General features: G+C 41.7%; 124 protein-coding genes (2 of these 124 running past the window's edge). 85 read left to right on the top strand and 39 right to left on the bottom strand.

All coding sequences use genetic code 11. The features are described from left to right. From NST09_RS17550 to NST09_RS17520, 7 genes are all read left to right on the top strand, one after another. Positions 1 to 492, top strand: the end of a protein-coding gene (locus NST09_RS17550) for a T7SS effector LXG polymorphic toxin (RefSeq protein ID WP_342493159.1). It extends 1,203 nt beyond the left edge of the window; 492 of the gene's 1,695 nt are visible here — the last part of the coding sequence; its start codon lies off the left edge, out of view; the stop codon is at positions 490 to 492. Positions 493 to 508: 16 nt separating this feature from the next. Beyond that, entirely contained in the window at positions 509 to 901 is a 393-nt protein-coding gene (locus tag NST09_RS17545) for a hypothetical protein (protein ID WP_236810128.1), read from the top strand. A 166-nt stretch (positions 902 to 1,067) separates the two neighbouring features. After that, positions 1,068 to 1,481, top strand: a complete 414-nt coding sequence (locus NST09_RS17540) for an SMI1/KNR4 family protein (protein WP_342493559.1) — start codon at positions 1,068 to 1,070, stop codon at positions 1,479 to 1,481. 236 nt (positions 1,482 to 1,717) lie between these two features. After that, complete coding sequence (locus tag NST09_RS17535) at positions 1,718 to 2,563, top strand: lipoate--protein ligase family protein (RefSeq protein ID WP_074042138.1); 846 nt, start codon at positions 1,718 to 1,720, stop codon at positions 2,561 to 2,563. 39 nt (positions 2,564 to 2,602) lie between these two features. Next, entirely contained in the window at positions 2,603 to 3,088 is a 486-nt protein-coding gene (locus tag NST09_RS17530; RefSeq protein ID WP_017360088.1) for a tetratricopeptide repeat protein, read from the top strand. Positions 3,089 to 3,191: 103 nt separating this feature from the next. Further along, positions 3,192 to 5,468 carry a glycosyltransferase gene (locus NST09_RS17525; RefSeq protein WP_342493158.1) on the top strand — a complete coding sequence of 759 codons (2,277 nt, stop codon included), beginning with the start codon at positions 3,192 to 3,194 and terminating at the stop codon, positions 5,466 to 5,468. After that, a complete protein-coding gene (locus NST09_RS17520; RefSeq protein WP_008343557.1) occupies positions 5,465 to 5,698 on the top strand; it encodes a DUF5970 family protein in 234 nt (77 codons plus the stop codon). Before NST09_RS17525 ends, NST09_RS17520 begins: the two co-directional genes overlap by 4 nt. Positions 5,699 to 5,733: 35 nt before the next feature. Here the strand turns inward: NST09_RS17520 and NST09_RS17515 are convergent, their stop codons facing one another. Then, positions 5,734 to 6,534: an RsfA family transcriptional regulator gene (locus tag NST09_RS17515; RefSeq protein WP_035702384.1), complete on the bottom strand. Its 801-nt coding sequence runs from the start codon at positions 6,532 to 6,534 to the stop codon at positions 5,734 to 5,736. A gap of 243 nt (positions 6,535 to 6,777) precedes the next feature. On the opposite strand from NST09_RS17515, the gene NST09_RS17510 reads away from it, so the two are divergent. From NST09_RS17510 to NST09_RS17500, 3 genes are all read left to right on the top strand, one after another. Further along, positions 6,778 to 6,999: a DUF1450 domain-containing protein gene (locus NST09_RS17510; RefSeq protein WP_003215259.1), complete on the top strand. Its 222-nt coding sequence runs from the start codon at positions 6,778 to 6,780 to the stop codon at positions 6,997 to 6,999. A 170-nt stretch (positions 7,000 to 7,169) separates the two neighbouring features. Then, positions 7,170 to 8,471 carry an HD domain-containing protein gene (locus NST09_RS17505; protein WP_007497716.1) on the top strand — a complete coding sequence of 434 codons (1,302 nt, stop codon included), beginning with the start codon at positions 7,170 to 7,172 and terminating at the stop codon, positions 8,469 to 8,471. Between the two features lie 30 nt (positions 8,472 to 8,501). After that, entirely contained in the window at positions 8,502 to 9,002 is a 501-nt protein-coding gene (locus tag NST09_RS17500) for a YwgA family protein (protein ID WP_007497715.1), read from the top strand. A gap of 104 nt (positions 9,003 to 9,106) precedes the next feature. Here the strand turns inward: NST09_RS17500 and NST09_RS17495 are convergent, their stop codons facing one another. From NST09_RS17495 to ssuE, 8 genes are read right to left on the bottom strand one after another with little or no spacing between them, the layout of a single operon-like run. Further along, positions 9,107 to 9,850, bottom strand: coding sequence for an amino acid ABC transporter ATP-binding protein (locus NST09_RS17495; protein WP_017360086.1), 744 nt, complete (start codon positions 9,848 to 9,850; stop codon positions 9,107 to 9,109). Then, positions 9,847 to 10,557, bottom strand: coding sequence for an ABC transporter permease subunit (locus tag NST09_RS17490; protein ID WP_008343549.1), 711 nt, complete (start codon positions 10,555 to 10,557; stop codon positions 9,847 to 9,849). The genes NST09_RS17495 and NST09_RS17490 overlap by 4 nt, the downstream gene beginning before the upstream one ends. Before the next feature lie 16 nt (positions 10,558 to 10,573). Next, complete coding sequence (locus tag NST09_RS17485; protein ID WP_017360085.1) at positions 10,574 to 11,416, bottom strand: transporter substrate-binding domain-containing protein; 843 nt, start codon at positions 11,414 to 11,416, stop codon at positions 10,574 to 10,576. Between the two features lie 17 nt (positions 11,417 to 11,433). Further along, positions 11,434 to 12,195: an amino acid ABC transporter permease gene (locus NST09_RS17480; RefSeq protein ID WP_017360084.1), complete on the bottom strand. Its 762-nt coding sequence runs from the start codon at positions 12,193 to 12,195 to the stop codon at positions 11,434 to 11,436. 13 nt (positions 12,196 to 12,208) lie between these two features. Beyond that, positions 12,209 to 12,772 carry a GNAT family N-acetyltransferase gene (locus tag NST09_RS17475; protein WP_008343543.1) on the bottom strand — a complete coding sequence of 188 codons (564 nt, stop codon included), beginning with the start codon at positions 12,770 to 12,772 and terminating at the stop codon, positions 12,209 to 12,211. A 34-nt stretch (positions 12,773 to 12,806) separates the two neighbouring features. Next, entirely contained in the window at positions 12,807 to 13,061 is a 255-nt protein-coding gene (locus NST09_RS17470) for a glutaredoxin family protein (protein WP_008343541.1), read from the bottom strand. Next, positions 13,061 to 14,086 carry an LLM class flavin-dependent oxidoreductase gene (locus NST09_RS17465; protein WP_017368240.1) on the bottom strand — a complete coding sequence of 342 codons (1,026 nt, stop codon included), beginning with the start codon at positions 14,084 to 14,086 and terminating at the stop codon, positions 13,061 to 13,063. Before NST09_RS17465 ends, NST09_RS17470 begins: the two co-directional genes overlap by 1 nt. After that, a complete protein-coding gene (ssuE, locus tag NST09_RS17460; protein ID WP_046526744.1) occupies positions 14,070 to 14,621 on the bottom strand; it encodes an NADPH-dependent FMN reductase in 552 nt (183 codons plus the stop codon). The genes NST09_RS17465 and ssuE overlap by 17 nt, the downstream gene beginning before the upstream one ends. A 150-nt stretch (positions 14,622 to 14,771) precedes the next feature. Here ssuE and NST09_RS17455 point away from each other — a divergent pair, with 150 nt between their 5' ends. Then, positions 14,772 to 15,656 (top strand): LysR family transcriptional regulator, encoded by an 885-nt coding sequence (locus NST09_RS17455; RefSeq protein ID WP_076821284.1) that lies wholly within the window; start codon positions 14,772 to 14,774, stop codon positions 15,654 to 15,656. A 39-nt stretch (positions 15,657 to 15,695) separates the two neighbouring features. Here the strand turns inward: NST09_RS17455 and NST09_RS17450 are convergent, their stop codons facing one another. Next, complete coding sequence (locus NST09_RS17450; protein WP_076821282.1) at positions 15,696 to 17,024, bottom strand: LLM class flavin-dependent oxidoreductase; 1,329 nt, start codon at positions 17,022 to 17,024, stop codon at positions 15,696 to 15,698. Positions 17,025 to 17,398: 374 nt separating this feature from the next. On the opposite strand from NST09_RS17450, the gene NST09_RS17445 reads away from it, so the two are divergent. Then, complete coding sequence (locus NST09_RS17445; RefSeq protein WP_035389836.1) at positions 17,399 to 18,211, top strand: zinc-dependent metalloprotease; 813 nt, start codon at positions 17,399 to 17,401, stop codon at positions 18,209 to 18,211. A gap of 52 nt (positions 18,212 to 18,263) precedes the next feature. Here NST09_RS17445 and NST09_RS17440 read toward each other — a convergent pair whose 3' ends face one another. Beyond that, positions 18,264 to 18,449 carry a 2-hydroxymuconate tautomerase gene (locus NST09_RS17440; RefSeq protein WP_008343530.1) on the bottom strand — a complete coding sequence of 62 codons (186 nt, stop codon included), beginning with the start codon at positions 18,447 to 18,449 and terminating at the stop codon, positions 18,264 to 18,266. Positions 18,450 to 18,556: 107 nt separating this feature from the next. Between NST09_RS17440 and NST09_RS17435 the strand changes: the two genes are divergently transcribed. Then, positions 18,557 to 19,219, top strand: a complete 663-nt coding sequence (locus tag NST09_RS17435; protein WP_050826697.1) for a site-2 protease family protein — start codon at positions 18,557 to 18,559, stop codon at positions 19,217 to 19,219. Positions 19,220 to 19,231: 12 nt separating this feature from the next. After that, positions 19,232 to 19,750 carry a YwhD family protein gene (locus NST09_RS17430; protein WP_076821280.1) on the top strand — a complete coding sequence of 173 codons (519 nt, stop codon included), beginning with the start codon at positions 19,232 to 19,234 and terminating at the stop codon, positions 19,748 to 19,750. A 125-nt stretch (positions 19,751 to 19,875) separates the two neighbouring features. Here the strand turns inward: NST09_RS17430 and NST09_RS17425 are convergent, their stop codons facing one another. Beyond that, the gene (locus tag NST09_RS17425) at positions 19,876 to 21,945 is read right to left on the bottom strand and encodes a transglycosylase domain-containing protein (RefSeq protein ID WP_342493157.1); all 2,070 of its coding nucleotides are present in this window, start codon (positions 21,943 to 21,945) and stop codon (positions 19,876 to 19,878) included. Positions 21,946 to 22,170: 225 nt separating this feature from the next. Between NST09_RS17425 and speE the strand changes: the two genes are divergently transcribed. The 5 genes from speE to argS all read left to right on the top strand — a co-directional run bounded on the left by speE (position 22,171) and on the right by argS (position 26,586). Next, positions 22,171 to 23,001, top strand: a complete 831-nt coding sequence (speE, locus tag NST09_RS17420; protein ID WP_003214614.1) for a spermidine synthase — start codon at positions 22,171 to 22,173, stop codon at positions 22,999 to 23,001. 69 nt (positions 23,002 to 23,070) lie between these two features. Further along, positions 23,071 to 23,943 (top strand): agmatinase, encoded by an 873-nt coding sequence (gene speB, locus NST09_RS17415; RefSeq protein WP_017360073.1) that lies wholly within the window; start codon positions 23,071 to 23,073, stop codon positions 23,941 to 23,943. A 78-nt stretch (positions 23,944 to 24,021) separates the two neighbouring features. Next, a complete protein-coding gene (locus NST09_RS17410) occupies positions 24,022 to 24,369 on the top strand; it encodes a hypothetical protein (protein ID WP_007497708.1) in 348 nt (115 codons plus the stop codon). A 124-nt stretch (positions 24,370 to 24,493) separates the two neighbouring features. Next, positions 24,494 to 24,916: a DUF1934 family protein gene (locus NST09_RS17405; protein WP_007497707.1), complete on the top strand. Its 423-nt coding sequence runs from the start codon at positions 24,494 to 24,496 to the stop codon at positions 24,914 to 24,916. Further along, entirely contained in the window at positions 24,913 to 26,586 is a 1,674-nt protein-coding gene (argS, locus tag NST09_RS17400; RefSeq protein WP_017360071.1) for an arginine--tRNA ligase, read from the top strand. Before NST09_RS17405 ends, argS begins: the two co-directional genes overlap by 4 nt. Before the next feature lie 523 nt (positions 26,587 to 27,109). Here argS and NST09_RS17395 read toward each other — a convergent pair. Continuing rightward, positions 27,110 to 28,078 (bottom strand): S66 peptidase family protein, encoded by a 969-nt coding sequence (locus tag NST09_RS17395; protein ID WP_017368231.1) that lies wholly within the window; start codon positions 28,076 to 28,078, stop codon positions 27,110 to 27,112. Between the two features lie 151 nt (positions 28,079 to 28,229). Between NST09_RS17395 and cls (NST09_RS17390) the strand changes: the two genes are divergently transcribed. The 4 genes from cls (NST09_RS17390) (at position 28,230) to NST09_RS17375 (ending at position 32,991) form a co-directional block, all read left to right on the top strand. Next, complete coding sequence (gene cls / locus NST09_RS17390; protein WP_026050168.1) at positions 28,230 to 29,732, top strand: cardiolipin synthase; 1,503 nt, start codon at positions 28,230 to 28,232, stop codon at positions 29,730 to 29,732. 105 nt (positions 29,733 to 29,837) lie between these two features. Next, the gene (locus NST09_RS17385) at positions 29,838 to 31,553 is read left to right on the top strand and encodes an ABC transporter ATP-binding protein (RefSeq protein ID WP_046526735.1); all 1,716 of its coding nucleotides are present in this window, start codon (positions 29,838 to 29,840) and stop codon (positions 31,551 to 31,553) included. A gap of 125 nt (positions 31,554 to 31,678) precedes the next feature. Then, positions 31,679 to 31,921 (top strand): hypothetical protein, encoded by a 243-nt coding sequence (locus tag NST09_RS17380; protein WP_017360066.1) that lies wholly within the window; start codon positions 31,679 to 31,681, stop codon positions 31,919 to 31,921. Positions 31,922 to 31,992: 71 nt separating this feature from the next. Next, entirely contained in the window at positions 31,993 to 32,991 is a 999-nt protein-coding gene (locus NST09_RS17375; RefSeq protein ID WP_017360065.1) for a S66 peptidase family protein, read from the top strand. Positions 32,992 to 33,208: 217 nt separating this feature from the next. On the opposite strand, the gene NST09_RS17370 is transcribed toward NST09_RS17375, so the two are convergent. From NST09_RS17370 to cls (NST09_RS17360), 3 genes are all read right to left on the bottom strand, one after another. Further along, positions 33,209 to 33,463, bottom strand: a complete 255-nt coding sequence (locus tag NST09_RS17370; RefSeq protein WP_008343494.1) for a hypothetical protein — start codon at positions 33,461 to 33,463, stop codon at positions 33,209 to 33,211. A gap of 73 nt (positions 33,464 to 33,536) precedes the next feature. Continuing rightward, positions 33,537 to 34,499: a UV DNA damage repair endonuclease UvsE gene (gene uvsE, locus NST09_RS17365; RefSeq protein WP_129547945.1), complete on the bottom strand. Its 963-nt coding sequence runs from the start codon at positions 34,497 to 34,499 to the stop codon at positions 33,537 to 33,539. Positions 34,500 to 34,511: 12 nt separating this feature from the next. Beyond that, positions 34,512 to 35,708, bottom strand: a complete 1,197-nt coding sequence (gene cls, locus NST09_RS17360; RefSeq protein ID WP_129547944.1) for a cardiolipin synthase — start codon at positions 35,706 to 35,708, stop codon at positions 34,512 to 34,514. 143 nt (positions 35,709 to 35,851) lie between these two features. Here cls (NST09_RS17360) and NST09_RS17355 point away from each other — a divergent pair, with 143 nt between their 5' ends. The 6 genes from NST09_RS17355 to NST09_RS17330 all read left to right on the top strand — a co-directional run bounded on the left by NST09_RS17355 (position 35,852) and on the right by NST09_RS17330 (position 42,735). Then, positions 35,852 to 37,963, top strand: coding sequence for a heterodisulfide reductase-related iron-sulfur binding cluster (locus NST09_RS17355; RefSeq protein ID WP_035702354.1), 2,112 nt, complete (start codon positions 35,852 to 35,854; stop codon positions 37,961 to 37,963). A gap of 103 nt (positions 37,964 to 38,066) precedes the next feature. Beyond that, a complete protein-coding gene (locus NST09_RS17350) occupies positions 38,067 to 39,242 on the top strand; it encodes an acetyl-CoA C-acetyltransferase (RefSeq protein WP_060781516.1) in 1,176 nt (391 codons plus the stop codon). A gap of 19 nt (positions 39,243 to 39,261) precedes the next feature. Next, a complete protein-coding gene (locus NST09_RS17345) occupies positions 39,262 to 40,125 on the top strand; it encodes a 3-hydroxybutyryl-CoA dehydrogenase (RefSeq protein ID WP_007497692.1) in 864 nt (287 codons plus the stop codon). An 11-nt stretch (positions 40,126 to 40,136) separates the two neighbouring features. Then, positions 40,137 to 41,249: an acyl-CoA dehydrogenase family protein gene (locus NST09_RS17340; protein WP_129547943.1), complete on the top strand. Its 1,113-nt coding sequence runs from the start codon at positions 40,137 to 40,139 to the stop codon at positions 41,247 to 41,249. A 16-nt stretch (positions 41,250 to 41,265) separates the two neighbouring features. Then, positions 41,266 to 42,408: an acyl-CoA dehydrogenase gene (locus NST09_RS17335; RefSeq protein ID WP_017368220.1), complete on the top strand. Its 1,143-nt coding sequence runs from the start codon at positions 41,266 to 41,268 to the stop codon at positions 42,406 to 42,408. A gap of 129 nt (positions 42,409 to 42,537) precedes the next feature. Then, positions 42,538 to 42,735: a hypothetical protein gene (locus NST09_RS17330; protein ID WP_129547942.1), complete on the top strand. Its 198-nt coding sequence runs from the start codon at positions 42,538 to 42,540 to the stop codon at positions 42,733 to 42,735. A gap of 13 nt (positions 42,736 to 42,748) precedes the next feature. Here the strand turns inward: NST09_RS17330 and NST09_RS17325 are convergent, their stop codons facing one another. Continuing rightward, positions 42,749 to 43,222, bottom strand: a complete 474-nt coding sequence (locus NST09_RS17325; RefSeq protein WP_242497036.1) for a DUF2798 domain-containing protein — start codon at positions 43,220 to 43,222, stop codon at positions 42,749 to 42,751. A gap of 377 nt (positions 43,223 to 43,599) precedes the next feature. On the opposite strand from NST09_RS17325, the gene rpoE reads away from it, so the two are divergent. Continuing rightward, positions 43,600 to 44,136 carry a DNA-directed RNA polymerase subunit delta gene (rpoE, locus tag NST09_RS17320; RefSeq protein ID WP_017368217.1) on the top strand — a complete coding sequence of 179 codons (537 nt, stop codon included), beginning with the start codon at positions 43,600 to 43,602 and terminating at the stop codon, positions 44,134 to 44,136. A 238-nt stretch (positions 44,137 to 44,374) separates the two neighbouring features. After that, positions 44,375 to 45,982: a CTP synthase (glutamine hydrolyzing) gene (gene pyrG / locus NST09_RS17315; RefSeq protein WP_017360053.1), complete on the top strand. Its 1,608-nt coding sequence runs from the start codon at positions 44,375 to 44,377 to the stop codon at positions 45,980 to 45,982. Between the two features lie 41 nt (positions 45,983 to 46,023). Here the strand turns inward: pyrG and NST09_RS17310 are convergent, their stop codons facing one another. Then, positions 46,024 to 46,554, bottom strand: a complete 531-nt coding sequence (locus NST09_RS17310) for a DUF2529 domain-containing protein (protein WP_035389805.1) — start codon at positions 46,552 to 46,554, stop codon at positions 46,024 to 46,026. Between the two features lie 180 nt (positions 46,555 to 46,734). Between NST09_RS17310 and NST09_RS17305 the strand changes: the two genes are divergently transcribed. The 10 genes from NST09_RS17305 (at position 46,735) to NST09_RS17260 (ending at position 57,127) form a co-directional block, all read left to right on the top strand. Next, the gene (locus NST09_RS17305; protein WP_003214681.1) at positions 46,735 to 47,109 is read left to right on the top strand and encodes a response regulator; all 375 of its coding nucleotides are present in this window, start codon (positions 46,735 to 46,737) and stop codon (positions 47,107 to 47,109) included. Positions 47,110 to 47,287: 178 nt separating this feature from the next. Further along, on the top strand, positions 47,288 to 48,145 hold the full coding sequence (locus tag NST09_RS17300; RefSeq protein WP_007497678.1) for a class II fructose-bisphosphate aldolase: 858 nt from the start codon (positions 47,288 to 47,290) through the stop codon (positions 48,143 to 48,145). Positions 48,146 to 48,256: 111 nt separating this feature from the next. Next, a complete protein-coding gene (fsa, locus tag NST09_RS17295; protein WP_342493156.1) occupies positions 48,257 to 48,895 on the top strand; it encodes a fructose-6-phosphate aldolase in 639 nt (212 codons plus the stop codon). Positions 48,896 to 49,141: 246 nt separating this feature from the next. Next, positions 49,142 to 50,431, top strand: a complete 1,290-nt coding sequence (locus NST09_RS17290; protein WP_342493155.1) for a UDP-N-acetylglucosamine 1-carboxyvinyltransferase — start codon at positions 49,142 to 49,144, stop codon at positions 50,429 to 50,431. 32 nt (positions 50,432 to 50,463) lie between these two features. Further along, the gene (gene glpX, locus NST09_RS17285) at positions 50,464 to 51,429 is read left to right on the top strand and encodes a class II fructose-bisphosphatase (RefSeq protein ID WP_007497670.1); all 966 of its coding nucleotides are present in this window, start codon (positions 50,464 to 50,466) and stop codon (positions 51,427 to 51,429) included. A gap of 365 nt (positions 51,430 to 51,794) precedes the next feature. Continuing rightward, a complete protein-coding gene (gene rho, locus NST09_RS17280) occupies positions 51,795 to 53,078 on the top strand; it encodes a transcription termination factor Rho (RefSeq protein WP_007497667.1) in 1,284 nt (427 codons plus the stop codon). A 130-nt stretch (positions 53,079 to 53,208) separates the two neighbouring features. Further along, positions 53,209 to 53,409, top strand: a complete 201-nt coding sequence (rpmE, locus tag NST09_RS17275) for a 50S ribosomal protein L31 (protein WP_003215407.1) — start codon at positions 53,209 to 53,211, stop codon at positions 53,407 to 53,409. Between the two features lie 87 nt (positions 53,410 to 53,496). Next, positions 53,497 to 54,099, top strand: a complete 603-nt coding sequence (locus NST09_RS17270) for a thymidine kinase (protein WP_007497666.1) — start codon at positions 53,497 to 53,499, stop codon at positions 54,097 to 54,099. Positions 54,100 to 54,378: 279 nt separating this feature from the next. Then, positions 54,379 to 56,079 carry an oxaloacetate-decarboxylating malate dehydrogenase gene (gene malS, locus NST09_RS17265; protein ID WP_072367350.1) on the top strand — a complete coding sequence of 567 codons (1,701 nt, stop codon included), beginning with the start codon at positions 54,379 to 54,381 and terminating at the stop codon, positions 56,077 to 56,079. Positions 56,080 to 56,170: 91 nt separating this feature from the next. Further along, on the top strand, positions 56,171 to 57,127 hold the full coding sequence (locus NST09_RS17260; RefSeq protein ID WP_017368214.1) for an AEC family transporter: 957 nt from the start codon (positions 56,171 to 56,173) through the stop codon (positions 57,125 to 57,127). Positions 57,128 to 57,162: 35 nt separating this feature from the next. Here NST09_RS17260 and racA read toward each other — a convergent pair whose 3' ends face one another. After that, positions 57,163 to 57,714: a chromosome-anchoring protein RacA gene (racA, locus tag NST09_RS17255; RefSeq protein ID WP_342493154.1), complete on the bottom strand. Its 552-nt coding sequence runs from the start codon at positions 57,712 to 57,714 to the stop codon at positions 57,163 to 57,165. A 210-nt stretch (positions 57,715 to 57,924) separates the two neighbouring features. Here racA and prfA point away from each other — a divergent pair, with 210 nt between their 5' ends. The 21 genes from prfA to NST09_RS17150 all read left to right on the top strand — a co-directional run bounded on the left by prfA (position 57,925) and on the right by NST09_RS17150 (position 74,903). Next, positions 57,925 to 58,992, top strand: a complete 1,068-nt coding sequence (prfA, locus tag NST09_RS17250) for a peptide chain release factor 1 (RefSeq protein ID WP_017360048.1) — start codon at positions 57,925 to 57,927, stop codon at positions 58,990 to 58,992. Beyond that, a complete protein-coding gene (gene prmC / locus NST09_RS17245; protein WP_342493153.1) occupies positions 58,982 to 59,869 on the top strand; it encodes a peptide chain release factor N(5)-glutamine methyltransferase in 888 nt (295 codons plus the stop codon). The genes prfA and prmC overlap by 11 nt, the downstream gene beginning before the upstream one ends. Before the next feature lie 137 nt (positions 59,870 to 60,006). After that, complete coding sequence (locus tag NST09_RS17240; protein ID WP_017360046.1) at positions 60,007 to 60,486, top strand: hypothetical protein; 480 nt, start codon at positions 60,007 to 60,009, stop codon at positions 60,484 to 60,486. Between the two features lie 157 nt (positions 60,487 to 60,643). Next, the gene (gene spoIIR / locus NST09_RS17235) at positions 60,644 to 61,294 is read left to right on the top strand and encodes a stage II sporulation protein R (protein ID WP_007497652.1); all 651 of its coding nucleotides are present in this window, start codon (positions 60,644 to 60,646) and stop codon (positions 61,292 to 61,294) included. A 63-nt stretch (positions 61,295 to 61,357) separates the two neighbouring features. Continuing rightward, positions 61,358 to 61,801: a general stress acyl- n-acyltransferase gene (locus tag NST09_RS17230; protein ID WP_052320300.1), complete on the top strand. Its 444-nt coding sequence runs from the start codon at positions 61,358 to 61,360 to the stop codon at positions 61,799 to 61,801. 161 nt (positions 61,802 to 61,962) lie between these two features. Next, positions 61,963 to 63,015 (top strand): L-threonylcarbamoyladenylate synthase, encoded by a 1,053-nt coding sequence (locus tag NST09_RS17225; RefSeq protein ID WP_080995717.1) that lies wholly within the window; start codon positions 61,963 to 61,965, stop codon positions 63,013 to 63,015. 60 nt (positions 63,016 to 63,075) lie between these two features. Then, positions 63,076 to 63,630: a manganese efflux pump MntP family protein gene (locus NST09_RS17220; RefSeq protein WP_052320298.1), complete on the top strand. Its 555-nt coding sequence runs from the start codon at positions 63,076 to 63,078 to the stop codon at positions 63,628 to 63,630. A gap of 63 nt (positions 63,631 to 63,693) precedes the next feature. Next, positions 63,694 to 64,152, top strand: coding sequence for a low molecular weight protein arginine phosphatase (locus tag NST09_RS17215; protein WP_017360042.1), 459 nt, complete (start codon positions 63,694 to 63,696; stop codon positions 64,150 to 64,152). Between the two features lie 141 nt (positions 64,153 to 64,293). Beyond that, the gene (rpiB, locus tag NST09_RS17210) at positions 64,294 to 64,743 is read left to right on the top strand and encodes a ribose 5-phosphate isomerase B (RefSeq protein ID WP_003214714.1); all 450 of its coding nucleotides are present in this window, start codon (positions 64,294 to 64,296) and stop codon (positions 64,741 to 64,743) included. 12 nt (positions 64,744 to 64,755) lie between these two features. Continuing rightward, the gene (locus NST09_RS17205; RefSeq protein ID WP_041091410.1) at positions 64,756 to 65,295 is read left to right on the top strand and encodes a TIGR01440 family protein; all 540 of its coding nucleotides are present in this window, start codon (positions 64,756 to 64,758) and stop codon (positions 65,293 to 65,295) included. Between the two features lie 177 nt (positions 65,296 to 65,472). Then, positions 65,473 to 66,720: a serine hydroxymethyltransferase gene (gene glyA, locus NST09_RS17200; protein WP_026050167.1), complete on the top strand. Its 1,248-nt coding sequence runs from the start codon at positions 65,473 to 65,475 to the stop codon at positions 66,718 to 66,720. Between the two features lie 147 nt (positions 66,721 to 66,867). Next, positions 66,868 to 67,497 (top strand): uracil phosphoribosyltransferase, encoded by a 630-nt coding sequence (upp, locus tag NST09_RS17195; protein ID WP_003214553.1) that lies wholly within the window; start codon positions 66,868 to 66,870, stop codon positions 67,495 to 67,497. 498 nt (positions 67,498 to 67,995) lie between these two features. After that, the gene (locus NST09_RS17190; protein ID WP_007497639.1) at positions 67,996 to 68,379 is read left to right on the top strand and encodes an ATP synthase subunit I; all 384 of its coding nucleotides are present in this window, start codon (positions 67,996 to 67,998) and stop codon (positions 68,377 to 68,379) included. A 7-nt stretch (positions 68,380 to 68,386) separates the two neighbouring features. After that, positions 68,387 to 69,121 (top strand): F0F1 ATP synthase subunit A, encoded by a 735-nt coding sequence (atpB, locus tag NST09_RS17185; protein WP_342493152.1) that lies wholly within the window; start codon positions 68,387 to 68,389, stop codon positions 69,119 to 69,121. Between the two features lie 48 nt (positions 69,122 to 69,169). Beyond that, positions 69,170 to 69,382, top strand: coding sequence for a F0F1 ATP synthase subunit C (gene atpE, locus NST09_RS17180; protein ID WP_003214968.1), 213 nt, complete (start codon positions 69,170 to 69,172; stop codon positions 69,380 to 69,382). Positions 69,383 to 69,502: 120 nt separating this feature from the next. Further along, positions 69,503 to 70,015 carry a F0F1 ATP synthase subunit B gene (gene atpF, locus NST09_RS17175; protein WP_007497634.1) on the top strand — a complete coding sequence of 171 codons (513 nt, stop codon included), beginning with the start codon at positions 69,503 to 69,505 and terminating at the stop codon, positions 70,013 to 70,015. Continuing rightward, complete coding sequence (locus NST09_RS17170; protein ID WP_052320297.1) at positions 70,012 to 70,557, top strand: F0F1 ATP synthase subunit delta; 546 nt, start codon at positions 70,012 to 70,014, stop codon at positions 70,555 to 70,557. The genes atpF and NST09_RS17170 overlap by 4 nt, the downstream gene beginning before the upstream one ends. Positions 70,558 to 70,573: 16 nt before the next feature. After that, positions 70,574 to 72,082, top strand: a complete 1,509-nt coding sequence (atpA, locus tag NST09_RS17165) for a F0F1 ATP synthase subunit alpha (protein ID WP_008343398.1) — start codon at positions 70,574 to 70,576, stop codon at positions 72,080 to 72,082. Positions 72,083 to 72,170: 88 nt separating this feature from the next. Then, entirely contained in the window at positions 72,171 to 73,037 is an 867-nt protein-coding gene (locus tag NST09_RS17160) for a F0F1 ATP synthase subunit gamma (protein ID WP_007497628.1), read from the top strand. A 24-nt stretch (positions 73,038 to 73,061) separates the two neighbouring features. Continuing rightward, the gene (gene atpD, locus NST09_RS17155) at positions 73,062 to 74,483 is read left to right on the top strand and encodes a F0F1 ATP synthase subunit beta (protein WP_008343395.1); all 1,422 of its coding nucleotides are present in this window, start codon (positions 73,062 to 73,064) and stop codon (positions 74,481 to 74,483) included. Between the two features lie 24 nt (positions 74,484 to 74,507). Then, positions 74,508 to 74,903 carry a F0F1 ATP synthase subunit epsilon gene (locus NST09_RS17150; protein ID WP_008343393.1) on the top strand — a complete coding sequence of 132 codons (396 nt, stop codon included), beginning with the start codon at positions 74,508 to 74,510 and terminating at the stop codon, positions 74,901 to 74,903. Positions 74,904 to 74,945: 42 nt separating this feature from the next. On the opposite strand, the gene NST09_RS17145 is transcribed toward NST09_RS17150, so the two are convergent. Then, positions 74,946 to 75,422, bottom strand: a complete 477-nt coding sequence (locus NST09_RS17145) for a hypothetical protein (protein WP_007497620.1) — start codon at positions 75,420 to 75,422, stop codon at positions 74,946 to 74,948. Positions 75,423 to 75,592: 170 nt separating this feature from the next. Here NST09_RS17145 and NST09_RS17140 point away from each other — a divergent pair, with 170 nt between their 5' ends. From NST09_RS17140 to NST09_RS17115, 6 genes are all read left to right on the top strand, one after another. Beyond that, the gene (locus NST09_RS17140) at positions 75,593 to 75,823 is read left to right on the top strand and encodes a DUF1146 family protein (RefSeq protein WP_008343389.1); all 231 of its coding nucleotides are present in this window, start codon (positions 75,593 to 75,595) and stop codon (positions 75,821 to 75,823) included. A 128-nt stretch (positions 75,824 to 75,951) separates the two neighbouring features. Continuing rightward, entirely contained in the window at positions 75,952 to 76,686 is a 735-nt protein-coding gene (locus tag NST09_RS17135; protein ID WP_008343385.1) for a YwmB family TATA-box binding protein, read from the top strand. Between the two features lie 32 nt (positions 76,687 to 76,718). After that, a complete protein-coding gene (gene murA, locus NST09_RS17130) occupies positions 76,719 to 78,026 on the top strand; it encodes a UDP-N-acetylglucosamine 1-carboxyvinyltransferase (RefSeq protein ID WP_007497616.1) in 1,308 nt (435 codons plus the stop codon). A 255-nt stretch (positions 78,027 to 78,281) separates the two neighbouring features. Further along, positions 78,282 to 79,304, top strand: a complete 1,023-nt coding sequence (gene spoIID / locus NST09_RS17125) for a stage II sporulation protein D (RefSeq protein WP_342493151.1) — start codon at positions 78,282 to 78,284, stop codon at positions 79,302 to 79,304. Positions 79,305 to 79,628: 324 nt separating this feature from the next. Then, positions 79,629 to 80,327: a VWA domain-containing protein gene (locus NST09_RS17120; protein ID WP_008343379.1), complete on the top strand. Its 699-nt coding sequence runs from the start codon at positions 79,629 to 79,631 to the stop codon at positions 80,325 to 80,327. 81 nt (positions 80,328 to 80,408) lie between these two features. Continuing rightward, positions 80,409 to 81,083, top strand: coding sequence for a VWA domain-containing protein (locus NST09_RS17115; protein ID WP_026050166.1), 675 nt, complete (start codon positions 80,409 to 80,411; stop codon positions 81,081 to 81,083). A 51-nt stretch (positions 81,084 to 81,134) separates the two neighbouring features. Here NST09_RS17115 and NST09_RS17110 read toward each other — a convergent pair whose 3' ends face one another. Further along, a complete protein-coding gene (locus NST09_RS17110; RefSeq protein WP_342493150.1) occupies positions 81,135 to 83,483 on the bottom strand; it encodes an FdhF/YdeP family oxidoreductase in 2,349 nt (782 codons plus the stop codon). Between the two features lie 82 nt (positions 83,484 to 83,565). After that, positions 83,566 to 84,831: an OFA family MFS transporter gene (locus NST09_RS17105; protein ID WP_008343374.1), complete on the bottom strand. Its 1,266-nt coding sequence runs from the start codon at positions 84,829 to 84,831 to the stop codon at positions 83,566 to 83,568. Positions 84,832 to 84,965: 134 nt separating this feature from the next. On the opposite strand from NST09_RS17105, the gene fdhD reads away from it, so the two are divergent. Continuing rightward, positions 84,966 to 85,754 (top strand): formate dehydrogenase accessory sulfurtransferase FdhD, encoded by a 789-nt coding sequence (gene fdhD, locus NST09_RS17100; protein ID WP_052320294.1) that lies wholly within the window; start codon positions 84,966 to 84,968, stop codon positions 85,752 to 85,754. Positions 85,755 to 85,764: 10 nt separating this feature from the next. Continuing rightward, positions 85,765 to 86,772, top strand: a complete 1,008-nt coding sequence (gene moaA / locus NST09_RS17095) for a GTP 3',8-cyclase MoaA (RefSeq protein WP_017360030.1) — start codon at positions 85,765 to 85,767, stop codon at positions 86,770 to 86,772. Between the two features lie 254 nt (positions 86,773 to 87,026). Here the strand turns inward: moaA and rpsN are convergent, their stop codons facing one another. From rpsN to NST09_RS17075, 4 genes are all read right to left on the bottom strand, one after another. After that, complete coding sequence (gene rpsN, locus NST09_RS17090) at positions 87,027 to 87,296, bottom strand: 30S ribosomal protein S14 (RefSeq protein WP_008343369.1); 270 nt, start codon at positions 87,294 to 87,296, stop codon at positions 87,027 to 87,029. Positions 87,297 to 87,312: 16 nt separating this feature from the next. Next, on the bottom strand, positions 87,313 to 88,509 hold the full coding sequence (locus tag NST09_RS17085) for a GTP-binding protein (RefSeq protein ID WP_342493149.1): 1,197 nt from the start codon (positions 88,507 to 88,509) through the stop codon (positions 87,313 to 87,315). An 80-nt stretch (positions 88,510 to 88,589) separates the two neighbouring features. Continuing rightward, entirely contained in the window at positions 88,590 to 88,739 is a 150-nt protein-coding gene (gene rpmG / locus NST09_RS17080; protein WP_003214771.1) for a 50S ribosomal protein L33, read from the bottom strand. Positions 88,740 to 88,879: 140 nt separating this feature from the next. Next, the gene (locus NST09_RS17075) at positions 88,880 to 89,302 is read right to left on the bottom strand and encodes a DUF5362 family protein (protein WP_058213515.1); all 423 of its coding nucleotides are present in this window, start codon (positions 89,300 to 89,302) and stop codon (positions 88,880 to 88,882) included. Positions 89,303 to 89,818: 516 nt separating this feature from the next. On the opposite strand from NST09_RS17075, the gene NST09_RS17070 reads away from it, so the two are divergent. Next, positions 89,819 to 90,217 carry a hypothetical protein gene (locus NST09_RS17070; protein ID WP_007497596.1) on the top strand — a complete coding sequence of 133 codons (399 nt, stop codon included), beginning with the start codon at positions 89,819 to 89,821 and terminating at the stop codon, positions 90,215 to 90,217. A gap of 48 nt (positions 90,218 to 90,265) precedes the next feature. Here the strand turns inward: NST09_RS17070 and NST09_RS17065 are convergent, their stop codons facing one another. Then, positions 90,266 to 90,775, bottom strand: coding sequence for a thiol:disulfide interchange protein (locus NST09_RS17065; protein ID WP_144683470.1), 510 nt, complete (start codon positions 90,773 to 90,775; stop codon positions 90,266 to 90,268). 98 nt (positions 90,776 to 90,873) lie between these two features. Between NST09_RS17065 and NST09_RS17060 the strand changes: the two genes are divergently transcribed. From NST09_RS17060 to NST09_RS17050, 3 genes are read left to right on the top strand one after another with little or no spacing between them, the layout of a single operon-like run. Next, on the top strand, positions 90,874 to 92,673 hold the full coding sequence (locus NST09_RS17060) for an ABC transporter ATP-binding protein (RefSeq protein WP_060832721.1): 1,800 nt from the start codon (positions 90,874 to 90,876) through the stop codon (positions 92,671 to 92,673). A gap of 1 nt (position 92,674) precedes the next feature. After that, the gene (locus NST09_RS17055; protein WP_039962976.1) at positions 92,675 to 93,244 is read left to right on the top strand and encodes a MauE/DoxX family redox-associated membrane protein; all 570 of its coding nucleotides are present in this window, start codon (positions 92,675 to 92,677) and stop codon (positions 93,242 to 93,244) included. Continuing rightward, positions 93,241 to 93,771 (top strand): thioredoxin family protein, encoded by a 531-nt coding sequence (locus NST09_RS17050; protein ID WP_007497592.1) that lies wholly within the window; start codon positions 93,241 to 93,243, stop codon positions 93,769 to 93,771. The genes NST09_RS17055 and NST09_RS17050 overlap by 4 nt, the downstream gene beginning before the upstream one ends. Before the next feature lie 236 nt (positions 93,772 to 94,007). Here NST09_RS17050 and NST09_RS17045 read toward each other — a convergent pair whose 3' ends face one another. Then, entirely contained in the window at positions 94,008 to 94,505 is a 498-nt protein-coding gene (locus NST09_RS17045; protein ID WP_008343345.1) for a GNAT family N-acetyltransferase, read from the bottom strand. A gap of 127 nt (positions 94,506 to 94,632) precedes the next feature. Here NST09_RS17045 and NST09_RS17040 point away from each other — a divergent pair, with 127 nt between their 5' ends. Then, positions 94,633 to 95,529 carry a M23 family metallopeptidase gene (locus NST09_RS17040; protein WP_035389779.1) on the top strand — a complete coding sequence of 299 codons (897 nt, stop codon included), beginning with the start codon at positions 94,633 to 94,635 and terminating at the stop codon, positions 95,527 to 95,529. A gap of 84 nt (positions 95,530 to 95,613) precedes the next feature. Here the strand turns inward: NST09_RS17040 and NST09_RS17035 are convergent, their stop codons facing one another. The 5 genes from NST09_RS17035 to NST09_RS17015 all read right to left on the bottom strand — a co-directional run bounded on the left by NST09_RS17035 (position 95,614) and on the right by NST09_RS17015 (position 99,739). Beyond that, complete coding sequence (locus NST09_RS17035; RefSeq protein ID WP_007497589.1) at positions 95,614 to 95,961, bottom strand: P-II family nitrogen regulator; 348 nt, start codon at positions 95,959 to 95,961, stop codon at positions 95,614 to 95,616. 18 nt (positions 95,962 to 95,979) lie between these two features. Continuing rightward, entirely contained in the window at positions 95,980 to 97,188 is a 1,209-nt protein-coding gene (locus NST09_RS17030; RefSeq protein ID WP_008343343.1) for an ammonium transporter, read from the bottom strand. A gap of 193 nt (positions 97,189 to 97,381) precedes the next feature. Beyond that, the gene (locus NST09_RS17025; RefSeq protein WP_035389775.1) at positions 97,382 to 98,122 is read right to left on the bottom strand and encodes an amino acid ABC transporter ATP-binding protein; all 741 of its coding nucleotides are present in this window, start codon (positions 98,120 to 98,122) and stop codon (positions 97,382 to 97,384) included. 10 nt (positions 98,123 to 98,132) lie between these two features. After that, positions 98,133 to 98,810 carry an amino acid ABC transporter permease gene (locus tag NST09_RS17020; protein WP_081832172.1) on the bottom strand — a complete coding sequence of 226 codons (678 nt, stop codon included), beginning with the start codon at positions 98,808 to 98,810 and terminating at the stop codon, positions 98,133 to 98,135. A gap of 41 nt (positions 98,811 to 98,851) precedes the next feature. Beyond that, complete coding sequence (locus NST09_RS17015; RefSeq protein ID WP_342493148.1) at positions 98,852 to 99,739, bottom strand: transporter substrate-binding domain-containing protein; 888 nt, start codon at positions 99,737 to 99,739, stop codon at positions 98,852 to 98,854. Positions 99,740 to 99,915: 176 nt separating this feature from the next. Between NST09_RS17015 and NST09_RS17010 the strand changes: the two genes are divergently transcribed. Further along, positions 99,916 to 101,307, top strand: coding sequence for an MFS transporter (locus NST09_RS17010; RefSeq protein ID WP_224564260.1), 1,392 nt, complete (start codon positions 99,916 to 99,918; stop codon positions 101,305 to 101,307). 33 nt (positions 101,308 to 101,340) lie between these two features. Here the strand turns inward: NST09_RS17010 and NST09_RS17005 are convergent, their stop codons facing one another. From NST09_RS17005 to NST09_RS16995, 3 genes are all read right to left on the bottom strand, one after another. After that, entirely contained in the window at positions 101,341 to 101,940 is a 600-nt protein-coding gene (locus NST09_RS17005) for an undecaprenyl-diphosphatase (protein WP_008343330.1), read from the bottom strand. 109 nt (positions 101,941 to 102,049) lie between these two features. After that, the gene (locus NST09_RS17000) at positions 102,050 to 103,237 is read right to left on the bottom strand and encodes an MFS transporter (protein ID WP_008343329.1); all 1,188 of its coding nucleotides are present in this window, start codon (positions 103,235 to 103,237) and stop codon (positions 102,050 to 102,052) included. A gap of 15 nt (positions 103,238 to 103,252) precedes the next feature. Beyond that, entirely contained in the window at positions 103,253 to 103,666 is a 414-nt protein-coding gene (locus NST09_RS16995) for a MarR family transcriptional regulator (RefSeq protein ID WP_224558776.1), read from the bottom strand. A 347-nt stretch (positions 103,667 to 104,013) separates the two neighbouring features. On the opposite strand from NST09_RS16995, the gene spoIIID reads away from it, so the two are divergent. The 4 genes from spoIIID (at position 104,014) to NST09_RS16975 (ending at position 107,302) form a co-directional block, all read left to right on the top strand. Beyond that, the gene (gene spoIIID, locus NST09_RS16990; protein WP_008343327.1) at positions 104,014 to 104,292 is read left to right on the top strand and encodes a sporulation transcriptional regulator SpoIIID; all 279 of its coding nucleotides are present in this window, start codon (positions 104,014 to 104,016) and stop codon (positions 104,290 to 104,292) included. 185 nt (positions 104,293 to 104,477) lie between these two features. Then, entirely contained in the window at positions 104,478 to 105,479 is a 1,002-nt protein-coding gene (gene mbl, locus NST09_RS16985) for a cell shape-determining protein Mbl (protein WP_007497573.1), read from the top strand. 134 nt (positions 105,480 to 105,613) lie between these two features. Beyond that, positions 105,614 to 106,453, top strand: a complete 840-nt coding sequence (locus tag NST09_RS16980) for a flagellar hook-basal body protein (protein ID WP_017360018.1) — start codon at positions 105,614 to 105,616, stop codon at positions 106,451 to 106,453. Between the two features lie 30 nt (positions 106,454 to 106,483). Beyond that, on the top strand, positions 106,484 to 107,302 hold the full coding sequence (locus NST09_RS16975; RefSeq protein WP_007497568.1) for a flagellar hook-basal body protein: 819 nt from the start codon (positions 106,484 to 106,486) through the stop codon (positions 107,300 to 107,302). A gap of 14 nt (positions 107,303 to 107,316) precedes the next feature. Here NST09_RS16975 and NST09_RS16970 read toward each other — a convergent pair whose 3' ends face one another. Further along, positions 107,317 to 108,372 carry a tetratricopeptide repeat protein gene (locus NST09_RS16970; protein WP_039962963.1) on the bottom strand — a complete coding sequence of 352 codons (1,056 nt, stop codon included), beginning with the start codon at positions 108,370 to 108,372 and terminating at the stop codon, positions 107,317 to 107,319. A 219-nt stretch (positions 108,373 to 108,591) separates the two neighbouring features. Here NST09_RS16970 and fabZ point away from each other — a divergent pair, with 219 nt between their 5' ends. Beyond that, complete coding sequence (fabZ, locus tag NST09_RS16965; protein WP_007497564.1) at positions 108,592 to 109,026, top strand: 3-hydroxyacyl-ACP dehydratase FabZ; 435 nt, start codon at positions 108,592 to 108,594, stop codon at positions 109,024 to 109,026. A 126-nt stretch (positions 109,027 to 109,152) separates the two neighbouring features. Continuing rightward, positions 109,153 to 109,548 carry a large conductance mechanosensitive channel protein MscL gene (mscL, locus tag NST09_RS16960; protein WP_008343317.1) on the top strand — a complete coding sequence of 132 codons (396 nt, stop codon included), beginning with the start codon at positions 109,153 to 109,155 and terminating at the stop codon, positions 109,546 to 109,548. A gap of 193 nt (positions 109,549 to 109,741) precedes the next feature. Here the strand turns inward: mscL and NST09_RS16955 are convergent, their stop codons facing one another. Next, on the bottom strand, positions 109,742 to 110,152 hold the full coding sequence (locus NST09_RS16955; protein WP_003215215.1) for a YwpF-like family protein: 411 nt from the start codon (positions 110,150 to 110,152) through the stop codon (positions 109,742 to 109,744). Positions 110,153 to 110,269: 117 nt separating this feature from the next. Here NST09_RS16955 and NST09_RS16950 point away from each other — a divergent pair, with 117 nt between their 5' ends. From NST09_RS16950 to NST09_RS16940, 3 genes are all read left to right on the top strand, one after another. Continuing rightward, positions 110,270 to 110,626: a hypothetical protein gene (locus NST09_RS16950; RefSeq protein ID WP_008343305.1), complete on the top strand. Its 357-nt coding sequence runs from the start codon at positions 110,270 to 110,272 to the stop codon at positions 110,624 to 110,626. 390 nt (positions 110,627 to 111,016) lie between these two features. After that, positions 111,017 to 111,877 carry a Cof-type HAD-IIB family hydrolase gene (locus tag NST09_RS16945; RefSeq protein WP_342493558.1) on the top strand — a complete coding sequence of 287 codons (861 nt, stop codon included), beginning with the start codon at positions 111,017 to 111,019 and terminating at the stop codon, positions 111,875 to 111,877. A gap of 153 nt (positions 111,878 to 112,030) precedes the next feature. Next, entirely contained in the window at positions 112,031 to 112,819 is a 789-nt protein-coding gene (locus tag NST09_RS16940) for an STAS domain-containing protein (protein ID WP_017360015.1), read from the top strand. Positions 112,820 to 112,891: 72 nt separating this feature from the next. On the opposite strand, the gene NST09_RS16935 is transcribed toward NST09_RS16940, so the two are convergent. Continuing rightward, positions 112,892 to 115,343: the 3' portion of a DEAD/DEAH box helicase gene (locus NST09_RS16935; RefSeq protein ID WP_008343293.1), read on the bottom strand. The gene runs 326 nt beyond the window's last position; 2,452 of the gene's 2,778 nt are visible here — the last part of the coding sequence; its start codon lies off the right edge, out of view; the stop codon is at positions 112,892 to 112,894.

Raw genomic sequence — 115,343 nt, 5'->3', positions numbered from 1 at the left:
GAAACCAGCAAAAATATTAGCAGCACCGACCAAGCCCTATCCGCAGCCTCTATTATCCCATTTATGAAAATCATTAAGGGCGGGAAATATGTCTTTAAGATTGATCAAGGGAAGAATGTGGTGAAGAGGGTTGAGAAGCCGGTTAAGGATATAAAAAAACCGCCCTCAGCCTTTGCAGATCGTGCAAAATTAGAAGGGCATTTTGATAAGCACGGAAAAGAGTTCTCAGGACTATATAAAAATGCTAACGAATACCTTGAGGGTGCAAAAGAGGTTATTAATAGCGGCATCAAGGTCAAGTATCAATATAAAGGTGAAATAAGGACAGGGTATGTCAAATTTATGGGTAATAATAAACATGGTAGGGCTAAGTTTGAATTTGTAGGTACAAATAATAAAAATGAAATTACAACTTACCATACTCAGAGTGGTAAAAAGATATGGAAAACAATTAATGGTGAAAATATTCCAGTCATCAATCCATCAGATTAGAGAGTGAGGGTTTATTATGGTATACGACTGTTTAGTTAAAAGACTTGATCCTCAGATTGAAGAGGAAACAACCATTGAGATTAATGGAATAGAATTTACAGGATTTGCTGATATTTGTCCGTATGAAATTGAAGTGGGAAAAAGTTATCCAGTATCTATAGGATTTACTATATTAGATGAATTGATAATTCATGAAATTCCGATAGAGAAGAAAGAGATTGAACGCATTGATTCAGGATATGAATATTATTTAAGAGGTTTGCTAAAAGAGGATAAAATTGATGCGGGCATAATTTTTACTGACGAGGATGATTATTTCATCGATTTTCCTGAATTAATAAATAAAACTGTTGAAATAAAAGTTGATAGAATTAGCATAGAATTTTTAAGAACAAACAATAACGAATAATCTACACATTTTGTATAGAAAGGTATACAGATCAGACAAAAACACGGACATCATGCTTTTGAAATTCTATGGTTAGGTTTTATACTCGATGTGGTCATTTTCTGCTTACCTTTAGAATTGCTCCTTCGTCTGTATAAAAGGGTGATGAAAAAATCGGCTGCTTAACATAGAGGAGGCTCTTAAAATGCTCAATTTACATCAAATCCTAAATATGCATGTAAACGAACCAGCAAGTGACATACATATCAAAGAGGCAGAAGCTGAACTAAATATGATGTTTCCTCATGCCCATCAAGTCTTACTGAAACAATCAAATGGATGTTCCATTGGAGGCGACCTGCTTTTATACGGAACTGAAGACATAGTGGAACGCAATAAAACATGGGAAGTCCATCATTATGCAAGCGGCTATGTAGCCATTGGTGACGATGGCGGCGGGCGAGTATTTCTTATGCGGCAGGCAGAAGAGGAGCAAAAAGTGTGGATTGTCGATGTTGGTGTGATGGACCCTCAGCATGCGGAATTGGTGGCTGAAGACTTGTTAAGCTGGGTAAGTCACGGCTGTTGCATAGAAGTTTAGTCTATTAAGGAGATGATCGATTTGCCGTGGAACACATTGATCGCTGCGGGCCTCGTGGTTGGGGTTCCTGTCGTTTTGATTGCAGCTGTTTATTTCATTTCGAAAAGAAAGAACAAAAAAACCAAAGCATCCAGTTGAAAAGCTCTGTGACGTTCTTTGTCATAGAGCTTTTTTCTCTCTCATTCTCCCTCCATGTTATAATAAACACAGTTTATGAACGAGAGGATATGCAGGACATGAAAAATGAACCTATTGAGTTATTGACACAGCCGACATGGCGAATCATAGATCAATCGAGCCTTGGTCTCTATGTGGACCCGAAGCAATCCTTTGCAATGGATGATACGCTTTGTGCGTCGGTTGGGAAAGGGCTCTCACCAGCCACAGCGCGTTCTTGGGTGCACCACAATACGATCGTTCTTGGGATTCAGGATACAAGGCTTCCATTTCTCCAAGAGGGTGTAAAGCTTCTTGAGGAAGAGGGATATCGCGTCATTGTACGCAATTCAGGCGGTCTTGCTGTTGTGCTGGATGAAGGCGTACTAAATGTGTCTTTAATCTTTGCGGAACAAAAGAAGGGCATTGATATTGACCGAGGATATGATGCGATGGTGGAATTGATCCGCCGGATGCTGTCGATGTATGAAGTGGACATTGAAGCCTATGAAATTGTCGGCTCTTACTGTCCCGGTAGCTACGATTTGAGCATCAATGGAAAGAAATTTGCCGGCATTTCTCAGCGTAGATTACGCGGAGGGGTCGCTGTGCAAATCTATTTGTGTGCAGATGGAAGCGGCCGGGAACGAGCTGATTTGATTCGCCGTTTTTATGAGGCGGCCTTAAAGGATAAACGGCATGAGGTGAAAGCGGTATTCCCTGATATACAGCCTGATACGATGGCATCCCTATCAGAATTAACTGGAGAACCCATTGACTGTGCGCTTCTCATGCGTCTTTTACTAGAAGAACTTCAAAAGCTGAGCGAGCAACTGACCGCTTCAGGGTTGACCACCGAGGAACAGCTGGAGTTTGAGAAAAACATGACGCGGATGATTGAGCGGAATGAGAAAGTGTTCTCGTAAACATATCTTTCCAGCCATCTTAAAAATAGGGGTGATGTAATGGAAACGAAACTTCTGAAAGCGATTGAACTTCGAGAAAGTGGACAACTTCAAGAATCCAATGACATGCTCATCCGTCTTGTAGAAAAGTATCCAGATCATGCCTCCATTCACTATCAATGTGCTTGGAGTTATGATGTGTTAGGGAAGGAAAAACAAGCTGTCTTTTTTTATGAGAGGGCGCTTGAGCTAGGTTTGTCTTCAGAAGAAAGAGAAGATGCTTTTTTAGGATTAGGAAGTACGTACAGAACCTTAGGGGAATATGAAAAGTCAAAACAGATATTCCTCCATGCGATGGAAGCTTATCCGCATAATAAAGCCATTCAAACGTTTTATGCCATGACTTTGTATAATTTAAATGAACATAGCAAAGCAATGGAAATATTACTGAACTGTTTAACTGAGACGACAAACGATCCTGCTATTTTGAGTTATCGAAAGGCCATTGACTTTTATTCAAATCAGTTAGATCGATTGTGGAAATGATTTATATAGAAATGGAGGGGCAATGTTATGAAAGAATCCCCTCCTTTGCTATGACATTTTATATGTGATAGTCCTTTATGACATAAGAAAGAAGGAAAATGTTTTGTCATTCATCACCACGTATTACCCGCTGTTTATGCTTTGTATTTTGTCTCTTTTGTATATGATATATCGTATCCAGCCAATGGCTTCTACTGTGAAAAAAATCATCATTGTGCTATGTGTGTTAACAAATGCTGCCTATATTTGCTGGCGTCTCTTCTTTACATTGCCGCATGAAGGTACTTTTAATATTGTCATGGGCATTTTGCTTGTTGCCTGTGAATGCATTGGGTTTATCCAGCTGCTTGTGTTTTATACACTTGTTTGGAAGCCTTCAAATCGGAAACAAGTCATGATTAGTGATCTTGAAAGGCTGCCAACAGTTGATATTTTCATAGCTACATATAATGAACCGATTGAGGTGCTGAAACGCACTGTTGCAGGTTGTTTGAATCTCTCTTATCCGAAGGAAAGCGTTCAAATTTATTTATGTGATGATGGCAATAGGGAAGCTGTAGAGCAGCTTGCTTCTGAGTTTGGTGTCCATTATCTGACAAGAACAGATAACAGATTTGCTAAGGCAGGTAATTTAAATCATGCGATGTCTCAAACGGATGGAGAGCTGATTCTGACACTTGATGCAGATATGGTCCCTCTTCCTTCCTTTTTAGAAAAAACAGTGCCCTATTTTCATGATGGAGCAACTGCGTTTGTTCAAGTTCCACAGGCGTTTTATAACGAAGATCCTTTCCAATATAATATGTTCTCGAAAGATCGAATTCCAAATGAGCAGGACTTCTTCATGCAAACTCTCCAAGCTGGTAAGGATCGGTTTAATGCCGTCATGTATGTTGGGAGTAATACGGTATTTAGAAGAACGGCATTAGATGAAATTGGCGGATTTGCTACTGGAGTGATTACAGAAGACATGGCAACAGGAATGCTTCTCCAGGGGAAATTCAAATCTGTGTCTGTCGGAGAAGTATTAGCCGTCGGTCTGGCACCTGAAAGCTGGCTTGATCTGTTAAAGCAGAGAGATCGCTGGTCGAGAGGGAACATTCAGTGTGCCCGTAAGTTTAATCCTTTGAAGGTGCGCGGTTTAACGATTATGCAGCGCGTTCTTTATTTAGATGGCATTGTGTATTGGTTTAACGGTTTATTTAAAATGATTTATATTCTCACACCGATTTTGTTTTTATTGTTTGGTATTCAAAGTTTCTGGGCAGATTTCCAGTCCGTTTTCATGTTTTGGCTGCCGGCGTTCTTTAGCTCGTATTTAGCATTTAAACTTGTGTCGAATCAAAAAAGAAGTATGTTTTGGAGTCATATTTATGAAAGTTCAATGGCATTCCACTTAGCTGGTGTGGCACTCAGTGAACTGTTCTTGAAAAAACGGGTTGAATTTCTGGTGACACCGAAGGGAATTCAAACGGACAAAAGGCATTTCCATTTAAAAACGATGATTCCCCATCTGATCTTCTTGTTGCTCTCATTGCTTGCCCTTGTGAAAATAGGTTACGATGTGAAGGTAAATGGGACGATGAACGCTGATCTCATGTTGATTAATATTTTTTGGGTGCTTTATAACGGTGCAGGTTTATTCATGGCACTGCTTGTGGCGTTTGATCGACCGCGTTATCGGAAATCAGAGCGATTTATCATTGAAAAAGAGGGGCATCTTCGTTCTGATCATCAAGATCAGTCGATGGCTTGTTTTCTACTAGATATGAGTGATTCAGGTGCGCGTCTATCCATTCCATTGGACCAAGCGTCTTCTCTTTATCAAGGACAAACGCAATTATTCTTTTCAGAGGATGAAAGTGTGGCGTGTGACGTGGTTTGGAGCTATCCAGAGGGAGACAAGCTGATGGTTGGTGTTGCTTTTACTGACACAAAAAAATCAGAGTATTTATCACTGATCCGTTTCTTATTCACACGAGAGCATGTAGCGGTGACGGATCGTGAGAAAAAATCTCATGCTGTTCGCACGTTTCTCCGCTTTTTAAGAGAAACGGAGAAGGTACCAAAGGCTCTGCGGCGCAAATGGATGAGAAGGCCATTGCAAGGTGTGACAGGCACGATCGCCTATGAGGACCGACTAGAAGAGAAGGTGCCGGTGATCATACATGATATCAGTTTATCTGGGTGCAAAATTGAGTTTGAAGATTCAATTGAATTAAATGGGCAAGTGCTGATCACCATTGACACAGAATCTCTAACGGATCAGCCGGCGATTGCGATTTGGACATCACAAAAACGCAGACGTACAATGGCTGGACTCAAGTTTGTTCAGCCTGAAATCAAGCAGATAGAAGAAAGAGAGGGAGTGGTTTCTTGAAATCTAAAAATGGCGGTTACCTCTATTTACTATGGCTTCCTGTCATCATAGGAGCCGGTTACGGCATTTCGCTTTTCGTGCCGTTTCTTCAGCCTGTACTGACGCTTGGTATCGCAGGGCTTTATATTTTTATCTTTGGTGATTTTCAGGTGAGGCAAGTTAGGTACATTTTTATGTTCGTCTTCTTGATCAATGTCCTTTTTAGCGTGATGCTATTTTTGGATATTTAAAAAAGTGCTTCCCGCAGGTGGGGAGCACTTTTTGCTTATTCTGCCATTTTTTCAAGGTTGCCGTTCCGGTCCATTTTAAAGGTTGGTGCGGCACTGTCGTCCTCTTCAAACAAAACTAGTTTTCTTGCACGGTTCATGATTTTGACGAGTGTTTCATAATCTTCTTGAATGGTGAGCTGATCCTTTTCAAGCTTTTTCACTTCAGCTTCTAGCTGCGTGACTTTATGTGAAAGTTCGTTGTTTTCTCGTTTTAACCGGCTGTTTTCCATCCGTAAGGCAGATGATTGCTGTCCATCGCCTTCATAGCGGCGTAAGAAATCAATGATATCCTCAATGGTTAACTCTTGGCGCTGCCCAAATGGATTGGCTTCTGGCTTTTTCTCTGTCACTTGAGAAGCCTGTGACAATAAATGTGATAAACTAGCTAACTCTTCATTGTAGCTTTGATCCACAAACTGAAGCTGTTCGGCTGTTTCGGCTGCAGGTGCAAATGTTTCTTCTTGCGCAGGTTCCAGTTCTTGAGAGAACTCTTCCTGTGTGATCGTTTCTTCAACTTGCGGCTGATAGAGCAAACGTTTTTTCGCAGGCTGTCCATTGCCGAGTGCACGCATGCGTTGTTTACGCTGTTTTTTGGCAAGTGCCAATGCTTTTTCATATTGATGCCTCACGACAGCATTCCATCTAAATCCGCATGCCGCTGAGGTACGGTTTAGCTTGTCTCCAACTTCTTCAAATGCGTTCAGTTGTGTACTGCCCTCTCTGACGTGACGTAAGACGGTTTCTGCCAGAAGGAGATCATTTTCCTCTGACCAAGCATCTTGTCTTTGTTTTGACATGTGTTTAAACCCCCATAAGATTTGATGGTATTAGATTAGCCAAGTTGAAGAAGGTTTATACAAGTTTGCTAAAAGGATAGTGGAAAATACTAGCTTTTATGTGAATACGTCTCTGTGCTGACAATGCTTCTTGCAACTCCAATCGCTTCGATGTACAATGTTGGGTGGTATATTATTCACTCTTAGTTGTCCAACTGTTTCATATAGAAATGAAGTTTCATCATTGAAAGGAAGCGTAAGAACATGGCTAATGAGTTTCGCGTATGTGACGATTGTGATGCGACGAACCTAAAAACGTTATTGCCTCGACTTAAATCGGTTGACCCTGATGCAAAAATTGAGATTGGCTGTCAATCGTATTGCGGTCCAGGACGAAAAAAGGCTTTTGCGTTTGTGAACAATCGCCCATTATCCGCACCAACAGAAGATGAGTTACTCGAAAAGGTTCAAAAAAAAGTCAAATAAATGTCACTGAATGTGTTCAGTCGACCTAAAAAGAGGTCCGTCCCTGTCAGGTCGGGCTTTTTACGTCCGTTCAATCTATGAGAACACATTCGCCAGCAAATTCAAGGATGTTTTCGGGAAAAGTTACCCGATATAATAGAAACACGTCTTAAAAAAAGAGGGACGAAACGATGGCGTATCCAAAAGGGAAATTATCCGAAGAAAAGGTATTTAAAGATCCTGTGCACCGCTATGTTCACGTACGGGATGCATTGATATGGGATTTAATCGGAACGAGAGAGTTCCAGCGCCTTAGACGAATTAAACAGCTAGGCACCACTTATTTAACGTTTCATGGGGCAGAACACAGCCGATTTAATCATTCACTCGGTGTATACGAGATTGTCAGACGAATTGTGGATGATGTGTTTAAAGGAAGACCCGAATGGGATGAAGGGGAGCGTGAGCTTGTACTGAGTGCCGCCCTACTTCATGACCTTGGACATGGTCCGTTTTCTCATTCCTTTGAAAAGGTCTTTCATTTAGATCATGAATCGTTTACAAGAGATATCATTTTAGGGCAGACGGAAGTAAATGAAGTGCTGCGCCGGGTCAGTGACGATTTTCCAAAGCATGTAGCAGAAGTCATTGCCAAAACGTATCAAAATAAACAGGTGGTCAGTTTGATTTCAAGTCAAATTGATGCCGACCGAATGGATTACTTGCAGCGCGATGCTTACTATACAGGCGTCAGCTATGGTCACTTTGATATGGAACGTATTTTACGCGTGATGCGTCCAAGAGAAGATCAGATTGTGATGAAACAGAGCGGGATGCATGCCGTAGAGGATTATATTATGAGCCGCTATCAAATGTACTGGCAAGTGTATTTCCACCCAGTGACACGCAGTGCGGAAGTCATTTTAACAAAAATCCTCCATCGGGCAAAAGAGCTGCATGAAACGGGATATATTTTTACACATGCCCCGGTTCATTTTTATTCAATTTTTGAAGGAAATGTCACCACAGAGGACTATATTAAGCTGGATGAATCCATTGTCTTATTTTATTTTCAGGCGTGGGAAGATGAAGAAGATCACGTGCTGGCTGATTTGTGCCGCCGTTTTATGAACCGCCGTTTATTCCAATATACAGAGTTTAATCCAAACGAAGAAATGACGAAATATTTCAAGCTGACGGCTTTGTTCAAAGAAGCAGGAATTGATCCTGACTATTATTTAGTGGTCGATTCTTCCTCTGATTTGCCTTATGACTTCTATAGACCGGGCGAAGAAGAAGAGCGGCTGCCGATCCACCTTTTGACGCAAAGTGGTCATATTAAAGAACTGTCGAGACAGTCAGATATTGTTGACGCCATTTCCGGTAAACGAAGAACCGATCATAAACTTTATTTCCCGATGGACTTAATTGTAGATATGTCGGAAAAAGCTGAAGAAAAGAAGGCGATCATGAAGCTGCTTGGATTGGGATAAGGAAGTACTGAAAAAGGAGATGTCGGGAATTTGTTGAAAGAGCATGCAAAGTTGATGAAGGTGTTCTCTGAATCTGGGGAAATCGTTGGACGGAAGAAGCTGCAAAAAATGATTTACATAGCAAAAAAGCTAGATTTGCCTTTTTACGAGAAATACGATTTTCATTTTTATGGCCCCTATTCAGAGGAGTTGACGCTCAGAATTGAAGAGCTGTGCAACCTTGGATTCTTGGACGAAATGAAGGAAAAAAAGGGCGGATACTATCAATATCGCTATTCGCTGACGGACAATGGGAAAGAGTTTCTCGATCAGTGTGAAGTGGACATGCCTGACCTCAAAGTGCTGACGCAGCAGATGAATGAGCAATCGTCTCGTTTTCTAGAGCTTGTCTCAACGATTTTATACTTTGATGATCTGCCAAAAGATGAGGTAAAGGAAAAGGTCTTCACCATTAAAAGCAAGCAGCGCTATACGGACGAAGAATTTGAGGCAGCTCTTGCTTATATTGATCAGTTGAAGGAATTGAACTAACGACAAGAACCAGTTTGTGATAGCCAATGGCTAGAACAGACTGGTTTTTATTTTGTACGCATATAGAAACAGAAACAAGTCGACCTCATGGATCGACTTGTTTTTTAGGAATGATGATAAGAAAATCTTGCTAAAAATTGTTTTGTCCGTTCTTCTTTCGTCTGTTCAAAGACTTCTTCTGGTGTGCCTGATTCGACAATCACACCATCTTCCATGAAAATGACCCTGTCGGCAATATCATAGGCAAAGCTCATCTCATGCGTGACGATGATCATGGTGACGCCTGTTTGTGCCACTTGTTTAATGACGTCAAGTGTTTCACCTACAAGCTCGGGATCTAAAGCGGAGGTCGGCTCATCAAACAAAATGACCTCCGGATTCAATGCAAGTGCTCTTGCAATGCCTACTCGCTGCTGCTGTCCGCCAGATAATTGATGCGGATAGGCATCTTTTTTCTCTAGTAACCCCACTTTTTTGAGCAATTGGAGTGCTGTGTCATAGGCTTGGTCTTTCGGTTGTTTACGGGCAATGACTAAGCCTTCCATGACATTCTCAATTGCTGTTTTATGAATAAACAGGTCGTATTGCTGAAAGACCATGGCTGTTTTTCTGCGAATTGCTAGAATGTCTTTCGGTTTTGCTTGATTGAATGTGACAGTGGTGTGATCAATGCTGATCTCGCCTTGATCCGCACGCTCAAGAAAATTTAAGCATCTGAGAAATGTTGATTTCCCAGAGCCGCTCGGACCTAAAATGACAACGACTTCGCCTTTTTCCACCGTTAAATCAATTCCCTTTAGAATCTGGTTTTGACCGAATGCTTTATGCACTTGTTTGATGTGAATCATGCGAACCGCCCCCTTTTACTTTTGTGTACATATTTCTCATATCCAGCAGTGATGGCTTCAATAGAGGCACACAAAGCCCAGTAAATAAGGGCAACAGCAATGTATGCTTCAAGATAACGGTAATTCACATTGGCTTTGATTAAAGCGCCGTTTAAAATATCGACCACAGACACCATAGAGACGAGAGAAGAGGCTTTGATTAAACTGATGAGCATGTTGTTCAGTAAAGGAAGAGAGATGGGAAAGACTTGTGGAATGATCACTCTTCGCAACACCTGCCTGCCTGTGAAACCAACGGATAGAGCGGCATCAAATTGACCCTTTGGGATGGACGCAAGAGAGCTTCGAAATATCTCTGATAACCCGCTGACGGCATATAAAGAAAGGGCGAAAATGGCAATCCATCGTCTATCTAAATCGCTAAAACGGATGGGCAGCGAAAGAGATGCAGCCAATTGATCGAGCGAATCGGAAAAAATAAGATAAGATACGAGCAAGATTAATACAACAGGAATGGCTTTAAAAATCGCCACAAACCATTTGAACAATGGAGACAATACAGGCACTTGATAAAAACGGATAAGGGCAATACCAAAGCCAAAGATGGAGCCGAATACTAGCGGAAGAAAGCCTAATAGCAGCGTCGTTGGCAAATAATGAAGTGCGGCTACAAAGGCCTGAAACATAAAAGCAACGTCAAAATCCACTCAGATCGCTCCTTTCTTATGATGTAGTAAAGTCTCCGCCCAATATTTTTTTAGACAATTCAGCGAGCTTGCCGTTATCAATCAGTTTTTGCAGGGCTTGATCAATGTCCTTTTGAAGTTTCGTATTGTTTTTTTGGTATAAATAATACGTTTTAGATACGTTTACAGGCTTTCCGGATGTCACAAGATGAGCATTGAACTGTTTGTTTAGCTTATTGACGTCATACTTTGTGAGTAAGGCAGCATCGACCGTGCCATTCTGCAGGTTTTTGACTAAAATTTCGTTCCCGCCATCCCCGTAGACAATGTCAATTTTCCGATCATGCTTTGCGTTATATTGCTCTAGAAGATAAGCGAAATTACTTCCTGTAGAGGTGTGCACTTTGTGTCCAGCTAAATCGTCCAGGCTTTGAAAGTCATGACCGGATGCTTTATTCACCACCACATAGCTTGTATAATCTGTGTAGCCAACTTTTCCAAATAGATATTTCTTCTGACGCTCGTCATTGATTTCATATTGGTGTGCAGCGAGATCAACTTTACCGGCATCTAAAGCAGGCAGAATATTTTTAAACTCAAAGGATTCATATTTAAACTTATATTGTGGTAGCAGCTGATCCACTTCATCTAATACAGCCTTCTCGTAGCCTGTTAATTTGCCGTTTTCATCTAAGTAAACGAAGGGTTGATAGGCGTTCCCTGTCCCAATGACGATTTCTTTTGCATCCGGGTCATTATTGTTTGCTTCTGCTTTGACTTCATCCGATTGCTCATTATTTCCGCAGGCGGCAAGGAGCAATGAACCAAGTAGAAGCAGACCGATGATGTAATGATTACTGAATATTCTGTTATTTTTCATGTAAATTCCTCCTCAGTTTATTTTGCACGTTTTTCTACAGTAAAGGCCGCTTCGGCTCTTTTTAAGGGAAGCAATGCCGTCTGACGCTGTTTTTTTGTTTTCGGTGTATTGATCCGTTTTTCCAATAGGTCAAATGATTTTTCTAACACCATACTTAAAATGATAAATATAACGGCAGCAATAAAGTATCCTTCTAATACGCGATAGTATAAAGCCCCTAATGTTTGAACCTTTCCGATCATGTCCATCACACCTAATGTAAAGGCGAGGGAGGTATTTTGTAATAAGTTGACAATGGCCACGCCGATATTAGGAAGGGCGATTCTCCCTGCTTGAGGAATAAGCGTTCTTCTATAAATCTGCCATTTCGTCAGTCCAATCGAGGCGGCCGCTTCATATTGAGATGCTGGGACACTCGATAGGGCAGATCGGAATATTTCTGAAAAATACCCAGCTGTATTGAGTCCATATGTAATATACAGAAAGATCAATTTGTTCCACATGGAGATATCAAGCCCTATTGTTGCAAGCACACCAGGCAGGCCATAAAACACAATAAACATTTGAACAAGGATAGGTGTTCCACGAATAAATGAGACATAAATTGCACTGAGCTGATGCAGGATGGGAATACGCTCAATTCGAAAATAAGCAAGAATGAATCCAAGAAAACTGCCAATCAAAGTGGCAAATAAAACGATCAGTAAGGTTGTTGGAAGGGCTGACAATACTTTAGGGAAGAGTGTGACGACATACTCCCATTTGAAAAAATCCCCCATGTTGAATCACCTCCTATGTTGAAGTCGTTTGGACTTTTTCTTCTGAGGGCGGTGCGCCTAATATGGCGGCATCGAACCGTTCAGGGATGAGGACTTTATACATTAATACACCTAAGTCGCCATTATCGGCTTCACGTTCAATATATGCTGTATAGCCTTTTCGTTCGTACATCTCTAGAAGCCAGGGGTGTTTCCGGCCAGAAGTACCCAGTGTGTATGCTGGTGCTTTAAATGTCTGCCGGAGCAAGGTGTTTTCTACATAATCGAGCAGCTTATTTCCGATCCCTTGACCGGCTAAATCAGGAGCTGTGGCAAACCACCAAACAAATGGATAGCCTGAAACCGGTTGAGTGCTCTCCCATGGAAAACGTATGGTGATGGTTGATATGAGCCGCCCGTCTCGTTCTAACACAACAGCAACGGATTGTTTGATGTTTTCTGTGACCATTTCAAGTGTGGCGTTCGTGGATGGCCAATCAATGCCCATTTCTCCAAGCGGTTTAAATGCACTGGACAGCAATTCTAGAAAAGCCGGTGCATCTTCTTCGGTAGCGATGCGAAAAATATCTCGACTCATGACAAACCTCCAATCAAAAGGGTAGTGTGTAATGTCAGCTCAACGCTTTTCGTAAAGCATCGATATCTGGATTCAGCAATGCTTGATACACGTGGGGATCACGGCTGATTTCTACTACTGGCACGTAACGGACGCCGTATTTTTCTTCTAAAATATTTCTGTAATGATCATGTTCTGTTACATCAATGGTTGAATAAGTAATGTGCTGTTCGTTGAAATAGGACTGAATGTCCTGACAATAGCTGCATCCATTTTTGCTCCATAAAATGATTTTTTGATTATTTGACATTAGACGCTCACCTCTTGGTTTATTTGGTTTTTGGCTGTTAGTTCATGATCAAATGCTTCTTTTAATAATGTGATAGACGCTATTCTTGCCTCAATGTCTACAATCGGAGATAGCACAATGAACTCATTGATATCATATGTCTCGGCTAGTTCAGTCAGCCGGTGATGAACGGTTTCTTTTGTACCAGCGGTATAACCGGTTTTTTGAACGTGAATGTTGTAGTGTTCTTTTTTTGTTCCTTTCACCAGCTTTTCTGCATCTTCTAGTGACGTCACATTAAGCTTTCTTCCATCGGAAAAGGAGACCTTTACTGTTTCCTTTTGCTTGATGTACGAGAGGGCTTGTTCGTGGTCTTCTGCTACAGATACGGTGATGGCGAGAAGAAATTGCTGGTGCGTGTTCTGTGTCTTGAATTTTTGAAAAGTCTCTCTTGCTTCTTTTAATAATGCGTCATCCCCGTTAATAAAATAGGCAAACACAAAGGATATCCCAAGTTTTGCTGCGAATTCCGCGCTCTCAATACTGCCGCCTAGAAGGAACATGTCGGGTGATACGCTAGGAATTGGCTGAGCATTTAATTCATTTGCTTGTTCAGTAAGATACGTTTTGAGATCCACTAATTTTTGAGAAAAGTCTTTCCGTGACGCTTGATAATCTTCCTGAAGCGCTTGTGTCGAGAGGTTCAACCCTCCCGGTGCTTTCCCAACGCCTAAATCGACTCTGCCAGGCGCTAGTGATGCCAGTACATGAAATGTTTCAGCCACCTTAAACGGGCTGTAATGCTGAAGCATGACACCGCCAGACCCAATTCGCAAATGGTTCGTTTTTGCTAAAAGATAACCAGCGAGGGCTTCAGGGGATGATCCTGCCACTTGAGAATTATTGTGATGTTCAGACACCCAAAACCTGTGATAACCAAGCTGATCTGCTGCTTCAGCCAATCTGACAGTATGCTGAATACCCGTCTCTGCTTTCTCGTTTTCACTGACGAGGCTTTGATCAAGAATACTAAGGGTGAGCGACATTGGCTGTTCCTCCTATTAGACTTTGATATTGAGATAGTGCGAGGTTTAATCTGTTTGTGGCATCTGGATCAAGCACATAGCTATCTGAATCCTGCTTTGAGACCTGTTGATCGACAACATACACGCCAGATTGAACGACGGTTGCACCGAGTTGATGAATGATAGGTTTAAGTGCATATTCAATGACGAGCAAATGTCCGTATGTTCCTCCTAAAACACAGGGGAGAACGGGTTTCCCTTGTAACGCTTTCTGGGGGAGTAGATCTAAAAAAGTTTTTAAAATACCGGAAAAAGACGCTTTGTAGACAGGTGTTAACACAATGACACCGTCGCTCTCATTCACAAGATCAATGGCTTTCACAATGGCTTCGTTTGAAAAATCTGCTCCTATTAAGGCGCCGCTAGGAAGCTGGTGGACTTGAATGACATGAACATCAATCCCATGTAACGCCAAACGATGATGGATATGTTGCAGGACACCGGTTAACCGAGATTGGACGGAATGCCCGCCTGCTATAATCGTTACTTTTGCCAATTCGTCTCCTCCATTTCTGATAATTCCTTCTAAACAACTTGGAATAGTTGATAATATAAATTATAATAAGGCAAACCAATAGAAAAGTATAATTAGTAATCATAAATACACGATTCAGATATTTAAAATATAGGGAGAAGAGGGGTTTTCATGGAGATTCGAGCGATACGCACCTTTGCCACGATCGTGAAATACGGAAATTTTTTAAAAGCAGCAGAAGCGCTGAATTATTCTCAGCCAACCATCACTTTGCACATCAAACATTTAGAAGAGGAAATTGGAGAGAAGCTTCTAGAAAGAGGGAAGACCTTAAAGTTAACAGCATCAGGACAGCTTTTTTATGAAAGAGCCAATTCTTTACTCAATGAATATGAGAAATTGACGAAAACACTCCAAGATTTAGAAGTGGGCATTGCGGGGTTCATTAGAATCGGTGTTTCTGAGCCTACAGCCAGCTTAGAATTTCCTGCACTTATTGCAGAATTCAAGGAAAGGTTTCCGAATGTAGAATTTTCTGTGCAAGTAGCGGATGCGAATACGTTGAGTTCCTTACTTTCTCATGATGAGATTGATTTTGCGATTTGCGGAGCACCAGAAGCTTCGATGGAGAATAGCTATAAGCCTCTTTTTCAAGATGATATCGTGCTGCTCGTCCCATCTTCCCATCGATTAGCGGAAAAAAGGGTAGTGGAGGTGACCGATTTAAAGGATGAGACCATTTTATTCACGCCACACAATTGCCCCATCCGTATTCAAATCGAACAACAAATCGTCGATGTCATTGGGACCAATTACAATAAGTTAGAGATTACGAGCAGCATGTCCCATAAACATTATGTTCAGGCTGGATTAGGTGTCTCTCTTTTTACACGAACTGCTCATTCCTTTACCCTTCCAGGCACCAAGGTATTAGAAATAAAGGGCATTCATGTTTCCCCGCCAGTTGGTCTATTGAGGAAAACAAATGATTCGCCAGGAAGAGCCGTACTTCAATTCATTGATCTCATCGAAAATCGACTGCATCAACCAACATGAAAAGAGGGGGAGCCTTTGAGCTAACCCCTCTTTTCATGTTTATTTCACGGTTTGTTTAAGAAACTGATTCTTCTTGATAGGCAGACCCAAATTTTCACGAAGGGTATGAGCTGGATAATTCGGGTCGTAATATCCTCTTTCTACTAATATCGGAATGACGTGTTCCGTCCATTCAGATAAACCGCTTGCTAGAATAGGCGCGCCAAAAATAAATCCATCTGCGGCATCTTCTTCGATCCATTGGATCAGCTGGTCTGCCACTTGTTCATAAGTACCGAAAAAAGCACTTTTGGGAGTGGTTACTCGTAGAGCGACTTCTCTTAAGGTCAAGCTTTGTTCTTTCGCCATTTTTTTAATCGATTCAGTTGTGGATTGAAAGCTGTTTGAACCGGCATCACCGATATCAGGAAATGGCTCATCAAGTGGAAATTGACTGAAGTCCAAGTGATCAAAGAACCTGCCCAGGTAGTGAAGGGCTTCTTCAATAGAGACCAGGTGTTGAATGGCTTCATATTTTTCTTCTGCTTCTTCGACTGTTCTCCCTGTAATCGGGTGGATGCCAGGGAAAATTTTGATATCAGCTGGATTTCTGCCCAGCGCTGCGGCTCTATTTTTCACGTCGCGGTAATATGCTTTCGCCTTCTCAAGTGAGTCTGCATTCGTAAATACTGCGTCCGCTTCTTTTGCGGCTAGATCCTTTCCTGCCTCTGACGCACCTGCCTGGAAAATCACCGGTTGCCCTTGTTCAGATCGTTCGATATTCAAAGGACCTTTGACAGAAAAGTGTTTGCCATGATGGTTTAATGTGTGCAGTTTATCCCGATCGAAGAAAACCCCTGTTGATCGATCTCTTATAAAAGCATCCTCTTCCCATGAGCTCCATAGGCCGTTCACTACTTTTAAGTATTCTTCTGCAATTTCATATCGAAGTGAATGGCTTGGATGCGGACGAATGATGTGATTTTCAGCAGAGCCTTCAAGTGGGGAAGTCACAACATTCCATCCGGCCCGGCCTTTGCTTAATTTATCTAGGGATGCGAATTGCCGTGCAATGGTAAAGGGCTCACTGTAAGAAGTGGATACGGTGCCCACAAGTCCAATCTGTTTTGTGACCGCTGCAAGAGCGGATAAGATGGTTAATGGTTCAAATCGGTTCAAGAAATGAGGAATTGAATGTTCATGAATATATAAGCCATCTGCGACAAAGACAAAACGGAAACCCGCTGCTTCTGCCTTTTTTGTCATTGCTTGATAATAATCAATGTTCACACTTGCATCTGCTGGAACGGATTCATCCTTCCATGCATTCATATGACCTCCTGGACCATGTAACATTAATCCAAATTGTATGTGCTTTTTTTCAGACATGTGGATCGTCCCTTCTGTTTTGAAGTAGCATTGTTTTTATGTTCTTCATCATAAGGGAGAATCGCAGAGAAGTATAATTGGTATCAGTAAAGTCTGACTTTATCTTTTCTAATATCAATTTTTTCTCCCTTATATGATGTGGCTGGGTCTATGACATCATTTTAGGAAAAGGAGGATGATTACTATGTAAATGACCCAGACCAAAAGTGCTGTTTTTTGATGAAATGTGTGTCAAAATATCCGAAAAATTAGTGAAAATGACATGATTCGACTTTCTTCCTGTATATCAAATTCCCTGTTTTTGACTGAATAGAAGGAAAATGGTGAATTTTCAGTGAATATATAACCTTGTGAAAAACAAAGGAGGGATAGGAATGAAAAAGCGTTCAGTCTTTTTGTCATTTTTATTGGTAGGTAGTTTGTTACCGGGGGTAAGTTCAGCTTCAGCACCAGTTGCAAGTGCAGGTCATGGGCATGATCATGGTCATGCGCCGTTCGAAACACATATTAGTGAAGGGTTGCCAAAGGCAAACGATTTTAAAGATTTGACGAAGGCACCTCCTATTGAAAGAGATGTGACAACAAAAATATTAGACGAGTCTGGTAAACAGGTAGGGTCTAGAACCTTTAAAGCAAATACAGGAGATTCGATTTCAACAAAAGCTAGTACAGGCAGTCAGAAAGTGACCGTCTACGCAGTAGCTGATGCGCAGTATCGTGCGAAATATAGTGATTGGCAGACGCGCATTGTCAGCATCATTGAGCAAGCGGATGTGACATTTAACCGTGATCATGATGTGGACTTTGTCGTACAAGCCGTAGGGTCTTGGACGTCTTCAGGATCAAATGCATCACAAATTTTGTCTAACCTTCAGCGCAGCTTTGATGGCAGAGGATACGATTTTGTCACAGGATTTACAGCAAATCCAAACTTTGATGCAGGCGGAATCGCTTATGTTTACAATAGTGCACCGAGCGGAAGTGCATTCAGTGTCAACCTTGATCAAGGAACAGCGAATACAGCAAAAGCGGCTACACATGAATACGGCCATAACTTTGGTTTGCCGCATGACCCTCAAGGCAGCGGAATTGTCTGCTTAATGAATTATGATTATTCTTACACTGTCGATTACTTCGATGCGGCTCATAAAAATCAAGTGAACCGTAATAAAGCTTGGTACAGATAAGGTAAGAGACAAAAGGACAAACACCGAAAAAGTGTTTGTCCTTTTTATATGCTTACAGGTCGCTCATTCGCTTTCCTGCTACAGCATAATGTTCTTTTTTCATTTCTTCAATAATGACAGAGACTTTTTCTGCACCTGCGCCTGTTGTTTCAACAACGGCATCTGTGACTTTCTCCACAAGAGCTCTTTTCTGCTCATCTGTTCTTCCTTCAAGCATTTGAACGGTGATAATCGGCATGATGGCAACCTCCTTTTTCCTGTAGTGCTACGCTTCCCTTTAGTTTGAGGGACTTCTTATAGTATACTGAATGAAGTAAATCATTGTATAGAAAGAAAGAGGGATTCATGCCTTTGGACCAATTTCTTGTTTATCCATTAGAACTGATTCCATATGTCGCCATTACGCTTGTTGTGGCTTTTACGATGCACGAGCTGGCGCATGCATATGTTGCGTATCGTTTTGGAGATCCGACAGCTAAAAATCAAGGCAGACTGACGCTCAATCCATTGAAGCACCTTGATGTTTTCGGGACGATCTTGATCTTTGTGGCTGGGTTTGGCTGGGCGAGGCCTGTACCTGTGAATCGATACCATTTCAAAAACCCACGTCTCGCAGGGATATGTGTGTCGATCGCTGGACCATTAAGCAATTTGGTTTTGGCATTTTTGGGCTTTTGTGTGTATGCGCTTCTTCAGAAATTTGGTGGGGAGTCGCTCATTCGCTTTGAGCCGGGGGTCGATTATTTCTTCCAAATCTTTATTAACTTGAACGTGATTTTGTTCCTATTTAACTTATTACCGATCCCGCCGCTGGATGGATATCGTATTATTGAGGATGTTGTCAGTCCCGGCATCCGTGCAAAGATGACGCAGTTTGAACAGTATGGAATCATCATTTTCCTCATCTTCGTCATCACGCCGCTAGGTCAGTTTGTTTTTGTTCCATTGATCGGAATGCGGGATCAAATCATATACTGGTTTAATCTTATTTTGAAGCCGCTGCTTTAGGAGGTTTAATGAATGGAAGGTAAAAAGAAGAAACCAATTGGTTTTAATATCATTAAAAAAACAGATGCAACGGATGGACATGGAGGTTTTGGGGCAGGTGCCCTCAGCCTTGATAATATCTCGCCAGTCATCATTGATGTGGAGGAAAAGGAAGCCGTCATTGATATTGGTGCGATGCATGCAAGAAGTGCCGTCGAAAAAGGAATTAAATTTTTAAAAACCAAAGAAGAGGTACCTAACGGAAAACCGTATTGGCTCGTATGGGTGACGATTGACCGCAGAGAAGAGGGGCCATATTATGCAGGCGTCACAGCTTGTGAAATGACGGTTGACCGCTCGATCCGCAGAGGATATAAGTCACTTCCTGAGCATGTGAATTTAATGGATAAATCCATGAAGCGTAAAATCGTTGTCAGTCATATGGATGATGGTTCGAAAAAGGTGCTCGCTGATTTCTTGAAGAGTCACAATGAAGCGTTATGGGAAGCATCTACAGATGAATTAAAAGAAGGGTTGTCTGTTCCTGAGTAATTGTGAAATTTTTGTGAAGAATGATGAATGCATACCAATTCCAGTCGTTTTTTCAGTAAACTGGTGTTAAAGCTAGGACATGGAGAATCCCGAGATGCAGATCTCGGGGTTTTTCATGTCCATTTTTAACGTTTCAGCCACTTTTCCCACCATTTCTTAGGCTGTTGATCCTGAGCCTTGTCTTGCTCAGATGCTTTGTTCTCGGCACCATAGCAGACACCGGTCGGCTCCGTTCCTTCTATAAAATAGGTAAATACCTTTGATTCGCATCCTGGGCCAGCGAGATCACCGGTTTTTGGATTGATATATACGCCTTTTACACCGTCTGGCGGCATGAAGGAGGAGGCTGGCTGGTTTGAGAGGGCTGATTCCATAAAGGAAGCCCATATCTTTTTCGCATAGGCGGTTTCTGTGACCGAGTCAATGGTGCGTCCTTTATCGTAGCCGGTCCACACACCTGTGACGAGCTGGGGAGAGAAGCCGATCATCCAGCTGTCAGCGCCTGTCGTCCCTGATTTTCCTCCATAATTTCTGGTAAGATCTTTTGAAATGGTACGTCCTGTGACACTTGTATAGCCATTTAATTGATCATTGAACATCCCTGACATCATGTCAGTGGTGACAAATGCTGCTTTTTCATCTAGTACTTGCTCTCGTTTTTGTTTCTCCTCAAAGAGTACGTTGCCCTTTGCGTCCGTTACTTTCGTAATAAAGGTTGGCTTGACACGTTTTCCTCCATTGACCAGCATCGCGTAAGCATTGGTCATTTCGATTGGTTTGACAGGTGAAGTACCTAGCGCAAGTGAAGGCACTTGATCTAGTTTTTCGTGAATCCCGAACGTTTTGCCTGCACGTACAAGCTGTTCCATTCCTAAAAATAGATGGGTTTTGACCGCATAAATGTTATCAGATAGAGCCAAAGCCTGAAGCATCGTAATACCGTCATTGGCGTAATAGCCATGATAGTTGCTTGGTGAATAAGCGGCGCCGCTTCCTTGCTCATCGAGTTCAAAAACAGTTTCTTCACTGCGCATCACGGTTGCTGGTGTAAACCCATTTTGCAAAGCCATGTAATAGAGAAGTGGTTTCATTGTTGAACCCGGCTGTCTTTTTGCTTGTGTGACACGATTGAATGGGCTTTTCTCGTAATCTCTCCCGCCTATGAGGGCGAGTACATGCCCTGTTTGGGGATGGATGGCAGCAAAGCCGATTTGGATATCTGATTCAGCATCCATGATGTTGGTTAAAGTCTTTTCAGCGATTTTTTGTAATTCAGGTTGTAAGGTCGTTTCGATATGAAGACCATACGTTTCAATTTGTTCCTCGGTTAAACCCAGCGTTTGTTTCAGTTCGCGAATGACATCATCATAAAAATACGGGGCCTGCTTTGCTTGTAGCTGCTTTTGTTTGAGCGGGCGATAGGACAGCTTTTCCTTGCTGGCATCAGCAGCCGCTTTTTTCGTAATCATGCCATCCTCTTGCATTTGCCTCAGAATCATATTCTTTCTTGCGCTGGCTTTCTCCTCATTCACATAAGGGGAGTAGAGAGAAGGCCCCTTTGGAATACCGGCAAGCAAGGCAGACTCAGCTAAAGTTAAGTTCTTCGCTTTTTTTCCAAAGTAAAGGCGGGATGCCGCTTCCACGCCGTATGCGCCGTGGCCATAATATATGGTGTTCAAGTATCCTTCTAATATCTCATCTTTTGTATAGTTTTGTTCTAAGCGGATCGTGTAAAAGGCTTCATTCCACTTCCGCTTCCATGTTTTATCATGATCTAAATATAAATTTCGTGCGTATTGCTGGGTGATCGTGCTGGCGCCTTGTACCTTTGCCATTGCACGAATGTCTGCCACCGCAGCACCCGCCATGCGTTTCACATCAAAGCCGTGATGCTGATAAAAGGTTTTATCCTCAACCGCGACCACTGCCTGCTGTATATGAGGGGACATGTCCTTTAAAGGAACCCAGTATCTCTTTTCTCCAAAGCTCGATTCGCCAAGTTTAGACCCATCGGCTGCATAAATGGTCGTAGATTGGGGAACTTGAACAGAGGGAGCGCCTTGCCACTTAGCAAGTAAAAGAATCGTCAAAAAGACTGTGCCTGCAAATAGAAAAGCGAGCAAGCCGATAAAAAAACAGGCCCGAATCGTTTTCACGGTCATGCGGATTTTTTTATTACTCATGATTGTGTCCATGCAAAGCCCCCATTTTGACGGTTTTTTATCAGTATGGGACAAAGAAAACCGTTTTAAACAGGCGACTGCAAGGGTGCGCTTTAAAAATGAAGTTATCTCATGCGGTTCTTTACAATTTGATATGAATCCACTATACTTTTTTCTTGGACAATCGATATAGTCATAGCCGATAAAAGGCGCTAACAATAGATGTTTGTTTATTATTGGATGAGAGGAAGATGAACGATGAGCGAACTTTGGTATACAGAGAAGCAAACGAAGAATTTTGGCATTACATTGAAGGTGAACAAAACCCTTCACACAGAACAAACAGATTTTCAGCATTTAGAAATGGTGGAAACAGAAGAGTTTGGCAATATGCTGTTTTTAGACGGTATGGTGATGACATCAGAGAAAGATGAGTTTGTATACCACGAAATGGTGGCACATGTTCCTCTTTTCACTCATCCAAACCCGGAAAATGTCCTTGTTGTAGGCGGAGGAGACGGTGGTGTTATTCGTGAAATCCTGAAGCATCCAAGTGTGAAAAAAGCGACACTTGTTGATATTGATGGCAAGGTCATTGAATACTCGAAGAAGTTCCTTCCTTCAATTGCTGGGAAACTAGACGATCCTCGTGTAGATGTAAAAGTCGGAGACGGCTTTATGCACATTGCGGAAGCCGACAACGAATATGACGTGATCATGGTTGACTCAACTGAGCCAGTTGGACCAGCTGTGAACTTGTTCTCTAAAGGTTTCTATGCAGGAATCTCAAAAGCACTCAAAGAAGACGGTATTTTCGTTGCACAGACGGACAACCCTTGGTTCACACCTGAGTTAATTACAAATGTACAGCGTGATGTAAAAGAAATTTTCCCGATTACCAAGCTATACACAGCGAATATCCCAACATATCCAAGCGGTCTTTGGACATTTACCATTGGTTCTAAGAAGTATGATCCACTTGCTGTAGAAGACAGCCGCTTCTTTGATATCGATACGAAATATTACACAAAAGAATTGCACAAAGCGGCATTCGTTCTGCCGAAATTTGTGAGCGACTTAATCAAATAAATCAAGCGAAGTGGAAATGCGCAAATGAAAGTTTGCGCATTTTTTGAAGCGTAAAAGGAGGAATCTTGCATGAGATTCGACGAGGCTTATTCAGGAAAAGTGTTTATTGGAAGTCATCCGACATGGGAAGATGCGAAAGTCATTTTATACGGGATGCCGATGGATTGGACCGTCAGTTACCGTCCAGGCTCACGTTTTGGCCCGAACCGTATTCGTGAAGTATCCATTGGATTAGAGGAATACAGCCCTTATTTAGATCGTGAACTGCACGAGGTGCCATTCTTTGATGCTGGCGACATCCCGCTTCCATTTGGTAATGCACAGAAAAGCTTAGATTTAATTGAAGAGTATGTTGACAGCATTTTAGAAAAAGGGAAGTTTCCATTAGGAATGGGCGGCGAGCATCTTGTGTCTTGGCCGGTTTTCCGTGCGATGTATAAGAAATACCCTGATTTGGCCATCATCCATATGGACGCACATACAGATCTTCGTGAGGAATATGAGGGTGAGCCGCTTTCACATTCGACACCGATTCGTAAAGTGGCAGGACTTATTGGACCTGAAAATGTATACTCTTTCGGCATCCGTTCAGGGATGAAAGAAGAATTTGAATGGGCAAAAGAAGCAGGTATGCACATTTCTAAATTTGAAGTGCTGGAGCCATTGAAACAAGTATTACCAAAGCTGAAAGGCCGCCCAGTTTATGTGACAATTGACATTGATGTACTTGACCCGGCACATGCGCCTGGTACTGGAACGGTGGATGCTGGCGGTATTACGTCAAAAGAACTGCTGGCATCTATTCATGCTATTGCTGGTTCTGATGTGCATGTCGTCGGTGCAGACCTTGTGGAAGTAGCGCCTGTATACGATCATTCCGATCAAACAGCGAACACAGCAAGCAAACTTTTACGAGAAATGCTGCTTGGTTTTGTGAAATAACATCTTGATAGAGGAGCTTGTCATCTCATATGGACAAGCTCTTTTTTTTACATCGGTGACATGATAAAGGAGGCAGGTATGTTTTCTTCTGTATTGATGGTATTACTCGCTTTATGTGTGTTAGCGGCAGGCTTTCTTACGCTGAAAAGAGAGCTTGCAGCGAGTCCGCCGACGTTCACCTCGAAAAAAGAGGCAAAGGATGAGATGGTTCATCTGTTTCAGGATCGAGGCTTTTTCTATCTCACTGGCATCGCGCTGTTGATGCAGTTTGTTTATAAGCAAGGGCACCTTCTCCCATTTGATTTGTTTCAGGCATTTTTGGCAAGTTCAGGTATCCAAGCACTGTTTTATCTCATCAATCGAAAAAGCGCAGGGCTCAAGACTGGACTCGTGATAGGGGTGAGCTTCATTTTTCTTTTTTTCTAAAGAGACATGTGAAGATCAAAAATGGGGTTTCATCCACACGAAGAAGAGAAATGATGGGATGATAGGCAATCGGGATTATGGTATACTATTTTAGTTAAACGGGTCTTAGCAAAGGAAGTGCAAAATGACACAAAACCAAATTTCAATTCATGTAAAGTCAGTGATGAAACCAGAGACGGAACCGGCTGAAACGATCGAATTCCGAACAACTGGAACGTATCAAGAGAAGAATGACAAAACGTATCTCACTTACCATGAAGAACATGAAATGGGTCAAGTAAAAACTGTTGTCAAAATAAGTGAAAAAGAAATTTTTGTCATGAGATCAGGTGCGATTCAAATGAAGCAGCGCTTTCTCATTGGAGAAACGACCGTGACACATTACACGATGCCATTTGGCACACTTCAGCTCGATGTGCACACACATGGTATTGATCTTGATGTAGACAATGGGCTTCTACACATTACGTACGATATGCTGACAGGTGAAGATCAAAAGCATTTACATACATTATCGATTTCATATAAGGAGGATTTACGTTCATGAATATCGCAGAACAGGTCAAAGATGCGTTAAAAGAAGAAATCATTGCGGCAGTCGTCAAAGCAGGACTTGCTGATGAAAGCCAGGTGCCGGATGTTCTTTTGGAAGTGCCAAAAGACAAAACTCACGGTGATTATTCCACCAATATGGCGATGCAGCTTGCTCGCATTGCGAAAAAAGCACCTCGTCAAATCGCCGAGGACATTGTGAATGCATTTGATAAAGGCAAAGCGTCAATCGAAAAACTGGATATTGCAGGTCCAGGATTCATCAACTTTTATATGAACAATCAATATTTAACGAAACTGATTCCGGCAGTTCTTGAAGCAAAAGAGGCTTATGGCGAAACGAATACAGGCGGCGGTCAAAAAGTGCAAGTCGAATTCGTCTCAGCCAACCCAACAGGTGACCTTCATCTTGGACATGCCCGCGGTGCAGCTGTAGGAGATTCTCTTTGCAACATCCTTGATAAAGCAGGCTTCGACGTGAGCCGTGAATACTATATCAACGATGCAGGCAATCAGATCAATAACCTTGCTCTATCTGTAGAAGTACGTTACTTTGAGGCGCTCGGTCTTGAAAAAGAAATGCCAGAGGACGGGTACAGAGGAGAAGACATCAAAGGCATCGGGCAGAAACTGGCAGATGAATTTGGTGACCGTTTCGTGCACGAATCAGAAGAAGAGCGTATGAAATTCTTCCGTGAGTACGGTTTAAAATATGAACTAGAAAAACTACGTGTCGACCTAGAGAATTTCCGTGTCCCATTTGATGTGTGGTATTCTGAAACGTCTTTATATGAAAACGGAAAAATCGAACCAGCGCTAGAAACACTTCGCGCTAAAGGCTATGTCTTTGAAGAAGATGGCGCAACATGGTTACGTTCAACTGATTTTGGTGATGACAAGGACCGTGTCCTGATTAAAAAAGACGGCAGCTTCACGTACTTGCTTCCAGATATCGCATATCACAAGGACAAATTGGACAGAGGTTTTGACCAGCTCATCAACATTTGGGGAGCGGACCATCACGGCTACATTCCTCGAATGAAAGCGGCGATCCAAGCACTCGGATATCCAGAGGACAAACTGGAAGTCGAAATCATTCAGCTCGTTCACCTTTACAAAAACGGTGAAAAAATGAAGATGAGTAAACGTACAGGTAAAGCCGTCACAATGCGTGACTTGATTGAAGAAGTGGGCTTAGATGCCACTCGTTATTTCTTTGCGATGAGAAGTGCGGCGACACATATGGACTTTGACTTAGACTTAGCGATTTCTACGTCTAACGAAAACCCTGTGTACTACGCGCAATATGCACATGCGAGAATTTGCAGCATGCTCCGTCAAGGGGAAGAAAAAGGCTACGAGCCAAACCTTGAAAAAGCAGATTTCTCTCACATTCAGTCCGATAAAGAATACGATCTTCTGAAAATCATCGGCAGCTTCCCAGAGGTTGTAGCAGAAGCAGCAGAAAAACGTATTCCGCACCGCGTCACAAACTATATCTATGATCTAGCATCAGCCCTTCACAGTTTCTACAATGCCGAGAAGGTCATTGATGTTGAAAATGAAACAAAAACAACAGCACGTCTATCGCTGATGAAGGCGACACAAATTACACTAGCCAACGCATTAAAACTCATTGGCGTATCTGCACCGGAAAAAATGTAATGCACAAAGCCCCGCTCTATTTTATGAGCGGGGCTTCTTTATATAAAAAAACCCGCTATTCTCGAGAGATAGCGGGTTTTGAACATTAACCAAGCGTATTAATAATGTTAGAAATAGAATCGAATAATTGACTAAGTACATCAGAGAACATGAGCGTATCCTCCTTTCAGAAAGCATGTAGTATGTGCGTGTCATAGGAATTACCCAAGTGTGTTAATGATGTTAGAAATAGAATCGAATAATTGGCTAAGTACATCAGAGAACATAGTTTGTATCCTCCCTTCGGCAAGCATGTAGTATGTGTGCGTTAATGGGGTTATCCAAGTGTATTGATAATGTTAGAGATAGAATCAAATAATTGGCTAAGTACATCAGAGAACATGTTTTTGCCTCCTCTCTTTTCTTTTTACATCTACTTAACGAAGGGGATGAAGGGTTGGATCACTTTTTCTAAAAAATTTTAAAAAAAGAATCGATGGCATAGAAAAAGCACCCACATATGAGGGTGCTTTTTAGGTTTTATTTATGGATGAACACGCCATTGGATTTGTCCGTCGTAGCAGGATAGCTCGGCACTCCCGCCAATCGGCAAGGTGAAGACCGGCTGTGTATGTCCGATATCGACATCGTAAATCACTGGAATGTGTTGAAGCATTGAGTGCTTATCTAGAATGAACCTCAAATGTTCCTCTGTCATCTTGGATTTCTTTTGAAAACGTCCGATGATTAACCCTTTAATGGATTCGGCATGCTGCAAGAGCGAGGCAAGGTCTCTGGCGAACATTTCAGGAAAGACCAAGTCATCATCCTCCACAAATAAGATGGCATCCTTGATGTGAGGCATAAAGGGTGTCCCTTGCAATAAGTTCAGTGTACAAAGATTTCCGCCATACAAGGTGCCTTCAACTGTTCCTTCCTGATAAATCCCCCATGTTGTCGGATGAAACTGCCTATTTGCTTGATCAAGATACCACGCATCATCACTCCACTTTGTAGAAGGGGTGACATCAAATGGCTCGCTGCTCATCACGCACGCTTGAAACATGGCTGTCTGCTCCTCTTGTCCTTGTTCCATTTGGAAACTGGAGAAATGAGGACCTGAGTACGTCACCATGTCACATTTGGCGGTAATGGCGTTAGCAAGTGCGGTAATATCACTGTAGCCGCAAAGAACCTTTGGGTGCTGACGGATCAAATCATAATCTATATAAGGCAAAAGCTCATTGCAGTTAAAGCCGCCGATTGCTGTCAAAATGCCGTCGACTTCATCATTTGAGAATGCCTCATGTAGATCAGATAGACGGTGTTCAATAGAAGAAGAGGAATGCAGATCACATTCAAACACGTGTTGTCCAAAAGAAACAGTGAACCCTATTGCCTCTAAACGTTTTTTCGCCTGAGCCATTCCTTCTTCTGATAAAATGCTGGCACTTCGGCTTGGAGCAATTACCCGAATGTGGCTTCCCTTTTTTAAAGCAGATGGTGTACACATAAGTCATTCGTCCTTTCCTTCACATATTTTCCATTATATCGGATCAAAACGCTCCAGTCTGTAAAAGCTAAAAGAAAGCAGCAAACCGTGCGTTTCAGACGAGCTGTGCAAAGGGTATGGAAAAGAAAAAGACAGAATGAGGGCGGAGAATGTGAAAAAGAGGAGACTGGAATTTCTATTTTTATATTTCATGATATTCGGGGCATATGTAGTGTTTTGGTGGCCGGTTCCAGCGTGGGGTTTTCAGCTTTACGCAGCTAGTTACATCGCCATCATTTTATTTAGTATTATCTCGCTTATGCTAGAGAACCGGACATCACAGCACACGCTGTTATGGATGTATGTACTGATCTTTTTCCCGATCATCGGCTATATGTTTTATTTGTTCTCAGGGCAGCTTTATGTCAAAGGACATTTGTTTAAATCAAAGAGAATGTATAACCGAGAAAAATTACGCAGAATATCAGAGCTTGAGAGTAAGCCGGATGAGACGCGTTTAACCGATAATCAGCGTGCTTTTTTTCATTACACAGAAAAAGCAACAGGGATGCATGTAAATACAAATAGTGATATGGAGATTTTAAAGAATGGAGAGGAAACCTTTCCACGTATTTTTGAAGAATTAAAAAAGGCAAAAACGTTCATCCATATAGAATATTACATGTTCAAATCTGATTTCCTCGGTCACCGGATGATGGAGATCTTGATTGAAAAAGTGAAAGAAGGAGTAGAGGTTCGATTCATCTATGATGCGGCTGGCAGCATTCGCTTCTCACGAAAAGATATTAAACGATTGAAGCAGGCGGGGATAAAGGTCGCTCCTTTTCTGCCATTAAAATACGGATTCTTTAATCAAAAATTCAATTTCCGAAATCACCGAAAAATCGTGATTATTGATGGTGAAACAGGATTTGTTGGCGGGCTCAATGTCGGGAAGGAATATGTAGGACGCGATGAAAACATCGGCTTTTGGCGTGACACGCATACGATATTAAAGGGTGAAGCCGTTCAGACACTTCACTCCATTTTTATGCTGGACTGGGAGTATGTATCAGATGAAGTGTTAATTGATGATCCGAAGTATCACACCCCGCATCCTGTGACAGGAGAAGATGTCATTCAGGTCGTGCCGACTGGACCTGATATGAAGGAAAGTATGAGTGATTTATACGATGCGCTCATTTCGAATGCACAGCAATTTGTCTGGATTGCGACGCCTTATTTTGTCCCAAATGAATCCATTCGCACAGCGTTAAAAATTGCGGCCACAAGAGGGGTGGATGTGCGTGTGATGGTGCCTGAGATAAACGATGGCTTTCTCACGCAATACGCCACACGATCTTATTTTTCTGAGCTTTTGAAAGAAGGCATCAAGGTGTATCACTATCAAAAAGGATTCATGCATCAAAAGGTCATGATTGCAGACGGAGAGCTTGCCTCTGTCGGAACGGCCAATGTTGATATGAGAAGCTTCCAACTCAATTTTGAGGTCAATGTCTTTACAGCGGCAAAGAAACCGATCGAGCAATTGATGGCTCATTATGAGGAAGATATGAAGGAATGTGAGCAAATGGGGCCGGTTCATTTTTATAAAAGGGGCTTAAAGGAACGTTTAAAGGAATCGTTTGCTCGGTTGTTTTCAGGTGTATTGTGAGGGAATCCAGGGGAAGAAATCATTTCCTGATCTAGTATTTCTATAATGATTCCTCTATAATTGAAAATGATTATCAATTATAGAGGAAGTGAGGTTCTTTTACATATGCTAAAACGCTTTTTTGCCTATTACAGGCCCTATCGTGGTCTGTTCTTTTTAGATTTCTTTTGCGCTGTGGCCGTCGGACTCATGGAACTAGGTTTCCCGCTCATCGTGAACTACTTCATTGATACATTACTGCCGACAGGGAACTGGACGGTCATTGCCTGGACCGCACTTGCGCTGTTTGTCATTTACGCACTCAGCTCAGTGATGCAATTTATCGTGTCATATTGGGGGCACATGCTTGGCATTAATATTGAGACAGATATGAGAAAAAAGCTGTTTGATCATTTTCAGCGTTTGTCCTTCAAATTTTTCGATAACAACAAAACAGGCAAACTAATGTCACGGATGACCAATGACCTCATGTACATTGGTGAGGTGGCTCATCACGGACCTGAGGATTTGTTTATTGCGATTATGACCATTCTTGGCGCCTTTGCCGTCATGCTCATGATTAACTGGCAGCTTGCCATTTTAACGTTCTTGATTATGCCAGTCATCATCTGGTTAGCTCTTCATTTTAATAAAAAAATGACACAGGCAATTACACAACTCAACAATGACATTGGAGATTTTCATGCAAGGGTTGAGAACAATATTGGCGGTATTCGTCTTGTTCAAGCCTTTGCAAATGAACATTTTGAGAAAAAGCGCTTTGCTGAAAACAACAACCGCTTTCGAAAAGCGAAACTTCTTTCCTATAAAATTATGTCGGTTAACGGATCAATCAGCTATATTCTCACAAGGCTTGTGACGTTGTTTGTCCTTCTGGCAGGTACATGGTTTGTCCTTCAAGGTCAATTAACGGCAGGCGGATTTATCGCCTTTGTCTTGATCACAAATGTGTTATTCAGACCAATTGATAAGATCAACACGGTGATTGAAATGTATCCAAAAGGCATTGCCGGTTTTAAAAGCTATGTCGATTTGCTTGAAACAGAGCCAGATGTGAAGGATACAGAAGGAGCACGTGATATTTACGGCTTGAAAGGTGAAATTGAGTATCGAAACGTGACATTTGGCTACGATGAGCACAGTCATGTATTGAAGGATATCAACTTAAAGATCAAACAAGGGGAAACTGTTGCGTTTGTCGGGCCATCAGGAGCGGGGAAATCGACCATTTGCAGTCTGCTGCCTCGTTTTTATGATGTGGACGAAGGAGACATCACCATTGATGGTGTGAGCACAAAATCGATGACCTTGTCCTCTTTAAGACAGCAGATTGGCATTGTGCAGCAGGATGTCTTTTTATTCTCAGGCACCATTCGTGAGAATATTGCGTACGGCAACCTAGAAGCGAGTGATTCAGACATTTGGGAGGCGGTGCGACGTGCCCATTTAGAGGAGCTCGTTCAGCGGTTCCCAGAAGGGTTGAATACGGTCATTGGTGAACGCGGCGTTAAGCTATCCGGCGGTCAAAAGCAACGCCTGTCAATTGCACGGATGTTTTTGAAAAACCCGTCTATTCTTATTTTGGATGAAGCGACGTCAGCACTTGATACAGAAACAGAAAAAGCGATCCAAGACGCACTAAGCGAACTGGCAGTCGGTCGGACGACACTCGTCATTGCTCACCGCCTTGCGACAATTAAACATGCAGACCGAATCATCGTCGTGACAGAGGAAGGCATTGAAGAACAAGGCCGCCATCAAGACTTAATCCAAATGGGCGGTGTCTATAGCAGACTGCACGAAGCGCAGTTTGGTCATTGAAGAGAAGTGATTGAATGAGTCCAGTTATTAAGCTGGGCTCTTTTTGATAGGATAAAATCTTCTTTTCCATTTAAATGGAATGTTGATATACTATAAGGCAATTGGATTCAAAAGGAGAGGATGGCTTGAGTGAAACGGCAAAAACAGTCATGATCAAAAGCATTCACTACGTGACGCTCGTTGGCTTATTTATCTTAATCATTCCCGCTGGACTCAATCCAGTCTTTTTTTATGTGGGAATGATTTTGTTTGGCATCAATACTGGAGTGAACGTCATAGATAGTTCTCTGAGCAGAAAAAAGATATTTGTGATGCTGGCCATCAGTTTTGCTGTCATATTGTTTGGGCTGTTTAAGCTCTTATATTAAATCTGAGCCCTTTTGAAAAAGGGCTTTTTTTGCTAGGATAGTAAAAACTCGTGTAGGAAGGATCTGATGGAATGAAGGGGCTTCGGCGTTTACAGAAGGGCGATAAAATAGGTATTTATTCTCCCTCAAGTCCAGCATCTGCCACCTCGCCTCTTAGGTATGAGCGGGCGAAGGAATGGCTTGAACAAAAAGGATTCATTGTGGTACCAGGATCATTAAAAGGGAAAGAGGATCACTATCGTTCGGGAACAATTCAAGAACGAGCAGCTGAGCTGAATGAGCTGATGGCGAGAGAAGATTTGTCCTGTATCATGTCGATGATTGGGGGGACGAACTCGAATAGTTTGCTTCCTTATCTCGACTTTGAGCTGCTGATGAAGCATCCGAAAATCATGATTGGTTATTCAGATGCGACGGCAATTCTTTTAGCGGCTTATGAAAAAACGGGTCTGCCTGTTTTTTACGGGCCTGCACTTGTGCCGTCTTTTGGAGAGTTTGAACCATTTGTCAATCATACATATCAATCTTTCGAGGACATTCTCATTCATCCGCAGCCCATCCCATATCAGGTGAAAAAACCGCCCTTCTGGACGGAAGAACGGATCAACTGGGAAGAGAAAATACGAGAAAAAGAAAAACGTCCAAACGAGTGGATGTGCGTCATTGAAGGGCAGGCAGAAGGCAGACTGATCGGCGGGAACCTAAATGCCATGTATGGCATATGGGGAAGTGAATTCATGCCTCAAATCCAAAAAGGCGATATCCTTCTCATTGAAGATTGTATGAAAACAGCCTCCATCGTCGAAAAGAACTTCTCTCTGTTAAAGATAAATGGTGTGTTTGAACGGGTATCTGGTATCCTCTTAGGGAAACATGAGCTGTTTGATGATGAAGGAACGGGCAAAAGGCCGCACGATCTCTTACTTGAAGTACTGGGAGATACAAAGAGGCCGCTCATCGCAGAATTTGACAGTGCCCATACGCATCCGATGCTCACGATGCCAATCGGTACACAAGTAAAAATGAATGCAACGTCAGGAGAGGTTTGGCTGACAGAAGCATGGATATAAGAAAAAGAGCAGCCCTAAGGCTGCCCCAGCGTGTAGACAAACCCTCGCATTCGGTGTCAGTCCTGCGTGCCGGTGCTCACGAATGTGACATTCGCTCCGCGCCGGTACTCGTCCTTCCTAGACTGCAAAGGTTTTTAACTACGCTGAAAAGAAGACAAAGGGATAAAATAAAGTTCATTTTATCCCTTTGTCAGCCTAAGACTGCCTTTCTTTACGATTACGAAGCATTCTCTTTTTCAAATGGCTGTAGAAGGTCTTGTGCCTCTTTTCCTTCTACCACGATTAAATAGTCTGATTCTAAATGAGTGAGCCTAAAGGTTTCTAGCTCTACGATGTTCTTAATGTTGCACATTGTTTTTTTAGAATATACATATAAACGATGCTGAGCGTGCTGGCACTTTTCGTATAGAGAAATAAGCTTATGTAAATTCAATGCTTTCGCAGCAATTCGGATTGAATAGATTTGTGACATCTTCATATCCTCCTGTTAAATACTTTCTCACAATAGCTTTGTTACCCCCGTTGTGATAGAGGTAAACCTTTCTCTACGATTTCCACTCAATGGTGCCTCCGCCCGTCCGCCGATTGCCTCTGATCGCTGACAGCTCCTCAACAAGACGGAGCAAAGCCTGATCCTTTTTCTTTGCCTCAATCATAAAATCCACATCACGACCATACGGCTTTAAAGCTTGAAAAAGTGGCAATACAAAGGACATCTCCACACCATCCGCATGGCTCCGTATCGCCTTTTCTGATTTTGGTGAGGATAAGTGGATTTTAGGCGGTATGCCAGTGTTTGCCCACGTGTCAAACACTCTTGGCAGAATGTCATCAAGCGCCGCATCATCATCTTTGTTTGCCATGTGATGGTGGTAATCAAATACAAACGGGATGCTATGCTTTTCACAAACATCAAGCGTTTCTAATGACGTATAGGTTTTGTCATCATTTTCAAGCGTCATTCTCGCCTTGATATGTGCAGGAAGCTGCTTTATATTTTCATCAAAACGCTGTAAAGCAGATGCTTTGTCGCCATATGCACCTCCGACATGAATGTTCATATAGCCTTCCTTTTCAAGCTGCATGGCCTCAAGCATTTCATAATGATAGGTCATATCAATGACGGCGTTTTCTGTAATGGCTGGCTTTGGACTTGTGAACAAAGTAAATTGATTGGGGTGAAAGCTCACTCGTAATCCGTGCCGCTTTACGAGTTGACCAATCTCTAGAAATTCTTTGCGAAAGGGTGTCACAAAGTCCCACCGCACCTCAGGATGGGTGGCGAGAGGGACAATCGAGCTTGAAAAACGGTAAAGCGGAATATCATGGGCAATCGCAAAATAAAGCGTTCTTAATGTATTGACGAGGTTGGCTTTCGTCGTTCGCAATAGAGCCTCTGTCCTCTCTTCCTTTGAGAGCTTACTGTATCTTGCAAAGGTCAGCGACTTGGCAGGTGAAGCTTCCCATAAAGTGACGGCGTTGGATACATAACCAAATCGATAACGCATAGGTCAACTCCTTTATAAAAAATATGAGAACAGGGCGCCTATCCACTCAATTGGACGCGTGAGAAGTGGGCGTTGTTTGTATTTTTCTTCAGTCATCAGTTCTGACACTTCCATGTGTTCACGAATCTTTTCCTCTACATGTGCGGTGAAGGCGGGATCATCAATGGCCACATCCACTTCTTCGTTGAAAAACAAACTTCGTTTATCAAAGTTCGCCGTACTGATCATACAACGGCTATGATCGATGAGAATGGCTTTCGCATGATAAAACCCTTTATAAAAACGATACACAAGACATCCAGCAGCAATCAGATCTTTCAAATAATGAAATCCAGCTTCTTTCACAAGCGGGTGATCTGCCTTCATTGGGATGATGATGTCGACAGTCACGCCTCGCTTCCGTGCGTCAAGAAGGGCGCTTAGAAGAGGAGCAGATGGAATAAAATAGGGCGTGCAGATGGTGATTTGCTTTTTCGCCTGTTGAATATCGTGAAGAAATAAGGCCTCTAAAGAAAAACCTGCCGTCGCACGTGTAGTGCACTGTAATGTTCCCGGTTCCAGTGCAGGAAAAACCTCGTATTGCAGCTGGTGAATACCAGATGACCGGTACAAATCATTCAGAAACACATGCTGTAGGTCTGCGACAACCTGTCCTGTCATGCGCAGGTGATAGTCTTTCCAAATGCCAAACCTGCCGTTTTTCCCTATATATTCATCTCCAATATTAAACCCGCCAATGTAGCCGATCTTCCCATCGATCACCGTGATCTTTCTGTGATTTCTCATGTTTAAACGATAAATGAAAAAAGGAAAGCGTGGTTTATTTAAAAAGTAAAATCGAATGCCACTTTTTTCTAGCATCTGAATGGATGTTTGATCAAATGGATAGGAGCCTAACCGATCAGTGAGCAAAAAAACCGAAACACCTTGCTCTGCTTTCGCTTTAAGTGCTTGCAGAATCCTTTGCCCAATCTTGTCGTTCTTTACAATAAAGAACATCATATGAATAGAAGAAGAGGCTTGCTGTATATCCGTAAGAAGCTGATCAAACAGTGGTTCGCCATCATGATAAAAGGCTGCATCGCCGCTTGTTTGGTCAAAAGACCGTTCAAAAGCATGGGTAGAAAAATATTTTCTCCCTATATAAAGATCTAGCCTGACGAGTAGAACAATGACGAAGACGACGAGTAGAATGATCCATGCGATCATGAAGGTTCCTCCTTTTTTACATATGACGATAGTGTACCCAAATGGGCAAAAAATATTGACTGAATACTCATTCATTATTTATGATAGAGGTACAACATGGAAACGGAACAAAGTGGGTTTTGGGGAATGAAAGGGGGAGCAAGATGAATAGCCTTTTAATTGTTAACTTGATTGCATTTGCGGCAGTGACCGCTTACGCTGTGTATTTGTTTATTTATCTCATTCGAACACGAGCCGCGTATATTCGTCTTGGCAAAAAAGAAGAATTTCAAAAAGACATGAAAAAACGCTTAGAACGTGTTTGGGTGAATGTGTTTGGGCAAAAGAAACTGCTGAAGGACAAGAAGAGCGGCATCATTCATGTGCTGTTTTTCTATGGATTTATTTTAGTGCAGTTCGGAGCCCTTGATTTTATTATGAAGGGACTTGTTCCAGACAGCGGGCTACCATTAGGTCCGCTTTACGGTGTCTTTACGTTCTTCCAAGAGGTAGTCACACTTCTCATTTTAGTGGCGGTGGTTTGGGCGTTCCATAGAAGATATGTCGAGAAGTTAGTCCGTTTAAAAAGGGGCTTTAAATCAGGGCTTGTCCTTTTGTTTATTGGCGGATTGATGCTGACCGTATTACTGGGAAACGGAATGAACATCATTTGGCATGGGCACTCACTATCAGCAACTGAGCCAATTGCTTCCGGCATTGCTTTCTTGCTGGGCTGGCTGTCACCACTTGCGGCAACAATTGTTTTCTATGTCGCATGGTGGGTGCATCTTCTTATTTTACTGACGTTCTTAGTGTACGTCCCGCAGTCTAAGCACGCCCATCTCATCGCTGGCCCGGTCAACGTATTTGTCAGCAGATTGGACCCGCCAGGCAAACTGCAAAAAATTGATTTTGAAGATGAGACACAAGAAACGTTCGGCGTTGGGAAAATTGAAGATTTCCGTCAATCTCAGCTGATTGATCTTTACGCTTGTGTGGAGTGCGGGCGCTGTACGAATATGTGCCCGGCGACAGGGACGGGGAAAATGCTGTCTCCAATGGATTTGATTTTACGATTAAGAGATCATTTAACAAATAAAGGGGCTGCCATTACTTCAAAGACACCGTGGGTTCCGCAGCTTGCTTTCAAACAGACGACAGGAAATCAGCTGGCGATGCAGGCAAGAGGAGCTGGAGCGGAAGAATCTGCGGCGAGCGCAATGTATCATCCTTCTCTCATTGGAGAGGTCATTACAGAAGAAGAAATCTGGGCATGCACGACATGCCGAAACTGTGAAGATCAGTGTCCTGTCATGAACGAACACGTCGACAAAATCATTGATATGCGCAGATACTTAGTGCTGACTGAAGGAAAAATGGACGCAGATGCACAGCGTGCGATGACAAGCATCGAGCGCCAAGGGAATCCATGGGGATTGAACCGAAAAGAAAGAGAAAACTGGCGTGAACTAAGAGAAGATGTGCATGTCCCGACAGTGAAAGAGCTGAAAAAAGCAGATCAGACCTTTGACTATTTATTCTGGGTTGGATCGATGGGTGCATATGACAATAGAAGCCAAAAGATTGCTCTTGCCTTCGCAAAACTGCTCAATGAAGCAGGGGTTTCTTTTGCCATCCTAGGTAATAAAGAGAAAAACTCAGGCGATACACCGAGAAGACTTGGGAATGAATTTTTGTTCCAAGAACTTGCTGCAAAGAACATCGAAGAATTCCAAAAAAATGACGTAACCAAAATCGTCACGATCGATCCGCATGCTTACAATTTATTTAAAAATGAATACCCAGACTTTGGACTTGAGGCAGAGGTGTATCATCATACAGAATTACTGGCAGAGCTAGTAAAAGAGGGAAAATTAACGCCTATTCATGAAGTGAACGAGGTCATTACTTTCCACGATTCTTGCTACCTAGGCAGATATAACGAGGTCTATGATCCGCCAAGAGATATTTTAAAATCCATTCCGGGTGTGACACTGAAAGAAATGGAACGGAATCGTGAATCCGGGATGTGCTGCGGTGCCGGCGGCGGTTTAATGTGGATGGAAGAAGAGACAGGTACTCGGATTAACACAGCGAGAACGGAGCAGGCCTTACAGGTACAGCCGTCCATCATCAGCTCAGGGTGCCCATATTGTTTAACCATGCTTGGGGATGGGACGAAAGCGAAGGAAGTAGAAGAGCAGGTCGGCACATTTGATGTCGCAGAACTTCTTGAAAAATCAGTGTTTGGCGAAACGAGAACGCAGGCTTCATAAAGGTGTCAGGCCGATGAATCGACTGTTCATCGGCCAGTGGACACCGATATTTTATGAACTGTCTAGCATTTATGTAAGCGGTAACAAAAAGGAGGGGAAAGAAATGAGCACGACGGTCATTGTATCTGGAGCGAGAACACCATTTGGGAAAATAGGTGGAACTTTAAGTCGTTTGACTGCTGCAGAATTAGGCGGGATGACGATAAAAGCTGCGCTGGAAAGAGCCTCAAATGTTCATGAAGTGGATGAAGTCATCATGGGTAGTGTCCTTCAAGGAGGACAAGGTCAAATTCCTTCAAGACAGGCAGCTAGACATGCAGATCTCCCTTGGTCGGTTCCGACGCAAACCATCAACAAAGTCTGTGCTTCAGGAATGCGCAGTGTCACGACAGCCGATCAAATCATTCGAGCGGGAGATGCCAATGTGATCGTGGCAGGCGGCATGGAATCCATGTCTCATGCTCCTTATCTTCTGAAAAAAGCACGATGGGGTTACAAAATGGGAGATGGTGCTGTACAAGATGCCATGATTTTAGATGGATTAACCTGTTCGTTTACAGGTGTTCATATGGGTGAGTATGGAAGCATGGCGGCGAAAGAGCTTGGCATTACACGAGAAGAACAAGACCTTTGGGCGTTAAGAAGTCATGAACGAGCCATTGAGGGGCAAAAAAGCGGCTTTTTTAAAAATGAGATCATCCCCGTTACCGTCAAGAATAAAAAAGGAGATCAGCTGATTTCAGAAGATGAAGCCCCGAGGCGTGATACGTCATATGAACGTTTGTCAAAACTGATGCCCGTTTTCGATCAGGCAGGTACGATCACCGCTGGCAATGCACCTGGTGTCAATGATGGTGCAAGTGCGCTTCTATTAATGAAAGACACATACGCCATGCAGCAAGGTGAAAAACCTATGGCAGTTGTGCTTGGGCATGCGCAAGTAGCAGTAGAGGCAAAGGATTTTCCGAAAACACCAGCCTATGCCATCGAAAAAGTGTTAAAGAAAACAGGGAAGCGAGTAGAGGATATCGATTTGTTTGAAATCAATGAGGCTTTTTCAGCGGTTGCATTGGCATGCGAAAAAATGCTTGGGCTGGATCGGCGGAAAATGAATGTGAACGGAGGGGCAGTCGCGATTGGTCACCCGATTGGAGCAAGCGGAACACGTATTATATTGACCTTGATCCATGCACTCAGACAAAGAGGCGGCGGGATCGGCATTGCGGCGATTTGCAGCGGCGGGGGTCAAGGTGATGCGATCATGATCAAGGTGGATTAAAAGGGAGGCGTTCATTGTCATGAGTATAGAAGAGACCGTCATGGTCGTTGGGGCTGGTCAAATGGGCTCGGGTATTGCCCAAGTATTTGCACAGTCAGGTTATACCGTCCTGCTCCATGATACGGAAGAGGAGCAGATTCATCGAGCCATTTCCTCTATGACCAAACAACTGACGAAACGAGCAGAAAAAGGAAAGCTGGCACATCAGGCAGTCCGTGATATTACACAGCGACTGGCTGTTTCAACAGATCTAAAGGATGTACAGCAGACGCATTTAGTGATTGAAGCCGCATCTGAACAAATGAAGATCAAAAAACAAATCTTTGAAACCCTCGATCAATTTGCACCTGATGACACGATATTTGCGACAAATACGTCTTCCTTGTCGATCACAGAATTAGCAGCCGTGACGAAACGGCCTGAGAAAGTGATTGGCATGCATTTTATGAATCCAGTTCCCGTGATGAAACTTGTGGAAGTAATCCGTGCGCTACAAACGGATGATGCCACGTACCAATTTGTTTTTGACACCGCAAAGACATTAGACAAAACCCCAATTGAAGTGGAAGACTTCCCTGGGTTTGTGTCAAATCGCATTTTGATGCCGATGATCAATGAAGCCATTTATACCCTTTATGAAGGCGTGGCAGATGTAGAAAGTATTGACGGCATCATGACGCTTGGAATGAACCATCCAATGGGCCCGCTTCGTCTCGCCGACCTCATCGGGCTCGATACTTGTTTATTTATTATGAATACCCTTCACGAGGGTCTTGGAGATAGCAAATATCGACCTTGTCCTCTTTTGAAAAAATATGTGAACGCAGGCTGGCTGGGCAAAAAGACAAAGAGAGGTTTTTACACTTACCACGACCACTCATAGGGGGAGTCAAGATGGATGTGTTGCTGACAGAAAAACAACGTCTTTGGAGAAAACGAATAGCAGAATTTGCACGCCAGCATGTATTCCCTGAAATAGAAGCGATGGAACAGGGCGTGTTCCCGAAAACGCTTTTAGCTGAAATGGGTCGGCAAGGCTTTTTAGGCATTCCGATCCCAGATAAGTATCATGGATTAGGGGCAGATTTCACAACCTATATCATGGCGATTCATGAATTATCCAAAGTAAGTGCAACCGTCGGTGTCATTGTATCCGTTCATACATCTGTTGTGACGATGCCGATTTTGGCGTTTGGAACGACTGAACAAAAAGAATCCTACGTTCCCAAGCTTGCGTCCGGGCAGAAGCTGGGCGCCTTTTGTCTAACTGAACCGAAGGCAGGATCAGATGCCTCTAGTATTCAGTTGAAAGCAGAGCGCACAGACGATCACTATGTGTTAAATGGAACGAAAATTTTTATCACAAGCGGCGGTGAAGCGGAAGTCTATCTTGTATTTGCGGTGACAGACCCTGCTTCTGCTAAGAAAAATATATCAGCATTCATTGTGGAGAAGGGGACACCAGGATTTACGATCGGAAAAGATGAGAAAAAGATGGGCCTGCATGGATCAAAAACAGTCACACTTCATTTTGACGGTGTTCGAATTCCAAAAAAACAGCTGCTCGGTGCAGAAGGAGATGGTTTTCGGATTGCCATGTCTAGCTTAAATGCGGGGAGAATTGGCATTGCGGCTCAAAGCCTTGGTATTGCAGAAGCCGCATTAGCTGAGGCGGTGACGTATTTAAAGCAGCATCCAGCTGGCCTTGAAACGACCATTCGGTTGGGCGATCTGGGCACCAAGCTGGAAGCGGCAAAACTTCTTGTCTATCAAGCGGCTTCTTATAAAGAGGCCAATCGCCCTGTCACGAAGGAAGCGTCGATGGCGAAGTTGTTTGCATCTAAAACAGCGGTTGATATTAGTACAGAAGTCATCCATTTGCTTGGTCTAGCCGGTTACACGAAGCAATACCGAGCAGAGCGGTACTTTCGTGATGCGAAAATTTGTGAGATTTATGAAGGAACAAGTGAAATACAAAGGCTGGTTATTTGTAAACAGCTAATATGAAGTGAGGTGGCTCATGATGCAGTTCCAATTAAGTGACGAACACGAAATGATACAAAAAATGGTGAGAGATTTTGCGAAAAATGAAGTGGAGCCAACAGCAGCAGAGCGAGATGAAACAGAATCGTATGATCCCGCTATTTTTCGTCAAATGGCGGAGCTTGGTTTAACGGGAATCCCTTGGCCAGAAGAAAATGGGGGGATTGGTAGTGATTATTTGGCCTATGTCATAGCGGTTGAAGAGCTCTCACGAGTGTGCGCCTCAACAGGCGTCACCCTATCTGCTCACACATCACTCGCTTCATGGCCGATCTATACATTCGGAACAGATGAGCAAAAGGAGACGTATTTAAAGCCGCTTGCAGCGGGTCAGAAGATCGGCGCATACGCACTGACCGAGAGCGGCTCGGGCTCAGATGCCGGCGGAATGAAAACAACAGCAGTAAAAGCAGGGAATGAATACGTCTTGAACGGTGCAAAGATTTTTATTACCAATGGAGGCATTGCGGATTATTATATTGTGTTTGCTGTTACTGACCAGGATGCTTCATCCCGCAATACAACCGCTTTTATTGTAGAAAAAGAGACGCAAGGCTTCTCAATCGGCAAAAAAGAAAGCAAACTGGGCATCCGCTCATCGCCAACGACAGAAATCATCTTTGAAGACTGTCGTATACCCGAAAGGAACCGGCTTGGTCAAGAAGGAGAGGGATTTAAAATAGCGATGATGACACTTGACGGCGGCAGAAACGGTATTGCCGCACAAGCTGTTGGTATTGCTCAAGGTGCTCTGGATGCAGCAGTCAATTATGCAAAGGAGCGCAAACAATTCGGTAAACCAATCATTCAGCAGCAAGGCATTGCTTTTAAGTTAGCGGATATGGCAACGGCAATTGAGGCCTCAAGACTGCTCACCTATCAGGCAGCATGGCTTGAAACGAAAGGGCTTCCGTATGGAAAAGAATCAGCTATGTCCAAGCTCTTTGCCGGTGATACAGCCATGAAGGTGACGACAGAAGCTGTACAAATCTTCGGCGGATACGGCTATACAAAGGATTACCCAGTCGAACGCTACATGCGTGATGCGAAAATCACTCAAATCTATGAAGGTACACAAGAAATCCAGCGGCTGGTCATCTCACGGAAACTGCTAGATATGTAGAAACGAAGCAAAGACCACCTGATGTGAGGTGGTCTGTTTTTGTATCAAATGTGAAATCTCTCCAATATGATCTCATATCACCTGATCACTATGGTAAAATTGGGAAAAACCAGAATGGAGGTTATCATGATGAACACAACATTTATTGGCATTTTAGGAATCGTCACAATGATCATATGGATTATGGTCTCCAAAGAGCTTTCAAATTCTCCAAAAAAGAAGGAAGAAAAAGAAAACAGCCGCAGAAAACTCATTGTACTCATGTCTGCGGGCACTTTATTCACCGTACCTTTGGTTTTTTCACTCATTCAGAATATCCAGCTGTAACATATCCATTCGACTAAACCGCTGCTGTCTGTTTTAATTTCATCCATTTGAAGAAAACAAAACGGACAAGTGGTCCCATAATCAACATCTGCAAAGGGAACGCCAACATGACATTATGGCCGAAAATCGTTAAGTAATCAGATAGAATCGATTGTGTTTGAAATCCTGTGCTGACGCTTTGAACGACATATCCGCATAAAGACATGAGACACACCATCCCAAACACGATAAAGATAGAAAGAGTGAGAATAAAATAGATTTTCTTGCCTTTTGGGGCAAAACGGCTGGCTGCTTTTTTTGCTGAAGGCCCAACAATACACATCTCAATCAACAACGTGATGGCAAAACCGATCACATAGGTGAGTACACCTTCTAACCATGTCATATGTCCAAGCCGTCCATTTAGAAATAGGTTATAAAAGAACATCACTGAAAACATACAAAAACACATCAAGACACCAAATTGTATATCTTCTTTTTTTGTCATTGGCAATTCGATCAACCTCTCAAAATTAGTCTATTTATTATAGATTTCTGTATCAATTCGTCGTAAGTGAACATTTTGTGAAGGAATAAATCCCCTTTTTTAAGAAGAGTAAATGGCTTTGTATTCATCAAAAGAGAAGACAAAAAAGCATGCAAAACGTGTGCTTCACACATGAATTGTGTCAATTCGGCACAAATGATTGACCGCTAGAGGCTCCTCTTGTGAAAAAATCAAAAATTAACATCAATAAAGGTGGCATAAACTCCCCTAATTTGTTTATAATGAGAGGTATGGTTTGTCGTAAGAATAAGGTATAAATACTTATTATTTCACTGATAAATGGATACATACATGTAATAGAAAGGGAGTGTCTGACCTTGAGTTTGAAAGAATACTCACAGGAACAGCTCAAACAAATGTCTTTAGTTGAACTTGCTTATGAAATTTTCAGAGACAGCAAAACACCGATTACGTTTTCCGAGTTAATAGATGAAATTGTCCGTTTGCAAGGGATACAAAAATCTGATCTTGATGATCGACTTGCTCAATTTTATACAGACTTAAATATAGATGGCCGCTTTATTTCGTTAGGTGATCAGAGATGGGGACTTCGCAGCTGGTATCCAGTTGATCAAATCGAAGAAGAAGTTCAGCCAGCTGTGAAAACAAAAGCGAAAAAGAAAAAAACAAAAGCTGCTGTCGTTGAAGAAGACTTCGATGATATTGAAGAGGAAGAAGAAATCGACGAGCTTGAAGAAGATCTTGATCTTGTTGAAGACGACGAGGACCTTGACCTAGATGATGAAGAAATCGATGAAGAGATAGAAGACTTCGACGAAGATGATGATGAAGATGATGACGGCTTAACGGAAATTGATGAAGACGATTTAGACGATGATGAGGAAGACAAATAACCCTCACAAACCGGTCCTGAAAACAGGACAAAACCGTCTTGACTTTCCAGAGCGAACTATGTAGTATGTATTTTGGGCTCTCTAAAAAAGAGTACGTAAAGATACGTTCATTTACGCTCCCTTTCATTTATTTGAAAGGGAGCTTTCTTATTTTTCAAGAGATTTAGGGATACACTCTAAAAGGATGAAGCTGTGCATGTCTAGTCATGCAAGGGTAAAAAAGAGAGGAGCATACGAAATGACAAAGTATATTTTTGTAACAGGAGGAGTTGTTTCCTCACTTGGAAAAGGGATCACGGCTGCATCGTTAGGCCGCCTTCTGAAAAATAGAGGGATGGATGTCACCATTCAAAAATTTGATCCATATATCAACGTAGACCCAGGGACAATGAGTCCATACCAGCACGGTGAGGTATTTGTCACAGACGACGGTGCTGAAACAGACCTTGACTTAGGTCACTACGAGCGTTTCATTGACATTAACTTAAATAAGTACAGCAACGTTACAACAGGTAAAATCTACTCTACTGTTTTGAAGAAAGAGCGCCGCGGCGACTACTTAGGTGGAACAGTACAGGTTATTCCCCACATTACAAATGAAATCAAAGACCGTGTGTACCGTGCCGGGAAAGAAACGGGTGCAGATGTGGTCATTACAGAAATCGGTGGAACAGTAGGAGACATCGAATCCCTTCCATTCCTTGAAGCGATTCGTCAAATGAAGAGTGACATCGGCCGTGAAAACGTGATGTACATTCATTGTACCCTTGTTCCTTACATCCGTGCTGCAGGCGAACTGAAAACAAAACCAACACAGCATAGTGTAAAAGAACTTCGTAGTCTAGGTATTCAGCCAAACGTCATTGTGGTCAGAACTGAAATGCCATTGGCACAAGACATGAAGGACAAAATTGCGCTATTCTGTGATATTGATACGAAAGCAGTCATCGAATGTCAGGATGCAGATACCCTTTATTCGATTCCGCTTGATTTACAAAAACAAGGATTAGACAAGCTTGTATGTGAGCACATGAAGCTTGACTGTCAAGATGCGGACATGACGGAGTGGACGGCGCTTGTTGATAAAGTGCAAAACCTTTCAAAACAAGTCACAATTGGTCTTGTAGGGAAATATGTTGAGCTGCAAGATGCATACATTTCTGTCGTTGAATCACTTCGTCATGCGGGCTATGCATTTGATGCGGATGTTCAAATCAAATGGATCAACGCAGAAGAAGTCACAGCAGAAAATATGGCTGATTTCGCTCAAGATGTAGACGGCATTATTGTTCCTGGAGGCTTCGGAGACCGCGGAGTAGAAGGGAAAATCATTGCAACACAATATGCGCGCGAAAACAAAGTGCCATTCTTCGGAATCTGCTTAGGTATGCAAGTCGCATCTATCGAATATGCGAGAAACGTACTAGGTTTAGAGGGAGCACATTCCGCTGAAATTGATCCAGAAACAGCATTCCCAATCATCGACCTTCTTCCAGAACAGAAGGATGTTGATGACTTAGGTGGAACACTTCGCCTCGGCCTATACCCTTGTAAATTAAACGAAGACTCAAAAGCATTTGCTGCATACAATGACGAAGTCGTGTACGAACGCCACCGTCATCGCTATGAGTTTAATAACGAATTCAGACAGCAAATGGAAGCAGCAGGTTTTGTCTTCTCTGGTACAAGCCCAGACGGACGCCTTGTTGAAATCATTGAACTGAAGGATCACCCATGGTTCCTTGCTTCTCAGTTCCACCCAGAATTCATTTCAAGACCGACAAGACCACAGCCGTTATTTAGAGATTTCGTTGGTGCTTCACTACAGGCATCTGAATCAAAATAAAACAAAAAACTGCCGAGAATATCATCTTCTCGGCAGTTTTTTTATTCATATTCCTCAACGATTTCTTTCACAGTAAACGATAGAGCATGGTAGACATATAAGCAGGTCATCAGTGCAGGATAGCCGAACCTTGTTCCATCTTCTGCAGGCACAAGTGGTTTTTTGAGCTGAAAATCAATGTGGACATCACAATGCTCTTCAATAAATGATGTCTCCTTTTGTGCAGGACCGACCCCGACAATAGGTGTACCTTGTTCGTGCAGCTCTTTGACAAGGGATTGAATCTCTTGATCTTCTGGATCTGAATAAAATAAAAGCACCCTGTCACTTGGATGAAGTATGCTGCGCTCCTTTTGATCCAGCGGCAGAACCTTCGCACCCGGAAACGGCTCCTTGCTCTCAGATGCCTCTAAGGCTACAGCCGCCAGTTCATTCTTGCCATGAAAATACACGGCATGTCCACTGACAACGGCCTGAGCAAGAAGGCGTGCACCGTCTTCGATCGCTTCGGCCTGCTTATCTCCAATACGTGAAAAAATACCTGATAATTGGGTAGTGAAAATTTTTAACAAGACTCATTTCCTCCTTCTGTCAGATCATTTTATAATAGAATATAAAGAGAATATTAGGAAAAATGCTCAGAAAATGTCGTAAAGTAAACTATTATAATTAAAGGAAATGTGAAAATCAAACAGAATTATTTAACAACAGCTCTTTTTATGGCGAAAAATGAAAGCAATGGGGTGTAACAGATGAATGAGAAAATTTTAATTGTCGATGATCAGTACGGTATTAGAATATTGCTGAATGAAGTGTTTCATAAAGAAGGCTATCAAACCTTTCAAGCCGCTAACGGACTACAGGCATTAGATATTGTGAAAAACCATAGACCAAACCTTGTCCTGCTTGATATGAAAATTCCCGGAATGGATGGCATTGAGATTTTAAAACGCATGAAATTAATTGATGAAGACATTCGCGTGATCATTATGACAGCTTATGGCGAACTAGATATGATTCAAGAGTCTAAAGAGCTCGGTGCATTAACGCATTTTGCTAAACCATTTGATATTGATGAAATCCGTGATGCGGTCAAAGAATACTTGCCGCTCGAAACAAATGGCTAGATGGAAATGATTGAATCAAGTCATTCTGTTGCCGATTTGTCGAATAATTGGTATTCTAGATAAGAAGAAGAAAGCGATCTGACTTTGAAAGTTTACATATGGCGAGAAATTCTGGTCATGCTAGGGTGGAGAGCTTTTTTTAGTAAGCAAATTAGCTACATAGGGAGGATTTTTCATCATGCCTTTAGTTTCAATGACAGAAATGTTGAAAGACGCAAAGGAAAAAGGTTACGCTGTTGGACAGTTTAACTTAAATAACTTAGAATTCACGCAAGCGATTTTACAAGCTGCTGAAGAAGAGAAATCTCCAGTTATCTTAGGAGTATCTGAAGGAGCAGGACGCTACATGGGCGGCTTCAAAACAGTTGTCGCAATGGTAAAAGCGTTAATCGAAGAATATAATGTAACAGTTCCTGTTGCGATTCATTTAGATCACGGTTCAAGCTTTGAATCTTGTGCAAAAGCGATTCATGCAGGATTTACTTCTGTGATGATTGATGCTTCTCACCATCCATTTGATGAGAACGTAGCGACAACTGCAAAAGTGGTTGAGCTTGCACATTTCCACGGTGTATCTGTAGAAGCTGAGCTTGGAACTGTTGGTGGACAAGAAGACGACGTCATCGCTGAGGGCGTTATTTATGCTGATCCAAAAGAGTGCCAAGAGCTTGTAGAACGTACTGGTATTGACTGCCTTGCGCCTGCACTAGGTTCAGTTCATGGTCCATACAAAGGTGAACCAAACCTTGGTTTCGCTGAAATGGAAGAAATCGGTAAAACAACTGGACTTCCACTTGTTCTTCACGGCGGAACAGGTATCCCAACTGCTGACATCAAGCGTGCGATTTCACTTGGTACAGCAAAAATCAATGTAAACACTGAAAACCAAATTGCTTCTGCGAAAGCAGTTCGCGAAACACTTGCTGCAAAAACAGAAGAGTATGATCCACGTAAATATCTTGGACCAGCTCGTGACGCAATTAAAGCGACTGTTATCGGCAAAATGCGCGAATTTGGTTCTTCTAACCAAGCATAATTTGATGAGAACCGAAAGCCGCCTGAGTCACAGGCGGTTTTCTCCATATCTTGAGAAAGCGCAATCAAATTTACATTTCAGACAATTTATTGATAGGAGAGTGGCACAGTTATGTTATTTTTCTTAGACACAGCGAATATCGCAGACATCAAAGAGGCACACGAGCTTGGCATTTTAGCAGGCGTGACAACAAACCCTAGTTTAGTAGCGAAAGAAAAGGACGTATCGTTCCACGACCGCCTTCGTGAAATCACTGACGTGGTATCAGGTTCAGTTAGTGCGGAAGTCATTTCCCTCAAAGCAGAAGAAATGATCGAAGAAGGAAAAGAGCTTGCTGCTATTGCACCAAATATTACAGTTAAAATCCCAATGACAACAGACGGTCTTAAAGCGGTCAAAGCGTTAACAGACCTTGGGATTAAAACAAACGTCACGTTGATTTTTAGTGCAAACCAGGCACTTCTTGCAGCTAGAGCTGGTGCGACGTATGTCTCTCCATTCCTCGGCCGCTTAGATGACATTGGCCAAAATGGTCTTGATCTCATTAGTGAAGTGAAAACCATTTTTGATGTTCATGGATTAGATACACAAATCATTGCTGCATCCATTCGTCACCCGCAACATGTGACAGAAGCTGCGCTTAGAGGTGCTCATATCGGCACAATGCCGCTGAAAGTCATCAAGCAGCTGACAAAACACCCATTAACGGATGCAGGCATTGAGCAATTTTTAGCAGACTGGAATAAATAAGTGATTGTGGCAGACGGATACGCATCCGTTTGCCGCAGTTTTCCTTAAATACGCTAAGAAATGTTTTGTGCAAAGAAGAGAACATCACAGCCTCGCAAAGCTTCGATTATTTTTCTTCCGACAAATTTCGTTTAACCTGTATTCTTTCTCTTGATATTGGCTAAATTTTGGACAAGACCTTTTAAAGCGCGACATCCACAAACAGTATAACTCCAACAGTGATCTTCTTTAAGAAGGGAGACAAATATGGAAAAGTTAAACATTGCCGGCGGTGACCCCTTGCGCGGGACCGTACATATTAGTGGTGCGAAAAATAGTGCTGTGGCACTGATTCCTGCCACGATTCTCGCTGATTCTCCAGTAACCATTGAAGGCCTTCCGCATATTTCAGATATTGACACATTACGAGATCTGTTAGAAGAGATTGGCGGAAAGGTCACGTTTGAAAAAGGTAAGATGGTTGTCAATCCTGCCTCCATGATCAGTATGCCGCTTCCTAATGGGAAAGTGAAGAAACTACGAGCATCCTATTATTTAATGGGCGCCATGCTTGGTAGATTCAAGCAGGCTGTCATTGGATTGCCAGGAGGATGTCACTTAGGACCTAGACCGATCGATCAGCATATCAAAGGCTTTGAAGCACTTGGAGCCGAGGTGACAAACGAACAGGGTGCGATTTATTTGCGCGCTGAAAAATTAGTCGGAGCCCGTATTTATCTTGATGTTGTCAGTGTAGGTGCGACCATCAACATCATGCTGGCAGCCGTTCTAGCTGAAGGGAAAACAGTGATTGAAAATGCCGCAAAAGAACCCGAAATCATTGATGTAGCGACACTGCTTGCAAGCATGGGAGCTAAAATCAAAGGTGCGGGGACGGATGTGATTCGGATCGAAGGTGTGGAATCTCTTCATGGCTGCAGGCATTCCATCATCCCTGACCGCATAGAAGCAGGTACATTTTTAATTGCAGGTGCAGCGATGGGGGATGAAGTTGTGCTTGATAATGTGATCCCAACTCATTTAGAATCAATTACGGCGAAACTTAGAGAGATGGGATTCACAATTGAAACAAGCAACGATCAAATGCTGATCGTTGGCAGAAATGAAGGACTCAAGCCTGTCGATATCAAAACCCTTGTGTATCCGGGCTTTCCGACTGATCTTCAACAGCCGATGACGGCTTTGTTAACAAAAGCGAAAGGCACGAGTGTCGTGACAGATACCATTTACTCTGCCCGCTTTAAACACATTGACGAATTGCGTCGAATGGGTGCTAACATGAAGGTGGAAGGAAGATCTGCCATTATTACAGGTCAAACGCAGCTTCAAGGTGCAAAGGTCAAAGCAAGTGATCTGCGAGCAGGTGCTTGTCTCGTTGTTGCAGGGTTAATGGCAGACGGTGTGACCGAAATCACAGGGCTTGAACATATAGACAGAGGATATAGTATGCTTGAGGAGAAGCTTGAAGGCTTGGGTGCAACCATCTGGCGTGAAAAGCTGAATGACCAAGAAATAGAAGAACTTCAAAATTCATAAGGCTTTGACTGTGAGAGGAGATTTGGACAAAAATGGAAAGAAGTTTATCGATGGAACTAGTACGGGTGACAGAAGCAGCTGCATTAAAATCTGCTCGTTGGATGGGTAGAGGTTTAAAAGACGAAGCGGATGATGCTGCAACAAGTGCCATGCGTGATGTATTTGATACGATTCCGATGAAGGGAACTGTGGTCATCGGCGAGGGAGAAATGGACGAAGCGCCAATGCTTTATATTGGGGAAAAGCTTGGAAACGGATATGGACCTCGCGTGGATGTCGCTGTTGATCCATTGGAAGGAACAAATATTGTGGCAAGTGGCGGCTGGAATGCTTTAGCTGTTATCGCTGTTGCTGATCATGGCAACTTGCTGAATGCACCTGATATGTACATGGATAAGATCGCAGTAGGTCCAGAAGCGGTAGGCTGCATCGACATTGAAGCGCCTGTCATTGACAATCTTCGTGCTGTTGCAAAAGCAAAAAACAAAGATATTGAAGATGTTGTTGCGACAATTTTAAACAGAGAGCGACATGAAAAGATCATTGCTGAGCTGAGAGAAGCTGGAGCAAGAATCAAGTTGATCGATGATGGTGACGTTGCAGGAGCCATTAATACAGCATTTGATCACACAGGTGTTGATATTCTATTTGGTTCAGGTGGAGCGCCTGAAGGTGTCCTTTCTGCTGTTGCGCTTAAAGCACTTGGTGGAGAAATCCACGGTAAGCTTCTTCCACAAAGTGAAGAAGAGCTGAGACGCTGTGAGAAAATGGGACTGGATGTTGGAAAAGTCCTCAGAATGGAAGACCTCGTGAAAGGCGATGACGCCATTTTTGCAGCGACAGGTGTAACAGATGGCGAGTTATTAAAAGGTGTTCAATTTAAAGGCTCTGTTGGAACAACACATAGTGTTGTCATGCGTGCGAAATCAGGTACTGTTCGATTCGTCGATGGCAGACACAGTTTAAAGAAAAAACCGAATCTTGTCATTCGTCCGTAATCTGAAAGCGGGTATTCTTTACCCGCTTTTCATATAGGTGTCAAATATATATCATTTTCTTTTTAAAGTTGAATATTCCCTGCAAATGAGGTAAAACTAAAGAGTGCTGCGAAATTTTCTGCGAATTTACTTCTTTTTAAGCTTCAACAAGTTTAAATACTGCCGCATCATGACGATATACTCATTATCCTTCTCTATGTTGACAAAGCTCAATTTCACATTGTTCCTATCTTTATGATAAAACGAGTGGGAGCGTTACCATGAGAGCGAGGTCATTCCAACAAAAACGGAATTAAAAGCTAATCAAATACAATAGTCATGCATTCGTAATGAAATACATTGACTAGAAAAGTGTGGTGTCCATATTGAAAGATGTTTCGATTTCATCTTTGGAAAATATGAAATTAAAAGAGCTGTATGAGTTAGCAAAAAAGTACAAAATCTCTTATTACAGCAAACTAACAAAAAAAGAATTAATTTTTGCCATCTTAAAGGCGAATGCTGAGCAAGAGGATCTCTTATTTATGGAAGGGGTTCTAGAAATTATTCAGTCAGAGGGATTTGGTTTCTTAAGACCAATTAACTACTCCCCAAGTTCTGAAGACATTTATATTTCAGCTTCACAAATCAGACGCTTTGATTTAAGAAATGGTGATAAGGTGTCTGGAAAGGTACGACCTCCAAAAGAGAATGAACGCTACTATGGCCTCCTTCATGTCGAAGCGGTAAATGGGGACGACCCAGAATCAGCTAAGGAACGTGTTCACTTTCCTGCACTCACGCCGCTATTCCCTGATCGTCAAATGATTCTTGAAACACAGCCTAATCACCTGTCTACTAGAATTATGGATATGATGGCACCAGTTGGGTTTGGACAGCGTGGTTTAATTGTTGCACCGCCTAAGGCTGGGAAAACCATTTTGCTCAAAGAAATTGCCAACAGCATCTCTGAAAATCATCCAGAGGCAGAACTGATTGTTCTTCTTATTGACGAACGTCCAGAGGAAGTAACAGATATCGAACGTTCTGTTGCAGGGGATGTCGTTAGTTCAACCTTTGACGAAGTACCGGAAAACCACATTAAAGTAGCAGAGCTTGTATTAGAGCGTGCGATGCGTCTAGTTGAACATAAAAAAGATGTCATCATCTTAATGGACAGCATCACAAGGCTTGCTCGGGCATACAACCTTGTCATCCCGCCAAGCGGCCGAACGCTTTCCGGCGGTATTGATCCAGCTGCTTTCCACCGTCCAAAACGTTTCTTTGGTGCTGCGCGTAACATCGAAGAAGGTGGAAGCTTGACCATTTTAGCTACTGCACTTGTTGATACGGGATCACGTATGGACGATGTGATTTATGAAGAGTTTAAAGGAACAGGAAATATGGAGCTCCATTTAGATCGTTCTCTTGCAGAAAGAAGAATTTTCCCAGCCATCGACATTCGTCGTTCCGGTACAAGAAAAGAAGAACTGCTTGTGCCTAAAGAGCATCTTGATCGTCTATGGGCGATGAGAAAATCAATGTCAGATACACCTGATTTCGCTGAGAAATTCATGCGCAAAATGAGAAAAACAAAGACAAACCAAGAATTTTTCGATATTTTAACGCAAGAGTGGAAACAAGCAAATATGTCTGCATCAAGAAGATAGCTTCCTGAAAAAATACATTTGCAATCATAGACTTACACTGTTATAATTTTATCATGTGCGTTTCAGAATTTATTCTGAGATATTAACTCTGTTTCCGAATTGGATTCAGGGCGGAAGGAGATGACAGTAGATGAAAACAGGAATTCATCCTAACTACAAAAAAGCTACAGTCAAATGCGCTTGTGGAAATGAGTTTGAAACTGGATCAGTAAAAGAAGAGGTACGCATCGAGATTTGCTCTGAGTGCCATCCTTTCTATACAGGCCGTCAAAAATTCGCTTCTGCTGATGGACGTGTTGACCGCTTTAACAAAAAATACGGTCTTAAGTAATAATAGATACAATAAACAGGCAGGAATCCGTTCTTGCCTGTTTTTTTACGTGGATTGATGGAACTTTAAAACGGGGGAGAAGACCTTATGTATGTGATGAAACAAAGCGGTTGGCTTGAAGTCATCTGCGGAAGTATGTTTTCTGGAAAGTCGGAAGAATTGATTCGGAGAGCCAAAAGAGCCACCTTTGCCAAACAAGAAGTAAAAATATTCAAACCAGCGATTGATAACCGGTATAGCACAAGCTCAGTTGTGTCACATAACGGTTCATCCGTCGATGGGATTGCAGTAACCTCACCAAAAGACATAATAACGCACATATCAGAACGAACCGATGTCATTGGCATTGATGAGGTGCAATTTTTTGATGAGACAATCATTGATATTGTCACTCAATTGGCTGATAAAGGCTACCGAGTCATTGTTGCAGGCCTTGATCAAGACTTCAGAGGAGAGCCATTTGGTGTTGTTCCGCATTTAATGGCATGTGCAGAGCTTGTAACAAAACTTCAAGCAGTTTGTTCGGTATGCGGCTCCCCAGCGAGTAGAACACAACGCTTGATCGACGGTAAACCCGCATCCTATGATGATCCCATTATTTTAGTAGGTGCGCAGGAATCATACGAAGCACGATGCAGACATCACCATGAAGTACCAAAATTAGATGTTGGTACAACACTTGACAATTAAAAAAATAGCAAATGCCGCTGTGTTTCGTTTTTCGAGATTTTGGCTGAACACCCATCATTTGTACTTAAATAAATTAAATAACGCTACGAAAAAATTATCTAATTTTCAACGCTTGCGTTTTGGTATAAGCAGGCATAAAATGACTAACTGTAGTGTAAAGCATTTAAACGAAAAGTTCGATTTCTTGTCATAATTTTTTTGATTAAGGATTTTTCTCCTTGATCGTTCTTTGTATTAATAGTTCACTTTATTTATATTTTAGAAAGAGGGTAGTTTTTGATGAACAACGTGAAGAAAACAAAAGAAGGGTACCTCGAAACCACTTTGACAGGTAAAGATGTATTATCGATTCCAACGTTGAACAAAGGCGTTGCTTTCTCTGAAGAAGAAAGACAAGAGCTTGGACTAGAAGGATTACTTCCTCCAACTGTTCTGACTTTAGAACAGCAAGCAGAGAGAGCATACAAGCAATTTCTAGCTCAGCCAGATCGTCTTCGTCAAAACGTATACTTAAGTGATTTGCAAAACCGTAACGAAGTATTATTCTATAAGCTTCTAACGGACAAGCTTCGTGAAATGCTTCCTGTTGTTTACACACCAACTGTTGGTGAAGCGATTCAAGAATACAGCCATGAATACAGAAGACCTCATGGTGTCTACCTTTCAATCGACAACATTGACGGTATTGAGAAAGCATTTGAAAACTTACATGCAACAGCAGGCGACATCGACCTCATCGTAGCAACTGACTCTGAGAGTATTCTTGGAATTGGTGACTGGGGTGTTGGTGGTATCAACATCGCAATTGGTAAACTAGCTGTTTACACGGCTGCAGCAGGAATTGATCCAAGCCGCGTGATTCCAGTTGTGTTAGATGTTGGAACTAACAATGAAAAATTATTAAATGATCCATTGTACATCGGGAACCACCACAAACGTGTACAAGGTGAAAAATACGAAGAGTTCATTGATGCATATGTAAAAGCAGCACTTAAATTCTTCCCGAAAGCATTGCTTCACTGGGAAGACCTTGGAAACAAAAATGCGCGTAACATCATGAAAAAATACAACGACAACATCTTAACTTTTAATGATGATATCCAAGGTACTGGTGCCATTACTTTAGCGGGTGTTCTTGCAGCTGTCAAGAAAACTGGTACTCAATTGAAAGATCACCGTGTGATGATTTTCGGAGCTGGATCTGCTGGAATCGGAATCGCCGATCAAATGCGTGACACAATGGTTCTTGAAGGTCTAAGTGAAGATGAAGCAAACAATGCATTCTGGACGTTAGACTACAGAGGATTGCTAACAGATCAGTTTGAAGATGAAGTGCTTGATTTCCAAAAACCATACCTTCGTTCTTCTGATGAAGTAGAAGGCTGGGCTCGTGATGAAAAAGGACAAATCTCATTTGCTGAAGCAGTTCGCAAGGTGAAGCCAACCATTCTTATTGGTACATCAGGTCAAGGCGGCGCATTCACTGAAGAAATTATTAAAGAAATCGCAGCTCATACTGAGCGTCCAGTGATCATGCCGATGTCTAACCCAACTCCACTTGCTGAAGCAGTACCGGAAGATCTATTCAAATGGACAGACGGTCGTGCGCTTGTTGCAACTGGAAGCCCATTCGAAAATGTCGAGTATAACGGAATTGAACATGAAATCGGACAATCAAACAATGCGTTCGTTTTCCCTGGACTTGGTCTTGGTTCAATCGTAACGGAATCAAAAATCATCACAAAAGGCATGTTCGTTGCTTCAGCGGATGCGATTGCTGAAATGGTTGATCATGATAAACCAGGTGCTGGTCTACTTCCAAGCATTGATAAGTTACAAGAAGTTTCTATCAAAGTAGCTATTGAAGTGGCAAAAGCAGCAATTAAAGATGGTGTCGCAAGAAAAACACCTGAAAACATTGAACAAGCTGTGAAAGATGCTATGTGGATTCCTGAATATAAAAAAATTGTAAGAGCATAATAAAATGTGTAACGCGGCATTGTTTCGGGTAATGTAAGCAATGCCGCTATAAAATAAGAAACATGTAAAGGATTCAAGGAGGAATAGTAAGATGGACTTTTTAAATATTTTGATCCTCCTAGCACCGATTTTTTTCGTTATCGCGCTGGGTTGGTTCGCAGGGAACTTCGGCAGCTATGACGCTAAATCTGCAAAAGGTGTAAGTACACTTGTTACAAAGTATGCTTTGCCAGCGCACTTTATCGCCAGCATTCTGTCAACACCAAAAGATAAATTCTATAGTCAAATTCCATTTTTCGTTGCATTGATTTTCGGAATCGTAGGCTTTTATATCATTATCCTTTTAGTTACGAAATTTGCTTTTAAATATGATTTAACAGATTCATCTGTTTTCTCATTAAACTCAGCACAACCGACCTTTGCATTTATGGGGATTCCGGTCTTGGGCAGTTTATTTGGGGCTCAAGAAGTTGCAATTCCGATTGCTATTACCGGAATAGTTGTAAATGCATTGCTTGATCCAATTGCTATTATTGTGTCAACTGTCGGTGAAAAAACAAAAGGAAAAGCCAAAGACGGCGAAAGTTTCCTAAAAATGACGACGAAAGCGATTTTGCACGGTTTATCAGAGCCGCTTGCGCTTGCACCGTTAGCAAGTATCATTCTTGTTCTTTTAGGATTTAAACTTCCTGAAATCGGACATGAAATGCTAGAGGAAATTGGAAGTGTGACATCAGGGGTTGCGCTCTTTGCAGTCGGTGTCACAGTCGGTATCCGCAAAATTAAACTGAGCTTACCAGCTTTCAGTATCGCATTGCTCAAAGTAGCTGTACAACCGTTGCTTATGTATTTTATCGCCATTCTTATGGGTCTTTCGGCGGATGAAATTACAAAAGCTGTATTGCTTGTTGCCTTCCCAGGTTCAGCTGTTGCGGCCATGATTGCCACTCGATTTGAGAAACAGGAAGCAGAAACAGCATCCGCATTTGTGATCAGTGCGATCATGTCACTCATTACACTACCGATCATTATCGCACTTACCGTATAATATAGTAGAAAGGCTGCCTCGTTAGGCAGCCTTTCTTAGCGAAATGAATGAAACAGAGGGAAGAGCACACGCTTTTTTTTCATTTCGGGGTGTGCCTTTTCCTTTTCTTCTTCTTTTGATGGTTTTGGTTTTGTCAATGTGGCTGTGAGGCGTTCTAATTTTGCAGTTAATTCTTCAATTTCTCTTCTGTGCTGGAGGAGCTGGTAGGAAACGCCTTCATCTGCTTTCTTAGCGAGTTTCCGTTCTAATTCTTGAAAACGGGCTTCAATATGACTGAAATGTGATTGCTCTTGAAGGAGCTGTTTCACTTGTTCTTCTAAGGCTTCTATCCGTTTTGATGAGTCAGAAGTTTCTACAGCAGGTGATAATTGCTGGGCGGTTTCTTCATGGATCGGCAGTCTAATGTCATGGAGAATCACACCTTCGTTCATTTGGTGTTTGACCTCTTTGAGCAGCTGGACAATGTCATCGTGAAATTCGTAATGTCCAAGTTCATTCCGGGCGACAGGGATGTTGAGCTGTTTGACCCAGCGCTGAATGGTTTTTGAAGATACACCAATTTCCTTTGCAACCTCATTTGTATTCAAACCAAATGCCCTCCCTTTTTTCAATTATAAGTACCATTCTCTTTCGGGAGCATCCGTTCCTTCACGTTAGACAAAACAAGTAACCAATCGCCAAAGATCGTGTTTTCTAGTGAAAAATTGCAGAAAATCAATTGTTTTGGAAATTTTTTTGACTGTCATACCCCGCTATACTATAATTAGACTGTTACGCACAAAACAGAGGTGAAGACCATGTTAGACCGTTTAAAATCAATTGAAGAACGCTATGAAAAGCTAAATGAATATTTAAGTGACCCTGAAGTGGTGAACGACCCTAAGAAGCTTCGCGAATACTCGAAGGAACAATCTGATATTCAAGAAACTGTTGAGGTATATAGACAATATCGTGCGGCATACGATCAGCTAAGTGATGCGAAAGCCATGCTTGAAGATAAGCTCGATGCCGACATGCGCGACATGGTCAAAGAAGAAATTTCAGAGCTCACAGATGAAACAGAACGTTTAGAAGACGAGCTGAAAATCTTGCTCATCCCGAAAGATCCGAATGACGATAAGAACGTTATTGTGGAGGTTCGTGGTGCAGCGGGTGGAGAAGAGGCTGCGCTGTTTGCAGGAAACCTGTACCGTATGTACAGCCGTTATGCTGAAATGCAAGGCTGGAAAACGGAAGTTATGGAAGCGAGTGTCACTGGAACTGGCGGTTATAAGGAGATCATCTTTATGATTAGCGGTAAAGGTGCATATTCTAAACTAAAGTTTGAAAACGGTGCACACCGCGTGCAGCGTGTTCCTGAAACTGAGTCAGGCGGCCGTATTCATACATCAACAGCGACAGTTGCTGTATTACCTGAGGCTGAGGAAGTTGAAATTGATATCCACGAAAAAGATATTCGTGTGGATACATTCGCATCAAGCGGACCAGGGGGACAAAGTGTTAATACCACAATGTCTGCTGTTCGTTTGACTCACCTTCCAACCGGTGTAGTGGTTTCCTGTCAGGATGAGAAATCACAAATCAAAAACAAAGAAAAAGCGATGAAAGTTTTGCGTGCGAGAATTTATGATAAATTCCAGCGTGAAGCACAAGCTGAATATGACCAAACCCGTAAATCTGCTGTTGGAACAGGGGATCGTTCAGAGCGTATCCGTACGTACAATTTCCCGCAAAACCGCGTGACGGACCACCGCATTGGATTGACGATTCAAAAGCTTGATCAAATTTTAGAAGGAAAACTTGACGAGGTCATTGATGCATTAATTATGGAAGACCAAGCAAGAAAACTTCAAAATGCAAAATAAAGAGCGAACGATCTTTGAAGCCCTTAAATGGGCTTCTTCTTTGTTAACGGAAGCGGGCAGAGACCAAAACGCAGCAGAGTTAATGTTGATGCATGTGCTGGGATGGAGCAGAAGTGAACTTCTTGCCCGTTTTCATGATCCACTGCCAGAGGAGCAAGATTCACAATTCAGTGAGTTCGTCGCGCAGCACAAGCGTGGAGTGCCTGTGCAGCATTTAACGGGTGTTGAATTTTTTTATGGGCGTCCTTTTGAAGTAAACAAACACGTTCTGATTCCTCGTCCTGAAACGGAGGAAGTGGTGCTGGCGGCATTGAATATGATGAATCGTGTGTTTCCTAATGATCAACCGCTCAAAGCAGTTGATGTAGGAACAGGTAGCGGTGCAATTGCGATTACGTTAGCTCTTGAAAAAGAATCTCTCACTGTGACAGCGACGGATATTTCACATGAAGCACTTGAAGTAGCAAAGCGAAATCAAGAAGCGCTTGGTGTAGACGTTCATTTTGTCCAAGGGGATTTACTTGAACCGATTATGGCTCAAGGCATCAAAGTCGATGTGTTTATTTCCAATCCGCCTTATATTGCGGCAGAAGAAATGGATGGTTTATCAGAGGTTGTCACAAAGCATGAACCTGTCAATGCGCTGACAGATGGGCGTGATGGCCTGTGGTTTTATGAGCGTATCGCCTGTGATCTCCACAAGGTACTTCATCAGCAAGCGGTGGTTGTCTTTGAAATAGGACATACACAAGCACAAGATGTAAAAGCGCTTCTTTTGCAGGCGTTCCCTTCAGCTGATGTTCATATCATCAAGGACATCAACGGAAAGGATCGAGCAGTTTGCGCACACATTCAAAACGGAAGTCCGGCTGAATAAAGTCGGACTATTTTATTATGTAAAGATGAAACTTATGGTAAAAGGGAAACGTATATATAGAAGAATGAACATTCTGATCATGGTTTTTTACATAAATTTGTTTTGAAGGAGCGAATGGTGTGAACAGAAGGTATGCGATGGTGTTGGTCATCGTCAGTGTACTATTGATTGTGAGTGCTTGCGGTAAACCGAGCTTTAAAAAAGAAGCAGCAGCATTTGGGGAAAACTATAAAAAAGCACAATACACAGTGAATCGAACGGATGACCTATCTGACATGAAGGAGAAGTTGAAGGATTATTTAACCGAGCATGAATATCAAGAATATACACAAGACAGCATGTTTCCAAGTGTATTAGAAGCAGCAAAAGATCAAGATTGTCAAATTAAACTGAAAAAAATTACGTTTACACCTTCAGATGAAAGCGATGACAGGATTGAATTTGACTATGAAATGATCATTCAATTTATTGACCATAAAGGAAAGGTCAAAAAGGAAATCGAGAAAAAAGGCGCAATGACAGTCATCAAAACAGATTCGGGTTTAAAAATCAGCCGAGATTGGGATGGGAGATTGTACCCTTCCGATTACCAATCCTCACTAAAAAGCCGTTCATAAGTTGAACGGCTTTTTGCGTGCAGGAGAAATGTTGATTCGCTCCTCTCATAAAGAGGCTGACCTCATAATCTATTAAAAAAATCATTTTTGCTGTTTACGAGATGCGTTTCCTGGACACAATGTTTGTAGCGAAAAGAAAAAGTGGGGGGAACACATCATGTTCAAAAGTAAAATGATGATTTGTCTTTATATGTTTCTATTATTATGTGGTGCTTTTGCAAACCTTGGAAAAGAGGAGACGGCGGCTGCTTCTGCCAATCAGCCTGTTGTGATTCCAGATGAAGCCATTCGTTTACGCATTTTAGCCAACAGTGACCGGTCGGCAGATCAAGATGTGAAACGAAGTATTCGAGATGAGGTCAATGCCAATATAACGGAGTGGGTGAAAGACCTCACATCCATTGAAGAAGCTAGACGTGTGATTCGTTCAAAGCTTCCAGACATCAATCGTATTGCCAAAGCAAAATTAAAGGAACAACACATTGATCAATCCGTATCGGTCAGCTTTCAAAAAGCTTCATTTCCAACAAAGCTTTATGGCAACTTTGTTTATCCTGCTGGGAAATATGAAGCCATTTTGATTACGTTAGGGGAAGGAGACGGAGCCAATTGGTGGTGTGTGTTATTCCCACCTCTCTGCTTTATCGATTTTTCAAACGGAGAAGCGATCGCCTCACCAGAAGGAGATGATAAAGAGCAGGTAGCCGCAGAGCCATCAAATGAATCTGTCAATGAAGTGGTAAAAGAAGAAGAGACGGGTGAAGTGAAATTCTTTCTGTTCGAATGGGTCTCTAGTCTTTTCTCTTAAAAAAGGTCTAAATCTGTTTTTGCCTCATAGAGTTGAAGTAAGAGAACAAAAAGAGGTGAAAGCATGTATTATCAATTAAGAATAGCGACAGAAGAAGATGCTCCGGCCATTAATGCTTTTCTTGAAAAAGGCCAAGCAAAAGGCGGGGTGACGATTGCAGAGCGTACGTCATTTGTGGTCATGGAAGATGCAGACGGTGAGCTTGCAGGCTGTTTAGGTCTTGAACGACTAAATGAACAAGAAGGATTGCTAAGATCACTTGTGATATCAGATAAACTTGGTCAGGGGCATATCGTTTCTCTGTTTCAAAGTGTTCAAACGCTAGGGGAAAAACAAGGTGTGGAAACCTTTTATGTAGTAGCTAATCACTCCTCTTCGCATGATTTTTTAGCGCTGATGGGCTTTACGCCTATAGAGGAAATCCCAGAAAGTGTGTGGGTATCTGCGCATGCAAAAGAGTCGTTGGGAAAAGAGCAGGCGGTTGTGCTGCAAAAAACAGCTAGTTAATCACAAAACACCGGACTTATTCACATACTTATCCACTTTAAAACAAGCGTTATCCACAAATTGTGGACAACGCTTGTTTTATTTAGCATCATCTTTTATACTTTCAAAAGGATAATTGAGATATATCAACAGTTTTATCTTTTTTAAAAGGAGTTTGTATGATGTTAAATACAAAAAGGTGGTCTGTGGATTTAAAAAAGGATTTATCCACATACTATCCACAAATTGAACAAGCAGCTCTGTTGTTGCGGAAAAATGAAGTGGTCGCTTTTCCGACAGAAACGGTTTATGGACTAGGGGCAAATGCAAAAGAGACAGAGGCTGTGAAAAAAATTTATGAAGCGAAAGGACGCCCAAGTGATAATCCGTTGATTGTTCACATTGCGGACGTTCAACAGCTTCATGAATTTGCGCAAATAGAAAATGAAAAAGTAACAGCGCTGATGGATGCCTTTTGGCCAGGCGCTCTCACCATTGTTCTACCTTGTAAGCCGGGCACATTATCAAAGCAGGTGACGGCAGGTTTATCTACAGTAGGCGTAAGAATGCCTAATCATCCTGTTGCGCTTGAACTCATCCGAGCAGCTGGTCTGCCAATTGCCGCGCCAAGTGCCAACCGTTCGGGAAAACCGTCGCCGACACTTGCGGATCATGTCGCGAGTGATCTTGATGGGAAAATTGCTGGCATTGTCGATGGTGGTTCAACAGGTATTGGTGTGGAGTCAACGGTTGTATCCTGTATAGACGAGATTCCAGTGATCTTAAGGCCGGGCGGTATTACAAAAGAAGCGTTAGAAGAGGTCGTGGGAACAGTCAACATAGATCCAGGGCTGACGAAAAAGGATGAGGCGCCTGTATCGCCGGGAATGAAATACACACATTATGCACCTGAAGCACAAATGTATATATTTCATGGAAGTGATGAAGACATGCAGCTGCACATTCAGAAGTACCGAGCTGAAGGGCTAAAAGTAGGTGTGCTGACGACAGAAGAAAAGAAGGAATGGTTTGCGGCAGATGTTATCTTTAGCTGTGGATGGAGAGAAAAGCCTGAAACGGTTGCGGCAAACTTATATCGTGTGCTGAGACAATTTGATGAAACGGATGTAGACTTGATCATTTCAGAAGCCTTCTCAGAGCAGGGAGTTGGTTCTGCGATCATGAACCGTCTGCAAAAAGCGGCAGGAGGGCGTACCCTCTCTTCATTCAAATAGTTCTAACCTCTCTTGGACAAACATAGGTTAAAGGAGAATGCGTGTCCAAGGGGGATTTACATGAATGAACTAGCTGGCGAATTGCTGACACTCAGTATCATGGCTTTTGCACTTGGAATGGATGCCTTTTCGGTTGGACTCGGCATGGGGATGATTCAGCTGAGATTCCGCCAGATCCTTTATATTGGACTTGTCATTGGGATATTTCATATGTTTATGCCTCTTTTTGGCATGCTGACAGGTCAGCTTTTATCTGGCTGGCTTGGGCTCCTAGCAACCTATATTGGCGGGGCGCTGCTTTTGGTGCTGGGTCTTCAAATGATCATCGCTTCTATCCGAAAAGAAGATAAGCCATTTATCGCACCTGTTGGGGCCGGTCTCGTTCTTTTTGCAACAAGTGTGAGTTTAGATAGTTTTTCCGTTGGCTTAAGCCTGGGGATTTACGGTTCTCGGGTGTTGATGACCATTTTATTGTTTGGCTTTTTTAGTATGATGCTCACATGGCTTGGATTATTACTCGGTAAACAGGTTCGGTCATGGGTAGGTTCATATAGCGGTGCGCTTGGCGGGTTTATTTTACTAGCCTTTGGAATCAAATTATTATTTCCGCTCTAGCCAGTCTCCTTACATAACATGTAGAATGAAATGCTATATAATAGAAGAAAAGGAGGTCGAAAGATGAATATCTTATTTGTTTGTACGGGAAATACTTGCAGAAGTCCGATGGCTCAAGCCCTTTTTTCCTCCATTGCAGATGAAAAAGGCTTACAGGTCACTGTAAAATCAGCGGGCATCTTCGCCTCTGATGCAGGGAAGGCTTCTCCTCAAGCAGTCGAAGCATTATTTGAGAAAAGCATTCCACTGAATCACTCATCGTCTAAACTAACAGAAGAACTTCTTCATGAAGCAGATTATGTCTTTACCATGACGATTCAGCATAAGCAGTTGATTGTAGAGCAATACGCTCATGTGAAAGACAAGGTCTTCACTCTAAAAGAATTTGCGACAGGATCAGAAGGTGACGTGTCGGATCCATTTGGAGGGAGTCTCTCCATTTATCAGGAGACACGAGATGAACTAGAAACGCTATTGTATCAACTTGCTAAAAAGCTTAAACAGGATCACAAATCCTCATAAATGGACAACCTGTAAAACCGTTGCGCAAACGGTTTTTCTGCTTTTGTTTGCAAATGACTAGGTAGAGGTTAAAATAAAACTGTAAATAAAAAATGAATGTAAGACATGACAGATCAACTCACCCTTAGGAGGAATTGCCCGATGAAAGTAGCCATTGCATCCGATCACGGCGGAACGAATATTCGTGAAGAAATCAAACAACTAATGGATGAATTAAAGATTGAATACATTGATATGGGTTGTGAATGTGGATCAGGTTCTGTAGACTACCCTGACTATGCTTTTCCTGTAGCCAATATGGTGGCAAACGGAGAAGTCGATCGCGGCATTTTGATTTGCGGGACAGGTATCGGTATGAGCATTTCAGCAAACAAAGTGAAAGGCATCCGCTGTGCACTGGCGCATGATACATTCAGTGCAAAGGCGACGAGAGAACATAACGATACAAATGTTCTTGCGATGGGAGAACGAGTCATTGGGCCAGGATTGGCAAGAGAGATTGCTCATATTTGGCTGACAACAGAATTTACTGCAGGACGTCATGCTGTGCGGATTGGTAAAATCGCTGATTACGAAGAAAAGCACCTGTAAGGAGCGCTTAACATGAACATTGGTCAAGATTGGCTTGAGATGTTAAAAGAGTTTCATCAAACAGTTGAACTGCGAGCTGGCCACATTTTAGTGATTGGCTGCAGTACGTCAGAAGTGGCTGGCGAGCACATTGGGACAGCGGGAAGTGAGCAAATTGCTGAAGCTATTTATCAAGAGCTCGATCAACTGAGACGCGAGACAGGAATTGAATTGGCCTTCCAATGCTGCGAGCATTTGAATCGTGCCCTCGTTGTGGAAGAAGAGGTGGCGTACCGGCTTAACTTAGAAATTGTAGCGGCAGTACCTGTCCGTCAGGCGGGTGGTTCTATGGCGGCTCATGCGTATCAGCAAATGGAACACCCTGTGCTAGTTGAATCCATTTCAGCACATGCAGGTATTGATATCGGTGATACATTCATCGGCATGCACTTAAAGCGGGTAGCCGTACCGGTCCGTCTCAGCCGTCATCAATTAGGACAAGCACATGTGACGTTTGCAAAAACTCGTCCAAAGCTGATTGGCGGAGAACGAGCCGTTTATACAAGATCATAGTTCGGATATATTTCTAATATAATGTTGAATGATGAAGACGCTTCACCCCTTGAATATTCGGGTTTTCATAAAAAAGAAGTCGATTTTCCAAAAAAAACTTTTACATTTTACTCAAAAACCGTGTACAATGAGATGGTGAAAACATCGAATGGAAATAGATTGGAGAGGATTTCGCTGATGAAACATTTACCTGAGCAAGACGCACAAGTATTCAAAGCAATTCAACTAGAGCGGAAACGCCAGCAGGACAAAATCGAATTAATTGCATCAGAAAACTTCGTAAGCGAAGCAGTCATGGAAGCGCAGGGCTCTGTCTTAACAAACAAATATGCAGAAGGTTACCCTGGTAAACGCTACTATGGCGGCTGTGAACATGTAGACGTTGTAGAAGATATCGCACGTGACCGCGCAAAAGAAATTTTTGGCGCTGAGTATGTGAACGTACAGCCTCACTCAGGTGCTCAAGCGAATATGGCCGTATACTTTACAATCCTTGAGCATGGCGATACAGTGCTAGGCATGAACTTATCACATGGCGGGCATTTAACACATGGAAGCCCTGTAAACTTTAGCGGCGTACAGTACAACTTTGTAGAATACGGTGTAGATAAAGAAACACAGCATATCGACTACCAAGATGTACTTGAAAAAGCACGTGAGCATAAGCCGAAACTAATCGTAGCGGGGGCAAGTGCTTACCCACGTCAAATTGATTTCAAAAAGTTCCGTGAAATTGCCGATGAAGTCGGTGCTTACTTTATGGTGGACATGGCTCACATCGCGGGTCTTGTTGCAGCAGGTCTTCATCCAAATCCAGTTCCTTACGCTGATTTTGTGACAACGACAACTCACAAAACATTACGCGGACCTCGCGGCGGAATGATTCTATGCCGTGAAGAGTTTGGTAAAAAGATCGACAAATCGATCTTCCCTGGTATTCAAGGTGGACCACTCATGCATGTGATCTCTGCAAAAGCTGTTTCTTTCGGTGAAGTATTGAACGGAGATTTCAAAACATATGCACAAAACGTGATTGATAACGCAAAACAACTAGCTGAAACACTTTTATCTGAGGATATTCAGCTTGTATCTGGTGGAACAGACAACCATCTTGTTCTCATCGACTTGCGCTCTCTTGGCATTACAGGAAAAATTGCAGAAAACGTTCTTGATGAAATTGGTATCACAGTGAACAAAAATGCGATTCCTTATGATCCAGAGAAACCATTTGTTACAAGTGGTGTACGTGTAGGTACAGCAGCAGTGACAAGCCGAGGCTTCGATCAAGAAGCGATGAAAGAAGTCGGTTCCATTATTGCGCTTGCTCTGAAACATCATGAAGATGAAGCGAAATTAGAAGAGGCGAAAAAGCGTGTATCTGATCTGACAGCTCGTTTCCCTCTATATCATGAATTAGATTATTAAAATGCAGACCCATTTGCCTATTTTTGGCATGTGGGTTTTTTTTGTAGGATTTGCGAATCATATTGAAAGATGATGTCTTTTTATGTAGAATTGTAGGAAGTGTGCAAAGTTCACCGGAAGATGACAGAAAAGGAGTTGTAGCAAGCAATGGCAAAGGTTTATGTATTTGATCACCCGCTTATTCAGCACAAACTTACATATATTCGTGACGTTCATACAGGAACAAAAGAATTTAGAGAGCTAGTGGATGAAGTCGCAACATTAATGGCATTTGAAATCACAAGAGACTTACCGCTTGAAGAGGTAGATGTAGAAACACCTGTACAAGTCGCTAAATCAAACGTGATCTCAGGTAAAAAACTCGGAGTTGTGCCGATTTTAAGAGCAGGTCTTGGAATGGTAGACGGGATTTTGAAACTCATTCCAGCTGCCAAAGTGGGACATGTCGGTTTATACCGTGATCCGAAGACATTAAAGCCTGTTGAATATTATGTGAAGCTTCCATCTGATGTGGAAGAGCGTGAATTTATCGTAGTAGACCCAATGCTTGCAACGGGCGGATCAGCAGTAGAAGCATTAAACAGCTTGAAAAAACGCGGTGCGAAAAACATCCGCTTCATGTGTCTGATTGCTGCGCCAGAAGGTGTAGAAGAAATGCAAAAACATCATCCAGATGTTGATATCTACATTGCGGCATTAGATGAGAAGTTAAACGAAAAAGGTTACATCATCCCAGGTCTTGGTGATGCTGGTGACCGTATGTATGGAACAAAATAAGAATGATTCATGAAAAGCCCACATGCAAACGTGCATGTGGGCTTTTTTGAAAAATATGACAAACGGTTGATATCGTTCTTAGAAAAATCAATGTATACTGAACATTAGCAGTTTTTTTGAATGAATGTCACAACTCTCCTAAAGTTTGATGAAATTGTGAACATTTTGTGTGCTCTCTCATTATAGAAAAGTTTTTTAACTTTCAACGGATTGACACATCATAGACGCTATTGTATGCTAAACGAGGGTATTATGGTAAGGTTTTCATAGCCTATAGCACTCTACTAATCCTCATTGTGAACCCTTTAATAATCAGGGTTTGTATCAGCGAATGAAGCAGAATCCCATAGATCTAAAGATTTCAAGTCTGATTGCACAATTAGACCGATGGGTGATTGATTTTTTTCAAATAGGACGGCTTATCATAAGCGTCTTCTACGCAGTTTTCATCACCATTTATCACCTTTTTTACAATATTTTTCATCGGGAGTCAGATGAATGAACGATCCAAACGTCATTTTCCGCAGACAGAGTAAATATATGTTCTATTTATTGGCAATTTTTGTGTTTGGCTATGCCATGCCTGGTTTTAAACCACTGTTTCTTGGTTTCATTATCGGCACAATTTTTGCTTTCTTTAATTTATTCCTGCTTATTCGGAGAATGCATGCTTTTGATCGAGCAGTTAAAAAAGGAAAATCTATTCGTTCAATGGGAAGTACAGCCAGGTGGGCCAACGCAATTCTCGCAGTAGCGATTGCTTGGCGTTACCCTAACGAAGTTCATCTGGCAGGTGTTGTTATAGGATTAATGACAATATATCCTGTCATTATGATAGATTCCTTCATTCAACTTAAACGTTCTACTATGGAAGAGAGGTGAATACTCTTTGGGTCACAGTTCAAAAACTACAGAATTTTTAGGGTTAACGTTCAACTTATCCAATGTTCTCATGATTACGATTGCTAGTATCATCGTTCTTCTCATAGCGGTGCTGACTACTCGTGTTCTGGCTATTCGTCCGACAAAGGCGCAGAACTTCATGGAATGGATTGTTGATTTTGTTCGAAATATCATAGGTAGTTCGATGGACATGAAAACAGGAGCCCCATTTCTAGCGCTTGGCGTTACATTACTCATGTACATATTTGTTTCAAACATGCTTGGACTGCCATTCTCGATTACGGTCGATCACAACTTATGGTGGAAATCACCAACTGCTGATCCTGGAATCACAATGACACTAGCGGTTATGGTCATGGGATTGACACACTACTATGGTGTTAAAGCAAAAGGAGTCAAGGAATATACAAAAGACTACTTTAGACCAATCCCACTTTTAGTACCGCTGAAAATTATTGAAGAATTTGCAAACACATTAACACTTGGTTTGCGTCTTTATGGAAATATTTTCGCTGGAGAGATTCTTCTTGGTTTACTTGCAGGACTTGCGACTAATTTCTATTCGCAAAACCTTGCACTAGGTATCATTGGTACATTAGGTGCCATCGTGCCGATGATTGTATGGCAGGCATTCAGTTTGTTTGTCGGAACCATCCAGGCATTTATCTTCACCATGCTGACAATGGTGTATATCTCCCATAAAGTCAGCGACGAACACTAAAAAATTGAGAGTCCAAAAAGGACGTTATTTTAAAGGAGGAGCTTTTTAATGAATTTAATAGCAGCAGCAATTGCAATCGGTTTAGGAGCACTAGGAGCAGGTATTGGTAACGGTCTAATCGTATCTAAAACAGTTGAAGGAATCGCTCGTCAGCCAGAAGCTGGTAGAGAACTAAGAACACTTATGTTCATCGGGGTAGCTTTAGTTGAGGCACTTCCAATTATCGCTGTCGTTATCGCATTCTTGGCATTCTTTGGTTAATATGTGAGAAGCGTTCTAATATGAATTTTAATGGCGAAGATCAGATTAGTTCGAAACTTCGCCATTCCTTTATGTTTTGTTTCTTAACATATTATTTAAAGAAGGGAGTTGCCGTACTAAATGTCTCAGTTACCAGTAGTTTTAGGAGCAGGTCTAAACACCGGAGATATCATATTCCAGCTGATCGCTATGCTCATCCTGCTTGCACTTTTAAAGAAATTTGCGCTTAAGCCTTTATTAGGGATTATGAAACAGCGTGAAGATTATATAGGAAATGAAATTTCAAGTGCTGAAGAAAAGCACGTTCAAGCTGAAAAGCTTCTTGAAGAACAACGTGTCTTATTGAAAGAAGCACGCGAAGAATCACATACACTCATCGAAAATGCGAAAAAGATTGGTGAGAAACAAAAAGAAGACATCATTCAAGCAGCACGTCAAGAATCAGAGCGCTTGAAAGAGTCTGCTAGAACTGAAATCGTGAAAGAAAAAGAACAAGCTGTGGCTGCACTGCGCGAGCAAGTTGCATCACTTTCTGTATTAATTGCTTCTAAAGTGATTGAAAAAGAACTTGATGAGCAAGCACAAGAGAAATTGATCCAAGAGTATCTTAAAGAGGCAGGCGAAAGCCGATGAGCGTGACTATTGTCTCTAAGCGTTACGCTTCTGCTCTTTTTGACATCGTTCTTGCTTCTTCGGCAGTAGACGAAACTGAAAAAGAGCTGAATGAGATCAAAAAAGTTCTCAAGGCTGACCAAGAATTAAATGACTTTCTTGTTCATCCGAAGATTACGGCAGACAAAAAGAAACATCTGATTGCAGAAGCTTTCAAAGGTGTTTCGACATATGTTTTGCACACAATGTATTTACTGATTGACCGCGGGCGCACGAATATTTTTCCTGAAATGGCGTCTGAGTTTGTGAAACTTGCAAACCATACGAAACAAATAGACGATGCGATCGTGTATTCAGTTAAACCGCTCAGCGGAGCTGAAATTCAATCTTTATCTGAAGTATTTGCCAAAAAAGCCGGAGTCACATCACTGCGTGTAGAAAACGTGATTGACAAGGATCTAATAGGCGGAGTGAAAATCCGTATCGGAAACCGCATTTATGACGGCAGTGTCAGCGGAAAGCTTTCCCGCATTGAACGTCAGCTTGCAGGCGAAAATCGTTAGAAGGGGTGAAACCTTAGTGAGTATCAAAGCTGAAGAGATTAGCGCGCTGATAAAGCAGCAAATCCAAAACTATCAATCTGAAATTGAAGTAAAAGATGTCGGTACAGTCATTCAAGTAGGGGACGGTATCGCGCGTGTACATGGCCTTGACAACATTATGGCAGGAGAGCTTGTTGAGTTCTCTAACGGTGTAATGGGTATGGCTCAAAACCTTGAGGAGTCTAACGTAGGTATCGTAATCTTAGGACCTTACAAAGATATCCGTGAAGGTGACGACGTAAAACGTACAGGTCGTATCATGGAGGTTCCAGTAGGAGAAGAGTTAATCGGACGTATTGTGAACCCACTTGGTCAGCCTGTTGATGGACTAGGTCCAATTTTAACAAGCAAAACACGTCCAATTGAAAGTGAAGCACCAGGCGTTATGGATCGTAAATCGGTACATGAGCCGCTTCAAACGGGAATTAAAGCAATTGATGCCTTGATTCCAATCGGACGCGGACAGCGTGAATTGATCATTGGGGACCGTCAAACAGGTAAAACATCTGTTGCAATCGATACGATCCTGAACCAAAAAGATCAAGACATGATCTGTATCTATGTAGCGATCGGACAAAAAGAATCAACTGTTCGTGGTGTTGTTGAAACACTTCGTAAGCATGGTGCGCTTGACTACACAATCGTTGTCACAGCTTCTGCATCACAGCCAGCTCCACTTCTTTACCTTGCTCCTTATGCAGGTGTAACGATGGGTGAGGAATTCATGTATAACGGCAAGCATGTGCTTGTTGTATATGATGACCTTTCTAAACAAGCGGCAGCTTACCGTGAGCTTTCATTATTGCTTCGTCGTCCTCCAGGCCGTGAAGCATTCCCTGGTGATGTTTTCTATCTTCACTCTCGTTTATTAGAGCGTGCAGCGAAGCTTAGTGATGAAAAGGGTGGCGGTTCTATCACAGCATTGCCTTTCGTAGAAACGCAAGCTGGTGATATCTCTGCATATATCCCAACAAACGTTATCTCAATCACAGATGGACAGATCTTCTTACAATCTGACCTCTTCTTCTCAGGCGTACGTCCAGCGGTAAACGCAGGATTGTCTGTATCTCGTGTAGGTGGTTCTGCACAAATCAAAGCGATGAAAAAGGTAGCAGGTACACTTCGTTTGGATCTTGCTTCTTATCGTGAGCTTGAAGCATTCGCTCAGTTTGGATCTGATCTAGACCAAGCGACTCAAGCCAAATTAAACCGTGGTGCTAGAACAGTTGAAGTCTTAAAACAAGACTTGAACAAACCGCTGAAAGTTGAAAAACAAGTAGCGATTCTTTATGCACTGACAAGAGGATACTTAGATGATGTAGCGATTGCTGATGTCAAACGCTTTGAAGCTGAGTTATTCATGTACATTGAAGAAAACCATAAAGACTTGTTTGACACAATCTCTCAAACAGGAAACATGCCTGCTGATGAAGAGTGGAAAGCAGCGATCGAAGGCTTTAAACGTACGTTTGCACCAAGCAACTAATTAGTAATCTTTCCGAGAGAAAAAGATTCTCTTTTTCTCTCTTTTCACGTAAATGAACACGGATTCCTGAAAAAAGGTGGTGAAATCTTTGGCCTCATTACGCGATATTAAGTCAAGGATCACGTCAACAAAAAAATCGAGTCAGATCACAAAAGCGATGCAAATGGTATCAGCTGCGAAACTGAATCGTGCTGAAAATAATGCGAAGTCCTTTGTTCCATACATGGAGAAAATCCAAGAAGTCGTTGCGGCAATCGCAACTGGAACAAGTGCTAAGCACCCAATGCTTCTTTCAAGACCTGTTAAGAAAACAGGGTATCTCGTCATTACATCTGATCGAGGACTTGCAGGACCTTTTAACAGCTCGATTTTACGTGCCGCTTACCAAGCCATTCAATCTCGTCATCAATCTGCTGATGAATATGCGGTGATTGTGATTGGTAAAATCGGACGCGACTTCTTCAAAAAGCGTGGTATTCCAGTTATTTCTGAAGTAACAGGGCTTGGAGACGAAGTAGCGTTTGCTGATATTAAAGAATTAGCAAGCAGTACAGTGCAAATGTTCTCTGATGAAGCGTTTGATGAGCTTTACATGTTCTATAACCATTTCGTCAGTGCCATTTCACAAGAAGTAACAGAGAAAAAATTATTGCCGCTAACGGACCTTTCGGCCGCAGCGACACCAAATAAACGTTCCGCATCTTATGAGTTTGAGCCTTCTGAAGAAGAAATTCTTGAAGTTCTCCTTCCTCAATATGCAGAGAGTTTGATTTTCGGTGCGCTTCTTGACAGCAAAGCAAGTGAACATGCTGCAAGGATGACAGCAATGAAGAGTGCAACAGACAACGCAAAAGAATTGATCGACAGCCTGACACTCTCTTACAACCGTGCTCGTCAAGCAGCGATTACACAAGAGATTACAGAAATTGTCGGCGGAGCAGCTGCCTTAGAATAGAAATAATTGTCAGGAGGGAATGCAATGAAAACAGGACGCATCAGTCAGATCATGGGACCAGTCGTAGACGTTCGTTTTGAAGACGGTCACTTGCCTGAGATTTATAATGCGATCAAAGTTTCGCATAAAGCGGAAAGCGAAAGTGAAGTTGATATCGACTTAACTTTAGAAGTAGCACTACATTTAGGTGATGATACAGTGAGAACCATCGCAATGGCATCAACAGACGGTGTGAAGCGCGGTATGGAAGCTGTAGACCTTGGAAAACCAATTTCAGTACCAGTTGGTAACGTAACACTTGGACGTGTATTCAACGTACTGGGAGATAACATTGACTTAGATGAGCCACTTGGTGTGGAAGCGCAAAGAGACCCAATCCACAGACAAGCGCCTTCTTTTGATCAACTTTCTACAGAAGTTGAAATTCTTGAAACAGGTATCAAAGTTGTTGACCTTCTTGCTCCTTACATCAAAGGTGGAAAGATCGGTCTATTCGGTGGAGCCGGTGTTGGTAAAACCGTTCTGATTCAAGAATTGATCAACAACATCGCACAAGAACACGGCGGTATTTCTGTATTCGCTGGTGTTGGAGAGCGTACACGTGAAGGAAATGACCTTTACTACGAAATGAAAGATTCTGGCGTTATCGAAAAAACAGCGATGGTCTTCGGCCAAATGAACGAACCACCAGGTGCACGTATGCGTGTAGCTCTAACTGGTTTGACAATGGCAGAGCATTTCCGTGATGAACAAGGTCAAGACGTATTGTTCTTCATCGATAACATCTATCGCTTTACACAAGCAGGTTCTGAAGTATCAGCCCTTCTTGGACGTATGCCTTCAGCGGTAGGTTATCAGCCAACTCTTGCAACAGAAATGGGTCAGCTTCAAGAGCGTATCACGTCTACAAACGTAGGATCGGTTACATCGATTCAAGCGATTTATGTACCTGCGGATGACTATACAGATCCAGCTCCAGCTACAACGTTCGCTCACCTTGATGCAACGACAAACCTTGAGCGTAAGTTGACAGAGATGGGGATTTACCCAGCGGTAGATCCACTTGCTTCAACATCTCGTGCCCTTGCACCTGAGATTGTTGGCGAAGAGCATTATGCGATCGCGCGTGAAGTTCAGCAAACATTGCAACGTTATAAAGAATTGCAAGATATCATTGCCATTTTAGGTATGGATGAATTATCTGAGGACGATAAGCTTGTGGTACACAGAGCTCGTCGTGTTCAATTCTTCCTATCTCAAAACTTCCACGTAGCAGAACAGTTCACTGGCCAAAAAGGTTCTTATGTGCCATTGCAAGAAACTGTTAAAGGCTTCAAGGAAATCTTATCTGGTAAATACGATCACCTTCCAGAAGATGCATTCCGCTTAGTCGGCCGCATTGAAGAAGTGGTTGAAAAAGCCAAAGAGATGGGTGTAGAGGCCTAATCTGGTCCTTAGGAGGGTAAAAGCATGAAGACCGTTCAAGTCAATATCGTTACTCCCGACGGCCCAGTGTATGAAGCGGATGTGGAAATGGTCAGTGTAAGAGCAGAAAGCGGTGAGCTTGGGATTTTAGCTGGCCACGTTCCAATGGTTGCTCCGCTAAAAATCGGTGCAGTTCGCTTAAAACATAGTGGATCAACTGAATTGGTTGCAGTAAGCGGTGGATTTGTTGAAGTTCGCCCCGAAAAAGTAACCATTCTTGCTCAGGCTGCTGAAACATCAGACAAAGTTGATGTAGATCGTGCAAAATCAGCGAAACAGCGTGCTGAAGAGCATTTGAACCACCCGAATGAAAGTGATGTACGCAGGGCGGAACTCGCATTAAAACGGGCATTAAACCGTTTAAATGTAGCAGGGAAATAAAACAGAAAATCCTTCTTATCACTGTGATAAGAAGGATTTTTTTTAGGATGACATGAGAGATTGATACATCGACACATACGGATGAGATGCTTGCTTTTCTAGATATAACTGCTCGCAAAATTGCGTACTGCAATGCCATGTTTTATTGTTTCTGCGTAAGCCAAGCGTATATTGGTGCGAAGAGTCCATATAAGGCCGCACGACCCAATCAGCATCTGAATGATGACGGATGACAACCTCTCCTAAATACACACTCAACATCGCTTCTAATGCATCTATTGGCATTTTCCACTCAGCAAAAAGCTGCTGACGGAAGGCATCGAAGTATAATGACTCTAACTGATAAAGGCTTTCCTCTGAGTAATCCAAAGAAATGTTATGAAAATGACACAATTGTGCTAATTCTTCTAGCTGTGTCTGTCTATAATCAAAGTAGAAAGCAATGGCTTCCCATTCATGTTCAAATGAGGGAACCAGTTCTCCGTACAAATCAACAAAGTCAGGAAAAGAATCTTTCAAATATGATCAGCTCCTTCCACCGCAGTATATCATCTCCTTCTCATCAGAATAAGAGGGGATTCACTCTAAATGTAGCTCTTTTTTCCAAATGATTCATCTTTCCGATTTTGGAGGATATAATGAAAGGGAGTTTTCCTTTACAGAAATCAATAAAAGGAGGATTCAAGTGTATGGAAGACGTAGGACAACAAGCAATTGTCAGTATTGTGATCCACCTATTTTTTATCGCCATTACGTGGTGGGCATTGCTTGCGGTGAATATTGATCCACTGATTAAAAAAGGAAAAATTATTCAAGCTAGATTGCTCATGATGCTGCTCACGATTGCTATTGCATCGGCAGTCAGCAATTTCTTCCTTGATTATTTAAATTTCTCCAGACAAATCCCTTATATGTTTTAACATAAAAGGTTTGGTCACTGCCTTCTGCGGGAACGTAAAAAGAAGTGTCAAAAATATGGCCTTTGATGACTTTTCCACGTATGCATTGACCTCCTTGCGGCAACACTTGTAGCAAGGGGGAATGACAAGTGAGAAAGTATTTAAAAGGTTGGCCATTATTTGCATTTATTCTTTTTTTTGTTCTGATGATTCAAGGTGTTCGGGCGGAAGAAACATCCACGCTCGCCCAAATAGCAGAAGGTATGAAAAACCAGCAAATCGAAGTAAGTGGATGGACGCTTCATGCCAAAACAAATATAGACATTTCATCCGAACAATTTTCAAAAAAAGTGAAACGTTTGAAAGACGAACTACGACAGTATGAGTGGACCGAAAAAAAAGAGAAACATGTCACCAAAGTCACAGGAATTTACAAAGATGAAAAAAATGATACATTATCGAAAATTTTACTCGTGAAGACCGACACAAAATCAAACCAAAAGTCGTATTTATTATATGAGCAAAAAGGTGCTCGCCCACTGAATACCTGGGAGCATACATATGATCAGTTCGTACGTCATGCAAAAAGCATATTACAAGAGAAATTTGTGATTTTTACTTGTCTCGATGGTCATGTAAATGGTATGATGGATGTTGTTTTGCAAAAAAAAGCTGAAATGATAGCAAATGAATTTCAAGCAAAACCAGTTGAGTATCTCGTTGAGTCTAATTTTGTGTCGCTTTCCGCTTACACAGAGAAGTGGGAACAGTTCATTATGACTTCAAATGATAAAATGAATGTTCAAATTGCCATCAGAAGTTCGGAAATGAACGAAAATCATACGATTACGGTTGGCACACCAATCGTAACGACTGAATATTAATATAGAGAATTTGGGACGCGGAGGGGAAGACCTTGGAAAAAATCATCGTCCGCGGCGGTCAAAAGTTAAACGGCACAGTTAAAGTAGAAGGCGCAAAAAATGCCGTTTTACCAGTTATCGCTGCATCTTTGTTAGCAAGTACAGAAAAAAGCGTAATTTGTGATGTACCTACGCTCTCCGATGTATATACAATCAATGAAGTGTTACGTCATTTAGGAGCAGAAGTACATTTTGAAAATAACGAAGTATCAGTAGATGCATCTCATGCACTAGAAACTGAGGCTCCGTTTGAGTACGTCCGTAAAATGAGAGCATCTGTGCTCGTCATGGGACCACTTTTAGCTAGAACAGGTCATGCAAGAGTTGCATTACCTGGTGGTTGTGCGATTGGTTCAAGACCAATTGATCAGCATTTAAAAGGCTTTGAAGCAATGGGAGCTAAAATTCAAGTAGGTAATGGTTTCATCGAGGCTGAAGTAAATGGCCGTTTAAAAGGTGCAAAAATCTATTTGGATTTCCCAAGTGTAGGGGCAACTGAAAACATCATCATGGCAGCAGCATTGGCTGAAGGAACGACGATTTTAGAAAACGTAGCAAAAGAACCTGAAATTGTTGATTTGGCAAACTACATCAATGCCATGGGCGGTAAGGTTCGCGGGGCTGGAACTGGTACAATCAAAATCGAAGGTGTAGAAACACTTCACGGTGCAAAACACAACATCATCCCTGACCGAATTGAAGCTGGTACGTTTATGGTGGCAGCAGCCATTACTGAAGGAAATGTTCTTGTAAAAGGCGCTGTGCCTGAGCACATGACTTCACTTGTGGCAAAAATGGAAGAAATGGGTATTCAGATCATTGAAGAAGAAGAAGGTTTAAGAGTCATTGGACCATCTGAGCTCAAGCCAATCGATCTAAAAACAATGCCGCATCCTGGGTTCCCAACGGATATGCAATCTCAGATGATGGCGCTATTGCTTCGTGCGAACGGAACAAGCATGATCACAGAAACTGTGTTTGAAAATCGTTTTATGCATGCTGAAGAATTCCGCCGCATGAATGGCGATATTAAAATTGAGGGTCGCTCTGTGATTATCAATGGACCTGTTCAACTTCAAGGTGCTGAAGTGGCAGCGACTGATTTAAGAGCAGGAGCAGCACTTGTACTTGCTGGATTAGTGGCAGAAGGTCATACACGTGTCACTGAATTGAAGCATATTGATCGTGGATATGTGAACTTCCACCAAAAACTAGCAGCAATCGGTGCAGACATTGAAAGAGTAAATGATGAATCAGCAGATGTGACACAAGAACAAGTTGTATCAGATCTGAACGCGTAATGATAAAAGAAATCAGTGTGTCCATTTGGGCATGCTGATTTTTTTTAGAATCATAGACTGGTTGCATTTTCAAAAGCTTATCATTAGTGTATCCAATCATTTTAAATTTTATTCATAAAGACGAACAGTCAATCAAATGATGAAGAGCGCGAGCGTATCACCAAAAGACTTGTCCAATGAATGAAAGAAGCTGTCATATTAGCTTGTCCTTGCCCATAGGATAAAAGAGATTCAATGACAAATGGGGGCAGCCAAATGAAACCAATGATATGGACAATCGCAGGAATTTGCATCATCATTTTAATGATTCCAACCTTACTCGTGTTGCCGACGTTCCAAGGAAAACCAGCGGCCAGCCAACACGTAGCAGCAGAACCAACAGTTAAAAAAGAAGTGAAAGGTTCAGTCAAATTGAAACAATCACCCGTCTCCATTCCCGTCTACCGTTCAGCGCATCAGCAGGTAGAAAACATCCCCTTAGAAGAGTATGTGATCGGTGTCGTCGCTTCTGAAATGCCAGCCGATTTTGAAATTGAGGCGCTCAAGGCACAGGCACTCGCCGCTAGAACGTATATCGTCAGACAAATGATCATTGATAAAACCGTCAAATCTCCACAAGGTTCTCTTGTAGATGACACTCAAATGTTCCAAGTGTACAAAAATAAACAGGAACTGAAGAAAATTTGGGGAAAAGCGTACAATTGGAAATTAAAAAAGGTCACAGAAGCTGTCGCCAGTACACAAGGGAAAGTACTGACGTATGACGAAAAACCAATTGATGCTTCCTTCTTTTCAACAAGTAATGGGAAAACCGAAAATGCAGAAGCTTATTGGAAAAATGAAATCCCTTATTTGAAAAGCGTCTCAAGTAAATGGGACGAAAAATCACCCAAATTCCAAAACAAGAAAACCATCACAGTGAGCGAATTTCAGCAAAAACTGGGTGTGACCCTTGGCCAACAGCAGGTGGGAGAAATTGTAGAACGTACACCAGGCAATCAAGTAGCCAAAGCCGTCATTAACGGAAAAACATTGTCGGGTAGAGACATTCGCGAATCACTAGGATTGCACTCTGCGGACTTTACATGGGAACGAAAGGGTCAGCAAATCGTAATTACGACAAAAGGGTATGGCCATGGTGTGGGCATGAGTCAGTATGGTGCACATTATATGGCACAGTCAGGTAAAAAAGTAGAGGCGATCGTGAAACATTATTATCAAGGGATAAAAATTGAATCAGCTGATCGCTTTCTGAACACATATATGGCTAAGAAATAAAAGCAAAGGTGCCTCAAAATGGGGGCATCTTTTTTCATGTGTGAAGAGGTTTGAACAGAATGTGACAAATTGCGACTTAAGGCGCACCTCAGGAAATCTTAAACATTTACATCCCGACAAGAACCGATGGCCGATACAAAGCCCCTCGAAAGAATGAGAAAACGAGGGTGACAAAAGAGTCGTTAGGTGAATATATCTAGACATCTGACAGAATTTTAGTGATTTTGATGAAAGAGAAAAAGGGATCGAGTCCTATACCATTCCAAGACAGAATATTTTACGATTAAGATGTTTCAATCAAATACATAAGGAGGAAGGAAAAGCATGTTGAAAAAAGTATTTACACTCGTAACCTTAGCTGTATTGACATTATCAATGTCAATCTCTTCACCAGTATTTGCAGAAGCAGCATCAGCCAAAAAACATAAGAAAGATGTAAGAGTGACCATCTTACTTGATGCAAGTGGAAGTATGGCAAGAAAAGTGGATGGAGAGCGCAAATTCGATTTAGCAAAACAAGAGGTATTTAAATTTGCTCAGTCTCTTCCGAAAGATGCTAAAATCCGTATGAGTTTGTTTGGGTCTGAAGGAAACAACAAAAACTCAGGTAAAGCTCAATCATGTGAAGTCATTAGAGGCGTTTATGGCGTTCAGCCTTATGAAAAGGATAGTTTCGAAAACTCTCTAAACGGTCTTGGACCAAATGGCTGGACACCGATTGCACGTGCTCTTGAAAGTGCAAAGCAAGCGGATAAGCAGCTTCATAAGGGAACAAAACACATTGTGTACTTAATTACTGATGGTGAAGAAACTTGTGGTGGAGATCCAGTGAAAGTAGCGAAAGAGCTTCATAACTCAAAGGGATCTACTGTAGTCAATGTGATTGGATTAGACTTTAACGATGGCTATGAAGGTCAATTGAAGCAAGTAGCTAAAGCTGGTAAAGGTCATTACTACCAAGCAAGCACTGGGAAAGAAATGGGTTCTATCCTTACAGCAGAATCATTAAAACTACACGAATAACTTGCTGAAGAAAAGGGAAACGATTGATTGATGCTTTCGTTTCTCTTTTTCTGTACAAATGAAAAAAAGGGAGATTTTTTAATGAAAAGAAATATTATATTAACCATTTTAGCGAGTCTTGTTCTGCTTCTTTCTTCACCAGCTCATGCTGTAACGAAAAAGGAGCCTGCTCATGTGGTGATTTTACTTGATTTAAGCGGAAGCATGGCACAATCAGTTGAAGGCGAAAAGAAAATTGATATCGCAAAACGCTCGATCCAAAGTTTCGCAAGTATTTTATCAGAAGATACACAAGTCTTGCTTCGTGTTTTTGGTCATGAAGGAACGAATAAAAATGCAGGAAAAGCCGTTTCTTGTGCAAGTTCCGAAGCAGTTTATGGATTTGGAACATATGAGCAAGCAGCCTTTCAACAAGCGCTGAATGTGTATGGTCCAACAGGCTGGACACCACTTGCCAAAGCATTAACTGATACGAAACAAGATTTTGAAGATCACCAAGCTGAAGGAAAAAATATTGTATATGTTGTCAGCGATGGTGAGGAAACATGTGGCGGAAGCCCATCACAAGCAGCGAAGCAATTACATGAAGAAGGTATTGACACAATCGTCAATATCATTGGCTTCGATGTAAATGAAAAAGAAGCAAAAAGTCTAAAATCTGTTGCCAAAGCTGGTGGTGGACAATATCAACCAGCAGCAAATGCAGAAGAATTAAATCATATTCTTCAAAAAGAAGCGAACTCTTTTGGTCAATAAGATGTGAATAGACAGCTGGGGAGAAACCCCCAGCTGTTTTTTCATAAAGGATCAATTTAAAGTCGTTTCTAATTCATCAATCCGTTTCTCCACGTAGTGCTGATCTTTTCTTGCATGAAAGGTTTCGGCTTTTTCTAATATCGCGGTGGTATTGTATTCTGGAATCTGGGAATAGCTTTCGTAAACTCCTTTTGGTATTAACACGTTTCCTTCAGGCCAATAAACTGCAATATTTCCACGTTTCAGCTCTCCGAATTGAGCAACTCCTTGGTAGGATCCATATTGATTGAAAAGGACAACAGGATCGCCTTCTTGGACGTAAAGCTCTTTCGCATCTTCTTCATTCATCAAGATAGAATGCCGCTTTCCGCCATTAAAGGCATCCTTTTCACTGTAAATCATAGAGTTGAATTGCTTGCCTCGTCTTGTCGTGATATTGAAATACCCCTCAGTTTTTCGATATTGGGGCAGCTGTGCTGGGAGCAGGTGTCCTTTTCCATCCGGTGTTGGACACACCCCATCTTCGCAAAGCCATGCGCCACCCCATTGAAAGACATCCCCTTTATGACGCAAATGCTGGATCCCATCATAGTTCCGATTTGCGATGGCAATCTCACGACGAATGTCTTCAGCATGGTCAAAATGAATCAGCTTCGCATCTTCTGGACGAACCCTTTTTGCTAGGTCAATATAAATGTCCCATTCAGCTCTGGCTTCTTCAATGCGTGGCCCTTCAATTTCCGGACTGAAATACACCATGCGTTCCGTACTGGTTGATGTACCGCCGCCTGGCTGTTCATATCTTGTCATTGCAGGCAGAACAATCACAGTCTCTTCTGCTTCTACCAGTGTAGAGGTGTTCAAAATAATATCTTGATGGACACGGAGTTCAAGCTCGGATAGTGCTTTTTCAATCGCTTCAGGATTTGGCATTGTTTCTAAAAAGTTTCCACCGCTAGTAAACAGCATCTTCAGCTTTTGCGGGTGTTCTTTTGGAAGAGCCATTTTTTCAAATGATTGCCCAATCGTGTCACCATGCCATTTTGGAATATCAAATCCCCATATCTTCTCGATTCTTTTAATATTCTCTTCATCAAAATCACTGCCGGGCAATACGAATGGATCGGCACCCATTTCGCCTGAACCTTGGACACCGCTATGGCCACGAATAGGCATAACGCCACAATGTTTTCTGCCAATAAATCCGCGTAACATGGCAAGGTTTGCGACTTGTGATATATTATCAGTTGCAAAACGATGCTGAGTGAGACCCATACTCCAAATAAACACGCCTGAATTGGCATTGGCAAGCAGTACAGCGAATTCCTTCATTCTTTCTTTAGATAAGCCTGACGATGCTTCGAGATCCGCCCATTTTAACTGAGCGACATGCTGCTTTACATCTTTTATGCCGGTTGTATGCGCTTGGATAAATTCATGGTCAAGAGCGGAATGAGGCGCTTGCTCTTCCATTTCAAACCAATGTTTGATGACACCATTCATAAACGCAATATCGCCGCCTATATTGACTTGATAAAAATCATCCGCTATTTTTGTGCCGAATAAAGCACTTTCTGGGATAGAAGGGACCCAATATTTTTCCATTGCAGGCTCTTTATATGGATTGATGACAATGATCTTGGTTCCTTTCTTTTTAGCGGCGTACATATATTTAGTGGAAACCGGCTGGTTGTTTGCTGCAACAGAGCCCCAAAAAATCAATACATCTGTTCCAATCCAATCACTGTAATTACAGCTGGATGCACCTATACCAAGGGAGCGTTTAAGAGCGGTTTTGCTTGGTGAATGGCAAATACGAGAAGCATTATCGATATGATTTGTTCCAATATATCGCGCAGCTTTCGCCGCAGTATAGTACACTTCATTCGTAATCCCTCTAGCTGTTAAATAGAAAGCAAGCTGACGTTTATCAATCGATTTGATTTTAGCGGCGATTTGATCTAATGCACCATCCCAAGAAATGCGTGTAAAGGCATTCTCACCTTTTTTTCGAATCAGAGGATAAGGAATACGCCCAAGTTTTCGAAGAGACGTGCTATCCATTTGTTTGAGCCGCTCAATATCTTCGAACCATTTTGGATCAATAGCTGGCATTGTGTTAAGCCGTAGCACATTCAGTCTTGTTGTGCATATATGGGGTCCTGCTAGTGTTTGATCGTATAAACCTGATACACCAAGAGCACAGCCGTCACAAACGCCCTGAGTCAATATACGGTACGCATAGGGGAGGTTATCTTTGTTCTCCCATGCCACTTTCATTGTGTCTCGAATGTGTTTCGGTTTTACTTTTCCAAGCCCCATAGGAGCAAAAGAGGCCCATAGCTTTGGTGAGGGTTTTTTGTTGAGTTTAATAGGCCCCTTGTGTTTTGTTTTTCCCATGATATCGTCACCCTCCTATTACTTTGTAAAGCGTTTTCATATCTAAAAATTACCTGTAGATTGTCATTCTGTCAAATTCATATTAAGAGCGGACCGTGACAGAAGAAGGAGCAGTAAGATTTGATTCACGAAGTTGTTTAATATCCTTCCGAATGAGAAGAGATATGATAAACGCAATGAAAAATAGGCCAGAGAAGACCATGAGACTTTGTGTGTAATTGCCTGTAATGTCACGAATAAAGGAGGAAAATAAAGGTCCTGCTAAACCAGCAGCGGCCCAAGCGGTGAGAATATAACCGTGTATGGCACCTAGCTGCTTCGTACCAAATAAATCTCCTATATAGGCTGGAATTGAAGCAAACCCTCCTCCGTAGCACGTATAAATGATCGCCATCACGATTGAAAAGATGAGCGGATCTTTTAAGTAGGGAAGTAAGGGAAAAGCAATGAGCTGTATAGTAAAGAAAATCGTATACGTATTTGGCCTTCCAATATAATCAGAGAAAGACGCCCATCCGATCCGTCCTAGCCCATTAAAGGCACCTAAAATTCCAACAAGAGTAGCTGCTGCACCGGCCGTGAAACCAACACTTTCTTGAGCAAGCGGTGATGCTACAGAAATAATGGCAATTCCGCATGTGATATTAATAAAGAGCATGACCCACAAATAATAAAAACGCCGTGTTTTAATGGCTTCATTTGCTGTGAGCTGTGATAAATCTTGAGGAATTTTCCTTTGGCTTGTTTTTAGCACGTTAAATTGTTTGACATCATCAGGTGTTGGTGGTGATAAATAAAGAGATGAAACGACCATGATGATAAAATAAGAGATTCCGAGAATATAGAAGGTATTTGCAATATCAACTTTTTCAATGAGAAATTGAATAATGGGACTGCAAATCAGAGAAGCAAATCCAAAACCCATAATGGCTAAACCCGTTGCGAGTCCTCTTCGATCTGGAAACCATTTGACTAATGTTGAAACTGGTGCAATATAGCCTACACCTAATCCGATTCCAGCGAGTACACCATAAAATAAATAGAGGAGAGGTAATGAAGACATGTGAACAGCAAACCCTGATCCAGTCATCCCAATGCCGAAGAAAATAGCTGAGAAGAGCCCTGATGCCCTCGGCCCATACTTTTCAACGAAATGCCCCATAAAGGCAGCTGATAAACCTAAAAATAAAATAGCGATGCTAAATGTCAGGCTTATTTCTGTTAATGACCATTGAAAGGTTTGATGTAAAGGATTCGTAAAAACACTCCATGCATAAACAGATCCGATAGATAAATGAATCCCCACAGCACTTGTAGCGATAAGCCAACGGTTTTTTGTTTTGTTCATTGTGTTCCCTCCATATAAAGCAAACAAAAAGTTTGATAAGATAGAAATATGTTACATTTTTATGACTTTTTAAAATAATATCACAATTCGTCTGGTTCATATAACTAAATTTGTGTTGAAAGGAAGATCAGATCATGAATCCTTCTGTTAAAACGAAACGACGCATACACCAATATCGCAGAGGTCAAATGACATGTAAAACAGATGAAGTTGTAGAAGAATTCCCTTTAACCGTGCTGGTGAATAGTGAAGAGTTTGTCACACTCGTTTGTTCACCGGATCATTTGAAAGAATTGGTGATCGGTTTTTTAGCTTCAGAAGGAGTCATTCGATTTGAAAAAGAGATTAAAAGGTTTACAATAGATGAAAGTATGGGTTTTGCATATGTTGACTTACATCACTCAACTCAGTTCCAATCCTCAGATTTTACAAAACGAGTGATCGGATCTTGCTGTGGGAAAGGAAGACATTTTTATTTTCTCCAAGATGTGAAGACGGCAAAAACAGCCATTGACCGAATCAGTATTTCTGCTGAAACTTGTATTCATTTAATGAAATGTTTACAGGAGGAAAGTCAGTTATTTCAACATACTGGTGGTGTCCATAATGCTGGACTGTGTGATACAGAAAAGCTATTCATCACTAGGACGGATATAGGACGGCATAATGCGTTGGATAAAATCTATGGATATTGTTTACTTCATAAAATCCCACTGAGAGATAAAATCCTTGTATTTAGCGGCCGGATATCGTCTGAAGTTCTGTTGAAGGCAGCAAAATTAGGAGTATCAATCGTCATATCAAAATCAGCTCCTACTGAGTTAGCACTTAAAATGGCAGAAGAATTAAATATAACAACAGTTGGATTCGTAAGAGGAGAATCTTTTAATATCTATACTCATTATCAGCGTATTACAGAATAGGAGGCTAAGTATGGTCAGTATTTTGGATAAAAGACATCGACCATTGCGCGATTTAAGAATATCCGTAACAGATCGCTGTAATTTTAGATGTACGTACTGTATGCCTGCTGAAATCTTTGGACCAGATTATCCTTTTTTAGATAAAGAAGAGCTGCTTAGCTTTGAGGAAATTGAACGACTTGCTGCGCTTTTTGCAAAGGAATTAGGTGTGGTGAAATTACGTATTACGGGTGGTGAACCTTTAATGCGTAAAGATTTGCCCGTTTTGATAGAAAAACTCGCAAAAATTCCAGGTATTGAAGACATCGCGATGACAACCAATGGAACGCTGTTACCGTTGTACGCAGATAAGCTAAAGAAAGCAGGTCTGAATAGAGTCACCATTAGTTTAGATTCTTTAAATCCAGATCGTTTTAAGCAGATGAATGGAAGACACATTTCTATCCAAAAAGTATTTGATGGGATAGAGGCTGCAAAAAAAGCTGGACTTGCTATTAAGATCAATATGGTTGTCCAAAAAGGTGTGAATGATCAAGATATCTTACCAATGGCAGCCTATTTTAAAAAAGAAGGACACATTCTACGATTTATTGAATTCATGGATGTTGGCAATACGAACAAATGGAATCTCAAGCATGTATTGACGAAAAAAGAGATTATGGAGCTAATTCATTCAAAATACCCTATCAAACCAGAACCCCCTCGATATCAAGGTGAAGTAGCCAAGCGTTATTTTTATGAGGATGGGTCAGGAGAGATTGGCATTATTTCTTCCGTTTCAGATGCTTTTTGTGGATCGTGTAATAGAGCTAGACTATCTGCACGTGGCGAATTATTCACCTGTCTTTTTGCATCATCGGGTTTTGATCTGAGACGATTCATCCGTAATTCAGAAAATGATGAATATCTAGTGAACATATTGAAGGAACTTTGGTCAAACAGACAGGATCAATATTCAGCTGAGAGAGAGCAAAAGAAAGATCAGAAAAAAGTTGAGATGTCCTACATCGGCGGGTAATGACAACAAAGTATCATGATCATCGATTTTTGAAAAGAAGAGAAAATGCTATAATCACTGTTGAAAATCTTCTTTTAACATCAGGACAATCTTTCCTATAAGCTCATCCCCATAAAAAAACAGCAGAGATTCTGCTGTTTTTTTAAAATGCTATTTTGTACCTCAAAATTGACGGAGTAAGGATGAAAAAAAGATTTTTATTCATTTTGTCCTGCTTTACATTTACAGGAACTATGCTAAGATCAAATCAATTTTTACCAACTCGATTTTTTCACTCCTGGAATCTGTCCTTTATAGGCAAGCTCACGAAAAGCAATTCGAGACATTTTAAATTTTCTCAAGTAACCTCTAGGACGGCCAGTTAATTCACAGCGGTTTTTTAAGCGAGTGGGTGAAGAGTCTCTAGGTAGTTTCTGCAAAGCTTCATAGTCACCTTTTTCTTTTAGCTCTTTCCTTAATTGTGCATATTTCAAAACGAGCTGCTGCCGCTTTTTTTCTTTTGCTATTTTTGATTTCTTTGCCATTTAAAACCCTCCTGGTTTAAGTGTGTATGTTCCATTGAAAGGGGTCTTCAAACGTTGTCCAATCTTGATCAAATTCTTCAGGTGTGAGTAAGCATTGATCTAGTGTACGAATAATATCTGCTTTAGGTAAATCTACACCGATAAAGACAATTTTTGTATGTCGATCACCAAACTCTGCATCCCACTCATCTAAAATTTCTGGTTCCTGATTTAAGATCCGTGATCGTTCTTGCTCAGGCAAGGCAGCAATCCAGTATGCGATTGGTTCAATTGCAACAGATTTTCCGGCTTGTGAAATTAAAATGGTTAAATCATGATGTGTCGCTAGCCATGTAAATCCTTTCGCTCGAACAATCTGCTCTGGCATTTGATCTAACCATGCATTCAGTCTGCCAGTATGAAAAGGAAGCCTTCTTTCATAAACAAAAGATGAGATTTGGTATTCTTCTGTTTCAGGCGTATGCTGAGAGTGTCCAGCATTAATTTCTTTGATCCAGCCCGCAGAAGCACTAGATTTTTCAAAATCGAATAAACCAGTATTCAAAATATCACTAGGCTGTACGTTACCTTTAGAGGTTCTAATAATGGCTGCTTCTGGTTGAAGTTTGGTTAACACGTGCTCAAGCCGATCTAGTTCTGATGCTGATACAAGATCACATTTATTGATAATGAGCACATCACAAAATTCAATTTGATCAATAAGTAAATCGGAAATCTCTCGTTCATCATCATCTGAAACTGCTTCTTTACGATCCAATAAACTTTCTCCTGACTGGAAATCTGTCCAGAAACGGTTTGCATCTACCACCGTTACCATCGTGTCTAATCTGCAAAAACGTGTCAAATCTATGCCCATTTCTTCATCAATGTAAGAGAAAGTTTGAGCGACAGGAATTGGTTCACTAATACCTGTAGATTCAATGACAATATAATCGATATTCCCAGCCTTACAAAGGCGTTCTACTTCAATTAATAAATCTTCTCTCAATGTGCAACAAATACAACCATTAGATAGTTCAACCAGTTTCTCATCTGATCGAGAGAGTTCTCCGCCTTGCTTAACTAATTCTGCATCAATATTTATTTCGCTCATGTCATTGACAATAACAGCTACTTTTAGCCCTTTACGATTCTGTAGAACATGATTTAATATCGTGGTTTTTCCAGCTCCTAAAAAGCCGCTTAGAACTGTGACAGGTATTCTCTTATCCATTTGGTTTAGTCCTTTTGAACATAATCATTTTGTATGCCGCCTCGCTTAAATAGTAATTGTTACGATTTGAATCCCAAAAATTATTTTGTTTCCCGATGAAGGGTGTATTTCTTTAATCGTGGAGAATATTTTTTTAACTCCAATCTGTCTGGGTTCGTTCGTTTATTTTTTGTAGTGATATAGTTTCTGTCACCTGTTTCTGTACAGGCTAAGGTGATTTTCACGCGCATAAGTGCTATAACCCTCCTTTATTCCGTAATGATTACGATTTGTATTTTAAAATGATAAAGGCTGATTGTCAAGTTTAGTATCAAGGCTATGCCAACTCAAATAAAAAAGGGGTATCGCATTTTATTGATACCCCTTTCTATTAATAAAAGTCACCAAGTTCTTCTTCGTAATAATCTTCGTACTGTTGGACATCGGTAGGAAGCTCTTGGAGAAAGGCTAGCCCGCCTAGTATAAACATCAAAACGATAGCGATGAATGAGAGAATAACTGCGGCAATACTTGAAATGGCAAAAAGTGTCTGCATTTTCATCATCTTAGCATATTGTTCCAATAATTCTTCGTAAGAAGTATCAGACGCTTGAATCAATTGTTCAGCTGCTTTCACGGATTTTTGGACATGAATTCCCATCATAATCAGAAAAACGCCAATGGCAGCAGGAAGAACAAGCCAAAATCCACTGAGGATGGATAGACCACCTGAAATATAAAGAAAGATGCTCCCAACCTTTCCCCACTTTGTTATTGAATGAAGAGATTGAATGATTTTCTCAGTTTGTTGCAATTGTGTTCACTCCTTTATGTATTCACTCTATATCATACCTGAGCAAGTAGTACTTTAGGAAGAGTGAATTGACCTTATTTCTATCTTTTATTTACTTTTTATGGATAAATAAATTATTTTCGAATAAGAAAAAAGTAACAATTACTACAATTATAATCGAAAAATTTTGTCATAAATAAGAAAAGTAGTTTGAAGTAATTAGAAAATTTATCAAAATATGTTGTTAGTTGTCTATCAATTGGTTATTATTGTATTGTATTACCATAAAAATTGGAAGGTGGAATTCATATGTTAGATCGAATTTTAAACAAAATGACCAATGTTCAACCTGCAGCTGCTAGATGTATTTTGCAAAGATTGGTAACTTCTTGCCAATCAGCACCAACTTGTTTCCTTCAAGGCGTTGGAACTTTCCGTTACTATGTGGATCGTGACACAGGTGAGATTTGTACTAGCCAAGAACGCGTTAAATGTGGCTGCTAAATTTAAGTATCTTATTTATTAGGGTGTGAACGCATGAGCATAACTCCAATTTCATTAGTAACAAATGCTATGCAGACGTCAAATAAGCGTCAAGCTGGCCATACATCAAATTCTTTTTTGACCCAAGCAGCGCAAATTGTTCAAGGCGACCATTCTCCAGAAGAGAGAAAGGCGTTATTTCAACAACTGACTTTAGTTCAGCAAGGAAAAGATTTAGAGCTTCATGTTTCTAAATTAAAGGAACTAGAGAAAGAGGTTCAAAAAGAGGGGTCTTCTTCCGTTACTGTGAATCAGCACGGTGATCAAGTTGACATTTCAAATGAAGCTCGCAGTGAGTTTGAACAAGCTGAGGAACAAACATCCGCTTCAAGCGAAGCTAATGAAATCGCTGCAGAGGAAAAAGGGAAGGATGTTCAGCCAAATTCACAATAATAAAAAATGAGGCATGTGTTTGATGCTCTTCACATGCCTCATTTATCTTTAGTTTGCAGCTAGTCTTGAATAAAGACCGTCTGGAAAAGGTGCTGCATATGAGATGGTATCATTGTCTTCTACCATGATGTAGAACGGAAACTCCTGAATTTGGAATGCGTTTATCAATTGTTCGTCTACCGGAATAATTCGCAAGTTTGTTTCGTTATCACGATATAATTCTTGGTCCTTTTTTTGCCCGTTTTTCAACAAAATACTCAATGAAACGTTTAGTTTACGCTGCTTTTTTGTTTCTAGGAATTGTTCGAGTGATGGAATGCAGTGCGGACATGCTGTGTCAGTGAAGATCAGTAATTGTTGTGTACGATTTGTTTGCAGCAGATCATTCATGTGAATGGGTGATGGCTGTTCGAGAAGTGGATGCGCAAGTTTCTGCCCCACGTGTTTTATAGGTAAAATGATAAGCTGCATCTGTTGTTTTAAATAGATGATAATTCCAGCCGTTAATAGAAGACTGCAAATCATAAGAGCGAGCTGTATAAGAAAAATTGAATTCATCGTATATCGTCCTCTCAAAGTGAAGTTACGCAAAGCTATCATATTACAAATATCAAAAATATGTCAATTATACTAAATGTTGTAAGGTGGAGCATCTCATGAGTACAGTGAACCATTGTTTATATGCAATCTCCTATACTTGGAAAAAAAGTCGTTCTTATCTTCTTTTAACTTTGTTCATTCAAGTGATCGTTGGTTTTATGCCTTTGGCTAGTGTCTGGATTATTCAAACTTTGATTAATGAAATTATTTTATTTATGACGTCTTCAGGTGACATCCAAAAGGTTTTGTGGTTATTTGGACTGCAAATGGTCATTGTGATTTTAGGATATGGACTTCAATTCATTCTTCAGCTTAGTCAACAGAAAGCGACAAATCTGATTGGTCTGCATTTGAAAGGTGAATTGCTTCAAAAAGCGATAAGACTGCCGTTTATTACGTTTGAGCACCCGTCCTTTTACAATGAAAGTCAACGTGTGATGAACAGTCATCAGCATGTTCTCAGTATGGTGAGAAGTATTTTTACAATGATGAGCGCGTTGATTACTGTTGTATCACTTCTTATTTATATGATCGGTATTCATTGGGGCTTAGCGGTCATATTGTTCTTGTTTACCTTGCCTGTATTATGGATTGAACTTTTCTTTGGAGGCGCACGTTATCGATTAAATCGTTTGTTAACGGCTAATGATCGAAGAGAAATGTATGTATCTGATCTCGTCGCACAGCGAGATTCTTTAAAGGAAGTTCGTTTATATGGAATAGGGAATTATCTTCTTCAAAAGTGGAGAGGTCACTACGTTAAAAGTGCAGATGAAAAATATAATTTGCTGAAACGCCAAGTGCGCTGGGAGATGGCAGGCGGGTTGCTCATGACATTGGCCTATGTGTGCTGTGGTTTATTGATTGTCTTTCTTATTTTTCAAAAAAAATTAGCTGCGGGTACGTTTGTTGCAGTGCTACAAGCTGTACAAAACATTCAAAGTGGGTTTCAAGATTTAACGAGGGAATGTTCTAGTTTATATGAAACGAGTCTATATGTTGATGAAATGAGAGCTTTTCTAAAGAGAGAAGAGGAAATGCATGAACAGACGGAAGAGGCAGCGTCGCTTCAGGGAATTGAGCATATCCAGTCCATTACATTAGACAATCTCTCTTTTACTTATCCGAATATGAAAAAACCAGCGATTGAGCATATTCATTTTCATATGAATAAAGGTGAACGAATTGCATTAGTAGGAGATAATGGGTCCGGTAAAACCACTTTAATCAAATGTTTAACCGGCTTATACGATCCAGATCAACAGAATATGCACAAAGTCAATGGAGAGGATATTTCCACCATCCATAAAAAGACCTATCATGCGAGAATGGCTGTTCTTTTTCAAGATTTTATGAAGTACGAATTCACTGTGAGAGAAAACATAGGGTTTGGCCGTATTGATGATATAGAAGAGGAAGAGCGGTTGATTTCAGCCGCCCGTCAAGCAGGTATAGAGAAAAGAATTAATGAAATGGAAGACACATATGATGCGCAGCTAGGTCGCTTTTTTGAAGAGGGACATGAATTGTCTGGCGGACAATGGCAAAAGCTTGCGATGGCGAGAACCTTCTTTAGAGAAAGTGATTTTATTATTTTAGATGAACCGACCTCTGCTCTCGATCCATTGTCGGAGATCTCACTCATTCGAAAGTTGTTCGATCATACGCAGGATCAAGGTGTTTTGTTTATTACACATCGTATGGGAGCGGCCCGCTTAGCAGACCGTATCATCGTCATGAAAGATGGTGCTTTCATTGAAGAGGGCAACCATGATGAACTGATGGCGTTACAGGGAGAATACAGAAGGCTATACGAGGCACAATCTCAACTATTTCAACAAAAGGAGATGGTGTAAGGTGAGTGTCTTTTATTTCATAGGTGTCTATTTACTAGGAATCATTTTTGCGGGTGCATGGCTCGATAAAGCAAGGAAACAGAAGGCACATGTCCAGCAGATCAATGCTTATCGGCTGCTGCCGCCTTCTTTCGCGGCACCTATGTTTTATTTATTTTTGTTGATTGAATTGGTTTGTACGGTTCATTTGTTTATATGGAACATGTCTGTCCTGCCTGCAATTGGCCTTACAGCCCTGTTATGTATTTATACTGGAGCGGTTACGTTCAATTTAATGAGGGGGCATCGTGATATTTCGTGCGGTTGTGGAGGGTTACTGGAAAACGATCGCCTGCATTGGGGGATTGTGATTCGCAATCTGCTGATGCTTACTCTTGTGGCAGGGTTATTTTATGTACATCCTAGTGTTGAAATGATTTCATTGCGGTTGAAAATGATTTGTTTTCTCATTGCAGCGGCTGTCTGTTTGATCATAGCGGTCAGCCAAGAAATTGTGCTATTGAAGCGAAAGTGGATCGACTCATTCCAGATTGCAGATGGATCAATTATAGAAGGAGATAAAATGAAATGACAGATATTTTATTAATCATTGTGTTATTAATTGTCATTGCCCAGCTGGCTGTCGTGTTTTTGCTTGCCCGTTTTATCGGGAGATTTATGAATAAAATAAAATCTCTTGATGGAATTGAATTGAAGGAAGCGGATATTGGTGACCCGGCTCCGTTATTTCGCAGTTATTCGCATGTAGGTGAAAAGGTGATCTTGAAGGAGTATTTGCAAAATGGGCGAGCTGTGATGCTGTTATTTGTGAATTCTACTTGTATGACTTGTAAAAGTATTTTGTCTGATGTGCAGCCTCAAACTTCACATGATGATGCTCATGTGATTGTTATTAATGGAGATGAACAAGCCGATGATGCCTCGCTTCTTCAATTGCTGCCGGAGCAAGCTGTTTATATGCGCTCATCACAAATTATGGAGTTGTATGGAGTAACAGTTGTTCCGCAAGCGCTTCTGATTGATGAACATGGTATCATTCTGAAAAGAAAATCGCTTCAAAATGCGAAGCAATTTGAGCAGTTGGTGCATGCTTCATAAAAAAAGCGTCTCTTTCTTCAAGAGACGCTCCAGCGTGTAGACAAACCCTCGCATTCTTTGTCAGTCCTGCGTGCTGGTGCTCACGAATGTGAAATTCGCTCCGCGCCAGTACTCGTCCTTCCTCGGGCTGCAAAGGTTTTCTATCACGCTGAAAAGAAAACAAAGGGCTAAAATCAAGTTCATTTTAGCCCTTTGTCAACAATCTAAAGCGTCTCTTTCTTCAAGAGACGCTCAGTTTATAATTCTTTTCCTAAAATATCTAAGTCGTACCGATTGCCGTCCATTTCTGCGATGCGTGGCAAATGTCCCCAAGTCTCAAATCCGTGCTTCTTAAATAATTTGATGCTGGCTTCGTTGTGGCCGAAAATAAAGGCAAGTAACGTTCGGATGCCTAATGAGGGTGCCAATTCGAGCGCCTCTTGTAAGAACAGTGACCCTAAACCTTTTCCTCGATAGTTTTGGTTCAAGTAAATACTCATTTCAACCGTACCGTTGTATGCAGGTCTGCCGTAAAACGTTTCAAAACTGAGCCAGCCGTAGATATTTCCTTCCTCATCTGTTTTCACATAGAGAGGACGTTTCTCTGAATGATTCAAAAACCACTGACGGCGGTCTTCTACTGTAACAGGTTCTGTATCGGCCGTTACTTCTCTTGAAGCAATCGTTGAATTGTAGATATCGACGATTTCTTTGAGGTCATCTTCTGTTGCCATGCGGTTGAAAGTTTTCACCATATGTACCCCCATCTTTTTTCATTCATCATACATATTATTGATGCGATTGCGCAAAATAAAAAGAAAAATGATTTCGTGTGTATATATTTTTTGAAAAGTGTTCAGAATGTTGCTGAGGTGATGAAAAATGAGAGAGGAAGAAAAGAAACGTACTTCCAAAATCACAAAAGTTCAGCAATTTTTCCGTAAGCGCTGGGTATTCCCTGCTATTTACTTGGTCAGCGCAGCGGTCGTGTTAACAGCCGTTCTTTGGTATCAAGCTGTATCGAAAGATGTGAAAGACCAACTATCTGATGGAAATCAAACAGGACAAGAACAGCGTGATGATGCCGTTGAAGTTGGAAAGCCAATTGAAAATGTCGCTATGCCGGTCCAGAATTCTGAGAATGTTTCTGTCGTGAAAAAGTTCTATGAAGCAGATGCTGATCAAAAAGAAAAAGAAGCAGCACTTGTAAACTATAATAACACCTATACCTTAAGCAAAGGTATTGATCTTGCAGATAAAGATGGCAAAGTGTTTGATGTCACAGCTGCTCTTAGTGGAACAGTCGTTCAGGCGAAAAAAGATCCAGTTCTCGGTCACGTTGTTGAAATTGAACATGAAGATGGATTGTCTACTGTGTATCAATCGTTGTCTCAAGTGAGTGTAAAAGAAGGCGATGAAGTAAAGCAGAATGATGTCATCGGTGCTTCTGGTAAGAATCTATATGGTGCTGAAAGCGGCAACCATGTTCACTTTGAAATTCGTATGGAAGGTTTAGCGCTTAATCCGCTTAGCTTCATTGATAAGCCTGTTTCTTCCATTGAAAAAGCAGCGCAAGAAGTGACGGAAGAAGCAAAAGAACCTGCTCAGCCAAAAGCTGATGACAAAATGAAGGAACCTGCTGCTGACGATAAGGCAAAAGAGCCGGCTGAAGAAAAATCTGAAGATAAGTCTGATGAGAAGGGGAAATCCTCTGATCAAGAAAAGTCTTCAGATTCCTCTAAAGACCGCAGTCAGTCAGAAGAAACAAAACAATCTTAATGTCATGTCAGATCCTCTGTGTAGATAAATGCACAGAGGTTTTTTTCTGTCTTTAAAAAACCTCCGCCATATGGCGGAGGGATGCTATAAGGCGGCAGGTCCTTCTTCACCTGTCCGAATGTTGATTGTATTTTCTATCTCATATATAAAAATCTTCCCATCCCCTGGTTCTCCTGTACGAAGTACCTTTTGAGCCGTTTCCACGACCTGTTCAACAGGTACTTTGCTTAAGACGATTTCGATCTTTAAACGTTCGTACACATTGCTTTCCTTTTTGACGCCACGGTATAGTTCCGTATGTCCCTTTTGTAATCCGCAGCCGTGCACATTGGAAAAGGTAATCGAGGTGACACCAATCTTTCCAAGCTCCACCTTTAATGTTTCAAAATTAGCTGGACGTGTGACAATCTCCACTTTATACATTTTGCTCATAGAGACACCCCTTTTTCTTTAATCTTGATATGCTTTTTCGCCGTGCATCGTTAAATCAAGACCGACTGATTCTTCTTCTTCAGTTGCGCGAATCTTGAAGAAGATGTTGACGACTTTGATGATCACATATGTGACAACTGCAACAAAGACGTATGTGGCCACGATGGCGACAACTTGTTTCCAAAGTAAGCTTGGATCGCCGTAAAATAAGCCGTTGGCTCCGCCATCATTGACAGATGTAGTGGCGAAAAGGCCTGTAGCAATGCCTCCCCACGTACCGCCGATTCCGTGGAGACCGAATGCATCCAGTGCATCGTCATAGCCGAACTTGGCTTTGAGTGAATAGACGCCCCAGAAACAAACGATCCCGCCGATGATTCCGATGATAATCGAAGCGAATGGTGTGACAAAGCCTGCGGCAGGTGTAATCGCTACTAGGCCTGCAATGGCTCCAGAGATTGCACCTAGCATCGTTGGTTTTTTGTTGATCATCCATTCGACTAACAGCCAGCCGATGATTCCTGCAGCAGCTGCTGTATTGGTGTTAATAAAGGCATACATGGCGACACTATCTAATGTGAGGGCACTTCCTACGTTAAACCCAAACCAGCCAAACCAAATCACAGCTCCACCAAGAAGTGTGTAGATCAAGTTATGCGGAGAAGAACTTGCCGCTTCTTTTCGCTTCCCGAGAACAATGGCTACGACTAGACCAGCCACACCGGATGATATGTGGACGACGTTTCCACCGGCGAAGTCAAGTGCTCCCATTTCTCCAATCCAGCCGCCGCCCCATACCCAGTGTGCGACTGGAGCGTATACAAATGTGACCCAAAGGAGTGTAAACACGACCACCGCTGAGTAACGAATACGTTCAGCGAACGCACCAGAGATAATGGCTGTTGTGAGGACGGCAAAGGTCATTTGGAACATCATGAACAATGAATGTGGAATCGTGTCACTATATGAACCAGGTTCAAAGCCAACGCCTTTTAGTCCAACCCAGTCAAAGCCTCCGATCCATGCATTGCCTGGCGCAAAGGCCAGTGAATAGCCAAACACGATCCAGACGATAGAGACAATGGCTAGTGAGGTTAAGCTGTGCATTGTCGTACTTAACACGTTTTTACTTCTCACAAGTCCTCCGTAGAATAAGGCTAAACCCGGTGTCATTAACCACACGAGTAGTGCGCAGAAGAACATAAATACTGTATCACCCATTTGCATGCTGCATTCCCCCGAATCATTCAGAATTAATAGATTTCTTAATTCTTCATTATAGAGAGAAAAGTCATATATAACATATTCATGTAAGTTTATCTAACATGGTTTTTTGGTCATTATCAATATAAATGGATGAAAAGTTCGTAAAAAATGAGAATAAACGTGCATGAATCACGAAAAATAAAGGGCGTTTGACCTATAAAATCGAACTGAGAAACAATTTGGTTCGCTCCTCTTGAGGAGAATCAAATAATTCTGATGGGGTACCTTGTTCGACGATTCGTCCTTCATGCATATAAACAACTCGGTCAGCTACTTCTTTTGCGAAGCCCATTTCATGAGTGACGATGACCATTGTCATGCCTTCTTTGGCAAGACTTTTCATGGTTTGCAGCACTTCGCCTACAAGCTCTGGGTCCAGCGCAGAAGTAGGCTCGTCAAATAACATGACATCGGGCTTCATGGCGAGAGCTCGTGCGATGGCAACGCGCTGTTTTTGACCGCCTGATAGCTTTGAAGGGTACACTTTTGCTTTATCCGCTAGTCCGACTTTCTCTAATAAGATATTGGCTTCAGTTATCGCTTGTGCTTTCTTTGTTTTTTTCACCATGACCGGTGCTTCGATGATGTTTTCAAGCACGGTTTTGTGCGGGAAGAGATTAAAATGCTGAAACACCATGCCTATTTTCTGCCTCATTTCATTTAATTGATCTCGTTTTGGATGAACGGGACTGCCATCAATGATGATCTGACCGTCATTTTTTATTTCTAAAAAATTCATACAACGGAGCAAGGTGCTTTTCCCAGAGCCGCTTGCACCAATTAAGACGACGACATCATTTTCATATACAGTGAGATCGATATCTTTTAAGACATGCAGCTCTCCAAAGTATTTATTCAGTTTTTCAACACGAATGATCTCTTTTGATTCTGTCATGCTTCTCCTCCTAATGATCACTGACTGAAAGTTTCTTCTCAACGGTTTGCACAGCGAATGTTAACAGCAGGACAAGAACTAAGTAATAGACAGCCACGACAAGTAAGTACGTCATGTTGTCAAAACTGTTGGAACCTTGAGTGGTGGCTATGTTAAAGAGTTCATTGACGCTGATGAAGGCGGCAAGTGATGAATCTTTTAAGCCGATAATAAACTGATTGCCGAGAGGGGGGAGGGCACGCCGCATCGCTTGCGGGAGAATGATACGTCTCATGGTTAGAAATCGCCCCATGCCAAGAGAACGTCCTGCTTCTTTTTGACCTTGATCGATTGATTGAATCGCACCTCTAAATATTTCTGCTATATAGGCACCGTTATGGAAGGCAAGCGCAATAGAGGCTGCCCAAAAGTCGGGTATATTTAATTCTGTCAGCCCAAAATACAGGATAAAAATCTGCACAATGAGTGGTGTCCCGCGTACAAGGAAGATATAGGCATTTGCGATATAACCGAAAACGGCTACGTGGGATATTTTTAGTAAGGCAAAGAAAAGCCCGATGAACATGCCGATGAAAATACTGATGACAGTGAGTTGTAAGGTGAGCAGCATTCCTTCTAAGAAAACGCCTCTAGAATCAATCAGCGTTTGAAAAAAGTGTGATAAGGTAGGCAAAACAATCATCTCCATTTGAAGAAAGTGCGCCTAGAGAAAGGCGCACAATCGTGGTTTTAATCCTGTTTGACGGTAATATCTTCGTCAAAATACTTTTCGCTAATTTGTCTTAATGTTCCGTCTTTTCTAAGTGCATCAATCGCATCGTTGATTTCTTTTATGAGCTCTTTATTGTCTTTAGAGACAGCGATTGCTTGCTCACTTTGCCCGAGTCTTTCTTGTGCTTCAATTTTAAGTTTTTTCTTCATGGCTTCTGCACCTGTGGCAAAATCAGTGACGACCGCATCGTGTTTGCCATTGGCTAGTGCTTCTAAAGCGACAACATCACTGTCGTAATATTTTGGTTCCTGCCCGCTATGTTCTTTGGCAAGATCCGCATAGGACGAACCTTTAGAGACAGCGATTTCTTTGTTTTTTAAGTCATCTGCACTGTGAATATCTGCGCCGGGTCTTGTGAAGATTTGCGGACCAGAGTAGTAATACGGTTGAGAAAAAAGGACGTGTTTTTTTCGTTCCTCGTTGATGGTATGACTTGCAACGGCCGCATCAAATTTGCCTGCTTTGACGCCTTCGACGATGCCTGCGAATTTATATTTTTTCTGTACAGGCTCTAGGCCCATCTTGTCACTAATCGCATTGCCGACATCAATATCAAAGCCGGACATCTGGTTTCCATCCATGTAACTGAATGGGTGGAATTCACCTGATGCTGCAAAAATAAATTTCCCATCCTCCAAAATCGGTGACCCTTTCGCTGTAGAATTACGTTTATCTCCGTTCCCATTTGTTTCATTTGAACCGCACGAAGACAGAAGTAATACTGCAACCGAGAAAAGGGCTGGGACCCAAAACCGTCTTTTTTTAATAATAAGCTTCTCCTCCTTTTCAGCCGTTCTCCGTATAAGGAGAAAGTAGGCTTTTAAATATGTGTAGCATCTTACCATTTGTTCCTCATATTCTCAATTTTATATGCGCTTTTCCAACACTTGCCCTTTTTAGAATGTATGTCTTGCTTTTCGGAGAGAGAACTTGAATTGCTAAGGGTAAAAAAGGGAAATGAATCTCATAATAACGAGGAGATAGACAAAGAACGTGTATGTCAAAAGAAGGGGGCGGGTGTATGATCAAATGGAAAAACAACCGAAAAGTCTTTTTAACGGCGATTGCTTTTGGAACGATGTTAAATCCACTGAATTCCTCAATGATTTCTTTAGCCTTGCATCAAATTCAGCATGAGTTCGGATTGTCGTTTACGACGGTATCTTGGCTCATTTCAACCTTTTATTTGGCCAGCGCGGTCACGCAGCCGGTGAGTGGACGAATTGGAGATCATGTGATGAGCCGGAGAACTTTATTTTTATTTGGACTAGTTCTAGTGGCAGTCTCAGCCATTTGTGCGCCGTTTGCCCCGACTTTTGCGTTGCTGATTGTAATCCGGCTTCTTCAGGCGATTGGAAGCAGTGCGATCTATCCTTCAGGTGTTGGACTGATTCGGGATCATGTGAAGGAACGACAAGCTTCTGCTTTAGCGGTATTGTCTATTTTTGCTTCAGCGATGACAGCACTCGGGCCGACACTTGGCGGGTTTTTGATGACAATCGGCAGCTGGCCGGCGATCTTTTTAGTGAATCTGCCATTCATATTGATTAGTTTTTTTCTAGGCCTTTCCTTGTTTCCTAAGGAGAAGAAGAAAAAATTGCGTATTGGAGACACTGTCCGAAAGCTTGATTTGCCAGGGATGTTTCTATTTACAGTTTGTATTGTCCTTTTGCTTTCTTTTTTATTATCACTATCTGATGGTATTCAGTATGTGCAGGGCATTCTCTGTCTTGTGAGTGCGGGTGCTTTTATATGGTGGGAGCATCAGGTGGATGAGCCATTTATCCAAATTCGGATGTTCAGGCAGGAGAAACGGCTTTCACTTGTGTATGTGCAATTTATCATTTTAAATATTTTCTTCTATTGCCTCTTTTTTGGCTTGCCAAGTTATTTTCAAGATGAATTGGGCTGGCGTGTGGAGATGACGGGCCTCTTTATGCTTTGCATGTCTGGCGTGAGCATAATGGTATCGCCGCTGACTGGCAAGTGGGTAGATCGCGGCGATGAACGGCATCCTGTTTTGGCAAGTGCTGTGCTGATGCTGGCCGGCGCTTCCGCCATGACTTTCTTTTTTATTCCTGCGCCATTCTGGGGGAAAGGACTGGTTCTTGCTTTGCTTGGACTCAGTTACGGGATTGGAAATGTTGCGCTTCAAGCTGCGATGTTAAAAGCGAGCCCTCAACAAATGATTGGCACGACCTCTGGGCTTTTTCAAACATGCAGGTACCTTGGTTCCATTCTATCATCTGCCGTGCTTGGCATGCTGTTTGGTGAGGAAATTGCAGGTTCTCATTTTGACCAATTAGGCTGGACATTGATCATGATTTCTCTTGTCGGCATTAGCGTCAGCCTTTATTTTTCGAGTATGGTCAGAGGAAAACAAACAATGAAAAAAGCGGCTGGGATAAAGTAGAAGAGAGGTCTTCCATACTTTATCGCAAGCCGCTTAAGAGTTGGACAGGTCTGACCCTTGGTCCTTTTGCTTCCTTCTGAAAATTTTGCCCACAATGTTCTCGTAAAATGTCACGATACGGTCAATTGGAGAGTCAAAGAACTTCCATAATTTATTCATGATAAAGACAACCACAATCGATACGATCAAGCTGCCTAATACATCAAATGGATAATGATGACCGACCCAGATGCGGGAGAACCCTGTCAGTAATCCAAAAACAAGCAAAATATTGCCGAGTTTTTTATTACGGGATCGAATGGCTAGTGAAAGAGCCAGTGCACCTGTTGTGTGGTCACTTGGGAAGGAAGCGTCTGCTGAGTGCGGGATGAGTGTGTCGACTTTGTGCGCCACAAACGGCCGCTCTTCATAATAAAACAGCGTAATGGCAAAATTGACGATGAGTGCCACGATGCCTGTTACACCAGAAAAGAAGACATGCTTCTTAAATTTGTGATTACCTAAAAACCAGCAAATCAATAAGACGAGGGCATATACGAGAATGGCCTTTTTCGTAATGAAAATCATGGCCTGATCTAAAAACTCAGAATGATGAGCCATCCCGTGTATGACTTTAAACAATTCGTAATTCAAAACATCACCTATACTTTCGCTTAACGCCAACTATTTTTCAAAAGACCTATCTGTTCATTTGAAATATCCTATATTTTAGCATGTTTTCAGTGAAGTTTAAAACAGTATCCTATTCTGATAGGGAAACCTTTTGTGCTTTTGCTTCTTGCGGTTTTCGTTCGCTCCAATAAAAAACGCCCATGCTGAGTAACACGACAACGCCAGCAATGAGATATACATTTGAAAAATCTGTGAAGCTGACAAGCAGTCCGAAGACAAAGGATCCAGCGGCAATCCCCGTATCATACAAGGTAAAGAAAGTTGCTGTGGCGTAGCCTGTACGGTGTGCTGGTGAGTGCTGTATCGCAAGTGTTTGTAGACATGGCACCAAAGAGCCGTAGCCAAGGCCGATGACAGCGCCGGATAAAAGAAGCATGGTGGCTGTTTGTGTAGCGGTCAGCATCCATAAACCAATCGCAAAGAGAGCAATAGATGGGTAGATCACAATATGAGGCCCGACTCGGTCAAACAGTCTGCCTGTAAATGGACGTGATCCAAGCATTGCAGCTGCAAAAACAATGAAGAAATAACTGCTTGCACCCATCAGATGAAGTGAATTGGCATAGACTGAAATAAATGAAATGATCGGCGAGTAACAGAAGGAGATAATGATTCCAACTGCTGCCGTTTTTAAAGCGCCTTTTTCAAACAGATGAGAAAAAGTGAATCGAAAGACGACACTTCCGCCATTTTCAGGCTCTGGCTGTCTAATCAGCATCGTGAAAGCTGCACCGATGGAGACGATGATGGAAAAGAGCAGAAATAAAGAATGGAATCCGATTTTTCCTACTTGATTCAGTGCGATAAACGGACCGATGACCACGGCGAGGTTCATCGACATCACAAAGTATCCAAGGCCCTCTCCTCGTTTATGTTTCGGAATCATATCAGCTGCAATGGCACTTGCTACGGTTGTCAAAATGCTGAAGAAGATTCCTTGCACGAAACGCAGCATGAGAAGTGTTTGGAATTGATCAATTGGAATGTATAAATAAGTGAGCAGGGCAAAAGCCGTTGAAGAAAAAATCGCCATGCGTTTCTTGCCGAATTTCTCAATAATGGCCCCTGAAAATGGTCTTGTCACAATTGCTGATAATAAGAAGACCGTCACAAGGAGGCCGCCCTGTGATTCTGTTCCATTTAATTCATCCATTGTGTAAATGGGGAGTAAGGTCAAAAGGGCATAAAAAGAGGTGAATGTAAATAAATTCACCAGGACAATCATGATAAAGTCTTTTGTCCAAATGCGTTCGTTCATGGTGTATGTCACTTCCTATTCAGTTGATAATTTGTGTAGTAGTTTATGGAGGAGCTGTTTTTCTTCGTAGGTAAAATCTGAAAGACATTCTTCTTCAAATTGTTCCATCGTCTGTTTGATTTCTTTAAACTTTGTTTTTGCATCGTCTGTCATGACGATGAGATTCTCACGTTTGTCTTTTCCTTGGACTCGTTTCACCCAGCCGTTTGCTTCTAGACGTGTCACGGTTCTTGTAATCGTCGGTGCTTCGACGTTCAAATAGGTCCAAATGTCTTTTTGCGTTTTAGGGCCGAATGTATCCAAACAAAAAAGTACAGTCCACTGGGACATGTACAAGTCATAAGCAGCAAGCGCTTCGTTCGCTTTTTTAGACAGCAGCCGCGCGCTTTGATGTATTTGATGTAAACACTCTCTGTTTAACGTATCCATAGGCTCACCTTTATTCATTATTTATCTAGGTAAATAAAATCACCTTTCCTATTTTACGTGTTACACCGATGCTTGTAAAGTGAAAATTTTCGGCACTCGAAATGATTTTTTGTTTTGTCTTTTCTGATAAATCCCTTGTCCCATCTTCATTTTTAGCATATTCCCTATGCAATGCTAATACACTGTTACAAACCTGACAAAGAGAGTGTTTGAGGTGAGGGATCGTGTTTGGCATTTACTACCTAATGGATGAGAAATTAAGACGAACAAGCGCCGCTGAAAATGGATAATATTGATACGGATCTCATTTCACACTTCTCACATCCATTTTAGGGAGGTCGAGTGGTGTGCACGATTACATCAAAGAGCGAACAATCAAGATAGGAAAGTATATCGTGGAGACAAAGAAAACCGTTCGTGTAATTGCGAAAGAATTTGGAGTCTCTAAAAGTACTGTACACAAGGATCTAACAGAAAGACTGCCAGAAATTAATCCAGATCTGGCTAACGAAGTGAAGGAGATACTGGATTATCATAAATCAATCCGTCACCTGCGAGGGGGAGAAGCCACAAAGTTAAAGTATAAAAAAGAAGAAATTTTAGAAGGTGAGCCTGTAAAACAGTAAGCTTTAGTTCTTTGTTCATAAACATGATATATATATCTTCCTCTTATCGGTAGTTTCTAACCACAAATTTTGTAAAGACTTTTGTAAAGAAATATCTTTTTTTCTGCAAATTATGATAGAATATATAATTAGGGCAGAATGTGGTATTTGCTATGGAAACAGATTTTCAAGGAGGATATATATAGATGTTTGCTAGGGATATTGGAATTGATCTTGGTACTGCAAATGTACTGATTCATGTCAAAGGAAAAGGAATTGTGTTAAATGAACCATCTGTTGTCGCTCTTGATAAAAACAGCGGGAAAGTATTAGCTGTTGGAGAAGAAGCGAGACGTATGGTTGGACGTACGCCTGGGAATATTGTTGCGATTCGTCCATTAAAAGATGGCGTAATTGCTGATTTTGAAGTAACTGAAGCGATGCTCAAGCATTTTATTAACAAATTGAATGTGAAAGGGCTGTTCTCTAAGCCGCGTATGCTCATCTGCTGCCCGACAAACATTACATCTGTTGAGCAGAAGGCAATCAAAGAAGCTGCTGAAAAAAGCGGCGGGAAGCATGTATTTCTTGAAGAAGAGCCAAAAGTAGCAGCAATTGGTGCTGGTATGGATATTTTTCAGCCAAGTGGAAACATGGTCGTAGATATTGGAGGCGGAACGACAGATATCGCTGTCATCTCGATGGGTGACATTGTAACCGCCTCTTCTATTAAAATGGCTGGAGACAAATTTGACCTGGAAATTCTAAACTACATTAAAAAAGAGTACAAGCTGTTGATCGGTGAGCGAACTGCAGAGGACATTAAGATCCAAGTTGCAACGGTATTCCCAGACGCACGTCACGAAGAGATCTCGATTCGTGGACGAGACATGGTGACAGGATTACCAAGAACGATTACCGTCACAAGCAAAGAAGTAGAAGAAGCATTACGTGAATCTGTATCTGCCATTGTTCAGGCTGCGAAACAAGTTCTTGAAAGAACACCACCTGAATTATCAGCTGATATCATTGACCGCGGCGTTATCATTACTGGTGGCGGAGCGCTTCTAAACGGGCTTGATCAATTGCTTGCAGAAGAGCTGAAAGTACCAGTTTTCGTTGCAGAAAATCCAATGGATTGTGTAGCAGTTGGTACTGGCGTGATGCTTGATAATATGGACAAGCTGCCAAAGCGTAAACTCAGCTAATGATTTCCCTCATTCTTTTTAGAAAGAATGGGGGATTTTTATTAAAGAAGCCTGCCAATATGCCGATATATTTCATAGAAGATTGTGTACTGATGATTTTAGGTCATGTGAAAGAATTTGAATGAGGTGAGCACGTGTTAAAAGGACTATACACCGCAACATCTGCCATGATCGCTCAAGAGCGGCGGACAGAAATGCTTTCAAATAATATCGCAAATGCGAATACTCCAGGCTATAAAGCAGATGAAGGGGCCATGCGCGCATTTCCAGAAATGTTGCTAAGCCGAATGGAATCAGGACGTTTCCAAACATCTTCAGGCAAAGGCTTTAGTATCCCGCAGCAAACGGCGATCGGCGGAATTAATACGGGAACATACATGCAGGAATTGATTCCCCAATTTACACAAGGAACATTAAAAACAACGGATCAAACAACTGATATCGCATTAGTAGAAAATAATGTACCCATCAACCCGGAGACAAATCAAAAGTCAGCGCTTTTTTATGCTGTGAATACACCAGAAGGCGTTCGTTATACGAAAAGCAGTTCCATTACATTGAATGATCAAAATCAGCTGACGATCAATGGACGTGCCCTTCTTTCCGTGACGGGCCAGCCGATTACAGTTCAAAGTGAGAATTTCAAAGTGAACGCAGATGGAACCGTGAGTGAAAACGGACAAAACCTTGGACAAATTGATGTACGTGTTGCAATGGATACAAGAAACCTTGCGCGTGAAGGAAATGATTTATACCGTACAGCTGATAACCAGCCTCTTCCAAGTGCGGTCAATAACGGTCAAATGTCCTATACATTAAGCCAAGGTGTATCAGAGCTGTCGAACGTTGATGTGACGAAATCATATACAGAAATGACAACAGCCTACCGCGCGTTTGAAACAAACCAAAAAGTGGTTCAGGCATATGATAAAAGTTTAGAAAAAGCAGTGAATGAAATCGGAAGAGTGTATTAATGAAGAAATGAAAGAGAGAGGAGGATTCTCATGCTTAGAACGATGATCAATGCAGCTGTGTCGATGAACGAGGTGCAAAAGCAGCTTGATATCATTAGTAATAACATCGCAAACAGTGAAACAACAGGGTATCGCGCGAAAAACACCCGTTTTTCAGAGCTGGTCAGACAACAGTTTAATCAGGTAGATGAAAAAAATGAGCAGGTGGCAAACAGTCGTCTGACACCTGCTGGTTTAAGGCTTGGAACTGGTACGATGGTCAATGCATCCATTAACTCATTGCAAGGTTCTATTAAAGAAACAGGCCGTGACCTTGATGTTGCATTTGGTGCGCCATCTCAGTATTTGCAGGTCAATGCTGGCGGTAACATCCGGTATACAAGAGATGGCTCTCTTTATTTACAGCCAGGAAATAATCGGAATCAAGTCCAGCTGGTGACAAGCGAAGGCCATCCGATTCTTGACGAAAACGGGAATGAGATTGTCTTAAATGCGAATTTCCGTGATATTTCTATCGATAAAAATGGCCGGCTTACAGCTATTTCTCGAGGCAATCAACCGAATCAGCAGGTGAATCTTGGGGTTGTTCAAGTGAATAATTCTTCAGCACTCATCTCTGAAGGAGAAAATTTGTTCTCAGTCGACGGCAACTATCAAGGCGCTTTAACGGCACTGAATGGGGCAAACCGTCAGGCCATTCAACTTCAGCAAGGTGCACTTGAAACGTCGAATGTGGACATGTCTAAAGAATTAACAGACCTCATGACAACACAGCGTTCGTATCAGATGAACTCAAGAACCATTACGATGGGCGATCAGATGCTAGGACTCATTAATACCATTCGATAATGAGCAGGCGGATGTCAGCCTCTCATGATAAAAAAGGCGGCTCGCTCAAAGTCGCCCTTTTTTTTATAAAAATCTGAGACATCTGCAAGCAGATCTTCAAGATCAATCCAGGCTTCTTTTCGTTCAAGACATGTGACGAGTGTAGCAATCTGTTCATCTGCCTTGGGCGTTTGGCTGTAGAGAAGGAATAAAATTTGGAACTTGATTCTTAATAGATCAAATTGGGCATCAACGGCTTCTTTTAGACCTTTTTGAATATACTTCATTCCTTCATCAGTTAAATTCTCTTTAAAGCAGGAACGCACAGTTTCATAGAGACACGATACATAGGAGTGGGCAGATTTCCGGTATGCTGGGAGCCGAAGCGCTTTTTTAAAGTATTCTAGTGCTTCCTTATGACGATTCTGTCTCGACTTGATAAAACCAGCGTCATAATACACGATACCAAGCAATTCTTGGTCATCAATCATTTTCACGTATTCGATAATTTCAATAAAAATAGCTTCTGCTTCTTCATATTTTTTTTGATCACTAAAGTTAAGTGCGAGCACAATTTTGCACCGATAAATGCTGTGGATATCCCCGTGTTTTGCAAAGATATCCATGGCTTTTTCAACATGTCGAATGGATAACAGTGAATAGCGGTTGTTATAATAAACACCACTTGTACGGAAATGAAACTCCGCTTCCTCTAGCTCATCGTCTAGCAGGGGAAGTTTCTCTTCTGCTTTTTCAAGATAATGAATGGCATCATTTTGATCGCTCTTTAAAGATTCGTATAAACCGAGAAAAAAGTAAAAATAATATTGCAGTTGATCATTCATTTGATCTTTGTGGAGCATGAGTTCATGCTTCAGTTTTTCTAAGTCTTCTGTTTGGTTCATCCAGAGCTGATGGCGAAAAAGCATAAGCTGATAATGTAAATGAAGCTCCTGTTTCTTTGACAATCTACGTTTATATTTGGTTAAGGACGTTTTGATCTCTTCAGCCTTCGAAAAGTGTCGATGTTTTAGCATTGTATACCACGAATGGAGAAGTTTTTTAATGGATTTATCGCTTATAAAATTCATTTTTACCCTCTTATTCAATCAATGATGTAATATATATTACCATATTTGTGAAAAAACGATGAGTGTAGAGTGGATTATATTTCATGACAATAGGTAATAATAGATGTTATTTTTTACCATAATTGTTGGCTAGACATTGAAAAATGACTGCATTCATAATATACTTCAATAGGAATCAAATGAAGATTAGCGATATAGAAAAGAAGGAGAGATCAAGACATGCTTGATGCTCAGCAAATTCAAGACATTATTCCACACCGTTATCCATTTTTATTGGTTGACCGTATTTTAGAAGTTGATGGTGAGAAAAGAGCGGTTGGAATCAAAAATGTCACAGTAAATGAAGAATTTTTTAATGGCCATTTCCCAGGATACCCCGTCATGCCAGGTGTGCTTATTGTAGAAGCGCTCGCTCAAGTTTTTGGGGTCATCATGTTAGGTAAAGAAGAGAACAAAGGGAAAATTGGTTTGTTTGCAGGGATTGACAGCTGCCGATTCAAAAGACAGGTCAAGCCCGGCGATCAGCTACGTTTAGAGGTTGAAGTCACGCGTCTTCGCGGTCCAGTTGCCAAAGGAAAAGCAGTTGCAACAGTAGATGGCGAAGTGGCATGTGAAGCAGAACTGACATTTTCTATCGGTCCGAAAGTATCGTAATATGTCTGACGGTTCATCTTGTATGAACCGTTTTTTATATGGAAACATTCAGCCCAAGCGGATAAGGACTTGCTTTTTTGACAAAAAAACGTCATATTAGACAAAAAAAGATGAAGGTGATAAAGAATGCTGAAAGAATTTAGAGAGTTTGCCGTCAAGGGGAATGTAATTGACCTGGCTGTCGGTGTCATCATCGGGGGAGCATTTGGCAAAATTGTCACTTCTCTTGTGAATGATTTAATTATGCCGCTTGTTGGTATTATTGTTGGGGGGCATGATTTTAGTGGATTGTCTATTAAAATCGGTTCTGCTCAAATTTTGTATGGAAGTTTCATTCAAACAGTGGTCGACTTCTTGATTATCTCCTTTTCCATTTTTATCTTTATTCGTTATTTAAATAAATTAAAACGGAAAAAGGTAGAGGAAGAAGAAGTGGTTGAAACGCCAGATCAAACGGAAGTGTTGTTAACCGAAATTAGAGATTTATTGAAAAAACAAAGCCAATCGAAAGATGTGCAATAGAAAAAGAGCGGCTCATCCCGCTCTCAGCGTGTAGACAAACCCTCGCATTCTTTGTCAGGGCTGTGCTCCGGTGCTCGCCCTTCCTAGACACTTCAAAGGTTTTCTATCACGCTGAAAAGGAAGACAAAGGGCTAAAATAAAGTTCATTTTAGCCCTTTGTCAACCATCTAAGAGCGGCTCATCCCGCTCTTTTTTATGTGTTCTGTTTAAAAGCATCCAGCAGTTTTTCTCCTGATAGCCCCTCTTTGACGAGGTCTTTTAATACTTCTTCGGTTTCTGTTCTGTAACGATTTGTGATCATTTTACCGTCGAGTAATACAGATATGTTTTCTTCTAAGGCAACGATGTTTTTGACTTGGACCGATAGATGAACAGGGCGGTTGTTTTCTTTTGTAATCGTCACGAGAATCTTTACTTCTGTATGCTGCTGGAAGAGCACCTCAAACACTTGTCTATGCTTCTTTGGAATCAGTGCCTCGATCATCCAGTGATTTTCGCCATCTTCTTTATTAATGATTAAGCCGTCACGAAGGGGAATGCTGGACATTTTATCTTGCTTTGGATCAAGTTCGATTTTTAAATCAATCAGCCTAAAGGTTTTCATATTTATCACCTCACAAGCGTTCATTATTCGTAAGTATCATTATAGCATACAACATCTGTATAAATGAAACCGCTGCCTACTCAGAACTAGCTGCATATAAGTGAAAGGAGATGTTTTATGGAGTCCTATCAACTTCGAAACATACATATTGGTGAGGAAAAGGAAAGCAATGTGAGGGTCTATACATGGGGAGATATTCTCTCATTTTGTGATGTGTATATGGAAGAAGGGGAGTCCCTCACTTTTCAATACGTGACAGACGATCAAATGGACTGTTTTGAATTTCAATTGTCAATTCATGATGGAAGGCTTTGTTTTTATTGGTTCGCGTGGGACGGGTCTGACTATATTCACATGCCTTCTAGTAATTGGATTCATTCAGATGTTTTTTATCAATTTATGAAAAATAAGTATTTCGTCAAACAAAATAAGATGATGTTTTATACACAAGCGGTAAAAAGTAAAAATGATTGAGGAAATAAAGAATTTGAAGAACGATTTTGTCATTTTCGTTTTTTGTCTCTTGTGCTATTTCTCAGTAGACTAGGGTTAGCTGAAAGGAAAGGAGGCAAAAGGCAAAGGTCTAGCATCTCGTGGCCCCCTCTAGCTATAGCTGATAGACTTTGCCTTGTACACATATTCACTGCGTAATAGTAGAACCAAGGTTTCTTTGTATCAGTCATGTGTCCCCTGTGAATCCCCTTATGCGTATCCGGTCATGTAGCGTGACCGGGTACTCTTATATTCATTGATAAGCCGATCATTCCTTGCAAATAGTGGATACTCATTTCATAATGATGATGGATTTGATAAACGGAAGGTCAACTGAAAATGCAGGCAAAAAAGGAGAGACCGATGACAAACATTCAATTAATCGCAACGGATTTAGACGGAACTTTATTGAACAGTGAGCACAAAGTGAGTCAGGAAAACGAGCAGGCGTTAAAGGAAGCAGCGGCGAGTGGGATTGAGGTTGTCGTTTCAACAGGAAGAGCGTATTTTGATGTGAAATCTATTTTTGATCAGCTTGGGATGAATACGTGGGTCATCAGTGCAAATGGAGCTGTGATTCATGATCTAGAAGGTCAGGTATATCATTCGGCTGTTCTAGAAGAAGAAAAAGCAAAACACATCTTATCATGGCTTGAAGAGCGTGATTATTACTATGAAGTGTTTACGAATGAAGCCATTTACACACCAAACCGCGGCAGGGAGCTTCTGGCGATAGAAATGGACCGCTTAAAGAGTGCAAATCCAGAAACGGATCAGCGTGTTCTTGAGCAAGCGGCTGAAGTTCAATACAGCCAGTCAGGTTTTGCTTATATTGATACATATCAAGAATTGTTTCGTGAGGATCAGAAGCTTTCATTTTATAACATCTTAGGTTTCTCATTTTTTCAAGACAGATTGAAAGCCGGATGGGATGCGTTTGGACATGATTCTGAATTAACATTGGTTAGTTCGGCTGATCATAACTTTGAAATTGGAGCAAAGGAAGCGTCGAAAGGGCAGGCGTTAACCAGGCTGGCAGAAAACCTCGGTATTCCATTAAGCCAAACAGCGGCTGTAGGAGACAGTTTAAATGATGAATCGATGATTCGGGCAGCTGGGGTTGGAATTGCAATGGGGAATGCGAGAAAGGATATAAAAGAATTAGCTGATCACGTCACGTTAACAAATGATGAACATGGTGTGGCACATATGATTCAACATCTTTTGAAATAATTGAATCGTATGGATTTGTATAAATGACATAGGATGAAGCGCATTCTACAAAAGAGGAATTCAGAACTACTTCTATTTACACCTGCTATGGAACATCATATAATTTAATTATGAATATAACCCGCTTGTAAGGAAGTTAAGGAGAGTAAACGAATGGCGCTGGAATCTTATAAGTCCGACAATCTGCATTTAATCAAGGAAGCCTTAGACTATACTCAGGTTGGCCTGACGGTGACGGACCCGTCTTTACCTGATAATCCTTTAATATATGTGAACAAGGGCTTTTTAGATATGACAGGCTATCAAGAAACCGAAGTATTAGGAAAGAACTGTCGTTTCCTTCAAGGAGATGAAACTGAACAGATTGCTCTCAAACAAATTAGGGCAGCCATTGAAAACAAAGAGGCTGTCACTGTACAGTTGAAAAACTATAAAAAATCTGGTCAAATGTTTTGGAACGAGTTAAGTGTGGCGCCTCTATGGATTGATGAAAATGAAGGGAAACGCCTTTATTTCGTCGGTCTGCAAAAGGATGTTACGAAAGAGAAGGAACAGCAAGAGCTTCTTGAGCAATCTATTGATGAAGTATTGAATATTTCTGTCCCGATTGTTCCGGTGAAGGATGGTATTTCTGTACTGCCGATCATTGGTACGTTAACAGCGCCAAGATTTGATAAAATCATCTCAACGGTCTCCACTTATATCTCTCAATCCAAAGATGATTACTTCATTGTGGATCTGTCTGGTTTATTAGAGGTGGATTCATTTGTGGCGGATGCGATCTTTAAGCTGAACGATTTGATTTTAATGACTGGCACTGAACTGATCGTGACAGGTATTAAACCAAATCTTGCGATGAAAATGGGAGAAATGAGAGAGGACTTCCGTGAGTTGAATACGTATATGAATGTGAAATCTGCATTGAAAAAGCTACAAATTTAAGCATTCCTTTATATGAGATTAAAAAAAGAGGACTTTTCATCAAGTTTGAGAAAAGTCCTCTTTTTGCTGTCATTAAGATGATTGAGCGGCTGCACTTAACGTGAATAAATCTTCTAGTTCGTTCGTTGACAGCTCTGTAATCCAGCTTTCACTTTGGATAATTTGATCATTTAACGTTTGTTTTGTTTCGAGCATTTGATCAATTTTTTCCTCTATCGTGCCGGTTGTGATCATCTTATGGACGTGAACAAACCGCTTTTGCCCGATGCGGTAAGCACGGTCTGTTGCTTGGTTTTCTACAGCAGGATTCCACCATCTATCGTAGTGAATGACATGATTGGCGGCGGTTAAGTTTAGTCCGGTTCCTCCTGCTTTTAAAGAAAGAATTAAGATGTTGAACTCTTTTTTCTGGAAGCGTTCCACCATTTTGTCCCGATCATGTTTTGATAAGCTCCCATTTAAAAATTGAACTGGTTCTCCAAACATCTTTTCAGCCAGCTGTTTGATCATGTTGCCCATTTCAATATACTGCGTAAAAATGAGACAGCTTTCTCCTTGTTCGTGTATGGCTTTTAACAGCTCTGCTAATTTATCCATTTTTAATGAACGTTTCAACAATTTCACGTCTGTTCCGCTCTCTTTTAAATAAAGAGCAGGGTGATCGCAAATTTGTTTGAGTCTGCCAAGCATACTTAGAATGATGGCTTTCCGCTGCATCCCTGTTAATGAGGCCATATGTTCGAATGTATCTTTGACCAGCTGTTCATATAAAGATGCCTGCTCTGCAGATAACGGGATGAATTCTTTTTCTTCTAGTTTCTCTGGCAGATTGAGTGCGACTTCTTCATCTTGTTTTGTTCGTCTTAATAAGAATGGCTTGATCAGCTGCTGCAGCTGTTGGATTCTTTTTTCTTCACGGTCTTTTTCAATCGGAAGGACGAACTTTTTATGAAAACTGGTCAGGCTGCCGAGATATCCTTTGTTCACGAAGTCGAAAATAGACCAAAGCTCTGTCAAACGGTTCTCCATCGGTGTCCCGCTGAGGGCAATGTGGTGCTGTCCTTTTAATTGCCTAATGGCTCTCGATTGTTTCGTATGGGCATTTTTAATGTTCTGGGCTTCGTCTAAGCAAATGGTATTCCATTTGGCTGCTGTTAATTCATCACGGTCAGAATGTGAGAGACCATACGAAGTGAGGACGATATCTGTTGACTCGTATGCTTTTGTAAAGTTCTCACCTTGTGGACGTGACGGTCCATAATGCAGAGCGACATTTAAATGTGGTGCGAATGTTTCAAGCTCTCTTTGCCAGTTCCCTAATACGGAAGTCGGTGCAATGATGAGAGATGGAGCGGCGTCTTGTTGATGCTCCTTCAAATAGGTGAAATAAGCGATCATTTGAATCGTTTTTCCAAGACCCATATCATCTGCTAAACAAGCCCCGAATCCATGAGACCTTAAGAACAGAAGCCAGTTGACACCGTGCTGCTGATACGGGCGCAGTGTGCCCTTAAAGGACTCACTCATCTCGTAGGATGGCAGCTCTTGTGTATCATTTAACTGATGAACAAGCCCTCGTAATTGAGACGAAAGTTCAAATTGAATATGGGCAAAGGCCGAACTGTCTAGTAGCTCAGGAATCGACTCAGAAGAGGCCTCTTGGTCTGCGAGTTCACGCGACAAAATATCCGACATATGAAGTCCTTCGTTCTCAGCGCGCTCCATCCATTTCTTCATTTGCTGGATAAAGGTCGGATCGATTTTAATCCATTGTCCACGAATGTTGACAAGACGACGTTTACTTTGAACAAGCTCGTTGAACTCATCTTCTGTCAACTCAATACCGTTTGTGGCAAAGCGCCAATTAAAGTCCATAAGGGCATCCATTCCAACGTGCGATTCGCCTCGTGGTGTGGAGGAAATCCGTGCTTTTAGCATCATGGTGCTTTCTTTGACGATCTGCCACCATGATGGGAGCAGGATCTCAATCCCCATGTTCACAAGTGTTTCACTCGCTTCAGATAGGAAGAGCCACGCTTCTTCTTCTGACATGAGGGTGGTACCAGATGTGAATGAGAGCCAAGGGACAATCTGACCGAACCGCTCCAGCTCTCTGGTGATTTTTTCTTGAAACGGACGCCATGATTTTTTTAAAGAACGGATGCCTTCAAAGAAATGCAGATCACTGTTTTTCTTATCACGCAAAAACAATTCAATTTTCCAATCATCCCCGTCGAAATCAGGCTCATTTAAACGCAAGCCGACAGTGAAAGGCGTCTCATCATCAATCCAGCCGATCGTTTCCAAGAAATCCTGTTCATCTAAAAAATGTCCTTGGAAGGAGGAAAGAGCAGGCGATTGTGCAGTCATTCGGTTCCATTTGTGCTGCAGGGCATCATCATACTGAATGTAATCCTGTACGGCAAAGGAGAACCAATCAGCTGTGTAGCCATCTAACAGACCTTCTTTGTCTTTAAAGCGAAGCATGCCTTGTGTCCATGCCTCGAAATCTGGGACAAAATCT

Origin of the sequence: Bacillus sp. FSL W7-1346 (genome assembly GCF_038593335.1) — a bacterium.
GTDB classification, from domain to species: Bacteria; Bacillota; Bacilli; order Bacillales; family Bacillaceae; genus Bacillus; species Bacillus altitudinis.
Note: the sequence above shows the minus strand (reverse complement) of the source record. Positions and strands in the feature narration are given on the sequence as shown.

Coding starts and splice junctions, on each gene's coding strand:
- NST09_RS17545 (WP_236810128.1), top strand. CDS start 509: ATGGTATACGACTGTTTAGTTAAAAGACTTGATCCTCAGATTGAAGAG.
- NST09_RS17535 (WP_074042138.1), top strand. CDS start 1,718: ATGAAAAATGAACCTATTGAGTTATTGACACAGCCGACATGGCGAATC.
- NST09_RS17530 (WP_017360088.1), top strand. CDS start 2,603: ATGGAAACGAAACTTCTGAAAGCGATTGAACTTCGAGAAAGTGGACAA.
- NST09_RS17515 (WP_035702384.1), bottom strand. CDS start 6,534: ATGTCAAAACAAAGACAAGATGCTTGGTCAGAGGAAAATGATCTCCTT.
- NST09_RS17510 (WP_003215259.1), top strand. CDS start 6,778: ATGGCTAATGAGTTTCGCGTATGTGACGATTGTGATGCGACGAACCTA.
- NST09_RS17505 (WP_007497716.1), top strand. CDS start 7,170: ATGGCGTATCCAAAAGGGAAATTATCCGAAGAAAAGGTATTTAAAGAT.
- NST09_RS17495 (WP_017360086.1), bottom strand. CDS start 9,850: ATGATTCACATCAAACAAGTGCATAAAGCATTCGGTCAAAACCAGATT.
- NST09_RS17485 (WP_017360085.1), bottom strand. CDS start 11,416: ATGAAAAATAACAGAATATTCAGTAATCATTACATCATCGGTCTGCTT.
- NST09_RS17480 (WP_017360084.1), bottom strand. CDS start 12,195: ATGGGGGATTTTTTCAAATGGGAGTATGTCGTCACACTCTTCCCTAAA.
- NST09_RS17475 (WP_008343543.1), bottom strand. CDS start 12,772: ATGAGTCGAGATATTTTTCGCATCGCTACCGAAGAAGATGCACCGGCT.
- NST09_RS17470 (WP_008343541.1), bottom strand. CDS start 13,061: ATGTCAAATAATCAAAAAATCATTTTATGGAGCAAAAATGGATGCAGC.
- NST09_RS17465 (WP_017368240.1), bottom strand. CDS start 14,086: ATGTCGCTCACCCTTAGTATTCTTGATCAAAGCCTCGTCAGTGAAAAC.
- NST09_RS17455 (WP_076821284.1), top strand. CDS start 14,772: ATGGAGATTCGAGCGATACGCACCTTTGCCACGATCGTGAAATACGGA.
- NST09_RS17450 (WP_076821282.1), bottom strand. CDS start 17,024: ATGTCTGAAAAAAAGCACATACAATTTGGATTAATGTTACATGGTCCA.
- NST09_RS17445 (WP_035389836.1), top strand. CDS start 17,399: ATGAAAAAGCGTTCAGTCTTTTTGTCATTTTTATTGGTAGGTAGTTTG.
- NST09_RS17440 (WP_008343530.1), bottom strand. CDS start 18,449: ATGCCGATTATCACCGTTCAAATGCTTGAAGGAAGAACAGATGAGCAG.
- NST09_RS17435 (WP_050826697.1), top strand. CDS start 18,557: ATGCCTTTGGACCAATTTCTTGTTTATCCATTAGAACTGATTCCATAT.
- NST09_RS17430 (WP_076821280.1), top strand. CDS start 19,232: ATGGAAGGTAAAAAGAAGAAACCAATTGGTTTTAATATCATTAAAAAA.
- NST09_RS17425 (WP_342493157.1), bottom strand. CDS start 21,945: ATGGACACAATCATGAGTAATAAAAAAATCCGCATGACCGTGAAAACG.
- speE (WP_003214614.1), top strand. CDS start 22,171: ATGAGCGAACTTTGGTATACAGAGAAGCAAACGAAGAATTTTGGCATT.
- speB (WP_017360073.1), top strand. CDS start 23,071: ATGAGATTCGACGAGGCTTATTCAGGAAAAGTGTTTATTGGAAGTCAT.
- NST09_RS17410 (WP_007497708.1), top strand. CDS start 24,022: ATGTTTTCTTCTGTATTGATGGTATTACTCGCTTTATGTGTGTTAGCG.
- NST09_RS17405 (WP_007497707.1), top strand. CDS start 24,494: ATGACACAAAACCAAATTTCAATTCATGTAAAGTCAGTGATGAAACCA.
- argS (WP_017360071.1), top strand. CDS start 24,913: ATGAATATCGCAGAACAGGTCAAAGATGCGTTAAAAGAAGAAATCATT.
- NST09_RS17395 (WP_017368231.1), bottom strand. CDS start 28,078: ATGTGTACACCATCTGCTTTAAAAAAGGGAAGCCACATTCGGGTAATT.
- NST09_RS17385 (WP_046526735.1), top strand. CDS start 29,838: ATGCTAAAACGCTTTTTTGCCTATTACAGGCCCTATCGTGGTCTGTTC.
- NST09_RS17375 (WP_017360065.1), top strand. CDS start 31,993: ATGAAGGGGCTTCGGCGTTTACAGAAGGGCGATAAAATAGGTATTTAT.
- NST09_RS17370 (WP_008343494.1), bottom strand. CDS start 33,463: ATGTCACAAATCTATTCAATCCGAATTGCTGCGAAAGCATTGAATTTA.
- uvsE (WP_129547945.1), bottom strand. CDS start 34,499: ATGCGTTATCGATTTGGTTATGTATCCAACGCCGTCACTTTATGGGAA.
- cls (WP_129547944.1), bottom strand. CDS start 35,708: ATGATCGCATGGATCATTCTACTCGTCGTCTTCGTCATTGTTCTACTC.
- NST09_RS17355 (WP_035702354.1), top strand. CDS start 35,852: ATGAATAGCCTTTTAATTGTTAACTTGATTGCATTTGCGGCAGTGACC.
- NST09_RS17350 (WP_060781516.1), top strand. CDS start 38,067: ATGAGCACGACGGTCATTGTATCTGGAGCGAGAACACCATTTGGGAAA.
- NST09_RS17345 (WP_007497692.1), top strand. CDS start 39,262: ATGAGTATAGAAGAGACCGTCATGGTCGTTGGGGCTGGTCAAATGGGC.
- NST09_RS17340 (WP_129547943.1), top strand. CDS start 40,137: ATGGATGTGTTGCTGACAGAAAAACAACGTCTTTGGAGAAAACGAATA.
- NST09_RS17335 (WP_017368220.1), top strand. CDS start 41,266: ATGCAGTTCCAATTAAGTGACGAACACGAAATGATACAAAAAATGGTG.
- NST09_RS17330 (WP_129547942.1), top strand. CDS start 42,538: ATGAACACAACATTTATTGGCATTTTAGGAATCGTCACAATGATCATA.
- NST09_RS17325 (WP_242497036.1), bottom strand. CDS start 43,222: ATGACAAAAAAAGAAGATATACAATTTGGTGTCTTGATGTGTTTTTGT.
- pyrG (WP_017360053.1), top strand. CDS start 44,375: ATGACAAAGTATATTTTTGTAACAGGAGGAGTTGTTTCCTCACTTGGA.
- NST09_RS17305 (WP_003214681.1), top strand. CDS start 46,735: ATGAATGAGAAAATTTTAATTGTCGATGATCAGTACGGTATTAGAATA.
- NST09_RS17300 (WP_007497678.1), top strand. CDS start 47,288: ATGCCTTTAGTTTCAATGACAGAAATGTTGAAAGACGCAAAGGAAAAA.
- fsa (WP_342493156.1), top strand. CDS start 48,257: ATGTTATTTTTCTTAGACACAGCGAATATCGCAGACATCAAAGAGGCA.
- NST09_RS17290 (WP_342493155.1), top strand. CDS start 49,142: ATGGAAAAGTTAAACATTGCCGGCGGTGACCCCTTGCGCGGGACCGTA.
- glpX (WP_007497670.1), top strand. CDS start 50,464: ATGGAAAGAAGTTTATCGATGGAACTAGTACGGGTGACAGAAGCAGCT.
- rpmE (WP_003215407.1), top strand. CDS start 53,209: ATGAAAACAGGAATTCATCCTAACTACAAAAAAGCTACAGTCAAATGC.
- NST09_RS17270 (WP_007497666.1), top strand. CDS start 53,497: ATGTATGTGATGAAACAAAGCGGTTGGCTTGAAGTCATCTGCGGAAGT.
- malS (WP_072367350.1), top strand. CDS start 54,379: ATGAACAACGTGAAGAAAACAAAAGAAGGGTACCTCGAAACCACTTTG.
- NST09_RS17260 (WP_017368214.1), top strand. CDS start 56,171: ATGGACTTTTTAAATATTTTGATCCTCCTAGCACCGATTTTTTTCGTT.
- prfA (WP_017360048.1), top strand. CDS start 57,925: ATGTTAGACCGTTTAAAATCAATTGAAGAACGCTATGAAAAGCTAAAT.
- prmC (WP_342493153.1), top strand. CDS start 58,982: ATGCAAAATAAAGAGCGAACGATCTTTGAAGCCCTTAAATGGGCTTCT.
- NST09_RS17240 (WP_017360046.1), top strand. CDS start 60,007: ATGGTGTTGGTCATCGTCAGTGTACTATTGATTGTGAGTGCTTGCGGT.
- spoIIR (WP_007497652.1), top strand. CDS start 60,644: ATGTTCAAAAGTAAAATGATGATTTGTCTTTATATGTTTCTATTATTA.
- NST09_RS17230 (WP_052320300.1), top strand. CDS start 61,358: ATGTATTATCAATTAAGAATAGCGACAGAAGAAGATGCTCCGGCCATT.
- NST09_RS17225 (WP_080995717.1), top strand. CDS start 61,963: ATGTTAAATACAAAAAGGTGGTCTGTGGATTTAAAAAAGGATTTATCC.
- NST09_RS17220 (WP_052320298.1), top strand. CDS start 63,076: ATGAATGAACTAGCTGGCGAATTGCTGACACTCAGTATCATGGCTTTT.
- NST09_RS17215 (WP_017360042.1), top strand. CDS start 63,694: ATGAATATCTTATTTGTTTGTACGGGAAATACTTGCAGAAGTCCGATG.
- rpiB (WP_003214714.1), top strand. CDS start 64,294: ATGAAAGTAGCCATTGCATCCGATCACGGCGGAACGAATATTCGTGAA.
- NST09_RS17205 (WP_041091410.1), top strand. CDS start 64,756: ATGAACATTGGTCAAGATTGGCTTGAGATGTTAAAAGAGTTTCATCAA.
- glyA (WP_026050167.1), top strand. CDS start 65,473: ATGAAACATTTACCTGAGCAAGACGCACAAGTATTCAAAGCAATTCAA.
- upp (WP_003214553.1), top strand. CDS start 66,868: ATGGCAAAGGTTTATGTATTTGATCACCCGCTTATTCAGCACAAACTT.
- NST09_RS17190 (WP_007497639.1), top strand. CDS start 67,996: ATGAACGATCCAAACGTCATTTTCCGCAGACAGAGTAAATATATGTTC.
- atpE (WP_003214968.1), top strand. CDS start 69,170: ATGAATTTAATAGCAGCAGCAATTGCAATCGGTTTAGGAGCACTAGGA.
- atpF (WP_007497634.1), top strand. CDS start 69,503: ATGTCTCAGTTACCAGTAGTTTTAGGAGCAGGTCTAAACACCGGAGAT.
- NST09_RS17170 (WP_052320297.1), top strand. CDS start 70,012: ATGAGCGTGACTATTGTCTCTAAGCGTTACGCTTCTGCTCTTTTTGAC.
- atpD (WP_008343395.1), top strand. CDS start 73,062: ATGAAAACAGGACGCATCAGTCAGATCATGGGACCAGTCGTAGACGTT.
- NST09_RS17150 (WP_008343393.1), top strand. CDS start 74,508: ATGAAGACCGTTCAAGTCAATATCGTTACTCCCGACGGCCCAGTGTAT.
- NST09_RS17140 (WP_008343389.1), top strand. CDS start 75,593: ATGGAAGACGTAGGACAACAAGCAATTGTCAGTATTGTGATCCACCTA.
- spoIID (WP_342493151.1), top strand. CDS start 78,282: ATGAAACCAATGATATGGACAATCGCAGGAATTTGCATCATCATTTTA.
- NST09_RS17120 (WP_008343379.1), top strand. CDS start 79,629: ATGTTGAAAAAAGTATTTACACTCGTAACCTTAGCTGTATTGACATTA.
- NST09_RS17115 (WP_026050166.1), top strand. CDS start 80,409: ATGAAAAGAAATATTATATTAACCATTTTAGCGAGTCTTGTTCTGCTT.
- NST09_RS17110 (WP_342493150.1), bottom strand. CDS start 83,483: ATGGGAAAAACAAAACACAAGGGGCCTATTAAACTCAACAAAAAACCC.
- NST09_RS17105 (WP_008343374.1), bottom strand. CDS start 84,831: ATGAACAAAACAAAAAACCGTTGGCTTATCGCTACAAGTGCTGTGGGG.
- fdhD (WP_052320294.1), top strand. CDS start 84,966: ATGAATCCTTCTGTTAAAACGAAACGACGCATACACCAATATCGCAGA.
- moaA (WP_017360030.1), top strand. CDS start 85,765: ATGGTCAGTATTTTGGATAAAAGACATCGACCATTGCGCGATTTAAGA.
- rpsN (WP_008343369.1), bottom strand. CDS start 87,296: ATGGCAAAGAAATCAAAAATAGCAAAAGAAAAAAAGCGGCAGCAGCTC.
- NST09_RS17085 (WP_342493149.1), bottom strand. CDS start 88,509: ATGGATAAGAGAATACCTGTCACAGTTCTAAGCGGCTTTTTAGGAGCT.
- rpmG (WP_003214771.1), bottom strand. CDS start 88,739: ATGCGCGTGAAAATCACCTTAGCCTGTACAGAAACAGGTGACAGAAAC.
- NST09_RS17070 (WP_007497596.1), top strand. CDS start 89,819: ATGAGCATAACTCCAATTTCATTAGTAACAAATGCTATGCAGACGTCA.
- NST09_RS17065 (WP_144683470.1), bottom strand. CDS start 90,775: ATGAATTCAATTTTTCTTATACAGCTCGCTCTTATGATTTGCAGTCTT.
- NST09_RS17060 (WP_060832721.1), top strand. CDS start 90,874: ATGAGTACAGTGAACCATTGTTTATATGCAATCTCCTATACTTGGAAA.
- NST09_RS17050 (WP_007497592.1), top strand. CDS start 93,241: ATGACAGATATTTTATTAATCATTGTGTTATTAATTGTCATTGCCCAG.
- NST09_RS17045 (WP_008343345.1), bottom strand. CDS start 94,505: ATGGTGAAAACTTTCAACCGCATGGCAACAGAAGATGACCTCAAAGAA.
- NST09_RS17040 (WP_035389779.1), top strand. CDS start 94,633: ATGAGAGAGGAAGAAAAGAAACGTACTTCCAAAATCACAAAAGTTCAG.
- NST09_RS17035 (WP_007497589.1), bottom strand. CDS start 95,961: ATGAGCAAAATGTATAAAGTGGAGATTGTCACACGTCCAGCTAATTTT.
- NST09_RS17030 (WP_008343343.1), bottom strand. CDS start 97,188: ATGCAAATGGGTGATACAGTATTTATGTTCTTCTGCGCACTACTCGTG.
- NST09_RS17025 (WP_035389775.1), bottom strand. CDS start 98,122: ATGACAGAATCAAAAGAGATCATTCGTGTTGAAAAACTGAATAAATAC.
- NST09_RS17020 (WP_081832172.1), bottom strand. CDS start 98,810: ATGGAGATGATTGTTTTGCCTACCTTATCACACTTTTTTCAAACGCTG.
- NST09_RS17015 (WP_342493148.1), bottom strand. CDS start 99,739: ATGGTAAGATGCTACACATATTTAAAAGCCTACTTTCTCCTTATACGG.
- NST09_RS17010 (WP_224564260.1), top strand. CDS start 99,916: ATGATCAAATGGAAAAACAACCGAAAAGTCTTTTTAACGGCGATTGCT.
- NST09_RS17000 (WP_008343329.1), bottom strand. CDS start 103,237: ATGAACGAACGCATTTGGACAAAAGACTTTATCATGATTGTCCTGGTG.
- NST09_RS16995 (WP_224558776.1), bottom strand. CDS start 103,666: ATGGATACGTTAAACAGAGAGTGTTTACATCAAATACATCAAAGCGCG.
- mbl (WP_007497573.1), top strand. CDS start 104,478: ATGTTTGCTAGGGATATTGGAATTGATCTTGGTACTGCAAATGTACTG.
- NST09_RS16975 (WP_007497568.1), top strand. CDS start 106,484: ATGCTTAGAACGATGATCAATGCAGCTGTGTCGATGAACGAGGTGCAA.
- NST09_RS16970 (WP_039962963.1), bottom strand. CDS start 108,372: ATGAATTTTATAAGCGATAAATCCATTAAAAAACTTCTCCATTCGTGG.
- fabZ (WP_007497564.1), top strand. CDS start 108,592: ATGCTTGATGCTCAGCAAATTCAAGACATTATTCCACACCGTTATCCA.
- mscL (WP_008343317.1), top strand. CDS start 109,153: ATGCTGAAAGAATTTAGAGAGTTTGCCGTCAAGGGGAATGTAATTGAC.
- NST09_RS16955 (WP_003215215.1), bottom strand. CDS start 110,152: ATGAAAACCTTTAGGCTGATTGATTTAAAAATCGAACTTGATCCAAAG.
- NST09_RS16950 (WP_008343305.1), top strand. CDS start 110,270: ATGGAGTCCTATCAACTTCGAAACATACATATTGGTGAGGAAAAGGAA.
- NST09_RS16940 (WP_017360015.1), top strand. CDS start 112,031: ATGGCGCTGGAATCTTATAAGTCCGACAATCTGCATTTAATCAAGGAA.